At 72.3% G+C, this 112,623-nt stretch carries 106 protein-coding genes, 1 tRNA gene and 1 other RNA gene (1 of these 108 cut by a window edge); 58 read left to right on the top strand and 50 right to left on the bottom strand.

Going from position 1 to position 112,623, the window contains the following annotated elements:
* Positions 1–190: 190 nt before the first annotated feature.
* From N4G70_RS03755 to N4G70_RS03745, 3 genes are read right to left on the bottom strand one after another with little or no spacing between them, the layout of a single operon-like run.
* Positions 191–1,003 (bottom strand): alpha/beta fold hydrolase, encoded by an 813-nt coding sequence (locus N4G70_RS03755; protein ID WP_261711368.1) that lies wholly within the window; start codon positions 1,001–1,003, stop codon positions 191–193.
* A gap of 5 nt (positions 1,004–1,008) precedes the next feature.
* Entirely contained in the window at positions 1,009–1,686 is a 678-nt protein-coding gene (locus N4G70_RS03750; protein ID WP_261710907.1) for a DUF998 domain-containing protein, read from the bottom strand.
* A gap of 13 nt (positions 1,687–1,699) precedes the next feature.
* Complete coding sequence (locus tag N4G70_RS03745; protein ID WP_261710906.1) at positions 1,700–3,151, bottom strand: APC family permease; 1,452 nt, start codon at positions 3,149–3,151, stop codon at positions 1,700–1,702.
* Positions 3,152–3,334: 183 nt separating this feature from the next.
* Between N4G70_RS03745 and N4G70_RS03740 the strand changes: the two genes are divergently transcribed.
* Positions 3,335–5,086 (top strand): NAD+ synthase, encoded by a 1,752-nt coding sequence (locus N4G70_RS03740; RefSeq protein ID WP_261710905.1) that lies wholly within the window; start codon positions 3,335–3,337, stop codon positions 5,084–5,086.
* A 36-nt stretch (positions 5,087–5,122) separates the two neighbouring features.
* On the opposite strand, the gene N4G70_RS03735 is transcribed toward N4G70_RS03740, so the two are convergent.
* The 3 genes from N4G70_RS03735 to N4G70_RS03725 all read right to left on the bottom strand — a co-directional run bounded on the left by N4G70_RS03735 (position 5,123) and on the right by N4G70_RS03725 (position 8,608).
* The gene (locus N4G70_RS03735) at positions 5,123–6,145 is read right to left on the bottom strand and encodes an endonuclease/exonuclease/phosphatase family protein (RefSeq protein ID WP_261711367.1); all 1,023 of its coding nucleotides are present in this window, start codon (positions 6,143–6,145) and stop codon (positions 5,123–5,125) included.
* 182 nt (positions 6,146–6,327) lie between these two features.
* Positions 6,328–6,939: a TetR/AcrR family transcriptional regulator gene (locus N4G70_RS03730; RefSeq protein ID WP_261711366.1), complete on the bottom strand. Its 612-nt coding sequence runs from the start codon at positions 6,937–6,939 to the stop codon at positions 6,328–6,330.
* A 61-nt stretch (positions 6,940–7,000) separates the two neighbouring features.
* A complete protein-coding gene (locus tag N4G70_RS03725; protein WP_261710904.1) occupies positions 7,001–8,608 on the bottom strand; it encodes an MFS transporter in 1,608 nt (535 codons plus the stop codon).
* 195 nt (positions 8,609–8,803) lie between these two features.
* Here N4G70_RS03725 and panB point away from each other — a divergent pair, with 195 nt between their 5' ends.
* The 3 genes from panB to N4G70_RS03710 all read left to right on the top strand — a co-directional run bounded on the left by panB (position 8,804) and on the right by N4G70_RS03710 (position 11,756).
* A complete protein-coding gene (gene panB / locus N4G70_RS03720) occupies positions 8,804–9,682 on the top strand; it encodes a 3-methyl-2-oxobutanoate hydroxymethyltransferase (protein WP_261710903.1) in 879 nt (292 codons plus the stop codon).
* Between the two features lie 188 nt (positions 9,683–9,870).
* On the top strand, positions 9,871–10,908 hold the full coding sequence (locus N4G70_RS03715; RefSeq protein WP_261710902.1) for an ATP-binding cassette domain-containing protein: 1,038 nt from the start codon (positions 9,871–9,873) through the stop codon (positions 10,906–10,908).
* On the top strand, positions 10,905–11,756 hold the full coding sequence (locus N4G70_RS03710) for an ABC transporter permease (RefSeq protein WP_261710901.1): 852 nt from the start codon (positions 10,905–10,907) through the stop codon (positions 11,754–11,756). The genes N4G70_RS03715 and N4G70_RS03710 overlap by 4 nt, the downstream gene beginning before the upstream one ends.
* Positions 11,757–11,769: 13 nt before the next feature.
* On the opposite strand, the gene N4G70_RS03705 is transcribed toward N4G70_RS03710, so the two are convergent.
* The gene (locus tag N4G70_RS03705; protein WP_261710900.1) at positions 11,770–15,087 is read right to left on the bottom strand and encodes a BTAD domain-containing putative transcriptional regulator; all 3,318 of its coding nucleotides are present in this window, start codon (positions 15,085–15,087) and stop codon (positions 11,770–11,772) included.
* 138 nt (positions 15,088–15,225) lie between these two features.
* Between N4G70_RS03705 and N4G70_RS03700 the strand changes: the two genes are divergently transcribed.
* On the top strand, positions 15,226–16,020 hold the full coding sequence (locus N4G70_RS03700; protein ID WP_261710899.1) for a site-2 protease family protein: 795 nt from the start codon (positions 15,226–15,228) through the stop codon (positions 16,018–16,020).
* Here N4G70_RS03700 and N4G70_RS03695 read toward each other — a convergent pair.
* Together N4G70_RS03695 and npdG are read right to left on the bottom strand one after the other, a co-directional pair.
* Complete coding sequence (locus tag N4G70_RS03695) at positions 16,004–16,180, bottom strand: hypothetical protein (protein ID WP_261710898.1); 177 nt, start codon at positions 16,178–16,180, stop codon at positions 16,004–16,006. The genes N4G70_RS03700 and N4G70_RS03695 overlap by 17 nt on opposite strands.
* A 121-nt stretch (positions 16,181–16,301) precedes the next feature.
* Positions 16,302–17,015, bottom strand: a complete 714-nt coding sequence (gene npdG, locus N4G70_RS03690; protein ID WP_261710897.1) for an NADPH-dependent F420 reductase — start codon at positions 17,013–17,015, stop codon at positions 16,302–16,304.
* A gap of 96 nt (positions 17,016–17,111) precedes the next feature.
* Here npdG and N4G70_RS03685 point away from each other — a divergent pair, with 96 nt between their 5' ends.
* Positions 17,112–17,714, top strand: coding sequence for a hypothetical protein (locus N4G70_RS03685; protein ID WP_261710896.1), 603 nt, complete (start codon positions 17,112–17,114; stop codon positions 17,712–17,714).
* Between the two features lie 78 nt (positions 17,715–17,792).
* A complete protein-coding gene (locus N4G70_RS03680) occupies positions 17,793–19,091 on the top strand; it encodes an MFS transporter (RefSeq protein ID WP_261710895.1) in 1,299 nt (432 codons plus the stop codon).
* Positions 19,092–19,211: 120 nt separating this feature from the next.
* Here N4G70_RS03680 and N4G70_RS03675 read toward each other — a convergent pair whose 3' ends face one another.
* Positions 19,212–19,442 (bottom strand): hypothetical protein, encoded by a 231-nt coding sequence (locus N4G70_RS03675; protein ID WP_261710894.1) that lies wholly within the window; start codon positions 19,440–19,442, stop codon positions 19,212–19,214.
* 76 nt (positions 19,443–19,518) lie between these two features.
* On the opposite strand from N4G70_RS03675, the gene map reads away from it, so the two are divergent.
* The 6 genes from map (at position 19,519) to N4G70_RS03645 (ending at position 25,859) form a co-directional block, all read left to right on the top strand.
* Positions 19,519–20,388, top strand: coding sequence for a type I methionyl aminopeptidase (gene map, locus N4G70_RS03670; RefSeq protein ID WP_261710893.1), 870 nt, complete (start codon positions 19,519–19,521; stop codon positions 20,386–20,388).
* Between the two features lie 149 nt (positions 20,389–20,537).
* Positions 20,538–21,215, top strand: coding sequence for a heme oxygenase (biliverdin-producing) (locus tag N4G70_RS03665; RefSeq protein ID WP_261710892.1), 678 nt, complete (start codon positions 20,538–20,540; stop codon positions 21,213–21,215).
* Positions 21,216–21,572: 357 nt separating this feature from the next.
* Positions 21,573–22,718, top strand: coding sequence for an iron uptake system protein EfeO (efeO, locus tag N4G70_RS03660; protein ID WP_261710891.1), 1,146 nt, complete (start codon positions 21,573–21,575; stop codon positions 22,716–22,718).
* Positions 22,719–22,753: 35 nt separating this feature from the next.
* The gene (efeB, locus tag N4G70_RS03655; protein ID WP_261710890.1) at positions 22,754–24,016 is read left to right on the top strand and encodes an iron uptake transporter deferrochelatase/peroxidase subunit; all 1,263 of its coding nucleotides are present in this window, start codon (positions 22,754–22,756) and stop codon (positions 24,014–24,016) included.
* Between the two features lie 9 nt (positions 24,017–24,025).
* Complete coding sequence (efeU, locus tag N4G70_RS03650) at positions 24,026–25,000, top strand: iron uptake transporter permease EfeU (protein ID WP_261710889.1); 975 nt, start codon at positions 24,026–24,028, stop codon at positions 24,998–25,000.
* Positions 24,900–25,859 carry a hypothetical protein gene (locus N4G70_RS03645; RefSeq protein ID WP_261711365.1) on the top strand — a complete coding sequence of 320 codons (960 nt, stop codon included), beginning with the start codon at positions 24,900–24,902 and terminating at the stop codon, positions 25,857–25,859. The genes efeU and N4G70_RS03645 overlap by 101 nt, the downstream gene beginning before the upstream one ends.
* A gap of 606 nt (positions 25,860–26,465) precedes the next feature.
* Here N4G70_RS03645 and N4G70_RS03640 read toward each other — a convergent pair.
* Together N4G70_RS03640 and N4G70_RS03635 are read right to left on the bottom strand one after the other, a co-directional pair.
* Entirely contained in the window at positions 26,466–27,203 is a 738-nt protein-coding gene (locus N4G70_RS03640) for a bifunctional DNA primase/polymerase (protein ID WP_261710888.1), read from the bottom strand.
* Positions 27,204–27,346: 143 nt separating this feature from the next.
* A complete protein-coding gene (locus N4G70_RS03635) occupies positions 27,347–27,949 on the bottom strand; it encodes a TetR/AcrR family transcriptional regulator (RefSeq protein ID WP_261710887.1) in 603 nt (200 codons plus the stop codon).
* 160 nt (positions 27,950–28,109) lie between these two features.
* Between N4G70_RS03635 and N4G70_RS03630 the strand changes: the two genes are divergently transcribed.
* Both N4G70_RS03630 and ddaH read left to right on the top strand, forming a co-directional pair.
* Positions 28,110–28,292: a DUF6243 family protein gene (locus tag N4G70_RS03630; RefSeq protein WP_261710886.1), complete on the top strand. Its 183-nt coding sequence runs from the start codon at positions 28,110–28,112 to the stop codon at positions 28,290–28,292.
* Between the two features lie 135 nt (positions 28,293–28,427).
* Positions 28,428–29,270 carry a dimethylargininase gene (gene ddaH / locus N4G70_RS03625; protein WP_399033970.1) on the top strand — a complete coding sequence of 281 codons (843 nt, stop codon included), beginning with the start codon at positions 28,428–28,430 and terminating at the stop codon, positions 29,268–29,270.
* Here ddaH and N4G70_RS03620 read toward each other — a convergent pair whose 3' ends face one another.
* Both N4G70_RS03620 and N4G70_RS03615 read right to left on the bottom strand, forming a co-directional pair.
* Positions 29,271–30,290 (bottom strand): small ribosomal subunit Rsm22 family protein, encoded by a 1,020-nt coding sequence (locus N4G70_RS03620; RefSeq protein WP_261710885.1) that lies wholly within the window; start codon positions 30,288–30,290, stop codon positions 29,271–29,273.
* A 10-nt stretch (positions 30,291–30,300) separates the two neighbouring features.
* The gene (locus N4G70_RS03615; RefSeq protein WP_261710884.1) at positions 30,301–31,623 is read right to left on the bottom strand and encodes a Bcr/CflA family multidrug efflux MFS transporter; all 1,323 of its coding nucleotides are present in this window, start codon (positions 31,621–31,623) and stop codon (positions 30,301–30,303) included.
* Between the two features lie 231 nt (positions 31,624–31,854).
* On the opposite strand from N4G70_RS03615, the gene N4G70_RS03610 reads away from it, so the two are divergent.
* Positions 31,855–32,616, top strand: a complete 762-nt coding sequence (locus N4G70_RS03610) for an SDR family oxidoreductase (protein ID WP_261710883.1) — start codon at positions 31,855–31,857, stop codon at positions 32,614–32,616.
* 91 nt (positions 32,617–32,707) lie between these two features.
* Positions 32,708–33,586 (top strand): PhzF family phenazine biosynthesis protein, encoded by an 879-nt coding sequence (locus N4G70_RS03605; RefSeq protein ID WP_261710882.1) that lies wholly within the window; start codon positions 32,708–32,710, stop codon positions 33,584–33,586.
* Between the two features lie 100 nt (positions 33,587–33,686).
* Here N4G70_RS03605 and N4G70_RS03600 read toward each other — a convergent pair whose 3' ends face one another.
* Positions 33,687–34,010 (bottom strand): nuclear transport factor 2 family protein, encoded by a 324-nt coding sequence (locus tag N4G70_RS03600; RefSeq protein ID WP_261710881.1) that lies wholly within the window; start codon positions 34,008–34,010, stop codon positions 33,687–33,689.
* A gap of 100 nt (positions 34,011–34,110) precedes the next feature.
* Between N4G70_RS03600 and N4G70_RS03595 the strand changes: the two genes are divergently transcribed.
* Complete coding sequence (locus N4G70_RS03595) at positions 34,111–34,443, top strand: MazG-like family protein (protein WP_261710880.1); 333 nt, start codon at positions 34,111–34,113, stop codon at positions 34,441–34,443.
* A 25-nt stretch (positions 34,444–34,468) separates the two neighbouring features.
* Here the strand turns inward: N4G70_RS03595 and N4G70_RS03590 are convergent, their stop codons facing one another.
* The gene (locus tag N4G70_RS03590; protein ID WP_162952285.1) at positions 34,469–34,663 is read right to left on the bottom strand and encodes a hypothetical protein; all 195 of its coding nucleotides are present in this window, start codon (positions 34,661–34,663) and stop codon (positions 34,469–34,471) included.
* Between the two features lie 278 nt (positions 34,664–34,941).
* An RNA gene (rnpB, locus tag N4G70_RS03585) (RNase P RNA component class A) lies at positions 34,942–35,343 on the bottom strand.
* A 118-nt stretch (positions 35,344–35,461) separates the two neighbouring features.
* Here rnpB and N4G70_RS03580 point away from each other — a divergent pair.
* Both N4G70_RS03580 and N4G70_RS03575 read left to right on the top strand, forming a co-directional pair.
* A complete protein-coding gene (locus tag N4G70_RS03580) occupies positions 35,462–36,250 on the top strand; it encodes a MerR family transcriptional regulator (protein ID WP_261710879.1) in 789 nt (262 codons plus the stop codon).
* A gap of 56 nt (positions 36,251–36,306) precedes the next feature.
* Positions 36,307–36,849 (top strand): hypothetical protein, encoded by a 543-nt coding sequence (locus tag N4G70_RS03575; protein WP_261710878.1) that lies wholly within the window; start codon positions 36,307–36,309, stop codon positions 36,847–36,849.
* 12 nt (positions 36,850–36,861) lie between these two features.
* Here the strand turns inward: N4G70_RS03575 and N4G70_RS03570 are convergent, their stop codons facing one another.
* Positions 36,862–38,301: an RNB domain-containing ribonuclease gene (locus N4G70_RS03570; RefSeq protein WP_261710877.1), complete on the bottom strand. Its 1,440-nt coding sequence runs from the start codon at positions 38,299–38,301 to the stop codon at positions 36,862–36,864.
* A 425-nt stretch (positions 38,302–38,726) separates the two neighbouring features.
* Between N4G70_RS03570 and yaaA the strand changes: the two genes are divergently transcribed.
* Positions 38,727–39,527 carry a peroxide stress protein YaaA gene (gene yaaA, locus N4G70_RS03565; RefSeq protein WP_261710876.1) on the top strand — a complete coding sequence of 267 codons (801 nt, stop codon included), beginning with the start codon at positions 38,727–38,729 and terminating at the stop codon, positions 39,525–39,527.
* Between the two features lie 74 nt (positions 39,528–39,601).
* A complete protein-coding gene (eda, locus tag N4G70_RS03560) occupies positions 39,602–40,249 on the top strand; it encodes a bifunctional 4-hydroxy-2-oxoglutarate aldolase/2-dehydro-3-deoxy-phosphogluconate aldolase (RefSeq protein ID WP_261710875.1) in 648 nt (215 codons plus the stop codon).
* A gap of 410 nt (positions 40,250–40,659) precedes the next feature.
* Here the strand turns inward: eda and N4G70_RS03555 are convergent, their stop codons facing one another.
* Genes N4G70_RS03555 through N4G70_RS03545 form a run of 3 tightly spaced genes read right to left on the bottom strand, consistent with a single transcriptional unit; the run spans position 40,660 to position 43,688 of the window.
* On the bottom strand, positions 40,660–42,099 hold the full coding sequence (locus N4G70_RS03555; RefSeq protein WP_261710874.1) for a bifunctional RNase H/acid phosphatase: 1,440 nt from the start codon (positions 42,097–42,099) through the stop codon (positions 40,660–40,662).
* Positions 42,100–42,843, bottom strand: a complete 744-nt coding sequence (locus N4G70_RS03550) for a C4-type zinc ribbon domain-containing protein (RefSeq protein WP_315904227.1) — start codon at positions 42,841–42,843, stop codon at positions 42,100–42,102. It abuts the gene before it with no gap.
* On the bottom strand, positions 42,840–43,688 hold the full coding sequence (locus N4G70_RS03545) for a Nif3-like dinuclear metal center hexameric protein (protein WP_261710872.1): 849 nt from the start codon (positions 43,686–43,688) through the stop codon (positions 42,840–42,842). Before N4G70_RS03545 ends, N4G70_RS03550 begins: the two co-directional genes overlap by 4 nt.
* A gap of 293 nt (positions 43,689–43,981) precedes the next feature.
* On the opposite strand from N4G70_RS03545, the gene N4G70_RS03540 reads away from it, so the two are divergent.
* Both N4G70_RS03540 and N4G70_RS03535 read left to right on the top strand, forming a co-directional pair.
* A complete protein-coding gene (locus tag N4G70_RS03540; RefSeq protein WP_261710871.1) occupies positions 43,982–45,115 on the top strand; it encodes a hypothetical protein in 1,134 nt (377 codons plus the stop codon).
* 54 nt (positions 45,116–45,169) lie between these two features.
* Positions 45,170–45,316, top strand: coding sequence for a hypothetical protein (locus N4G70_RS03535; protein ID WP_261710870.1), 147 nt, complete (start codon positions 45,170–45,172; stop codon positions 45,314–45,316).
* A gap of 66 nt (positions 45,317–45,382) precedes the next feature.
* Here N4G70_RS03535 and N4G70_RS03530 read toward each other — a convergent pair whose 3' ends face one another.
* From N4G70_RS03530 to N4G70_RS03520, 3 genes are read right to left on the bottom strand one after another with little or no spacing between them, the layout of a single operon-like run.
* Entirely contained in the window at positions 45,383–46,327 is a 945-nt protein-coding gene (locus N4G70_RS03530; protein ID WP_261710869.1) for a 3-oxoacyl-ACP reductase, read from the bottom strand.
* A gap of 46 nt (positions 46,328–46,373) precedes the next feature.
* Positions 46,374–47,450, bottom strand: a complete 1,077-nt coding sequence (locus N4G70_RS03525) for a Zn-dependent alcohol dehydrogenase (RefSeq protein ID WP_261710868.1) — start codon at positions 47,448–47,450, stop codon at positions 46,374–46,376.
* Positions 47,451–47,484: 34 nt separating this feature from the next.
* Positions 47,485–48,339, bottom strand: coding sequence for a MaoC/PaaZ C-terminal domain-containing protein (locus N4G70_RS03520; RefSeq protein ID WP_261710867.1), 855 nt, complete (start codon positions 48,337–48,339; stop codon positions 47,485–47,487).
* A 316-nt stretch (positions 48,340–48,655) separates the two neighbouring features.
* Between N4G70_RS03520 and N4G70_RS03515 the strand changes: the two genes are divergently transcribed.
* From N4G70_RS03515 to N4G70_RS03505, 3 genes are all read left to right on the top strand, one after another.
* A complete protein-coding gene (locus tag N4G70_RS03515) occupies positions 48,656–49,570 on the top strand; it encodes an ABC transporter ATP-binding protein (RefSeq protein WP_261710866.1) in 915 nt (304 codons plus the stop codon).
* Entirely contained in the window at positions 49,570–50,295 is a 726-nt protein-coding gene (locus N4G70_RS03510; RefSeq protein WP_261710865.1) for an ABC transporter permease, read from the top strand. Before N4G70_RS03515 ends, N4G70_RS03510 begins: the two co-directional genes overlap by 1 nt.
* Before the next feature lie 125 nt (positions 50,296–50,420).
* Positions 50,421–51,623, top strand: coding sequence for a sensor histidine kinase (locus N4G70_RS03505; RefSeq protein ID WP_261710864.1), 1,203 nt, complete (start codon positions 50,421–50,423; stop codon positions 51,621–51,623).
* A gap of 90 nt (positions 51,624–51,713) precedes the next feature.
* Here N4G70_RS03505 and N4G70_RS03500 read toward each other — a convergent pair whose 3' ends face one another.
* Positions 51,714–52,073: a hypothetical protein gene (locus tag N4G70_RS03500; protein WP_261710863.1), complete on the bottom strand. Its 360-nt coding sequence runs from the start codon at positions 52,071–52,073 to the stop codon at positions 51,714–51,716.
* Positions 52,074–52,090: 17 nt separating this feature from the next.
* Positions 52,091–53,395, bottom strand: a complete 1,305-nt coding sequence (locus N4G70_RS03495; RefSeq protein WP_261711363.1) for a helix-turn-helix transcriptional regulator — start codon at positions 53,393–53,395, stop codon at positions 52,091–52,093.
* A gap of 665 nt (positions 53,396–54,060) precedes the next feature.
* On the opposite strand from N4G70_RS03495, the gene N4G70_RS03490 reads away from it, so the two are divergent.
* Positions 54,061–54,567, top strand: coding sequence for a hypothetical protein (locus tag N4G70_RS03490; protein WP_261710862.1), 507 nt, complete (start codon positions 54,061–54,063; stop codon positions 54,565–54,567).
* 392 nt (positions 54,568–54,959) lie between these two features.
* On the top strand, positions 54,960–55,601 hold the full coding sequence (locus N4G70_RS03485; RefSeq protein WP_261710861.1) for a response regulator transcription factor: 642 nt from the start codon (positions 54,960–54,962) through the stop codon (positions 55,599–55,601).
* Between the two features lie 3 nt (positions 55,602–55,604).
* On the opposite strand, the gene N4G70_RS03480 is transcribed toward N4G70_RS03485, so the two are convergent.
* The 3 genes from N4G70_RS03480 to N4G70_RS03470 form a co-directional block, all read right to left on the bottom strand.
* Complete coding sequence (locus N4G70_RS03480; RefSeq protein WP_399033954.1) at positions 55,605–57,044, bottom strand: MFS transporter; 1,440 nt, start codon at positions 57,042–57,044, stop codon at positions 55,605–55,607.
* Positions 57,045–57,281: 237 nt separating this feature from the next.
* Positions 57,282–58,469, bottom strand: a complete 1,188-nt coding sequence (locus N4G70_RS03475; protein ID WP_261710859.1) for a lipid-transfer protein — start codon at positions 58,467–58,469, stop codon at positions 57,282–57,284.
* A gap of 14 nt (positions 58,470–58,483) precedes the next feature.
* Complete coding sequence (locus N4G70_RS03470) at positions 58,484–60,646, bottom strand: acyl-CoA dehydrogenase (protein WP_261710858.1); 2,163 nt, start codon at positions 60,644–60,646, stop codon at positions 58,484–58,486.
* A 165-nt stretch (positions 60,647–60,811) separates the two neighbouring features.
* On the opposite strand from N4G70_RS03470, the gene N4G70_RS03465 reads away from it, so the two are divergent.
* From N4G70_RS03465 to N4G70_RS03450, 4 genes are all read left to right on the top strand, one after another.
* Positions 60,812–61,480, top strand: coding sequence for a class I SAM-dependent methyltransferase (locus N4G70_RS03465; RefSeq protein ID WP_261710857.1), 669 nt, complete (start codon positions 60,812–60,814; stop codon positions 61,478–61,480).
* Positions 61,481–61,537: 57 nt separating this feature from the next.
* On the top strand, positions 61,538–62,509 hold the full coding sequence (locus tag N4G70_RS03460) for an N-acetylmuramoyl-L-alanine amidase (RefSeq protein WP_261710856.1): 972 nt from the start codon (positions 61,538–61,540) through the stop codon (positions 62,507–62,509).
* Positions 62,510–62,653: 144 nt separating this feature from the next.
* The gene (locus tag N4G70_RS03455) at positions 62,654–63,505 is read left to right on the top strand and encodes a DUF5336 domain-containing protein (RefSeq protein WP_261710855.1); all 852 of its coding nucleotides are present in this window, start codon (positions 62,654–62,656) and stop codon (positions 63,503–63,505) included.
* A gap of 99 nt (positions 63,506–63,604) precedes the next feature.
* Positions 63,605–64,615 (top strand): LLM class F420-dependent oxidoreductase, encoded by a 1,011-nt coding sequence (locus N4G70_RS03450; protein ID WP_261710854.1) that lies wholly within the window; start codon positions 63,605–63,607, stop codon positions 64,613–64,615.
* Between the two features lie 3 nt (positions 64,616–64,618).
* Here N4G70_RS03450 and N4G70_RS03445 read toward each other — a convergent pair whose 3' ends face one another.
* From N4G70_RS03445 to N4G70_RS03430, 4 genes are all read right to left on the bottom strand, one after another.
* The gene (locus N4G70_RS03445) at positions 64,619–65,188 is read right to left on the bottom strand and encodes a hypothetical protein (RefSeq protein ID WP_261710853.1); all 570 of its coding nucleotides are present in this window, start codon (positions 65,186–65,188) and stop codon (positions 64,619–64,621) included.
* 94 nt (positions 65,189–65,282) lie between these two features.
* The gene (locus N4G70_RS03440; protein ID WP_261710852.1) at positions 65,283–66,359 is read right to left on the bottom strand and encodes a prenyltransferase; all 1,077 of its coding nucleotides are present in this window, start codon (positions 66,357–66,359) and stop codon (positions 65,283–65,285) included.
* Entirely contained in the window at positions 66,356–67,111 is a 756-nt protein-coding gene (locus N4G70_RS03435; protein ID WP_261710851.1) for a class I SAM-dependent methyltransferase, read from the bottom strand. Before N4G70_RS03435 ends, N4G70_RS03440 begins: the two co-directional genes overlap by 4 nt.
* Positions 67,112–67,268: 157 nt before the next feature.
* Positions 67,269–68,591, bottom strand: a complete 1,323-nt coding sequence (locus N4G70_RS03430; protein ID WP_261710850.1) for a glycosyltransferase family 4 protein — start codon at positions 68,589–68,591, stop codon at positions 67,269–67,271.
* Positions 68,592–68,836: 245 nt separating this feature from the next.
* On the opposite strand from N4G70_RS03430, the gene N4G70_RS03425 reads away from it, so the two are divergent.
* Positions 68,837–69,451, top strand: coding sequence for a TetR family transcriptional regulator (locus tag N4G70_RS03425; RefSeq protein WP_261710849.1), 615 nt, complete (start codon positions 68,837–68,839; stop codon positions 69,449–69,451).
* A gap of 161 nt (positions 69,452–69,612) precedes the next feature.
* Here the strand turns inward: N4G70_RS03425 and N4G70_RS03420 are convergent, their stop codons facing one another.
* Entirely contained in the window at positions 69,613–69,846 is a 234-nt protein-coding gene (locus N4G70_RS03420) for a ferredoxin (protein ID WP_261710848.1), read from the bottom strand.
* Positions 69,846–71,306, bottom strand: coding sequence for an aldehyde dehydrogenase (locus tag N4G70_RS03415; protein WP_261710847.1), 1,461 nt, complete (start codon positions 71,304–71,306; stop codon positions 69,846–69,848). Before N4G70_RS03415 ends, N4G70_RS03420 begins: the two co-directional genes overlap by 1 nt.
* A 372-nt stretch (positions 71,307–71,678) precedes the next feature.
* On the opposite strand from N4G70_RS03415, the gene N4G70_RS03410 reads away from it, so the two are divergent.
* The 7 genes from N4G70_RS03410 to N4G70_RS03380 all read left to right on the top strand — a co-directional run bounded on the left by N4G70_RS03410 (position 71,679) and on the right by N4G70_RS03380 (position 80,183).
* Positions 71,679–72,731: an MBL fold metallo-hydrolase gene (locus N4G70_RS03410; protein WP_261710846.1), complete on the top strand. Its 1,053-nt coding sequence runs from the start codon at positions 71,679–71,681 to the stop codon at positions 72,729–72,731.
* Between the two features lie 810 nt (positions 72,732–73,541).
* Complete coding sequence (locus N4G70_RS03405) at positions 73,542–74,792, top strand: prenyltransferase/squalene oxidase repeat-containing protein (protein WP_261710845.1); 1,251 nt, start codon at positions 73,542–73,544, stop codon at positions 74,790–74,792.
* A complete protein-coding gene (locus tag N4G70_RS03400; protein WP_261711362.1) occupies positions 74,792–75,433 on the top strand; it encodes an SCO2322 family protein in 642 nt (213 codons plus the stop codon). The genes N4G70_RS03405 and N4G70_RS03400 overlap by 1 nt, the downstream gene beginning before the upstream one ends.
* 122 nt (positions 75,434–75,555) lie before the next feature.
* On the top strand, positions 75,556–76,647 hold the full coding sequence (locus tag N4G70_RS03395) for an energy-coupling factor transporter transmembrane component T (protein ID WP_261711361.1): 1,092 nt from the start codon (positions 75,556–75,558) through the stop codon (positions 76,645–76,647).
* Complete coding sequence (locus N4G70_RS03390; protein WP_261710844.1) at positions 76,644–78,614, top strand: ABC transporter ATP-binding protein; 1,971 nt, start codon at positions 76,644–76,646, stop codon at positions 78,612–78,614. Before N4G70_RS03395 ends, N4G70_RS03390 begins: the two co-directional genes overlap by 4 nt.
* Positions 78,611–79,453 (top strand): ECF transporter S component, encoded by an 843-nt coding sequence (locus tag N4G70_RS03385; RefSeq protein WP_261710843.1) that lies wholly within the window; start codon positions 78,611–78,613, stop codon positions 79,451–79,453. Before N4G70_RS03390 ends, N4G70_RS03385 begins: the two co-directional genes overlap by 4 nt.
* 307 nt (positions 79,454–79,760) lie before the next feature.
* Positions 79,761–80,183, top strand: a complete 423-nt coding sequence (locus tag N4G70_RS03380) for a lytic transglycosylase domain-containing protein (protein WP_261710842.1) — start codon at positions 79,761–79,763, stop codon at positions 80,181–80,183.
* Positions 80,184–80,805: 622 nt separating this feature from the next.
* Here the strand turns inward: N4G70_RS03380 and N4G70_RS03375 are convergent.
* Positions 80,806–81,975 (bottom strand): steroid 3-ketoacyl-CoA thiolase, encoded by a 1,170-nt coding sequence (locus N4G70_RS03375; RefSeq protein ID WP_261710841.1) that lies wholly within the window; start codon positions 81,973–81,975, stop codon positions 80,806–80,808.
* 237 nt (positions 81,976–82,212) lie between these two features.
* Here N4G70_RS03375 and N4G70_RS03370 point away from each other — a divergent pair, with 237 nt between their 5' ends.
* The 5 genes from N4G70_RS03370 (at position 82,213) to N4G70_RS03350 (ending at position 86,645) form a co-directional block, all read left to right on the top strand.
* The gene (locus N4G70_RS03370) at positions 82,213–83,460 is read left to right on the top strand and encodes a cytochrome P450 (protein WP_261710840.1); all 1,248 of its coding nucleotides are present in this window, start codon (positions 82,213–82,215) and stop codon (positions 83,458–83,460) included.
* Between the two features lie 185 nt (positions 83,461–83,645).
* A complete protein-coding gene (locus tag N4G70_RS03365; protein ID WP_261710839.1) occupies positions 83,646–84,386 on the top strand; it encodes a pyridoxamine 5'-phosphate oxidase family protein in 741 nt (246 codons plus the stop codon).
* A 64-nt stretch (positions 84,387–84,450) separates the two neighbouring features.
* Positions 84,451–85,620, top strand: a complete 1,170-nt coding sequence (locus N4G70_RS03360) for a DUF2330 domain-containing protein (protein WP_261710838.1) — start codon at positions 84,451–84,453, stop codon at positions 85,618–85,620.
* Positions 85,621–85,728: 108 nt separating this feature from the next.
* Positions 85,729–86,058 carry an antibiotic biosynthesis monooxygenase gene (locus N4G70_RS03355; protein WP_261710837.1) on the top strand — a complete coding sequence of 110 codons (330 nt, stop codon included), beginning with the start codon at positions 85,729–85,731 and terminating at the stop codon, positions 86,056–86,058.
* Between the two features lie 83 nt (positions 86,059–86,141).
* A complete protein-coding gene (locus N4G70_RS03350) occupies positions 86,142–86,645 on the top strand; it encodes a GNAT family N-acetyltransferase (RefSeq protein ID WP_261710836.1) in 504 nt (167 codons plus the stop codon).
* A 43-nt stretch (positions 86,646–86,688) separates the two neighbouring features.
* On the opposite strand, the gene N4G70_RS03345 is transcribed toward N4G70_RS03350, so the two are convergent.
* Entirely contained in the window at positions 86,689–88,731 is a 2,043-nt protein-coding gene (locus N4G70_RS03345) for an MFS transporter (RefSeq protein ID WP_261710835.1), read from the bottom strand.
* A gap of 192 nt (positions 88,732–88,923) precedes the next feature.
* Here N4G70_RS03345 and N4G70_RS03340 point away from each other — a divergent pair, with 192 nt between their 5' ends.
* Together N4G70_RS03340 and N4G70_RS03335 are read left to right on the top strand one after the other, a co-directional pair.
* Complete coding sequence (locus tag N4G70_RS03340; protein WP_261710834.1) at positions 88,924–89,898, top strand: peptidoglycan-binding protein; 975 nt, start codon at positions 88,924–88,926, stop codon at positions 89,896–89,898.
* A gap of 188 nt (positions 89,899–90,086) precedes the next feature.
* Positions 90,087–90,761, top strand: coding sequence for an HAD-IA family hydrolase (locus tag N4G70_RS03335; RefSeq protein WP_261710833.1), 675 nt, complete (start codon positions 90,087–90,089; stop codon positions 90,759–90,761).
* 114 nt (positions 90,762–90,875) lie between these two features.
* On the opposite strand, the gene N4G70_RS03330 is transcribed toward N4G70_RS03335, so the two are convergent.
* Together N4G70_RS03330 and N4G70_RS03325 are read right to left on the bottom strand one after the other, a co-directional pair.
* A complete protein-coding gene (locus tag N4G70_RS03330) occupies positions 90,876–91,457 on the bottom strand; it encodes a TMEM165/GDT1 family protein (protein WP_261710832.1) in 582 nt (193 codons plus the stop codon).
* 255 nt (positions 91,458–91,712) lie between these two features.
* Entirely contained in the window at positions 91,713–92,465 is a 753-nt protein-coding gene (locus N4G70_RS03325; protein ID WP_261710831.1) for an ABC transporter permease, read from the bottom strand.
* A 502-nt stretch (positions 92,466–92,967) separates the two neighbouring features.
* Between N4G70_RS03325 and N4G70_RS03320 the strand changes: the two genes are divergently transcribed.
* The 4 genes from N4G70_RS03320 to N4G70_RS03305 all read left to right on the top strand — a co-directional run bounded on the left by N4G70_RS03320 (position 92,968) and on the right by N4G70_RS03305 (position 96,897).
* Positions 92,968–93,636 (top strand): HNH endonuclease family protein, encoded by a 669-nt coding sequence (locus N4G70_RS03320; RefSeq protein WP_261710830.1) that lies wholly within the window; start codon positions 92,968–92,970, stop codon positions 93,634–93,636.
* Between the two features lie 107 nt (positions 93,637–93,743).
* Entirely contained in the window at positions 93,744–95,420 is a 1,677-nt protein-coding gene (locus tag N4G70_RS03315) for an alkaline phosphatase D family protein (protein ID WP_261710829.1), read from the top strand.
* A gap of 82 nt (positions 95,421–95,502) precedes the next feature.
* Positions 95,503–95,961 (top strand): DoxX family protein, encoded by a 459-nt coding sequence (locus N4G70_RS03310; RefSeq protein WP_261710828.1) that lies wholly within the window; start codon positions 95,503–95,505, stop codon positions 95,959–95,961.
* 300 nt (positions 95,962–96,261) lie between these two features.
* Positions 96,262–96,897 (top strand): DedA family protein, encoded by a 636-nt coding sequence (locus N4G70_RS03305; protein WP_261710827.1) that lies wholly within the window; start codon positions 96,262–96,264, stop codon positions 96,895–96,897.
* Positions 96,898–96,935: 38 nt separating this feature from the next.
* On the opposite strand, the gene N4G70_RS03300 is transcribed toward N4G70_RS03305, so the two are convergent.
* Complete coding sequence (locus N4G70_RS03300) at positions 96,936–97,169, bottom strand: DUF2277 domain-containing protein (protein WP_261710826.1); 234 nt, start codon at positions 97,167–97,169, stop codon at positions 96,936–96,938.
* Between the two features lie 180 nt (positions 97,170–97,349).
* Between N4G70_RS03300 and N4G70_RS03295 the strand changes: the two genes are divergently transcribed.
* On the top strand, positions 97,350–97,775 hold the full coding sequence (locus tag N4G70_RS03295) for an RNA-binding S4 domain-containing protein (protein WP_315904218.1): 426 nt from the start codon (positions 97,350–97,352) through the stop codon (positions 97,773–97,775).
* 160 nt (positions 97,776–97,935) lie between these two features.
* On the opposite strand, the gene corA is transcribed toward N4G70_RS03295, so the two are convergent.
* The 3 genes from corA to N4G70_RS03280 form a co-directional block, all read right to left on the bottom strand.
* Complete coding sequence (corA, locus tag N4G70_RS03290; RefSeq protein WP_261711359.1) at positions 97,936–99,021, bottom strand: magnesium/cobalt transporter CorA; 1,086 nt, start codon at positions 99,019–99,021, stop codon at positions 97,936–97,938.
* 106 nt (positions 99,022–99,127) lie between these two features.
* A complete protein-coding gene (locus N4G70_RS03285; RefSeq protein WP_261710825.1) occupies positions 99,128–99,736 on the bottom strand; it encodes a DUF1990 family protein in 609 nt (202 codons plus the stop codon).
* Positions 99,737–100,357: 621 nt separating this feature from the next.
* Positions 100,358–100,432, bottom strand: a tRNA-Val gene (locus N4G70_RS03280).
* Between the two features lie 195 nt (positions 100,433–100,627).
* On the opposite strand from N4G70_RS03280, the gene N4G70_RS03275 reads away from it, so the two are divergent.
* The 4 genes from N4G70_RS03275 to N4G70_RS03260 all read left to right on the top strand — a co-directional run bounded on the left by N4G70_RS03275 (position 100,628) and on the right by N4G70_RS03260 (position 103,816).
* Positions 100,628–101,386, top strand: a complete 759-nt coding sequence (locus N4G70_RS03275; RefSeq protein WP_261710824.1) for a DUF4097 domain-containing protein — start codon at positions 100,628–100,630, stop codon at positions 101,384–101,386.
* A gap of 146 nt (positions 101,387–101,532) precedes the next feature.
* Complete coding sequence (locus N4G70_RS03270; protein ID WP_261710823.1) at positions 101,533–102,894, top strand: hypothetical protein; 1,362 nt, start codon at positions 101,533–101,535, stop codon at positions 102,892–102,894.
* A 113-nt stretch (positions 102,895–103,007) separates the two neighbouring features.
* Positions 103,008–103,529: a DUF4383 domain-containing protein gene (locus tag N4G70_RS03265; RefSeq protein ID WP_261710822.1), complete on the top strand. Its 522-nt coding sequence runs from the start codon at positions 103,008–103,010 to the stop codon at positions 103,527–103,529.
* A 71-nt stretch (positions 103,530–103,600) separates the two neighbouring features.
* On the top strand, positions 103,601–103,816 hold the full coding sequence (locus N4G70_RS03260; protein ID WP_261710821.1) for a zinc ribbon domain-containing protein: 216 nt from the start codon (positions 103,601–103,603) through the stop codon (positions 103,814–103,816).
* 28 nt (positions 103,817–103,844) lie between these two features.
* On the opposite strand, the gene N4G70_RS03255 is transcribed toward N4G70_RS03260, so the two are convergent.
* From N4G70_RS03255 to N4G70_RS03240, 4 genes are all read right to left on the bottom strand, one after another.
* Positions 103,845–104,504 carry an O-methyltransferase gene (locus N4G70_RS03255; protein WP_261710820.1) on the bottom strand — a complete coding sequence of 220 codons (660 nt, stop codon included), beginning with the start codon at positions 104,502–104,504 and terminating at the stop codon, positions 103,845–103,847.
* Between the two features lie 41 nt (positions 104,505–104,545).
* Entirely contained in the window at positions 104,546–105,361 is an 816-nt protein-coding gene (locus N4G70_RS03250; RefSeq protein WP_261710819.1) for an HAD family hydrolase, read from the bottom strand.
* On the bottom strand, positions 105,358–107,802 hold the full coding sequence (locus tag N4G70_RS03245; RefSeq protein ID WP_261710818.1) for a phosphoribosyltransferase: 2,445 nt from the start codon (positions 107,800–107,802) through the stop codon (positions 105,358–105,360). Before N4G70_RS03245 ends, N4G70_RS03250 begins: the two co-directional genes overlap by 4 nt.
* A 150-nt stretch (positions 107,803–107,952) precedes the next feature.
* A complete protein-coding gene (locus N4G70_RS03240; RefSeq protein ID WP_261710817.1) occupies positions 107,953–109,116 on the bottom strand; it encodes an HpcH/HpaI aldolase/citrate lyase family protein in 1,164 nt (387 codons plus the stop codon).
* A gap of 199 nt (positions 109,117–109,315) precedes the next feature.
* On the opposite strand from N4G70_RS03240, the gene N4G70_RS03235 reads away from it, so the two are divergent.
* Positions 109,316–110,110 carry a TerD family protein gene (locus N4G70_RS03235; RefSeq protein ID WP_261710816.1) on the top strand — a complete coding sequence of 265 codons (795 nt, stop codon included), beginning with the start codon at positions 109,316–109,318 and terminating at the stop codon, positions 110,108–110,110.
* A 21-nt stretch (positions 110,111–110,131) separates the two neighbouring features.
* Here the strand turns inward: N4G70_RS03235 and N4G70_RS03230 are convergent, their stop codons facing one another.
* The 3 genes from N4G70_RS03230 to N4G70_RS03220 form a co-directional block, all read right to left on the bottom strand.
* A complete protein-coding gene (locus tag N4G70_RS03230; protein ID WP_261710815.1) occupies positions 110,132–110,869 on the bottom strand; it encodes a Tellurium resistance in 738 nt (245 codons plus the stop codon).
* Positions 110,870–111,023: 154 nt separating this feature from the next.
* Positions 111,024–112,166, bottom strand: coding sequence for a DUF475 domain-containing protein (locus N4G70_RS03225; protein ID WP_261710814.1), 1,143 nt, complete (start codon positions 112,164–112,166; stop codon positions 111,024–111,026).
* 158 nt (positions 112,167–112,324) lie between these two features.
* Positions 112,325–112,623 carry the 3' portion of a TerD family protein gene (locus N4G70_RS03220; protein WP_120723723.1) on the bottom strand. The gene runs 277 nt beyond the window's last position, so the window shows 299 of its 576 coding nt (coding positions 278–576); its start codon lies off the right edge, out of view; it ends in the stop codon at positions 112,325–112,327.

Raw genomic sequence — 112,623 nt, 5'->3', positions numbered from 1 at the left:
GGGTCTGGGGCGGAGCCCCAGGAGGGGCCGGAGCCAACCAACCCCGCTGCACGGGCGGGTGGGTGGGCAAGGCGCCTCGGGGTTTGGGGCGGAGCCCCAGGGGGCCCGGAGCCAGCCAACCCCGCCGCACGGGCGGGTGGGTGGGAAAACGTGGCCGGGGTCTGGGGCGGAGCCCCAGTAAGGGGCCGGGTCAGATCGCTGAGGCCACCACCCCCGGCGCGTCCAGCATCAGCAGGTGGCCCGCACCCTCCGCGACGGCGAACCCCGCCCCCAGCACCCCCGCAAGGCCCCGCTGACGCCCCACCCAGCGCCCCCCACCCGCCCCGCCCGCCAGCACGGTGGCAGGACAGTCGAGCGGGCCCAACTTCCGCCGCAGGGACAGGAGTTCCGCCGCCACCGATCCGTACGCCGCGTTCTCAAGGACCAGCCCCCGCCACACCCGCGAGCCCCGATAGCACAACCGCACCAGATCACGCGGCGCCGGATCACCCCCGCCCGTACGCGACGCGCGGACGACGGCGCGGCGGGTCGCGGGGCCCAGCGCGGCGGGCACACCGGCGTGGCCGAGCAGGAAGCCCAGCGCCCGGGCCAGGGCGAGCCGCGCCGGGAGGGCGGCCGGGGGGCGGGCGCGCTCCTCGACGCTGGAGTCGACCAGGACGAGCCCCGCCGTACGGGAGGGGTGGAGCCGCGCGAAGGCCTCCGCGTGGAACCCGGCGATGGAGTGGCCGACCACCGTCACGGGGCCGGTCAGCCCCAGCCCGTCCAGGAGCCCCGCGATCCGCCCCGCCTCCCCCGCGGCGGTCGGCGGCGCCACGGCCGGCCCGGAGAGCCCGTGCCCGGGACGGTCGAAGCGTACGACCGTGTGGCGCGGGGTGAGCAGCGGCACCACCGGGTCCCAGTCGAACCAGCTCATGCCGAGGCCCGCGCTGAGCACCACCACCGGCCCGGCCCCCTCGACCACCACATGGTGGGCCACCCCGCCCCACCGCAGGAACCGCCCCACGGGTCTCACGTCCGCCTCTCCTGCGCCACGCTCCACGCCAGTACCCCCAACCAGAGCGCCACGAGCAGGACTTGGAGGCGCTGGCCCGCACCGAGCGCCCAGGTGCCCCGCCCCGCCTGGAAAGCGGCCACCGACGTCAACGTCCAGGTGGTGGCGGCCAGTTCGAGGGCCACCAGGGGCGGTCCGAGGGCGGCGAGCGGCGGCCACCACCGGTAGCGGCGGGCCGCGACGGTCAGGGCGACCACGCCCAAGAGCGCCCCCACCATCGCGAGGCCGCTGCTCACCGCGTGCGCGGTGTGGGTCGCGGGGACCAGACCCGCCGTCTCACGGGCCGCGCACACCGGGTCGGCGGTGGGCGCGCAGCTCAGCGGGAGCCGGGAGTCGAGGGCGGTGGCGGCGCCGAACAGGGCGAGGCCCGACCAGCCGAGCAGTGACCAGGGCCGCCGCTCGCAGCGCGGCAGGGCGCACACCGCACCGGCCAGGACGAGGAGCCCCGCGACCAGGTCGGTCGCGCGGAAGAGGCCTCCGAACGGCTGGTCGGCGGCGGCGAGTTCACTGACGTACGCCTGGATGGGGTCGAGTCCGGTGTGGAACACCAGCTCCAGCACCCAGGCCGTGTAGGCGAGGGCGCCGAGCGCGAGCAGGACGGCTACGGGCCGGGCCGGGACTCCACTGCGGGACATGGTGGGACCAAGGCTACGGGGGTGGCGGCGGTCGCCGGTGGTCCGGATGGACCCAGCTCGGCTTGCGGAACGTCAGGAAGGCGAGGGGGGCGAGGACGCCGAGCGCGAGCAGGCCGCCACCGACGATCAGCAGATAGCGCCAGAGCGGCTGTCCGCCGAACTGGTCCGGCGGCACGAACCCGATGAACAGCGCGGCCACCGACGCCACGAACCCGATGCCGGCGACCCAGGCGACGGCGGGCACCCTAAAGCCCCGCTCCACCTCGGGCCGGGTCCTGCGCAGCCGGACGACCGCCACGAACATCAGCAGATAGGCGATCAGATAGATCTGGACGGTGATGACGGAGAACATCCAGTACGCGCTCGACACGTCGCCGCTGAAGGCGTACAGGATGCCGATCAGGGTGGTGATGACGCCCTGCGCGACCATGATGTTCTGCGGGGTGCCGTACTTGTTCAACCGCTGGAGGAACGGCGGCAGATACCCCTCCTGGCGCGACAGGAGCACCAGGCCCTTGGCCGGTCCGGCGAGCCAGGTCAGCATGCCGCCGAGCGCGGCCGCCACCAGCATCACGCCGACGACCTTGGTCATCCAGCCGATGTGGAAGTGGTCGAAGAACGCCTGGAAGGCCTGCATCAGACCGGCCGTGAGGCTCAGTTCCGAGGAGGGCATCACCCAGGAGATGGCCAGGGCCGGCAGGATGAAGATCAGCAGGACCAGGCCGGTGGCCAGGAACATCGACTTCGGGTACTCGCGCTTGGGGCTGCGCAGCGAGGAGACGTGGACGCCGTTCATCTCCATGCCCGCGTACGACAGGAAGTTGTTGACGATCAGGACCAGGCTGGCGAGCCCGGTCCACGGCGGCAGCCAGTGCGTGGCGTTCATGGGGGCCGCGGAGGGGTTGCCCTGGCCGAGGAAGACGAAGCCGAGGACGACCAGGACCACGCCGGGCACGAGCGTGCCGATGACGAGCCCCATCGAGCTGAGGCCCGCGACGGTCTTCGTGCCCCGGGAGGAGATCCACACGCCGGTCCAGTAGATGACGACGATGACGATGGCGACGTAGAGCCCGTTCTCGGCCAGGCTCGGGTCGATGACGTAGGCGAAGGTCGAGGCGACGTAGGCGAGCAGGCTCGGGTAGTACGCGATCGTCATGGCGAACTGGCACCACACGGCGAGGAAGCCGAGCGGTTTGCCGAGCGCCTCGCTCACCCAGCGGTAGATGCCGCCGGTCCAGCCGGAGGCCAGTTCGGCGCCGACCAGGGCGGTCGGCAGCAGGAAGACGACGGCCGGCAGGAGGTAGAGGAAGATCGCGGCCAGGCCGTAGATGGCCATGGACGGCGAGGGCCGCAGGCTCGCGACGGATGCCGTCGTCATCAGGCCCAGGGTCACCCAGGAGACGAACTGCCGTGGGGTCCCCTCGTCCGCGACGAGTTCTTCATCGGAGGCGTCCGTGGTCGTCATGCGCCCATGATCGGCTCGGCCGACGGGTCCCGCACGTCGGCCGGGGCCGGTCCGAAAGAAACCCGCCATCCCCCGGCCCGGCGCGATCCGGCCTCGATCCGGAGGCGCACCGACCTGAGCACAGCCCGCCCGGTACCGCGTCCGACCCCCCATCGCGTCGTATTGACGATTAAGGTGGGGGGCGTGCCTCAACTACGTCTCGCCCTGAATCAGATCGACTCGACCGTCGGCGACATCCCCGGCAACACCGAGGCGATCGTGCACTGGACCCGGCACTGTGCCGAACAGGGGGCGCACCTGATCGCGTTCCCCGAGATGATGCTGACCGGCTACCCCGTCGAGGACCTCGCTCTGAGATCCTCCTTCGTCGAGGCGTCCCGTGGGGCGCTCACCGCCCTGGCCGCGCGTCTCCAGGCGGAGGGCCTCGGGGAGGTCCCCGTAGTGGTGGGCCATCTGGACCGCTCCCCCGTCGCCGTCCCCCGGCTCGGCCAGCCGGCCGGCGCCCCGCAGAACGCGGCGGCGGTGCTGCACGGCGGCCGCGTCGTGCTCGGCTTCGCCAAGCACCACCTGCCCAACTACGGCGTCTTCGACGAGTTCCGCTACTTCGTGCCGGGCGACACCATGCCGGTGGTGCGGGTGCGCGGCATCGACGTGGCCCTCGCCATCTGCGAGGACCTGTGGCAGGACGGCGGGCGGGTGCCGGCCACCCGCTCGGCCGGGGCCGGCCTGCTGATCTCCATCAACGCCTCGCCGTACGAGCAGAACAAGGACGACTCCCGGCTCGACCTGGTCCGCAAGCGCGCCCAGGAGGCCGGCTGCACGCTGGCGTACGTCGCGACCGTGGGCGGCCAGGACGAGCTGGTCTTCGACGGCGACTCGATCGTCGTCGACGCGAGCGGCCAGGTCGTGGCGCGGGCGCCGCAGTTCTCCGAGGGCGCGATGATCCTCGACCTGGAGCTGCCCGCGGCGGGGCCCGCCCCCTCGGGTGTGGTGGACGACGGGCTGCGCGTCGACCATGTGGTGATCTCCGAGGAGCCGGTCCCGGCCTACGAGCCGGAGCTCACCGGCGGGTACGCCGAGCGGCTCGACGACGACGAGGAGGTCTACTCGGCGCTGGTGGTGGGGCTGCGGGCGTACGTGGCGAAGAACGGCTTCCGGTCCGTCCTGATCGGGCTCTCCGGCGGCATCGACTCGGCCCTTGTCGCCGCGATCGCGTGTGACGCGCTGGGCGCGGCCAACGTCCACGGGGTGTCCATGCCGTCGAAGTACTCCTCGGACCACTCCAGGAGCGACGCGGCGGAGCTGGCCCGCCGGACGGGGCTGGATTTGCGCACCGTTCCGGTGGAGCCGATGTTCGACGCGTACATGGGCTCGCTCGACCTGACCGGGCTCGCCGAGGAGAACCTCCAGTCGCGGCTGCGCGGCACGATGCTGATGGCGCTGTCCAACCAGGAGGGCCACCTCGTGCTGGCCCCGGGCAACAAGTCCGAGCTGGCGGTGGGCTATTCGACGCTGTACGGCGACTCGGTGGGCGCGTACGGACCCATCAAGGACGTCTACAAGAGCGCGGTCTTCCGGCTCGCCCGCTGGCGCAACCGGGCGGCGGCCGAGCGCGGCCAGACGCCGCCGATCCCGGAGAACTCCATCTCCAAGCCCCCGAGCGCCGAACTGCGCCCCGGCCAGGTCGACACGGATTCGCTGCCCGACTACCCGGTCCTGGACGCGATCCTGGCGATGTACGTCGACCGGGACCAGGGGGCGGACGCGATCGTGGCGGCGGGGTACGAGCCGGAACTCGTGACGAAGACGCTGCGGATGGTGGACACCGCGGAGTACAAGCGGCGCCAGTACCCGCCGGGCACGAAGATCTCGCCGAAGGGCTTCGGCAAGGACCGCCGACTGCCCATCACCAACCGCTGGCGGGAGTCGAGTTGAGCCACCGGGGCCCGCGGGAGCGGGCCCCGCGGCCGGCTACACCTTGAGGCGCGCCGCGATCGGCAGGTGGTCGCTCCCGGTCCTCGCCAGCGTCCACGACGACGTGGGCTGCATGCCCTTGACCATGATCTGGTCGATCCGGGCCATCGGGAACCCGGCGGGCCAGGTGAAGCCGAAGCCGCTGCCCGCAGCGCCCTGGGTGGAACGCATCTGGGCGGTGATGTTGTTCAGGGAGCGGTCGTTCATCGTGCCGTTGAGGTCGCCGAGCAGCACCACCTTGCGGAGCGGCTCCGCGGAGATCGCCTCGCCCAGCGTGTAGGCGCTGTTGTCCCGCTGGTTGGCGGTGAACCCGGCGTTCAGCTTGACCCGTACCGAGGGCATGTGGGCGACGTACACCGCGACATCACCGGAGGGCGTCCGCACCGTGGAGCGCATCGCGCGCGTCCAGCCCATCTTGATGTCGACGGGCCTGCTGTCGCTGAGCGGGTACGTGGACCACAGCCCGACCGTGCCCTGCACCGAGTGGTACGGGTAGAGGTCCGCGAGGGCCTTCTTGTACGTCGCGACCTGGTCGCCCGGGATCTCCTCGAGGGCCAGCACCTGCGCGCCGGAGGCCGCGACCTGGCGGGCGGTGCCGGCCGGGTCCGTGTTGTCGGCGTTCACGTTGTGGGTCGCCACGACCAGGTCGCCGCCCGAGCCCTGCTTGTCGGTGAGCAGCCCGCCGAACATGTTGAACCACATGATCACCGGGAGCAGCAGCGCGATGAGCGCGGTCGCCGAGCGGCGCCACAGCGCGAGCCCCAGCAGCACCGGCAGGAAGACCCCGAGCCACGGCATAAAGGTTTCGGAGAGCGAGCCGAGGTTGCCGATCGAGTTGGGGATCCGCGCGTGCAGGACCATCACCAGGGCGATCAGGACGGCGAATCCGGCGAGCACCAGGCCACGGCGCCAGATGCCGCGGTCGTCGCGCCACTTGTCGGTCAGGCGCCGGAACCGGGACCCGGTGCGCTCGCCCTCCGCGCTTCCGTCGCCCGTCTCCGTCATGTACGCCCGCGCCATACCGCTGTCCTCACTGCTGTTCCGCAACCGTCCTCGCTGTTCGACCCTAGGCGAAAACGGCCGGCTTTCCGTGCCGTGGTCCGTCTCGTACGGACATCCCTACGGCGAGCAGGACGACCGGGCGCGGTGGCGGGTTCCAGGTCGGGGCCCTCGTGGGGCGCGCTGTGACACAACGCGCATATTCAGCGGGGCGGGCGCAGACCTTCGAGGACGGCGTCCACGATGCGCTCGGCGAGTTCGGGGCCGGGCAGTTCGGTGTCGGGTCGCATCATCGTGCGGACCAGCATCGGGGCGACGAAGAGGTCCCCGGCCATGTCGAGGTCGAGGCCGGCGCGGAGTTCGCCGTTGGCGACGCCCCGCCGCAGCACCTCGTCGAGGAGCTCGCGGCGGGGGTCGATGACCAGGCTGTGGTACTTGGACCAGAGCTTGGGGTAACTCTGCATCTGGGCGAAGACGTTGTGCAGCAGCGCGGAGGACCGCTTGGCGGCGCCGCGCCGGCGCACATTGTCGACCATGTGGATCAGGTCGCCCCGCAGGGAGTGGCCGGGCAGCGGCGGGGTGGGCGACTCCATGGACCGGACGACCTCGACGAACAGCTCCTCCTTGCCGGCCCAGCGCCGGTAGATGGTGGCCTTGCCGACGCCGGCGGTGCGGGCGATGCGTTCGATGGAGAGGTCGGCGAGCGGGACGCCTTCCTCGAGCAGCGCGATCACGGCCTCCAGGATCTGGCGTTCCGCGGCCTCGGAGCGGGGCCGCCCGCGCCTCGGTTCGCCGTCCTTGTGCTGCTTGTCCATCAGGGTCACGCCCGCTCCGTCTCTCTCGACCGTCCCGCTGATTGTCCCCGCCTCCCGCCGGTCAGCGGCGGGCGGCCTCGGTGGGCCGGTCCTGTGCCTGGGGCGAGGGGCCCACGGGCGGCTTCCCGGGCAGGAAGAGGACGACGACGAGCGCGCCGAGCAGGGCCACGCCGGCCGAGGCGAACGCGGTGATGTGCATGGCGTGGATGAACGCGTCGTTGGCGGGACCGATCAGCGCCTTGCCCTCGGGGCCCATCCGCTCGGCGATGCCGAGGGTCGCCTCGATGGACTCGCCGGCCGCCTTGCGGGCCCCTTCGGGGACCGCGCCGAGGTGGCCCTCGATGTCGCCGCGGTAGACCGTGGAGAGCAGCGAGCCGAGCACGGCGACGCCGAGCGCGCCGCCGACCTGGCGGAAGGTGTTGTTGACGGCCGAGCCCGAGCCGGCCTTCTCGCGCGGCAGCGCTTGCATGATCGAGACGGTGACGGGCGGCATGATGTGGGCCATTCCGGCGCCCTGGAGGAAGAAGACGACCTCCATGACCCAGATGGGAGTGGTGGCGTCGAAGAGGCCGAAGGCGGCGAGGCCGACGGCCACCAGGACCAGTCCGGCGGTGCAGACGGCGCGGGCGCCGAACCGGTCGACGACGAGCCGGGCCCGCGGCGCGAAGATCATCTGGGCGGCGGCGAGCGGCAGGATCAGCAGTCCCGACTCCAGGGCGCTGTAGCCGCGCACGCTCTGCATGTAGAAGACCGAGAAGAAGGTGACGCCCATCAGCGCGAAGAAGGTCAGCGCGATGGCGACGACGGCCGCCGAGAAGGCCGGCTTCTTGAAGTAGCCGATGTCGATGGCGGGGTGGTCGCAGCGCTTCTCGTACAGGACGAAGCCGACCAGGACCGCGATGCCGCCGAGGGTCGTGGCGAGCACGGTGGGATCGGTGAAGTCCGCCAGCTCGCCGCCGTGGATGATGCCGTACACGAGCAGCACGAGACCCACCACGGACAGCAGCACGCCCACCGGGTCGAGCTTGCCGGGGCTGGGGTCCCTGGAGTCCGGGACCAGCACGACCATGGCGATCAGGGCGATGATCACGACCGGTACGTTGACCAGGAAGACCGAGCCCCACCAGAAGTGCTGGAGCAGGACACCGCCGGTGATGGGGCCGATCGCGATGGCGAGGCCCACGCCGCCGGCCCAGATGCCGATCGCCTTGGGCTGCTCCTCGCGCTCGAAGACGTTCATGAGGACGGCGAGGGTGGCGGGCATCACGAAGGCGCCGCCGAGGCCCATCAGGGCGCGGAAGGCGATCAGCTGGTCGGGGGAGTTCGAGAATGCGGCGAGCACCGAGCCGAGGCCGAAGACCGTGATGCCGAAGAGCAGGATCTTCTTGCGGCCGAGCCGGTCGCCGAGCAGGCCGGAGGTGAAGAGCAGCCCGGCGAAGACGAGCGTGTAGGAGTTGATCGCCCATTCCAGCTCGCTCTGGGTGGCGCCCAGGCCGGTGGGGGTGGGGCTCGCGATCGTCTTGACGGCGACGTTGAGGATCGAGTTGTCGAGCACGACGATCAGCAGGCTGAGCATCAGGACGGCGAGGATCGCCCAGCGTCGGCGGTGGACGGCTTCGGGTATCCGGGGTGCGGCCGGGGCGCCGGACGCGGCAGGCGTTGTTGACATGCCCGCCACTGTAGAACAATTTCGATACGACACCGTCTCGTATAGGAATGACTTTGCTTTCCGGCCACCGTCGACGCCCGGCCGATATGCCTTCCCGGCACACCCACTTCCCGGCACGGGGCACGGGATGCCACCATGGACGTGGTCCGGAGACGCCGTGAGGGCGCTTCGAGATGACGAACAGGAGCCGTTGCGATGACGCAACATCTTCAGGCTGCGCAGACCCCGAAGGCATCCGACAGCAGCGACCCGAAGGCGCTGTACGGAGGCAAGGGCACCCGGCGCATCACCGTGCACGACATCGCCGCCGCCAAGGCGCGCGGCGAGAAGTGGCCCATGCTCACCGCCTACGACGCGATGACCGCCTCCGTCTTCGACGAGGCCGGCATCCCCGTCCTGCTGGTGGGCGACTCCATGGGCAACTGCCACCTCGGCTACGAGACGACCGTCCCGGTCACCCTCGACGAGATCACCATGCTGTCCGCCGCGGTCGTACGGGGAACCTCGCGCGCCCTGGTCGTGGGCGACCTGCCCTTCGGCTCGTACCAGGAGGGCCCGGTGCAGGCGCTGCGCACCGCCATGCGCCTGGTCAAGGACGCGGGTGTCGGGGCGGTGAAGCTGGAGGGCGGCGAGCGCAGCCACGAGCAGATCCGGCTGCTCGTCGACTCCGGGATCCCGGTCATGGGCCACATCGGCCTCACCCCGCAGTCCGTGAACACGCTGGGCTACCGGGTGCAGGGCCGCGGCGACGAGGCGGCCCACCAGCTGCTGCGCGACGCCAAGGCGGTCCAGGACGCGGGCGCCTTCGCGGTCGTCCTCGAACTGGTCCCGGCCGAGCTGGCCGCCGAGGTCACCCGCATCCTGCACATCCCGACGGTCGGCATCGGCGCGGGCGCCGAGTGCGACGCCCAGGTGCTCGTCTACACCGACATGGTGGGCCTGACCCCTGGCAAGACCCCGCGCTTCACCAAGCAGTACATGGATCTGCGCGCCTCGCTGGGAGAGGCCGCGAAGGCGTTCGCCGGCGAGGTCGTCGGCGGGGCGTTCCCGGCCGAGGAGCACACCTTCCACTGACCATCGCCCCCTGAGCCACTGCGGTCACGACGACAGTCCGCCGACTTCCCCCATCGGCGGGCTGTCCGTCGTCGCGGGCCGGGCCGGGGTGGCCGGTACGGGCCTGGTGGACGGCTGTCGGCGGGGCGTCCCGGGGCTGTCGGTGGCTTGTCGGCGCCCTGTCGGTGACGCCTGGCACCTTGGTGGACATGACGCGAATCGACAAGAACCCCACCGGTGGTGCCGACGGAATCGCCGCCGGCACCGCCATCTCCGTACGGGGGCTGGTGAAGCACTTCGGCTCCACCAAGGCGCTGGACGGCGTCGACCTGGACGTCCGCGAGGGCACCGTGCTCGGTGTCCTCGGACCGAACGGCGCCGGCAAGACGACACTCGTACGCTGCCTGTCCACCCTGCTCGTGCCGGACGCGGGCACCGCCACCGTGGCCGGTTACGACGTGGTGCGCCAGCCCCGGCAGCTGCGCCGCACGATCGGTCTGACCGGGCAGTACGCCTCGGTCGACGAGAAGCTGTCCGGCCGCGAGAACCTGTACATGATCGGCCGGCTGCTCGACCTGTCCCGCAAGGAGGCGCGCTCGCGCGCCGACGAGCTGCTTGAGCGCTTCTCGCTCACCGACGCCGCCAAGCGGCCCGCGATGACCTACTCCGGCGGCATGCGCCGCAGGCTCGACCTGGCCGCCTCCATGATCGGCCACCCGGCCGTGCTGTATCTGGACGAGCCGACCACCGGCCTCGACCCGCGCACCCGCAACGAGGTGTGGGACGAGGTGCGCCGGATGGTCGCCGAGGGCGCCACCGTGCTGCTGACCACGCAGTACATGGAGGAGGCCGAGCAGCTGGCGAGCGAGCTGACGGTCATCGACCGCGGCACGGTCATCGCCAACGGCGAGGTCGACGAGCTGAAGGCCCGGGTCGGCGGCCGCACTTTGCAGATCCGGCCCACCGACCCCGAGCAGTTGGGCTCGATGGCGCGGGCCGTCACCGAGGCGGGCCTCGCCGGTGTCTCCGGCACCCAGGTCGTGCCCGACGAGGGTGTGCTCAACGTGCCGATCCTCAGCGACCAGCAACTGACCGCCGTGGTAGCCCTGTTGGGCTCCCGCGGCTATGGCATCGCCCACATAGGCACCCACCTTCCCAGCCTGGACGAGGTGTTCTTGGCCATCACCGGCCAGAAGACCGCCGACGCCCAGGAGGCCCACCGAGAGACCGAGGAGGTCGCGGCATGAGCACCACCACTGTCGAGGCGCCCGCCCAGCAGTCCCCCACCGCCCCGCCGCGGCCCGCCGGTGCGGACGACGTACGGATCGGGCTGCGGGCGAACCTGCGCCACATCGGCGCCCTGGCCCGCCGCAACATGCTCCAGATCAAGGCCGACCCGGAGTCGATGTTCGACGCCGTGCTGATGCCGATCATCTTCATCCTGCTGTTCGTGTACGTCTTCGGCGGCGCGATGTTCGGCGACGGCAACCAGGGCGCATACGTCAACTACCTGGTGCCCGGCCTGATGGCGATGATGGGCCTCAACATCGCGATGGCCGTCGGCACCGGCGTCAACGACGACTTCAAGAAGGGCGTGATGGACCGTTTCCGGACGATGCCCATCGCCCGGTCGTCCGTCCTCATCGCCAAGATGGTGGTCGAGGTGGGCCGCATGATGGTGGCCACCACGATCCTGCTGATCATGGGCTTCATCCTGGGCCTCAGCATCAGCACCTCGGTGTGGGGCCTGCTCGCCGCGGTCGGCCTGTCGCTGACGTTCGGCGCCTCGCTCATGTGGATCTTCATCCTGCTCGGACTCACCATGAAGACGGCCCAGGCCGTCCAGGGAGTGGCCATGCTCGTGCTGATGCCGCTGCAGTTCGGCTCGTCCATCTTCGCCAAGCCGACGACGATGCCGGGCTGGTTGCAGTCCTTCACCGACTACAACCCGCTGTCCAACCTGGCGGACGCGGCCCGGGGCCTGATGATCGGCGGCCCGGTCGCCCACTCCGCCCTGATGACGCTGGCCTGGTCGGCCGGGATCACGCTGGTGATGGCCCCGCTGGCGGTCGCCAAGTTCCGTAAGCGCACCTGATCCTGACGGGTCGTCAGTACTTGCGATCGCGTCGCACCAAGGCGGTGGCCTCCTCGATGGAGAGGCCGCCGCCTTCGGCGTGTGCGCCCGTGTACGCGGCGTCGTCGAGCAGGGCGCGGGTGACCCGCTCGGCCGAGGTCCGCTGCCTCGCCTCCCCGGGCGAGAGGAAGTGGCCGGCCGGGAGCAGGGCGTCGTGGGCCCCGATCAACCGCGCCGCGTCCAGGGCGTTGCCGGCGCCGCCGAGCCCGGCGATCCCCCAGGCCGCGGTGAGCAGATGGACCGCGATCATCTCCGGCGCGATCATCCGGGAGAGCGGCTCCCGGGCCCGGCCGAGCGCGGTCAGCGCCCCGGCCACGGCGTCCTCGAACCGGCCCTGCTCGTTGTCCAGCCAGGCCCGCACCCCGAGGACGAACCCCTCGAAGAGCAGCAGGTTGGCGCCCCGGAAGTCCCCCAGCATCGTCTCGATCTGTTCGCGCGCCTCCTCGAACCGCCCGGTGCGGCCCAGCCAGGTGGTGAGCAGGAGCCGGGCCGCGGGCCGCGCCTCGGCGCCCGCGCGGTGGCCGTCGGCGAGGATCTCGCGCAGCATCGCCTCACCCCGCCCCTCCCGTCCGGTCTCCAGGAGGGTGCCCGCGAGCCTGGCCTTGAGGAGGGTCGCCTGGGCCTGGGCGCCGAGTTGCTCGGCGTACTGGAGGGCGGCGGCGAAGTCCTCGGCGGCGAGGTCGAATTCGCCCCGTTTCTCGCGGGCCTCGCCCCGGGCGCCCAGCGCCTCGGCCGCGCCCCAGGCGTCCCCGAGGCGCTGGAACATCCGGAGGCTGGCGTCGGCGTCGCCGGCCGCGTCCCCCGACCACGCGGTGCGGTTGGCGAGGACGTTGGCGCGCATCTGGAGGGCGGCGGCCAGCTCCCACTCGTAGCCGAACTCCTCGCAGGCCGTCACGGTCGCGTCGAGGACCTCTCTGAGCCGGTCCTGGTCGCCCGTGAGCACGACGGGGAAGAACCACAGGGAGCCCGGCATGCGGCAGGTCTGGGGCAGCCCGGGTCGGTAGACGGAGACGATCGCGCGCAGCCGCTCCATGGCTTCGGGCGTGGTCCAGTCGTCCACCTCGTGGTCCATGGAGACCAGTTGGATCAGACGCACCCCGCGCCGCGCCTCCTGGAGCACCTCGTCGTCGAACGGCGGCGGGGCGTCCGTGCAGCGGACGTGGACCGGGGGCGCGGGCGTCAGGGGCGGCGCGAACGGGTCGGGGCCGAGGGCGGCCACCTCCCGCGCCCAGGACCGCGAGTCGACCCGCAGATCGCGCATCTGCCAGTACCAGAGCAGCGCGTGCACCAGACAGAGCGCCTCGTGCTCGTCGCGCAGCGCGATCGAGCGGCGCAGCGCGGTCCGCAGGTTCTCGTACTCGCGCTCGAAGGTGTCGACGGCGGCCCGCTGGCCCGGGCCGCGCAGTGCGCCGTCGTTGCGCCGGGCGAGCTCGCGGTAGTACGTGAGGTGGCGCCGCTCGGCGCCGGCCCGGTCCCCGGCCCCGTCGAGCCGCTCCGCCGCGTACTCGGCGACGGTTTCGAGCAACCGGTAGCGCATGTCGCCGGTGTCGTCGGGGGCGGCCACCACGAGCGACTTGTCGATGAGCGAGCCGAGGACGGTGGCGACGTCCTCGGTCGCCACCTCGGCGGTCGGGCCCCGCTCGGCGCGGCCCCGCTCGGCGCACACCGCCTCGGCCGCCGCCAGGTCGCAGCCGCCCGCGAAGACGGCGAGGCGGCCAAGGACCGCCCGCTCGGGCGCCTCCAGGAGGTCCCAGGACCAGTCGACGACGGCCCGCAGCGTCTGCTGGCGGGGAAGCACGGTGCGGCTGCCGCTGGTGAGCAGCCGGAAGCGGTCGTCGAGCCGGTCCGCGATCTGACGCAGCGTCAGCGCGCGCAGCCGGGCCGCGGCCAGTTCGATGGCGAGCGGGAGGCCGTCCAGGCGGCGGCAGATCTCGGCGGCCGCGTCCGGATCGTCCTCGATACGAAAGCCCGGCCGGGCCGAGGCGCCCCGCTCGGCGAGCAGCCGCAGCGCGAACGGCGTGGGCAGCGGCTCGACGGGCCGCACCAACTCCCCCGGCACGCCCAGCGGTTCGCGGCTGGTGGCGAGGACGACCAGGTGCGGACAGCGGGCGAGCAGATACTCGGCGAGTTCGGCGGCGGCGCCGACCACATGCTCGCAGTTGTCCAGGAGCAGCAGCATGCGGCGCGGCCCGCAGTGTTCGGCGAGCCGCACCGCCGGGTCGTCCGCGTGCCGGTCGGCCGCCCTCAGTTCCTCGGCGCCCGCCGCGTGCAGCACCGTCTTGCGGGCGCCGACCGCGGTGAGCACCGCGGCGGGCACCCCGGCCGGGTCCTCCACGGGCGCGAGTTCGGCCAGCCACACCCCGTCCGGCCAGCACTGCGCGGCGCTCTCGGCCGCCTCCTGCGAGAGCCGGGTCTTGCCGGCCCCGCCGGGCCCGAGCAGGGTGACGAGCCGGGCGCTTTCGAGGTCGCCGCGGATGTCGGCGAGGTCGCCCTCGCGCCCGACGAAGGAGGTGAGGCGGGCCCGCAGATTGCCGGGCGCGGTGGGAGCCGGCGCCGGTCGCGGCTCGGCCGGCGGGCTGAGCAACTCGGCGTGGATGGCGCGCAGTTCGGGCCCGGGGTCGGTGCCGAGCTCCTCGGCGAGGGCGGCCCGGGCGCTCTCGTACCCGGCGAGCGCCTCGGCGGGGCGGCCCGCGGCCCGCAGGGCCCGGATGCGCAGCGCGTGCAGCGGCTCGTCCAGGGGGTGGCTCGCGCACAGCGCGGCGAGTTCGGCCAGCGTCTCGTCGGCGCGGCCGAGCGCGAGGGCGGCCGCGAGCCGGAGCCTGCGGGCGTCCAGGCGGCGGGCCTCGGCGCGGGCGGCCCGGGCTCCGGGGTCGGGCAGATCGGCGAGCGCGGGCCCGGTCCACAGGGCGAGGGCGTCGTCGAGCAGAGTGGCGGCCTTCGCCGGATCGCCCTCCTCCAGGGCCCGGGCGCCGTCGGCGGTGAGCCGCTCGAAGCGGTGCAGGTCGATGTCGTCGGCCTCGGCGGCGAGTCCGTATCCGCCGCTCTCCGCGGAGAACACCGCGTCATGACCGAGAGCCCGGCGCAACCGGCCGACCAGCGCCTGGAGCGCGGCGGGCGCGTCGGCGGGCGGTTCGCCGCCCCACACCTCGTCGACGAGGGTGCCGACGGAGGCGGCCCGGCCCGGCCGCAGCGCGAGCACCGTCACCAGGGCGCGCAGCCGCGCACCGCCGAGGGCGAGGGGGGTGCCGTCGGGGTGGCGGGCCTGGGTGTTGCCGAGAATCCGGTAGCGCACGCCCCCATTCTCATCGACGGCGCCGCGGCCCGGTGCCGCGGCGGGAACTCCCCCCGGCCCGCGAGACGTTTGACGGTCACCCCCTGTACGGTCGGGCGCGATCCGTCCACTCGTCCCACCAGCACTGGAGCGCCTCGCATGGCCACCGCACCCTCCCGCCACCACGACCGGCGGATCAGCCCGGTCTTCCTCGGGATCGTCGCCGTGATGGCGGTCTCCGGGTGGGCGGTGTGGACGAGTTACGCCGCGTCGCCCGGCCTCGCCGTGTTCCTGTTCGTGACGTCCGCGTGGGTGGTGTCGCTGTGCCTGCACGAGTACGCGCACGCCCGCACCGCGCTGCACGGCGGGGACATCACGATCGGCGCCAAGGGCTATCTGACGCTCAATCCGCTGAAGTACACGCACGCACTGCTGTCGATCGTGCTGCCGGTCATCTTCGTCATCATGGGCGGCATCGGGCTTCCCGGCGGCGCGGTCTTCATCGAGCGCGGTCGGATCCGCGGCCGCTGGCGGCACAGCCTGATCTCGGCGGCGGGCCCGCTCACCAATGTCGCCTTCGCCCTCGTGTGCACGGCCCCGTTCTGGCTGCACGCGCTGGACGGGGTGCCCGACGACTTCCGCGCCGCGCTGGCGTTCCTCGCACTGCTCCAGGTGACGGCGGCGCTCCTGAACTTCCTGCCGGTGCCGGGCCTCGACGGGTACGGGATCATCGAGCCCTGGCTGTCGCACGCGGCGCGCCGCCAGGTCGAGCCGTTCGCCCCGTTCGGGCTGCTCGCGGTGTTCGGGCTGCTGTGGATCCCCGAGGTCAACCAGGAGTTCTTCCGGCTGGTCTACGCGATCCTCGAAGGTCTCGGGGTGCCCGACGTGGCGGCGGCGACCGGCCGCAGCCTCTACCAGTTCTGGCCGGACCTCTCGCTCACTCCGCAGAGCTAGCGGCGCGGCCCCGGCGCAGGTAGTACCACGTCATGTTGGACGAGAGTCCGACGAGCAGCACCCAGATGATTCCGAGCCAGCTGCCCTGGGCGAAGGAGACCACGGCCGCGACGACGGCGAGGACACAGACGACGAGGGCGTACAGAGCGAGGCGGGGCATGGAGGTCGGCTCCTGTCGGGGTACTTCGGCACTCGGGTCGAGCAAGCATCGAGCGGAACAACACGGGACGGGCGGGCGCCTTCGCACCCGCCCGTCCAGTGTCCCCCATGGCCGGCCGTCCTCAGACGTCGGTGACGCGCAGCCCCGCGTGCGCCTTGTAGCGCCGGTTCATCGAGATCAGGTTGGCGACGAGCGACTCGACCTGGTGGGCGCCCCGCAGCCGCCCGGCGAAGACACCGCGCATGCCGGGGATGCGGGCGGCGAGCGCCTGCAAGAGATCGGTGTCGGCGCGGGACTCGCCCAGGACCATCACATCGGTGTCGATCTCCTCGATCGAGGCGTCCTGGAGCAGCACCGCCGACAGATGGTGGAAGGCCGCGGTCACCCGGGATTCGGGCAGCAGGGCGGCGGCCTGCTGGGCGGCGCTGCCCTCCTCGGGCTTCAGGGCGTACGCGCCCTGCTTGTCGAAGCCGAGCGGGTTGACGCAGTCGACGACGAGCTTGCCCGCCAGCTCCTCGCGCAGCGACTCCAGGGTCTTGGCGTGGCCGTCCCACGGCACCGCCACGATCACGATGTCGCTGCGCCGCGCGCACTCGGCGTTGTCGGCGCCCTCGACGCCGAGCCCGAGCTCCTCGGCCGCCGTCCGCGCCCGCTCGGCGGCCCGCGAGCCGATGATCACCTTCTGGCCGGCCCGGGCGAACCGGTAGGCGAGGCCGCGGCCCTGGTCGCCGGTGCCGCCGAGGACGCCGACGACGAGACCGGAGACGTCCGGAAGCTCCCAGGGGTCCTTCGCGGCGGGCTTCGAAGCGTTACCGGCGTTGTCAGTGGAAGTCATGAGGGCGACCTTACTCGGCCGTAGCCCGCCCTTCGTTGGGATGACGTAGCGGGGTTTCGGCCCACGGCCGCCGCCGGATGCGGCAGGCTCGCGGGCATGGATGCCGTACGGGTCGCGCTGCTGCGGGAAGTGCTCGCCGGGACGGAGTGGCTGCGGGCCACCCGCCGCTTCGCGGGCGTCCTGCGCTCCTCCGTCGTGCCGCACGGAGGGGGGCTGCTCCTGGTCGGCACCCAGTCCTACGAGCCCTGGCACCTGGCCGCCCACCTCACCGACGAGGCCGCCTGGTCGGGGCTGCCGGAGCTGAGCCCGACGCTGGTGCGCCACCGCACCGAGCCGGGCGGCCCGCCCCATCTGTCCGTCGGGCTCGGCCGTCTGGAGGCGGCGCGGCGCGGCGAGACGCTGCTCGTGGTGGCGCCCGAGCGGCCCGCCGAGGGACTCCTGAGCCGGGTCCACGACGCGCGCCGGGCGGGTGCGACGGTGCTCGCCCTGGACGGCGGCGACCGCGAGGTGCGGGGGCTGGCCCACGAGTCCCTGACGGTGGCGCCGGACGCCGAACTGGACCTCGACACCGTGCAGCACCTGGTCAGCGCCGCCACCGGCGAGAACACCCTGCCCCCGCAGCGCGGCCCCCGCCGCTTCCGCGACCGCCTCGGCCGGCTCGCCGATCAGCTGACCGCCCCGCCGCCGGGCCGCTGGTGACGGGCCTTCCCCGAGGCGGCACTTGACGGCCGGTAATTCACTTGCGGGCGTGCTCCCGCGCCCGCAGCATGGCCCTTCGTGCCCGAAGAACCCGCCGTCTCCCGACTCCGCTCGGTCCTGCCCGACCTCGCCCCCTGGCGGGCCTCGGCCGATTTCCGGTTGCTGTGGGTGCAGGGCCTGATCACCACCTTCGGCAGCTTCATGGCGATGGTCGCGCTGCCCTTGCAGATCAAGGAGCTGACCGACTCGCCGCTCGCGGTGGGCGCGATGGGCGCGGTGGAACTGGTCCCGCTGGTCGTCTTCGGTCTGTACGGCGGCGCCCTCGCGGACGCCGTGGACCGCCGCAAGGTCATTCTCGCCACCGAGGCCGGCCTGGGCCTGCTCGCGCTGATCCTGCTGGTCAACGCGGTGTTGCCGAGCCCCATGCTCTGGCCGCTGTACGGGGTGGCGGCGGGCGTCTCGGCGCTGTCCGGCCTCCAGCGTCCGGCGCTGGACTCACTGCTGGCCCGGATCGTCCCGCACGACCACCTGCCGGCGGCCGCCGCCCTCAACGCGGTGCGCTGGCAGCTCGGCGCGATCGCGGGGCCCTCCCTGGCGGGCCTCGTCGTGGCGTACGCCGGCACCGCCACCGCGTACGCGACCACCATCGGTACGTTCACCGTGTCGGTGCTGATGTGCGCCCGGCTGAGCCCGGCGCCGCCCGCCCATGACGCCAAGAAGCCCTCGCTGCGGGGCATCGCGGAGGGCGCGCGTTACGCGTGGTCGCGCCCGGTGCTGCTCGGGACGTACGCCGTGGACCTGGCCGCGATGTTCTTCGCCTTCCCCAACGCGATCTTCCCGTTCCTCGCCGAGAGCCTGCACGCCGACTGGTCGCTCGGCCTGATGTACGCGGCGGGCTCGGCCGGTTCGGTGCTGCTCAGCCTGACCAGCGGCTGGACCTCGCGGGTGCGGCGGCACGGCCTGTTCGTGGTGTGCGGGGCGGCGGTCTGGGGCGCGGCGATGGCCGGGGCCGGGCTGCTCGGCAACGTGTGGCTGGTGCTCGCCTGTCTCGCCGTCGCGGGCGCGGGCGACATGCTGAGCGGGCTCGGCCGCTCCACGATCTGGAACCAGACCATCCCGGAGGAGCTGCGCGGCCGGCTCGCGGGGATAGAGGTGCTCTCGTACAGCGTGGGCCCGCAGCTCGGCCAGGTCCGGGCGGGCGCGATGGCCGGCTGGACCGGGACCAGGGCGGCGGTGTGGTCGGGCGGGGTCGCCTGCGTCGCGGCGGTGGGGCTGCTGGCCGCGGCCCTGCCCAAGCTGGTCACCTACGACGCGGCGACCGACGAGGACGCGGTGCGCCGCCGGTCGGCCACCCAGCCCACCTCCACCGCGGTCTAGCGGAGGGGCGGGCGGCCACGCGGGCCGGCGCCACCGCGGTCCGGCGGGCGGGCGGCCACGCGGGCCGGCCCCGACGCGGTCCAGCGGGCGGGCGGCCACGCGGCCCCACACCACCGCGGTCTAGTCGGCGCTCTCCCCCGGCGCCGACTTGTCGTGCCACTTCGGATCGTTCTCCCACTCCAGGTTGCGTTCCTGGGCGTTCTGCATCGCGTGCTCGGCCTCCTCGCGCGTCGTATAGGGGCCGAAGCGGTCCTTGGCCGGGCAGTCGGGGCCCTCCTCGACCTTGTGGTGAACCAGGCAGTAGAACCACTCGCCGGGCTTACCGACCGTGCGCTTCTTGAACAGAGCCATGCGTGCCTCTTCCCTCGACGGTGACCTGGGGCCTCAAGGCCATGCTGCCCCACACCCGGTCGATAGACTCGCCGGCATGTCTGGCCAGCCGAAGTCGCAGTCCCTGCTCGTGCCCGGGGAGATCTCTCCGGCCCGTTCCGTCCCGGGTCGCATCCCGCGCCCCGAGTACGTCGGGAAGCCCATGCCCGCGCCGTACACCGGCCCCGAGGTGCAGACCCCCGAAACCATCGAGCTGATGCGGACCGCGGGCCGGATCGCGGCGCAGGCGATGGAGGAGGCGGCCAAGCACATCGCGCCGGGGGTGACCACGGACGAACTCGACCGCGTCGCCCACGAGTTCATGTGCGACCACGGCGCCTACCCCTCCACCCTCGGCTACCGCGGCTTCCCCAAGTCGCTGTGCTCCTCGGTCAACGAGGTCATCTGTCACGGCATCCCCGACTCGACCGTCCTGAAGGACGGCGACATCGTGAACCTGGACGTCACCGCGTACATCGGCGGCGTACACGGCGACAACAACGCCACCTACCTCTGCGGTGACGTGGACGAGGAGTCCCGGCTGCTGGTCGAGCGGACCCGGGAGTCCCTGGAGCGCGCGATCAAGGCGGTCCGGCCCGGCCGCCAGATCAACATCATCGGCCGGGTCATCGAGTCGTACGCCAAGCGCTTCGGCTACGGGGTCGTACGGGACTTCACGGGGCACGGGATCAGCACGGCCTTCCACTCCGGCCTGATCGTGCCGCACTACGACGCCCCGCACGCCACGACCGTGATCAAGCCGGGCATGACCTTCACGATCGAGCCCATGCTGACGCTCGGCACCCACGAGTACGACATGTGGGAGGACGGCTGGACGGTCGTCACCAAGGACCGCAGGCGCACGGCCCAGTTCGAGCACACCCTGGTGGTCACGGAGACCGGCACGGAGATCCTCACGCTGCCGTGACGCCCGGCGGGCGGCGTCTGCCGACCGGGTGTCGCCTCGGGGACGAGCGGGTACGTCTTTACCGACAGGACGTCGGGAACTGTTCGGCTTCACCCCGCCGTGGGGTGAGCCCGGCGATTCCCGCCCCCCTCGGTCCCCGGAGGCCCGCCTTGACCCCGTCCGCTCCCACGCCGTTCTCCACGCTGATCCGCACCGCCTCGCAGCAGCAGCACGTGGAGGCGGAGAACTCGACGTTCATGGGGGACCTGCTCGGCGGCCGGCTCGGGGTGGCGGCCTACGCCCGCTACACCGAGCAGCTCTGGTTCGTGTACCGGGCCCTGGAGGAGGGCGCCCGCACGCTCGTGGACGACCCGGTGGCGGGCCCCTTCATCCGGCCGGAGCTGATGCGGACGGCCGCGCTGGCCCGGGATCTCGCGCATCTGCGGGGCCCGGACTGGCGGGACACCGCGACCCCGCTGCCCGCGACGACCGCGTACGCCGCCCGCGTCACCGAGTGCGCGCGGTCCTGGCCCGCCGGATATGTGGCGCACCACTACACCCGCTACCTCGGCGATCTGTCGGGCGGCCAGATCATCCGCGACCGGGCGGAGCGCACCTGGGGCTTCGCGCGCCGGGGCGACGGCGTCCGGTTCTACGTCTTCGAGGAGATCCCCAACCCGGCCGCGTTCAAGCGGAGTTACCGCGAGCTGCTCGACGCGGTGCGGGTGGATGAGGTGGAGAGGCGGCGGGTGGTCGAGGAGTGCGGGCGGGCGTTCGCGATGAACACGGCGGTGTTCGGGGAGTTGGCGGAGGAGTTTCCCCCGCGGCGCGAGGCCGAAGTCGGGTGAAGGCGCGCGGGGACTGCGCGAGAAGCGACCACGACCGGCAGAGGACAGCGGGTTGAGGGGCGCGGGGAACTGCGCAAGAAGCGACCACGACCGGCAGACGGCAGCGGGTTGAGGGGCGCGGGGAACTGCGCAATCGGGCACGGACGGCCCCGCACGCCAAACCAACCCCCCGAGCCCCCCGTGTGTGGTTGCGCTCCTTCGGTGCCGGGGGGTGGGGCGTGCTCCGGCGCGTTTTTTGGGAGGGTGCGCCCCTCGGTGAGAGGTGAATCACGTACCCCGCGGGTATCGGTCAGGTAAGGCTCGGTTAAGTTAGGTCCGCCTCAGTCGACCTGTCGACCCGACCAGCGTGGAGCCCGCATGCGACCCGTCCGTACCACCGTCGTCACCGCCGCCGCTGCCGTCGCGGCCCTGACCGCCGTCACGGGCTGCGCCGACAAGAGCGACGCCAAGGCCGACGGCGCCGCCGGCTCGATCCAGGTGACCGCCACCGACGACTCCTGCAAGCTGTCGAAGAACGACTTCCCGGCCGGGCACGTCAAGTTCGACATCGAGAACAAGGGCTCCAAGGTCACCGAGGTCTATCTCCTCTTCCCGGACGACCGCATCGTCGCCGAGCGCGAGAACATAGGCCCCGGCCTCAAGCAGCAGCTCACCGCCGAGGTCAAGGCCGGCTCCTACGAGATCGCCTGCAAGCCCGGCATGAAGGGCGACGGCATCCGCCAGAAGGTCACCGTCACCGGCGGCACCGCCGTCAAGCGCAACCCCGCCCTCGACACGGCCGTGGCCGAGTACCGCAAGTACGCGCAGGAGCAGGCCGACGAGACGCTGCCCAAGGTCAAGGTCTTCACCGACGCGGTGCGGGCCGGTGACCTGGAGGCCGCAAAGAAGGCGTTCGCCCCCTCCCGTCTGGGCTGGGAGCGCACCGAGCCGGTCGCGGAGTCCTTCGGTGACATCGACCCGAAGACCGACACCCGCGAGGACGGCCTGGAGAAGGGCCAGAAGTGGACCGGCTGGCACCGCCTGGAGAAGTCGCTGTGGGCGGACGGCAAGATCGGCCAGGAGGAGAAGGACCTCGCCACCGAGCTGGACAAGGACCTGGCCGACTGGCAGAAGCGGGTCGGCACCGCCGAGATCACCCCGACCTCGATGGCCAACGGCGCCAAGGAGCTCCTCGACGAGGTCGCCACCGGGAAGATCACCGGTGAGGAGGACCGCTACAGCCACACCGACCTGTCGGACTTCAAGGGCAACGTCGAGGGTGCGCAGAAGGCGTACGAGCTGCTCAAGCCGGTCGCCGCGAAGAACGACGCGGCCCTCACCACCGAGCTGGACAAGCAGTTCGGCGGCCTCAACGCCCTGCTCGACAAGTACCGCACGGACAAGACCTCCTACGATTTCACCGCGTACGACAAGGTGAGCGAAGGTGACCGCAAGCAGCTCTCCGACGCCGTGAACGCGCTCGCCGAGCCGCTGTCGAAGCTCGCCGCCGCCGTCACGAAGTAAGCCAGGGCCGGCAAGGAACCAGGAGGAGATCCGCCATGAGCGACACGACCGAGGCCACCGAACCCGCCAGGACGCCGTCCCGCCGGGCGCTGCTCGGCTGGGGTGGCGCGGGCCTCGCGCTGGGTGCGGCCGCGGCCGGCGGCACGGTCGCCGTCGTCAGGGGCGGTGGCAGCGACGCGGTGCCGGCCGCCGAATCGGGCGCGGCGGTGCCGTTCCACGGTGACCACCAGGCCGGCATAGCCACCGCCGTCCAGGACAGGCTGCACTTCGCCTCGTTCGACGTGACGACGAAGGACCGCGCCGCACTCGTGCAGTTGCTCAAGGACTGGACGGCGGCCGCGGCCGCGATGACGGAGGGCAAGCCGGTCGGCGAGGGCGCCTACGGCGGCCTGGCCGAGGCTCCGCCGGACGACACGGGCGAGGCGCTGGGCCTCAAGCCGTCCCGGCTGACCCTGACGTTCGGCGTCGGACCCTCCCTCTTCGCCAAGGACCGCTTCGGCCTGGAATCCAGGCGTCCCGAGGCACTGGTCGACATCGAGCAGTTCCCCGGCGACAACCTCGACCCGGCGCGCAGCGGCGGCGACCTGTGCGTGCAGGCCTGCGCGGACGACCCGCAGGTGGCGGTGCACGCGATCCGCAACCTGGCCCGTATCGGCATGGGCAAGGTCGCCATCCGCTGGTCGCAGCTGGGCTTCGGCAAGACGTCCTCGACGACGCCGGACGCGCAGACTCCGCGCAACATGATGGGCTTCAAGGACGGCACCCGCAATGTGGCCGGCACCGACACCAAGGCGCTCGACGAGCACGTCTGGGTCGGCGCCAAGGACGGCAGCGACTGGATGACCGGCGGCTCCTACCTGGTGGCCCGCCGGATCCGGATGCACATCGAGACGTGGGACCGCACCTCGCTCCAGGAGCAGGAGGACGTCTTCGGCCGCGACAAGGGCGAGGGCGCCCCGGTCGGCAAGGCCAAGGAGCGCGACGAGCCGTTCCTGAAGGCGATGAAGCCGACCGCGCACGTGCGCCTCGCGCACCCCGACTCCAACGACGGCGCGCGGATCCTGCGCCGCGGCTACTCCTTCACCGACGGCACGGACGGCCTCGGCCGCCTGGACGCGGGCCTGTTCTTCCTGGCGTACCAGCGTGACGTGCGCAAGGGCTTCCTGCCCATTCAGCGCGCCCTGGCCCGCCATGACGCGCTCAACGAATACATCCAGCACGTGGGTTCGGCGATTTTCGCGGTCCCGCCGGGCGTCCGTGACAAGGGCGACTGGTGGGGCCGGGGACTCTTCGGCTGAGAGGAAGACATGTTCGCCAACTATCTGATCGGCCTGCGCGAGGGGCTCGAAGCGAGCCTCGTCGTGTGCATCCTGGTCGCCTACCTGGTGAAGACCGGTCGCCGTGACGCCCTGAAGCCGGTGTGGACGGGCATCGCGGTCGCCGTGGCCGTCGCGTTCGCGTTCGGCGCGGGGCTCGAATTCGGCTCCCAGGAGATGACGTTCAAGGCGCAGGAGGCGCTCGGCGGTTCGCTGTCGATCATCGCGGTCGCCCTGGTCACCTGGATGGTGTTCTGGATGCGGCGCACCGCACGGCACCTGAAGAGCGAGCTGCACGGCAAGCTCGACTCGGCGCTGCGGATGGGCACCGGCGCGCTGGTGGCGACCGCGTTCCTCGCGGTCGGCCGGGAGGGCCTGGAGACCGCCCTGTTCGTGTGGACCTCGGTGCACGCGGCCGGTTCCGAGAACGGCACCTTCCAGCCGATGATCGGCGCCCTGCTCGGACTGGCCACCGCGGTGTTCCTGGGCTGGCTGTTCTACCGGGGCGCCCTCAGGATCAACCTGGCGAAGTTCTTCACCTGGACCGGCGGCATGCTGGTGGTCGTCGCGGCGGGCGTCCTCGCGTACGGGGTGCACGACCTCCAGGAGGCCGACTTCCTGCCGGGCATCAACTCCCTTGCCTTCGACATCAGTTCGACGATCGAGCCGGACAGCTGGTACGGCACGCTGCTCAAGGGCGTCTTCAACTTCCAGCCCGACCCGACGGTCGTCCAGGTCTCGGTCTGGGCCCTGTATCTGATCCCCACGCTCGCGCTGTTCTTCGCCCCGGTAGGGTTCCGGAAGTCCGTGGGGACCAAGAGGGTCGAGGGGCAGAAGGCGGTTCATGAGCAGGGTGAGTCGGCTGATGGCGGGGCTCGCGACGGCGACCGTACTGACGGTGACCGCGAGCGGCTGCGTGACGGTGCACGGGGAGCGGGAAGTCGTACCGTCGGCGACGAAGGCTGAGGCCGCCCGGGCACTCACCGCGTTCACCGACGCGTACAACAGGGCGGACAAGGCCTATGACCCGGCCCTGGACGCGGACCGGGTCACCGGCGCCTTCGGCGCCACGACCCAGGCGGGCTTCGCGGCCCGCCATGTGACGAGCCCGGGCGGCAACGCCCGGTACACGCCGCTGGAACTGACCGGCGCCGCGTACACGATCCCCCGCCAGGCGGGCTGGCCGCGCTGGTTCGTCGCCGACACCGACTCCAACCGCGACCAGGACGACCAGGGCCCGGGCGACACCCGCTGGCTGCTGCTCTTCATACGCAACGGCCCCGAGCAGGGCTGGAAGCTGGCCTACCTCTCGATCCTCGGCGTCAACGAAGTCCCCGCGTTCGCGAAGGACAAGGACGGCTGGGCGAAGCCGGTACGGCCCGACGACCCCGCGCTCGCGATCGCCCCGAAGGATCTGAGCACCGGCTACACCTCCTACCTCCAGAGCGGGAAGCCGGCGGTGTTCGCGGACGGCGGGCACACCAGCGGCTGGCGCGAGGCCCGCCAGAAGAACGCGGTACGTTCGGGCCGCGTCAGCCAGTTCGTCGACCAGCCCCTGGACGACGGCGACTTCGCCCCCTTGGGCCTGCGCACCGCCGACGGCCACGCCCTGGTCTTCTTCGCCGCCCGCCACTTCGAGCGCCAAACCGTCGCGAAGGGCGTCCGCCTGGACATCACCCCCGACGAGAAGGCGATGCTGACAGGCCAGGTCACGACATCCCTGACCCGGGAGTGGATCTCCAACGAACTGGCCCTCGTACCGCCCCAGGGCAAGGCAGTGGTGATGGACCGCGTGCAGGGCCTGGTGGCAACGAAGGGCGAATAGCCCCCGGGGCCGGGCGTGGGCCCCGCCGGGGCCCCTCCTCCTTTTCCTCGCGCCGCGCGGGGTTGCGGGTGCGTTGGCCTGCGACTTCGGGCGCGCGGTGCGGGCTTGCCGGTGCGTTGGCCTGCGACTTCGGGCGCGCGGTGCGGGCTTGCCGGTGCCCCGCCTCTTCGGCCTCGCGCCGTGCGGGGTTGCTCGCGCAGTTCCCCGCGCCCCTGAATGCCCTTTCGTCTGCGGGCCATGGTCGCTTCTCGCGCAGTTCCCCGCGCCCCTAGATGCCCTTTCGTCTGCGGGCCGTGATCGCCTCTCGCGCAGTTCCCCGCGCCCCTGGCGGGTCGGTGCCAACCGGCATGGACAGCCTCAGCCTGTCCGGCCTGAGGCGGAGCGCCGTTGAAAGTGCCGGTGCTGGGAACACTTTCAGCCCGTCCGGCAACGAAGGCCGAGCGCCGTCGGCAGTGCCGGTACTGGGGACACCTTCAGCCCGTCCGGCGATTGAGGACGAGCGCCGTTCAGGCGCGAACGGGGGTGCAGGGGGCGAAGCCCCCGCAGGGGTGCAGGGGGCGAAGCCCCCGCCCGGGGGGCCGGGGCGGAGCCCCGGCGGGGTGGGGGCTAGCGGCCCAGGGGCCAGGCCGCGGCATGCGGCCCCGCCTCCCCCGCATACCTCCCACACGCATCGGTCAACGCCTCAAGCAACGTCAACGGATCCGGAAGCCCATGCTCCGGCCCCCGTACCCACGTAACCCCGAGCTCCCCCGGCAGCCGCGCCGGCGGCACGAGGACATAGCTCCCCCGGCAGTGCCAGCGCAGCCCGGGGTGCTCGTCCATCGTCTCGGGGTGGCAGTCGAGCTCGCAGGGCCACCACTCGTCCTCGTCCTCGGGCGTACCCCGGGTCGCGGTGAAGAACAGCATCCGCCCGTTGTCACCGTCACCGGCCGCCTCGGCGACCGGGCCGATGTCGATGCCCTCGGAGAGCAGCCGGGCCAGTGCCTCGCGCCCCGCTTCGAGCGGCACGTCGAGCACGTCGTGGACCATGCCGGTCGCGGTGATGAAGTTGGCCTCGGGCTGGCCGAGCGCCCAGCGCTCGATCTGCGCGGGGTCGGTGGTGGACTGCGTCTGCCAGGCGAAGGAGACGGGGTGGCGGGCGGGCGTGGGACAGCCCATGCGCTCGCAGGAACAGCGGTAGCCGATGGGGTACGCGGCGGGCGCCAGGGGCAGATCGGCGGCGGCCACGGCCAGAAGCAGCGAGAGCCGGCTCGGGTCCACGCCCGGAGCGTCCTTGGGCCGCCTGCGCAGCCAGCGGGACAGTTTGCTCTCCTCGCCGCGGGAACGGCCGAACTCAGCGCCCATCTATCCCCTCACCTCACCGTCGACCCCGGGGACTCTCGTCCACGGGGAACATCGTCCCACCATCCTGCTCCCCGGGTGACCGCACCGGACATCCGGGGTGTGTGACATGCCCCGCCCCGGTCCGGCGCACGGCGACGCCCAGGTCAGCGGGGTGCGATTCCGCGCAGCGCGTACTCGACGAGGCTGTCCGCGTAGGCGTGGGTGAGCGGGAGGGTGCGCAGCAGCCAGCGGTGGGCGAGCGGGCCGACGAGCAGTTCCACGGCGACGCGGGGGTCGACGTCGGGGTCGATCGCGCCCGCGTCCCGCGCCGCGCGCAGCCGGTCGACGTACAACTGGAGCCCGGGTTCGAGCAGTTTGCGCACGAACTGGGCGCCGAGGTCCGGGTTGATGACACCCTCGGCCGCGAGCGCGCGGTAGGGGATCTCGAAGCCGGGATCGGTGAGTTCGTCGACGGTGGCGCGCAGCACCTGCTTGAGATCCGCCTCCAGGTCCCCCGTGTCGGGGAGGGCCGGGTCGCTCTCGGCGGCCTGGCCGCCGCGTTCGAGGAAGGCTTCGAGGAGGACTTCCGCCTTGGAGGGCCACCAGCGGTAGATCGTCTGCTTGCCCACGCCGGCCCGCGCCGCGATGCCCTCGATGGTCGTTCTGCCGTACCCCGCCTCGCCGACGAGCGAGAGGGCCGCGTCGTAGATGGCCCGGCGTGAACGCTCGCTGCGGCGGGTGGAGTCGGGTGTTCTGGTCTCTGCCATGGGTCGATTCTAGCGGCTCGGCGAGGCGAGACGTATCGTCTCTTGACAAGACGATTCGTCTCGTTCAGACTCGAAGCACGAGGCGAGACGAACCGTCTCGGCCCAGGACCGCGCCTGTGCGGTCCGGGCGATGGGGAATCCCGACGGAAGGAGATGTGTCATGACCCGAGGTGGAGCAGGAAACATGCTGGGCGTCGGCGGCACCCGCAGCCGGCTCTCGCGCCAGGCGCTGCGCGGCACGGGCGGAAACGCCCGGGGCGGCGCCGCTCTCGATCCGATGGCCCAAAAGCGGGAGCTGCTGCGGAAGTTGAAGGAGGGGCGTACGGCATCGCATGGGACGTGATCGCGCGCATGAACCGTACGGGCCAGGTGAAAAACAACCCGGACGGTGCACTGCGCGATGGCCCCGCACGGCGGACCATGGGCTGCACGCGGCTGCGCGCCCGTGCGGCCCCAAGTCTCCCGTGAGGAGCCCTCATTGCCTCGTGCAGCCCGTGACCTCCGTACGCAGAGAACCGCCCGACCCCGGCGCTATCTGATGTGCCCACCGGCACACTTCAAGGTCACGTACTCCATCAATCCCTGGATGGATCCCGAAAAGCCGGTCGACCTGCCACTGGCCCTGGCCCAGTGGGAGGACCTCCGCGACCGCTACCGCGCGCTCGGCCACACCGTCGAGCTCCTCGACCCCCGCCCCGACCTGCCCGACATGGTCTTCGCCGCCAACGGAGCCACCGTGATCGACAGCCGGGTGCTCGGCGCCCGCTTCGCGCATCCGGAACGCGCGGCGGAGGCCGCGGTCCACCTGGAGTGGTTCCGCACCCACGGCTTCACCACCGTGCACGAGCCGTCCCACATCAATGAGGGCGAGGGCGACTTCGCCGTCACGGCCTCCTATCTGCTCGCCGGGCGCGGCTTCCGTTCCAGCCCGCTCTCGCACGACGAGGCCCAGGAGTTCTTCGGCCGCCCGGTCATCGGCCTCGACCTGGTCGACCCCCGCTACTACCACCTGGACACGGCCCTGTGCGTCCTGGACGACGCGGCCGACGAGATCATGTACTACCCGGCCGCCTTCTCTCCGGGCAGTCAGGCCGTACTGTCCCGACTGTTCCCGCACGCGTTGATCGCCGAGGAGCCGGACGCGGCCGCCCTCGGGCTCAACGCGGTGAGCGACGGCCGCCATGTGCTGCTCCCCCAGGGTGCCATCGGCCTCTTCGACCCGCTGCGCGCGCGGGGCTACGAGCCGATCGGCATGGACCTGGGCGAGCTGCTCAAGGGGGGCGGCAGCGTCAAGTGCTGTACGCAGGAACTGCGTTCCTGACTAGGAGGCCGGCTCCTCGGGGTGGGGCGGCCAGGGGTCGCCCCACTCGACATCCCGAGCCGCGCGATACAGGGCGCCGTGCCGCTTGCTGACCGTCTCGCGGCTCAACTGCTCCTGCGCGGTGCACAGTTCGAGCAGCACCTGCCCCTTGCGGATCTGGGGGCGCCGGATCACCCGCGCCGGGGCGGGCGAGGGCGGAAAGCGGGTGGCGGCGACATAGCTGAACTTCTCGTCCTCGTACGCGAGGGAGCCGCCCTTGACCTGGCGGTGCAGCGAGGAACGGCTGACCCGGGCCGAGAAGTGGCACCAGTCGGTGCCGGGCTCGATGGGGCAGGCCGCGCTGTGTGGGCAGGGCGCGGCGATGTGCAGGCCGGCCGCGATGAGCCGGTCACGCGCCTCGATGACGCGGGCGTAGCCGTCGGGAGTGCCGGGCTCCACGATGACGACGGCACCGCTCGCCGCGCCGGCCACCGCGTCCACCAGGGAGCGGCGGTCCTCGGGGGTGAGCTCGTTCAGGACGTAGGAGACGGTGACGAGGTCGGCGCCGTCCAGGGTGAGGGCCGAGCCGATGCGGGCGCGCTCCCAGCGGGCGGCGCGCAGGCCGGGGAGCCCGGAGGCTTCGGCGAGTTCGCGGCCGATGGCGAGCGCGGGCTCCGCCCAGTCGAGGACGGTCGTGGCCACGGGTGTCGCCGCGTCCTGCCAGGCCTCGGCGACCGCCCAGCTCGCCGAGCCCGTGCCGCCGCCGATGTCGGTGTGCGTGGCGGGGGTCCACGCTCCGGTCGCGTCCCGGAACGCGTCGAGCGCGGAGCGCACCGCCTCGAAGGTGGCGGGCATCCGGTACGCGGCGTAGGCGGCGACGTCCGAGCGGTCCCGCAGTACCGGGGCGCCGGTGGGGACGACCCCGCGGTAGTGGGAGATCAGCCGGTCGACGGCGCCCGAGGTCGCCGAGGGCGGCAGCCCGTCGAGCAGTCCGGCCAGGGCAGAGCGCAGTACGTCCGGGACGGGGAGGGAGTGGTTCACCGGCAGGAGTCTACTTTTGCGGCGTCGGGTCGCCGGACGCCGAGCCGAGCGACTCGTGCGTGCGCTGCCAGGGCCGGCACAGGAGCAGGAAGCACAGCAGAGCGGCGACGGCCGAGGCCAGCTGGACGACCGCCATGGGCACCGCGGTCGCCTCGCCCGCGATGCCGACGAGCGGGGAGGCGACCGCGCCGACCAGGAAGGAGGAGGTGCCGAGCAGCGCGGAGGCGGAACCCGCGGCGTTCGGGGTGCGCATCAGGGCCTGGGCGTTGGTGTTCGGCATGGCGAGACCCATCGCCGACATGAGCACGAAGAGGCCGGCCGCGACCGGCGCGAGGCCCACCTCGCCGAACGCACCGGAGGTCATCAGGAGCAGGGCGGTCGCCGCGAGCGCGATGACGGCAAGGCCGAAGCCGAGCACCTTGTCCAGGCTGACCCGGCCGATGAGGAGCTTGCCGTTGATCTGGCCGACGACGACCAGGCCGACGGAGTTCAGGCCGAACAGCAGCGAGAAGGTCTGCGGGGAGGCCCCGTAGATCTCCTGCACCACGAAGGGAGAGGCCGAGATGTAGGCGAACAGGGCGGCGAAGGCGAGGCCTCCCGCAAGCATGTAACCGGTGAAGACCCGGTCCTTGAGCAGGCCGCCCATGGTGCGCAGCGCCTCCTTCACGCCGCCGGAGTGACGCCGCTCCACCGGGAGCGTCTCGTGCAGCCACCGGAACACCACCGCGGTGAGCAGCACACCGATCACGGTCAGGACGGCGAAGACACCGCGCCAGTCCGTGAGCCGCAGTATCTGGCCGCCGATCAGCGGGGCGATCACGGGGGCGACCCCGGAGATCAGCATCAGGGTGGAGAAGAAGCGGGCCATCTCCACACCGTCGTAGAGGTCGCGCACCACGGCCCGGGCGATCACGATGCCGGCGGCCCCGGCCAGGCCCTGCAACAGGCGGAAGGCGATGAGGAGTTCGACATTGGGGGCGAAGGCGCAGACCGCGGTGGCCAGCACATAGACGATCATGCCGATGAGGAGGGGACGGCGCCGTCCCCACTTGTCACTCATGGGCCCGACGACGAGCTGGCCGAGCGCCATGCCGGCGAGGCAGGCGGTGAGGGTGAGCTGGATGGTCGCGGCCGGCGAGCGCAGCGCGTCGGTGACCTCGGGCAGCGCCGGCAGATACATGTCCATGGAGAGCGGCGGCAGCGCGGTGAGCCCGCCGAGGACGAGCGTGACCAGCAGGCTGGTGCGGCGGACGGCCGCGCCGGCACGGGGTGCCCGGGCGTCGGCCGTGGTCGGTATGGGGCCCTGGGTGTCCTGGCCGCCGCGCTCCGGCATCGGTTTCTCTCCTGAAGGTTGAATCGAATAACCAATGCTCTCAGCCGCCCCGGGGTACGGGGACCACCCGGGACGCAAAGGAAGGGAGGAACGGGTCACACATCGGCGTCGTGCGCACGATCCCACGGCGGCCGATCACCATCCGCATCCATCCCGCGAGCTCCGCACCCTCGCTCCCACATCCCGGACGGGTGATCACGCCCGGGGGCCTCTCCCGTACGCTCCGGACTCATGGACATCACTTCGCAGAAGTCTGCCGTTGTGACCGGCGCCGGGTCCGGCATCGGCCGTTCCGTGGCACTCGTGCTGGCCGGCGCGGGCTGGTCGGTGGCGCTCGCCGGGCGCCGGGCCGAGGCCCTGGAGGAGACCGCGGCACTGGCCGGGGCCGACGCGGACGTGCTGTGCGTCCCGACGGATGTGACCTCGCCCGACGAGGTCGGCGCCCTGTTCTCCGCGACGCGGGCCGCCTACGGCCGGGTGGACCTGCTGTTCAACAACGCGGGGGCGTTCGGGCCGGTCGGGGTGGCGGTCGAGGACCTGTCGTACGAGGCGTGGCGCTCGGTGGTGGATGTGAACCTGACCGGCGCGTTCCTGTGCGCCCAGGCGGCGTTCCGGGCGATGAAGGAGCAGACGCCCCAGGGCGGCCGGATCATCAACAACGGGTCGATCTCCGCGCACACCCCGCGGCCGCGGTCGGTGGCGTACACGGCGACCAAGCACGCCATGACCGGGATGACCAAGTCGCTGTCCCTGGACGGGCGGCCGTACCGGATCGCGGTCGGACAGATCGACATCGGCAACGCGGCGACCGAGATGACCGCGCCCATCCAGACCGGGACCCTCCAGGCCAACGGGGAGCTGGCGGTGGAGCCGGTGATGGACGCGCGGGACGTGGCGCGCACCGTGCTGCACATGGCGGAGCTGCCGCTGGAGGCGAACATCCAGTTCGCCACGGTGCTGGCCACGGCGATGCCGTACATCGGCCGAGGCTGACCGAGACCGGCCCGGGTTCGCGGCCGCGCCGACCCCGGCTCACCCCCATCGCGTCTGGAATAGGCGCGCGGGGGCAGTAGTTGGGGTGGTCATGACCAGTGACGCGCAGCCCGAGATCCTCCGCTACACGGCCTTCAGCAGTGACCCCGCCGGGGGCAATCCGGCCGGCGTCGTGCTGGACGCGTCGGGGCTCGACGACGCCGGGATGCTGGCGATCGCCGCCGAGCTCGGTTACAGCGAGTCGGCGTTCCTGACGGCACCGCCGCAGGGGCTCGGGGAACCCGGGCGGGCGTTCACGCTGCGGTTCTTCAGCCCGAAGGCCGAGGTGCCGTTCTGCGGGCACGCCACCGTGGCGACGGCGATCGCGCTGGGCGAGCGGATCGGCGCCGGGGAGCTGATCTTCGCCACTCCGGCCGGTACGGTCCCGGTGACCGTCGCCGAGGACCCGGCGAGCGGTGGTCTGCGCGCGACCCTGACCAGCGTCGAGCCGCACTCCGAGCCCGTCGGGGAGAAGGATCTCGCCGAGGCACTGGCCGCCCTGGACTGGCGGGCCGAGGAACTCGACGCCACGGTCCCGCCCCGGATCGCCTTCGGCGGCGCCCGCCATCTCGTGCTGGGCGCGGCCACGCGTGAGCGCCTGGCGGACCTCGCGTACGACTTCGACCGGCTGACGGCGCTGATGCTGCGCCTCGACCTCACCACCGTCCAACTGGTGTGGCGCGCCTCGGACTTGGTCTTCCATGTCCGGGATCCGTTCCCGGTGGGCGGGGTCGTGGAGGACCCGGCCACGGGGGCGGCGGCCGCCGCGTTCGGGGCGTACGCGAGGGAACTCGGCCTGGTGGACGCGGAGTCGGAGCTGACGCTCCATCAGGGTGAGGACCTGGGCCGCCCCGGCGTGATCACGGTGACGCTGCGGGCGGGCGACTCCCGGGTGCGGGTGAGCGGGGCGGGGACGCGTATCGCGGCGTGACGCCGGGCGGGCGGCCCGGCGCGGCCGGGCCTCCGAGAGGTGCCGGTCGGGCCGGCACCCGAGCGATGCCCACGTGGGCAGCCGGGGAGACCGGGCGGCCTCAGGCCTGGCCCGTTTCGAAACGGCTCACCTTGCCGCCGTCCACGGTGAAGCGCCAGGACGTGCGCATCTCACCCCACGTGTCGTTACGGTAGTTGGCGACCAGGCCGAGCCCGTCGTTCGTCTGCTTCTCGATGTCCATGTGGCCGCCGGAGGAGAAGATCTCACGCTCGGTCCAGTCGGCGACGTCACGGTCCGTGCCGTCGTCGGACATGGTGGCGTTCGACGTCAGGGCGGCCGAGAAGGCCTCGCGGTCACCGGAGTTGAGCGCGCCGACGAAGGCGCGTACGGCCGGATCGGTCAGTTTGTCGAGGGCGATGGTCACGGTCTCTCCCGGTCGGTGGGCCTACGGAACACTCACCCCCAGAACACCCCAGGACCCCGCACCGCGCCACCGGTGCGCTGCCGGATGACACCGTGGGCGCATGGACGACACAAGCTGGAACTCCCCCTGGCCGACGATCACCGCGCTGCACGCCTGGCTGACCGAGCGCAGCCCCGTACCGCCCGAGCAGCAGACCCTGCTCAGGATCCTCAAGCTGTCCGAGGAGGTGGGCGAGGTGGCCCAGGCCGTCATCGGCGCGACCGGCCAGAACCCCCGCAAGGGCGTCTCGCACAGCTGGCAGGACGTCCAGTCCGAACTGTGCGACGTGATCGTCACGGCGATGGTCGCGCTGACCACGCTCACCCCGGACGCGGCGCATGTCTTCGACACCCATCTGGCCAAGGTCGCCGCACGCTCGCTGGGCACGGACTAGCGTCCGGTCACGCGGCGGAATTCCGTCAGCCGAGTTGCCCGAGCATGCCGGTGACGGAGTTGAGCGCGGTGTGCAGCGAGGGGGCGACCGCGGTGTCGGCGAGATAGAAGCCGAACCCGGCGCAGATGAGCGCGTGGGACAGCTTGGTGCCGCCTTTGCGGCAGAGGAAGAAGGCGCCCGCTGTGAGCGCGAGCATCACGGGAAAGTGCAGGGAAGGCACGGTGTCTCACCTCGTGTCCCCGAGTCGAAGTGTGGGGTACCCCGGCCGCCTCGTAGGAGCGCGGGCTTTGGGTTCGGTACCGGGAATCACGCTACGGCCACGGGTCGCGTTCCGCCACACGGAGGATGAGCGGATGAATACGGATGGTGACAGCCACAGGTCGGAGAGCCGCCACGGAGCCCTGAGGAGGCGGCGCGAGGACACCGCTTCGACGGCGCACCGGACAGGGGAAGAGCGGAAGAGGGAAGAGCGGAAGGGGAAGGGGAAGGGGGGTGGGGCAGACGAGTCGGGCTGTACGCCGGGTTCTGTACCCCGGGACCTCGCGGTCGTCGGGGTGACGGCCATCCATCTAGGACCGGCGTTGCCGCCGGCCTCGTGCGGTCTACCCGCGGACTCGGGCAGGCTGCCCTCGATCGTCCGCGCAGGGCCGCTTCTTACGGCGGCCCCTCTTGACCTTGCTCCGGGTGGGGTTTACCTAGCCGCCTGAGTCACCTCAGGCGCTGGTGGTCTCTTACACCACCGTTTCACCCTTACCGAGGACCGAAGTCCAAGGCGGTCTGTTCTCTGTGGCACTGTCCCGCGGGTCACCCCGGGTGGCCGTTGGCCACCACCCTGCCTTGTGGAGCCCGGACGTTCCTCGGGAAGATCGAAGATCTCCACGCGGCCGTCCGCCCGGCTCGTCTGCCGTACCGCCCATGCTACCCGCCACCGGACGGCCCACCGGCCGCGCCCCCGCCCGCGGCGATCAAGGATGCCGGCCCTTGACCCTGCCGCAGCGTCAACGTTTCTAATGAGGCCATGCGGATCTCGGAGATCGCCGCGCTGGTAGGGGTGACCACGCGGGCCGTCAGGCACTACCACCACCTCGGCCTGCTGCCGGAGCCGGCCCGGCTCGCCAACGGCTACCGGCAGTACTCGGTACGGGACGCCGTCGCGCTCGCCCGGATCCGGCGCCTCACCGAGCTGGGCCTCGGCCTGGACGAGGTGCGGGACGTGATCGCCGACGACGCCGGGCGCGAACCGGCCGACGTACTGGCCGAGTTGGACGCGGATCTGGCGCGCCAGGAGGGGGAGATCCGGGCCCGCCGGGTACGTCTCGGCGCGCTGCTCGCCCGGGCCGCCGAGGGGCCGTTGACGCCCGAGGACGAGCTCTCGCCCGAACTCGCCGAACTTCTGGCGGAGTTGGGGACTGGGGAGTCCGCGTCTTTGATGGCCGCCAAGGACCGCGAGCTGCTGGCCCTCCTGGAGACGGCCGCGCCGCCCGGCGAGCGGGACCGACTGATGGCCGCCATACGGTCCACGGCCGCGACACCCGGCGCCGCCGAGCGGGCGCACCGGGTGTACGCGCTGCTCGACGAGCTGGCGGACGCGGAGTCGTCGGACCCCCGGGTGGAGGTGGCGGCCCGGGCACTCGCCGACTGCCTGCCCCCCGAGCTGAGGACGCAGATCGCCGCGAACGCGGGGGCCGCCGCCGCGGCCGACCAGGGGTTCCTCAAGGCCTTCCTCGCCGACTTCGCGCCCGCTCAGGCCGAAGCGGTCCGGCGGGCCATGCGGATGATTTCCGAGAAGGGTGGGACGGACGGATGAGGCACGGATTCCTTCCGGAGCCGGTAAGGCGGCTGGCCGCGCACGAGGGACGGGTAATGAAGAGCCTCGCCCTGTGGATCGGCCGCAGGCGCCACCAAGTGGGGCCGGACGACCGGGCGTTCGGGTACGCGAGCCCGCAGACGGCGACGGTGTACGGGCTGGCGTTCGTCTGCGTCGTCGAGACGGTGGGGGTGTCGTTCATGGTGCGGCAGTGGCCGGTGGTGCACGCCGTCCTGCTCGTGCTGGACGTCTACACGGTCCTCCTGGTCCTGGGCATGCAGGCCGCCGCCGTGACCCGGCCGCATGTGCTGACCGCGCGGTCGCTGCGGGTGCGCGCGGGCGCCCGGGTGGACCTGCCGATCCCCCTGCACCACATAGCCGCTGTGCGACGGGAGTTGAAGTTCCAGGCGTCGGGCGGGGAGGCGCGGGACGACGTCCTGGAGCTCGCCGTCGGCGCCCAGACCTCCCTCACGCTGGAGCTGGCCGAGCCCGTCACCCACGTACCACTCCTGGGAAAGCCGCGGGAGGTGCGGACCGTACGGTTCCACGCGGACGAGTCCGGGGAGCTGGCGAAGGCGCTGCGGTCCCTGGTCGCGTAAGAGGCGCGTCGCTCAGGCGGGGGTGAACAGGACCTTCGCGCTGCCGGGGTCGGCCTGGGTGAGGCGGACCCTCAGGCGTTCGCCGAGCGGTAGCGGGCCGCCGCCCTCGACACGGGCCACCACCGCCGGGTCGCTCAAGTGGACTGTTCCGACGCTTGGTTGCTGCTCCTTCACGTCGACGACGGTCGCCTCGAACAGCTCGCCCACCCGGTCCTTGAGCAGCGCCGCCTCGACGATGTCCACGCACTCGCGCTCCACGGTGTTGGCGCGGCTGGTGCCCCGCGCCATCTCCTGGGGCAGCTCGCCGAGGGCGGCGGTCACCCAGTCCGGGGGATCCTGTCCCGCGACGGCCGCGAGGCACAGCTCGCCCGCGTACCGGTCCACGAGGCGGCGCAGTGGGGCGGTGCAGTGCGTGTACGGGGCGGCGACCGCGGCATGCACGGCGAGTTCGGGCGGGGTGTGCCCGGTGAACACGGTGTACCCGGCGCCGCGCAGCAGCGTCGTGCACTCCTGGAGGAAGGCGGCGTGGTTCGGCTCGCGCGGGTCGAGGGAGCGGACGACCGCCGCGTACGGGACGTGGTGGGGCCAGTCGATGCCCAGCGCCTTCGCCGAGCGGCGCAACCGGGCGACCGCGCCGTCCGGGGCGCTGGGCAGCGTCCGCAGGATCCCGGTGCCGTACGCCAGCATCAGCTCGGCGCCGGCGATGCCGGTGAGCAGCGAGATCTGGGCGTTCCAGCCATCGGCGGCCAGGGGGGCGCGGTAGGTGAGGTCGTAGCGGTGGTCGTGCTCGACGATCTCCTGCTCGGGGACGTTGAGCGAGATGCCGCCGCGCGCGACCTCCTGCTGTTCGCGCAGGGTGCCGATGTCGCGCAGCAGGGCGAGGGACTCGGGGGCGGTGCCGGCGTCGATCTGCTTCTGGACGCCCTCGTAGTCGAGTTTGGCGCGGCTGCGGACCAGGGCGCGGCGCACGTCGGTGGCGGTGGTCGCGCCGTCCGCGTCCAGGTCGACGCACCAGAGCAGCGCGGGGCGGGCCCCGTCGGGGAGCAGGCTCGCGGCGCCCTCGGACAGGACGGCGGGGTGCAACGGGGTCTTCTCGTCAGGGAAGTAGAGGGTGGTCACCCGGCGATGGACCTCGGCGTCCAGGGCGCCGCCCGGCGTGACGAACGCGGCGACGTCCGCGATGGCGTAGTACACCCGGTATCCCCCGCCCGCCCGGCGTTCCAGGTGCATGGCCTGGTCCAGGTCGGTGGAGGTGGGCGGGTCGATGGTGAAGAGCTCGATGCCGGTGGCGTCGTAATCCGGAAGCCGCGGCGCCTTGGCCGCCCGCTCCGCCTCGGCGAGCACATCGGCCGGAAAGTCCGGGGGAACGTCCAAGGACGTCCGCAGCGCACTGAGCGCGGCGCGCAGGGGGGCTTCGGCGGCGCCCTGTACGTGGAGATGACGGCGGGGCATGTCTTCGAGCGTAGGGGAGGGAACCCGAATCAGCCCCTCCGGCGCCTGGGCAGAGCCCCGGAAGCCTCTCCGGTGCCGGGAACCCGAATCAGCCCCTCCGGCGCTTGAGGAGCGGGGTCCGGGGCAGAGCCCCGTGCGGCCCCCGGAGGCTCTCCGGTGCCGGGAAGCAAAACCAGCCCCTCCGGCGCTTGAGGAGCGGGGTCCGGGGCAGAGCCCCGTGGGGCGCGGGGAGGCTTTCCGGTGCCGGGAACCCAAATCAGCCCCTCCGGCGCTTGAGGAGCGGGGTCCGGGGCGGAGCCCCGTGGGGCCCCCGGAGGCTCTCCGGTACTGGGCACCCCCGGCCAGGTCAAGCACAGCGCAGCGCCCCCGTACCCTGGCCGCAGGGGCCGCACCCCCTCCCCGTACGTACAAGAAGGAGAATCGCCGTGCTGGTGCTGTTGCCGCCCTCCGAAGGAAAGGCCGCGTCGGGGCGCGGGGCGCCCCTGAAGGCGGAATCGCTGTCCCTGCCCGGGCTCGCGCAGGCCCGCGCGGCCGTCCTCGACGAGCTCGTCGAGCTGTGCGCCGCCGACGAGGACAAGGCCCGCGAGGTACTCGGCCTGAGCGAGGGCCTGCGCGGCGAGGTCGCCAAGAACGTCGAGCTGCGCACGGCGGGGACGCGTCCGGCCGGGGAGATCTACACCGGCGTGCTGTACGACGCCCTCGACCTCGCCTCCCTGGACGCGGCCGCCAAGCGCCGGGCCGCGAAGTCGCTTCTGGTCTTCTCGGGGCTGTGGGGCGCCGTGCACACCGGCGACCGCATTCCGTCCTACCGCTGCTCGATGGGCGTGAAGCTGCCCGGCCTCGGCGCGCTCGGAACGTACTGGCGAGGCGTGATGGACCCGGTCATGACCGAGGCCGCGGGCACGGGCCTCGTCCTCGATCTGCGCTCCGCGGCGTACGCCGCCGCCTGGAAGCCGAAGGGCGCCGTAGCGAGCCGCACCGCCACCGTCCGGGTGCTGCACTCGGCGATCGTGGACGGCGTGGAGAAGCGGTCGGTGGTCAGCCACTTCAACAAGGCGACCAAGGGCCGGATCGTCCGCGATCTGCTGACCGCCGGAGCCGCCCCCGCCGACCCCGCGGAACTGGTCGAGACCCTGCGGGGCCTGGGTTACGTCGTGGAGGCGGAGCCGCCCGTCAAGCCGGGCCGACCCTGGTCGCTGGACGTGGTCGTGACCCAGATCCACTGAGGCGGAACCCGGTTATCGTTGCAGCATACGCAACGAGCGTTGCACACACCGCAGGGCACCGGCAGGATGGGCGCATGACGCCCCCCGCCGCGCCCTCCCCCGCCGCTGCCTCCGTACTGGATCTCGCCCCGGTCGTCCCCGTCGTGGTGATCGACGACGCCGCCGACGCCGTGCCGCTCGCGCGGGCGCTGGTGGCGGGCGGGCTCACGGCGATCGAGGTGACCCTGCGTACGCCGGCCGCGCTGGACTCGATCCGGGCCATCGCCGCGGAGGTGCCCGGCGCGGTCGTCGGGGCGGGCACGGTACTGACGCCGGACGCGGTGGCCGACGCGGTGGACGCCGGAGCCCGCTTCTTGGTGAGCCCCGGCTGGACGCCGAACCTGCTCGCCGCGATGCGGGCGTCAGGCGTGCCGTTCCTGCCCGGGGTCTCGACGGCGTCGGAGGTCGTGGCCCTGCTCGAACAGGGCGTGAGCGAGATGAAGTTCTTTCCGGCCGAGGCGGCGGGCGGCACGGCCTACCTCGCCGCCCTCGCCGCCCCACTCCCCCGGGCCCGCTTCTGCCCGACCGGCGGCATCACCCCCGCCTCCGCCCCCGCGTACCTGTCCCTGCCGAACGTGGCGTGCGTAGGCGGCAGTTGGATGCTCCCCCGCCCCGCGATCACCGCCCACGACTGGCCCCACATAGAAACCCTGTCCCGCAAGGCCGCGACACTGATGCCCTGAACCCCCGCCCCCATCAAGAGAGTTACCCCCGAGCACCCCAGGGGCACGAGGAACTGCGCGACCAGCCACCCACGGCCCGCAGGACCGAGAGGGTTGAAGGGGCGCGAGGAACTGCGCGACCAGCCACCCACGGCCCGCAGGACCGAGAGGGTTGAAGGGGCGCGGGGAACTGCGCGAGAAGCGACCACGATCCGCAGAGCGAAGAGGGTGTAGGGGCGCGAGGAACTGCGCGAAAAGCGACCACGCCCCGCACCCGAAAGCGGCGTTAGGGGGCGCGAGGAACTGCGCGACCAGCCACCCACGGCCGGCAGGGCCGAGAGGGTTGAAGGGGCGCGGGGAACTGCGCAAACCGCCCCAACCGGCCCGCACCCGAAAGCGACCCCCACCCCAAGCCCCCCACCCCCCAAGCCCTACCGCAGGTGCCCCGTATCGTTCAGCCCCCGCACCGACGCATTGCCGTCCCCGTAATACGCCACCGACGAAATCGAGGCCGCCGAGAGTTCCATGCGGAACAGGGACTCCGGCGGCGCCCCCAGGGCCAGCCTGACCAGGGTCTTGATCGGGGTCACATGGGTCACCACGAGCACCGTGCGCCGGGGATGCGCGGCGATCACCCGGTCCCGGGCCGCCGAGACCCGCCGGGCCACCGTGGCGAAGCTCTCGCCCCCGCCCGTCGGGGCCGCCTTCGCGGAGCCGAGCCAGGCATCGAGATCGTCGGGATAGCGCTCGCGGACCTCGCCGAAGGTCAGCCCCTCCCACGCCCCGAAGTCCGTTTCGCGCAGGCCGTCCTCGATGTGCACGTCGAGTCCGAGGCGGCCCGCCACCGCGGCCGCGGTCTCGCGGCAGCGACGCAGCGGGGAGGAGACGATCGCCTGGACGGTGCCGCGCTCGGCGAGGGCGGCGGCGACCCGCTCGGCCTGGTCGCGCCCGACGGCCGACAGCTCGGGGTCGGTGCCGCCGCTGCCGGAGAACCGCTTGAAGGGCGTGAGCGCGGTCTCGCCGTGCCGCAGCAGCACGAACGTGGCGGGCGCCCCGAGATCGGCGGAGGTCCCCCAACCGACACTGGGCGCGGCCTCAACAGCCGTGTCCAGTACGGGAGTTGCCCCTTCGACGGCAGCCACGCCCGCCGAGGCATGCGCACCCGCCCCGGCACCCGCGCCCACCAGACCGCCCCCGGCCACGGAACCCGCACCGCCTCCGGAACCCGCACCGTGCGCCGAGCCCGCCGCATGGACGGCCCCAGCCGGCGCCGCCCCGGCCGGCGCCGCCCCCGCCAGCGCCGCCCCCGCCAGCGCCGCCCGCGCCCGCGCCGCGCCCGCCGCCGCGTCACCCACCACGCGAGCCGCACCGGCGTCGGCCGCGGACGCCTCGGCCGCGGACGTCAGGTCGGCCGTGGAGCGCGAGGGCGACCACCGCTCACCCCGCCTGCCCGCGTCCATCGCCTCGTTGGCGAGCCGGTCGGCGTGCTTGTTGCGCTCGCGCGGGATCCACTCGTACGACACCTGCGAGGGCGGCAGGACGCGGGCCGCCTCGGCGGCGAGCGGTTTCATGTCCGGGTGCTTGATCTTCCAGCGGCCCGACATCTGCTCGACGACGAGTTTGGAGTCCATACGGACCCGCACCCGCGCCGCCGGGTCGAGCGCGCGGGCGGCGCGCAGGCCCGCGATGAGGCCCTTGTACTCGGCGACGTTGTTCGTGGCGACGCCGATGAACTCGGCGGCCTCGGCGAGCGTCTCGCCGGTCGCCGGGTCGAGGACGACCGCGCCGTAGCCGGCGGGGCCCGGGTTGCCCCGGGAGCCGCCGTCGGCCTCGACGACGAACTGCCGATCCGCGACGGGCGACGAGGGCACTTACAGACCCGATTCCGAGGTGCGCACCAGGATGCGGCGGCAGTTCTCGCAGCGCAGCACGGTGTCCGGAGCGGCCGCCTTGACCTCGTTGACCTCGGTGATGTTGAGCTCCAGACGGCAGCCCTCGCACCGGCGCTGGAAGAGGCGGGCGGCGCCCACGCCACCCTGCTGGGCGCGCAGCTTGTCGTAGAGCTTGAGCAGGTCGGCCGGCACGGAGGCGGCGACGACCTCGCGCTCCTTGGTCGCCGAGGCGATCTCGGCGTCGAGCCCGGCGAGGGCGGCGTCGCGGCGGGCGGTCGCGTCGTCGGCCTTGGCCTGGACGGAGGAGACCCGCTCGGTCAGCTCGGCGGCCCGCTCCTGCGCGGCCTCGCGGCGCTCCATGACTTCGAGGACGACGTCCTCCAGGTCGCCCTGGCGCTTGGCGAGCGAGACGAGCTCGCGCTGGAGGCTCTCCAGGTCCTTGGGCGAGGAGACCGCGCCCGAGTCCAGGCGCTGCTGGTCGCGGACGGCGCGCTGGCGCACCTGGTCCACGTCCTGCTCGGCCTTGGTCTGCTCGCGAGCGGTGTCGCTCTCCTCGGTCTGCGAGGCGACCAGCAGGTCACGCAGTTGCGTGAGGTCCTTGTTGAGCGATTCGATCTCGGCGTGCTCGGGCAGCGAATCGCGCTTGTGGGCGAGCTGCGACAGGCGTACGTCCAGCGCCTGTACGTCGAGGAGGCGGATCTGGTCGGCGGGCGCGGCGTTCAGTTGGGGGCTCCATCAATAGAAGGGGAGGTGTGGTGGGCGGACCACGGGTCCGTGACCGTCTTCGAGACGTGGACCCTCAGGTCCCAGCCGTGGCGGTCGGAGATCTCGTCGAGCTGGGCGGCGGCCTGCTCGCACCAGGGCCACTCGGTGGCCCAGTGCGCGGCGTCGACCAGTGCGAGCGGTCCGTGCTGTACGACCTCGGACACCGGGTGGTGGCGCAGGTCCGCGGTGAGGAAGGCGTCGGCTCCCGAGGCGCGTACGGCGTCGAAGAGGCTGTCGCCGGAGCCGCCGCTGACCGCGACCGTCCTGATCACCGCGTCGGGGTCGCCCGCGACGCGCAGGCCCTGCGCGGTGGCGGGCAGCCGGGCCGCGGCGTGGGCGCCGAACTCGCGCAGGGTCATCGGGTGGTCGAGCTCGCAGACGCGGCCGAGGCCGCGACGGCCCGCGGGGTCGCTCGGATCGGGCACCAGCGGCCCCGAGACGCGCAGGTCGAGGGCGCCCGCGAGGGCGTCGCTCACCCCGGGGTCGGCGGTGTCGGCGTTGGTGTGGGCGACGTGCAGGGCGATGTCGTGCTTGATCAGGGTGTGCACCACGCGGCCCTTGAAGTGGCCGGCGGCGACCGTGGTGGTGCCGCGCAGATAGAGCGGGTGGTGGGTGACGATCAGGTCGGCGCCCAGCTCGACGGCCTGGTCGGCGATCTCCTGGACGGGGTCGACGGCGAACAGGACCCGGCGCACCTCGGCGTCGGGGTCGCCGCAGACGGTGCCGACGGCGTCCCACTTCTCGGCCCGCTCGGGCGGCCAGAGGGCGTCGAGCGCGGCGATGACTTCAGACAGACGGGGCACGCACACAGGTTACCTGCGCTCCGCGCCCCACCGGTCGGCCGCCGGTGGCTCCCTCACGACAGGGCGGCCGGCCTGTCCTCCCGGACGCCTCGCGGCGGCGGATCCAGGACGACGGCGCCGCGACGGAGGGTCGCCCCGGTACGCCCGACCTCGCACTAATCGTTCCTGCACATCCACCTCCCCGGCCACCGGCGAATCGCCCGACCGCCACCCGTTGGTGTGAAGCCAGTGGTCTCGTGTTGTCCGGCTCGACGTGCGCTCCCTAGCTTCGGTGGCCGGAGGTGAGCCATCTGATGACGGCTTTGGCCATCGAGACCGCCGCCGAGGGCGGCGCGGTCAGGAGTACGGGATTCGCGATCACGGCGAACGGTGCGTACGCCGCGAGGCTGGTGCGCGACGAGGGTGGGAGCGCGGCCTGGTTCCCGGAGCGCTGGACGCTCGACGGGCCCGAGCCGTACGCGGTGCCGCTCCCCGGCAACCAGCCGGAGGAACCGGACGCCGGGGTGCTGCCCATGGCGGACGGACGGGTGCTCATCCACCGCCGGATCGCGGACCGGCACTCCTTCGCCCTGCTCTACCCCACCGGCCCCGCCACCGGCGAGCTGCCGCTGGGCGCCGTCGACGCCGGGCCGGACGCGCTCACGCTGCTGCCGCCCTCCCCGGACGGCAGCTGCGCCTACGCGCTGGCGGCGGGCCCCGACTCCACCGCGCTGTGGCTGGTGGCGGGCGGCGCGTTCGGGCCCGAGCTGGTGGCGAAGGTCCCCGGGCACTGCTCGGGCGGGGTGTGGCTGGACCGCACCGGCCGGATGCTGGCCCTCGACCGGGAGCTGGGGGGCCGCACCAAGACGGTCACCGTCGACCTGGAGCGCGGGGGTGAGGTCACCGAGCTGCTCCAGATCACCGAGGACAGCGACGACCGGCTGCTGCTCGCGGACCCCGACAGCGGACTGCTCCTGATCCGCTCGAACGCCCCGGGCCACGACCGGCTCGGCTGGGGCGTGCTCGGCTCCGCGCTCCCGGTGCGCTTCCCCGAGTGCCTGCGCCTGGCGGACGCGGCGGTCACGCCGTTCGCCGTGCAGCCGGGCCAGGTGCTGATGCCGGAGTCCTGCGCGGTGGCCCTGCGCATCGACGCGGCGGGCGGCACCTGGGTCGGCGTGTGGCGTCCCGCGGGCCGCCATCTGCATCAACTGGCCGCACCGCAGGGCTGGTTGGCGGGTGCGGGGCTGTGGACACCCAAGGGCGTGCTGAGGCTCCCGTACGCCACTCGGACGAATCCCTGCGCGGTGCTCGACCTGCCCGCCCCACCCGACCCTCCGCCGGCTCCGGCCGGCCCCGCGCCGGGGCCCGCGCGGCCGGCCGCGGCCAAGCCCGTACCGCTGGGACAGGCGCCGCTGACCGGCCGTCGGCCGCCGTCGGGTGATCGTTAGAATCTGCGCGCGGTACCAGGCATACGCAAGACGACTACGGGGTGACCACAGCTCATGTCCAACCAGATCGACACCCGTCCGCAGGAGACGGCGTCCGAGAGCGCCGGCCGGCACCGGGGTGGTGCGGCCTCCACCGAGGACTCGGCGACACCGGCCCACGGCCGCCACCGGCGCGAGGAGAACGCGCCCCGGCACGCCTGAACGGGCGCGCCGGACGAGGCCCCCGGGGTGACCGCCCCGGGGGCCTCGTGCGTTCCACAGGACCGCTCAGCCCCGCTTGAGGCCCAGCACCTCGGCCGCCGCGAAGGTCTCGCCGGCGGGCCTGTCCTCGTAGTAGGGGGAGAGCAGCTCGTCGAGTTCCCCGTACGAGAAGACCTCCTTGGCGGTGTCGAACTTGGCGGCCACCCGGGGCCGTTCGACGATCGCGACCATCCCGCCGTGCACCACCAGGAGCTGCCCGTTGACCTTGCCGGCCGCGGGCGAGGCGAGATAGCCGACCAGCGGCGAGACGTGCTCGGGCGCCAGCGGGTCGAGCTGTCCCTCCCCCGGCTCCTGGAACCCCTGGAAGACGTCCTCGGTCATCCGGGTGCGGGCGCGCGGGCAGATCGCGTTGGCGGTGACGCCGTACTTGGCGAGCGCGAGGGCGGTCGAGGTGGTGAGGCCGACGATGCCGCCCTTGGCCGCCGCGTAGTTGGGCTGGCCGGCCGAGCCCGCCAGGAAGGCCTCGGAAGAGGTGTTGACGATGCGGCCGTAGACCGGGCCGCCTGCCGCCTTGGACCGCTCGCGCCAGTGCGCCGCGGCGAAGTGGGTGGTGTTGAAGTGACCCTTGAGGTGCACATGGATCACCGAGTCCCACTCGGCCTCGCTCATCGAGAAGATCATCCGGTCCCGCAGGATGCCCGCGTTGTTGACCAGGATATCGAGCTTTCCATAGGTGTCGATCGCCAACTGGACGAGTTCTCGCGCCTGTTGGTGGTCGGCGACGTCCCCGGTGTGGGCGGTGGCCCGTCCGCCCGCGGCGCGGATCTCGGCGGCCACCTCCTCGGCGGGGCCCGTCGACGCCTGCCCGGAGCCGTCGCGGCCGGGCTGCCCGAAGTCGTTGACGACGACGGACGCGCCGAGCCGGGCGAGTTCGAGCGCCTCGGCCCGGCCGAGCCCGCGTCCGGCCCCGGTGACGATCGCGGACAGGCCTTCAAGTGGCAGTGCTGCCATGCCGGTTGGGTCCTCTCACAAGGGGTGCGCGGATGGGGGCGGCGGGTCAGATCTCGATGCAGGTGCGCAGGGCTTCGCCGCTGCGCATCTGGTCGAGGGCGTCGTTGATCCCGGCGAGCTGCACCCGGTGGGTGATCAGCCCCTCCAGGTCGATGCGGCCCGCCCGCCACAGGGCGATGGCCCGCTCGTAGGAGCGCAGCACGTCACCGCCGCCGTACAGGGACGGCAGGATGCGCTTCTCGTCGAAGAACAGCTCGAACATGTTGACCTGGAAGAAGTCGTCCATGGCGCCCGCGCCGACCACGCACAGGGTGCCGCCGCGCCGGGTGTTCTCGTACGCGGTGCGGGCGGTCGCCGAGCGGCCGACCACCTCGAAGACGTAGTCGAAGCCCTCGCCCGCGGTGATCCGCTGCTTGGCGTCGGCGAACTCCTCGGGCGAGACCGCCTCCGTCGCGCCGAACCTGAGCGCCGCCTCGCGGCGGGACGCCACCGGGTCGACCGCGACGATCTGGGCGGCGCCCCGCACCCGGGCGCCCTGGATGGTGGAGATGCCGACGCCGCCGCAGCCGATGACCGCGACGGACGAACCGGCCTCCACCTTCGCGGTGTTGATGGCCGCGCCGAGCCCGGTGGTCACCCCGCAGCCGATCAGCGCGGCGATCTCGTACGGCACGTCGTCGGGGATCGGGACGGCGCAGCCGGCCGCGACGACGACCTCCTCGGCGAAGGTGCCGGTGCCCGCGAAGCCGAACACATCGCCCCCCGCACGGCGGAAGTTGGGGGTTCCGGCGTTCATGAATCCGGCCAGACAGAGCTGGGTCTGGCCGCGCTTGCAGGACGGGCACGCCCCGCACGCGGGCAGCCAGCACATCAGGACCCGGTCGCCCTGCTTGAGCCCGGTCACCCCGTCGCCGACGTCGATGACCTCACCCGCCCCCTCGTGGCCGGGCACGAACGGCGCGGGCTGCGGCAGCACCCCGCTCATCGCCGAGAGGTCGGAGTGGCACAGGCCGGTGGCGCGGACGCGGAGCTTGACCTTGCCCGGGCCGAAGCCGGTCGCCTCCATGTCGTCGACCACGTCGAGCTTGTCCTGGCCTATCTCGTGCAGTACGGCTGCGCGCATGGTGCGGCTCCCCTCAAGTGCCGGAAAACACGGCTCAGTTGTGTTCCACGATCGTGTCGGCGAGGACCGGCGCGTCGTCGCGCTCGACGGCCGTGACCGACACCTGGACGCGGCCGGGGCCCGACCACATCCGGATGCGCAGGGTCTCGCCCGGGAAGACGACCCCGGTGAAGCGGGTGGCGTACGAGCGGACGCGGGTCACGTCCCCGTCGAGCAGGGTGTCCACGACCGCCTTCAGCGTCATCCCGTAGGTGCACAAGCCGTGCAGGATCGGCCGGTCGAAGCCGGCGAGCTTGGCGAAGTCGGGGTCGGCGTGCAGCGGGTTCCAGTCCCCCGACAGGCGGTAGAGCAGCGCCTGTTCCTCGCGGACGGGGCGCTCGACGACCTGGTCGGGGGCCCGGTCGGGCTGCTCGACGCGGGCGGAGGGCCCCCGGTCCCCGCCGAAGCCGCCCTCGCCGCGCACGAAGATCTGCGCGTCGCTGGTCCACAGCGGCCCGTCCGCGTCGGCGGCCTCGGTGCGCAGGACCAGGATGGCCGCCTTGCCCTTGTCGTAGACGGCAGCGACCTTCGAGGTCGAGGTGGCCCGGCCGGCCACCGGGAGGGGCCGGTGCAGGGTGATGGCCTGCCCGCCGTGGAGCACCGCCGCGAGGTCCACGTCGATGCCGGGCGCGGAGAGCCCGCCGACCACGCCCATACCGGCGCCCGCGACGGTCGCGAACGAGGGCAGCACATGCAGCCGGGACTCCAGGGTGTAGCGCAGCTCGTCCGGATCGGTGGCGGGGACGCCGGCCCCCAGGCCCAGGTGGTAGAGCTGTACGTCCTTGTGGTCCCAGGCGATCTCGGTGGACCGGGGCTCGGCGGCGACCGCCTGCGCGGCGTCAATGGGCATGTGGATGCTGCTCCTTGAGCGTTGTGCGGGCACGGGAGAAGACCTCGGTGCGGCCGTCCGCACCGTCGGCCACACCGAGGTCGTACTGGACCGGACCGAGGACCCGCCCTTGGGTTCTAGAACGCGTTCTAGGCCGATGGCCCCCAGGTATAGCGCACGCCCCGGCAGTTGTGAAGGCTCCTGACGCCACGTCAGATCCGGTGGGCGGAAAGGGTCCCCGCCCGCCCCGAGGGGGCCGTGCCATGACATTTGTCCTGCCCAGCTCCGTACAAGCGCATCTGGGGCGCACCCCCTGCCGCTCCGTAGCGTTCGGGACATGACGCAGACGACGACACAGAGCGCCACCGCGGTCCGCTTCAGCGGGGTGGTCAAGTCCTATGGGGCGGTACGGGCCGTGAGCGGCGCCGAACTCACCATCGGGCGCGGCGAGACCGTGGCGCTGCTCGGCCGCAACGGGGCCGGCAAGTCCACCACCATCAGCCTGCTGCTCGGCCTGAACGAGCCCGACGCGGGCGAGGTGGCGATCTTCGGGCGGAGCCCCGAGCGGGCGGTGCGGGACGGGCTGGTGGGGGCGATGCTCCAGGAGGGCAGCCCGATCCCCCGGGTGACCGTGCGGGAGCTGGTGTTCTTCATCGGCAGCATGTACCCGCGGCCGATGCCGGTCGCCGAGGCGCTCGCCCTCGCGGGGCTCACCGAGTTCGCCGACCGCCGGGTCGACAAGCTCTCCGGGGGCCAGACCCAGCGGGTCCGGTTCGCCATGGCCCTCGCGGGCAACCCCGAACTGCTGCTCCTGGACGAGCCGACGGCCGCGCTGGACGTCGAGGCGCGCCGCGCGTTCTGGGAGTCGATGCGCACCTACGCGGCCCGCGGCAACACGGTGCTGTTCTCCACCCACTATCTGGAGGAGGCCGACGACAACGCGGACCGCATCGTCGTCATCGACCAGGGCCGCGTCGTCGCCGACGGGCCCGGCGAGACCGTCAAGCGGGCGGCGGGCGGCAGCCTGGTCTCCTTCGACCTCGCGGGCATGGCGACCGAGGGCCTCTCCCGGCTGCCGGGCGTCGTCACCGTCGAGATCCACGGCGACCGGGCCCGGCTGCGCACCGACGACTCGGACGCCACCGTCGTCGCCCTCGCCGCGATGGGCGCGGTCCGCCGCCTCGAAGTGGCGCCCGCGAGCCTCGAAGACGCCTTCCTCTCCCTCACCGCACACGAAAGCGAGACCGTCTGATGTTCGAGTACATCAAGCTGGAGATGCGGCGCACGCTCCGTGACGCCTCCTTCGTGATCTTCGGTATCGGGATGCCGGTGCTGATGTATCTGCTCTTCACCAACGTCGGCGGCGGCCAGAACGGCGACGCCGAGTGGAAGGTCTCCTCGATGGTGGGCATGGCGGCCTACGGGGCGCTGGGTTCGGCCCTCGGCGTCGGTACCGGCGTCGCCTCCGACAAGTCGATCGGCTGGCTGCGGCAGATGCGGATCGCCCCGCTCCCGCCGACCAGGGTGGTGTCCGGGCGCGCGATCAGCGGCTCGGTGACGGTGCTGCCCGGCATCCTCGCGGTGCTCCTGTCCGGCGCGCTGATCAACGGCGTACGCCTGGACGCCTGGCAGTGGGGTGCGCTCACGCTGCTGCTGTGGGTGGGGGCGCTGCCCTTCACGATGCTCGGCCTCGGCAACGGCTACCGCCTCTCCGCCCAGGCCACCGGCGTCGTCAACGTCGCCTGCCTGATGGGCCTCGCGATCCTGGGCGGCCTGTGGTTCCCGGTGTCCGCCTTCCCCGGCTGGCTGCGGAAGATCGCCGAGTACACTCCGACCCACCGCTTCGCCGACCTCGGCTGGGCCACCTCGCAGGGCCACGCCCCGGGTGCGGCCACCCTCGCCCTGATGACAGCCTGGCTGCTGGTCTTCGGTGCGTACGCCGTGGTCTCCTACCGACGGTCGGCGCGAACGGCCTGAGCGGCGGCCCCATGAACCGGCGCCCGCCGCACCACCCCACGCATGACCAGCCGAACCTTGAGCCGGGCCCTGAACCGGACCTTGAACCGGACTTTCAGCCGGACCTTCAGTACGGGGAGAACACGTTGCCATCACTGCTGCCGAAGCTGCCGCCGCGGGGTGAGAAGGCCACCGAGTTCCCCGGCCCGCCCGCCAACGGGTACACCTTCCTGCCGTGGCTGTTCATGGGCACGGGCGCCGCCCTGGAGGTCGCCAAGGGCAAGGTGGCCCACCCATGGCTCGGCGGCCTCGGCATCCTCGCCTTCGCCGTCCTGTACGCGGTGGTCGCCTTCCGCGCGTTCGACAAGCGCCGGCGCGAGGAGCGGGCGAGCCTGGTCCTGCTCGGCGCACTCGCCGCCGTCACCTACGCCCTGGGGATCGGCTACGGCGGGCTCTGGCTGCTGTTCTTCCCCCTGCTCTCGCTGGCCTGCGGCGCGGTGCTGCGGGACAAGCGGCTCGGCGTCGTGATCATCACGCTCGCGGGCTCGGTCGGGGTGATCTCGGGGTTCAAGACGGGTGACCCTTGGGCCAACATGACCATCGCGTACGGGACGTTCCTGTCCGGCATGGTGATCGCGGCGCTGCTCTCGCTCTCCGAGACGGTCCGCGAACTGCGCGACACCCGGCAGGAGTTGGCCCGTACCGCGGTGGAGAAGGAGCGTCTGCGCTTCTCGCGCGATCTGCACGACCTGCTGGGCCACACCCTTTCGGTGATCGTGGTGAAGTCGGAGGCCGCCCGCCGGATCGCCCGGCGTGACCTGGACGCGGCGCTCGGCCAGGTCGCGGACATCGAGTCGGTGGGCCGCCAGGCCCTCACCGAGATCCGCGAGGCCGTGACCGGCTACCGCGAGGGCAGCCTCGCCACCGAACTGGACCGGGCCCGCTCGGCGCTCAGCGCCGCCGAAGTCGAGCCGGTGGTACGCCAGTCGGGCCCGCCGCTGCCCGCGCAGGCCGAGGCGTTGCTGGGCTGGGTGGTCCGCGAGGCCGTCACCAACGTCGTGCGCCACAGCGCGGCCACGCGCTGCGAGATCGCGGTCGAGGGCACGCCGGAACGGGTGACCCTGACCATCACCGACAACGGCCGCGGCGCGCCCACCGCGCCCGCCCCGACCCCCCGGATCGGCGGCACGGGCCTCAAGGGCCTGACCGAACGCCTGGCCGCCGCAAGCGGCTCCCTGACCGCGGGCCCCGCCCCCCGCACCGGCTTCCGCGTCACAGCCGAACTCCCGGTGGACCCGGCGGACACGGCCCTGGACGCGGAACTGACAACGGGGCCGGCGGGGCACTGAGCCGCCTCCACGGACTGGTTGGGTGCCGCCGCGCATGAGGCTGCCCCGCCCTTCCCCGAGGGGTGGGATTGGCGGGGCGCGTGGTATCGGCTATCGAGTTTGCTCGATGGCTTCAAAAATATCCGCGTCTGTCTGCTGCTGCCATACGGGGAGTTCGGGCCAGTCGGCGACGTAGCTCGGTTTCGGGTCATCGAAATGCTTGTGGATCTGGGCGACCCAGCACAGAGCGACAAATCGCCCCTTCTGATCGCGAGACAGTTTCGATGTGTTCCCGCTGCTCACCGCGATGAAGTCCGCCACCTGCGCGCACACCGCAGCCGCTGCATCCCGCTCCCAGTCGGGTGTTTCTTCCCACGGGGTAACGTATCCGGGCTTGGGCTCGCCGGGGTAATATTTCTTCACGCCGGAAATCCACGCTTCGCGGAAGATCCGTCCGTCCTCTTTCTGCAAGACAACTCCCCAACTGATCACATGGGCATGGCGAGTGCTGAAATTTGTTCACTGAGCGCTGCTACGCGTCGATCGGACAGCAAGGGGTGCAGCCGACCCCGCAATCCCTCCAACTTACGGACAACGTAACCGGATTCCGTTTGCGCGGCCAGATCGAGTGCCTGTGACGCGTAGCCGACCAGTTGGTCCACATCCCGGCGCTGCATGCCGAGCGCAGCGAGATCGACGAGGACGCTACCGCGCCGCCGCGCGGACAATGGTTGCCCGAGAGCGTCAGCCAGAGCCAGCTCGGCCAGATCAAGCCTGCCGAGCCGCACGTAGCACGTGCCGCGCTCCTCAGCGAGACGGGTCCCGTCGAAACGGAGCCATCCACCGTTCTGCGCTTGTCCACTTAGAGCGTGCACCTCCTCGGCCCGGTCCAAAGCAGCCTTGCAGCCGTTCAAGTCACCGAGGCCTGCGAATACCTCCGCCTGAACTGCCGCTACCCAATGCCGGGTTGCCAGCTGCCTGTCACCCCGCTTCGCAGTCTCCGCGGCAGCGGTGAGCAGAGAAGCTGCGGCGCGGGGCCTCCCGTCGTAGATGCTGACGAAAGCGTGGCGTGTCAGCGCACACGCTGACAGGTCCGGGTTCCCTGCTTCACGACCCGCGCTCGCAGCGAGGGTGTAACACTGCGCAGCGTCCGTGTAGTTGTTGCTGTCGAAATGAATCTCCCCCGCGAGCTGAAAGAGATCACCCACAACGGCACAGAGTTGTCGCCGTTCACGGTTCGTTTGTGCGGCCGTGAAACTGTCCGCGATACCCCGTGCGTGAGCGTGCACCATCGGCAGAGCTGAACGTTTGGTCTTGGCAAGGGCGAAGATCTGCCATAGGTGAGAATTCACGGCGGTGTACGTCGCCACGTCATGGAGTGCGGGCACAACAGCGTACTGATCGACGGGGACTGCCTCGTCGGTAACCGGCAGGGCGGCAAGCGTCCCCGTAACAGTCAACAGTCTTAAAAACTCGCGCCGAATCATGTCGTCCAGATCACCGGTGCCTAAGTCGTCGTCGGATGGCGCCTGCCCGACGAATACCCTGCGCACCCGATGGGCAGCGGGCGGATTCACGGGCTCTGACGCTTCCGGCCTCAGTAGCTCATCCAACTCGGCGAGCGTGACGTGCAGTCGCGCGGCGAGTTTCGGGCGAAGGTACGCCTGTGGCTCCGCTTGGCCCCGGCCCCATCGCCCGATGGTGGTCGTGTCCACCCCGAGAGCCTGGGCAAGTCGTTCTTGACTGTAACCAAGCGCCTTCCAGCGCCGCACAAGCGCCGTTCGAGGTCCCATACCTGCCTGCCCCTTCACCCTGGTCGCGGTCATCTTCCCAGTCCAGGTGAGCCAATGCAGTGAAGATGCAAGACAACTGCATCGGTTCCTCCCTGGCCTTGCGCAACCGCAGCGGGTTGCCTGGAGACACCACAGCTCAGGCCGACCGCGAGGAACTGCCATGGCCATGGATGGCGCAGCGATGCGAACGACCCGCCGGACGGCGGCGGGACCCCCTACCCCCCAGTCGATCCAAGCCGTTCCGATGGCCCGGTGCGGCGCGCCACTGTCTCTCGAACGAGAACTCCGTTACGCCGCGATTGAGTTGGTGAGGCACGGCACCGCTGGGGACGTGGCGCAGTTCCAGCACTGCGAGTTGGACGAGCACGTAGAAGGTGAGCACGCAGCTCACGTGCTGTTCACCGAGGACAAGACCGGGCGTGCGGTGTGGGTGTTCTGGCGCGGAGCGGAGTTCCGCGTACAACTCATGGCCCCATGCCCGGACAGGAACGGTGATCAAAACGTCTGCCTGCTGTTCTCCAGGCACTCCGGAGGCCACCTCTGGCCCGAGGATGCCGCTTACGCCTTGTCCCCCTCACCCAGCTGAGTCCCGTTCCGACCCGTGCACATACTCCCGCTGCGGGACCAGGGCGGACCGACCAGCCCATCGAATGAGAGGAAATCCGATGACCGTTGTCACCGAGTCGATGCCAGCCGCCGACCTCAAGCCGAGCGCCCGGCACCTGATCGCGGACGAGAGCTTTCAAGGGGCCGTCCGCCTGGTGCGACGCGCCAACCCGGAGGTCGACGAAACTCTCGCAGAGCGAATCGTCGATGAAGCTCTCAAGTTCGTGGCAACGGCGGCAGGCAACAAGACGCCCGGCCTCGCCCTGCGGCCCTCCCGGATTGTCGACGAGGGATGGCATGCATTGATCCAGGACACGCGCACCTACAAGCGCCTCGCGGACGAGCTCGGCGTTTTCGTCCACCACGTACCGGAGACCCCGGCAACGAAGAAGCACGACGAAGTGACGGTGATCCGAACACTGAGCGCCATCGAACGCGCTGGGTTTGTGCCGGACTTGTACCTGTGGACCAGGGAAGCCCAGGCTGAAGTACGGGTGTCCGCCGACTGCATGCACAGTGAGTGCACCGACGGAGGGTCCAACTGCGCCGCGCCGCACATCGTCTGAGTAACGAACAGCAAGAGCCCGCCCAACTCGTCGCTGCCGCCCTACAGTTGGACACGTCCTGTGAGGGAGGAATCACGATGAGTGAAGCAGGTGGAGCGCCCCACCGGTGGGACGACCCCCGGTACAGCCGACTGCTGGCGAGCTGGCGGCGGCTTCGGGTGGAAAGGCGCCCCGGGAGGCGGCCCCGTCGATACTGTCCGCACGGTGTCGGGGTGACCCTCACGGTCGACCTTGGTACGGGTAGGCCGTTCAACGTCGGGTGTGCTTCCTGCAACTCGGCAGAAGGCTGAACCGGGCCCGCTGGGCCAGCGTCGGAGAAAGCCCCGTCGGACCACGCACCCCGCAGGGCCTCGCGCTGCCCTGACCAGCAGTTCCGCCCGTACTCTTGGCACATGGACGAGATGCCGCAGGATCACCGACCCGCCAAATCCGTACGCGTCCTGCTCGCCGAGGACCAGGGCATGATGCGCGGTGCGCTCGCCTTGTTGCTCGGGCTGGAGGAGGACATGGAGGTCGTCGCGCAGGTGGCGGCGGGGGACAAGATCGTGCCCGAGGCGCTGGTGGCGCGGCCCGATGTGGCGTTGCTCGACATCGAACTGCCGGGGATGAGCGGCCTGGACGCGGCCGCCGAGCTGCGGACCGAGGTGCCCGACTGCCGGGTGCTGATCCTCACCACGTTCGGCCGTCCCGGCTATCTGCGCCGTGCGATGGAGGCGGGGGCCGCCGGGTTCCTCGTGAAAGACGGGCCGGTGGAGGACCTCGCGGAGGCGATCCGCCGGGTGCTGCGCGGCGAGACGGTCATCGACCCGGCGCTCGCCGCGGCCGCCCTCAGCGCGGGGCCGAGCCCGCTGACCGCGCGCGAACGCGACGTCCTGAACGCCTCGGTGGACGGGGCGACGGTCTCCGACATCGCGGGCAAGCTGCATCTGTCGGAGTCGACCGTACGCAACTACCTGTCGTCCGCCATCGGCAAGACCGGCACCCGCAACCGCATGGAGGCCGTGCGCGCTGCCCGCCAGCAGGGCTGGCTGTAGCCCTCAGGCCCGGTGGGCGGTCCTCGGCGTGCGGGGCAGCCACACCAGGGCGATCAGGACGCTGCCCAGGAGGACGAAGCCGCCGACGCGGAAGGCGAGCGCGTACCCGGCGGTGAGGCTCTCGGCGCTCTGCACCACCCCGGTGCGCGAGGCCGCGACCGTCGACAGCACGGCGAGACCCAGCGCCCCGCCCATCGTCCGGGACGTGTTGATGAGCCCCGACACAAGCCCCGCCTCCCCCGGTTCGGCGCCCGAAGTGGCCAGCGCGGCAAGGGGAGTTGTGGCGAGTCCGGCACCCGTCATCATCAGGATGCCGGGCACGAGGATCGACATCCAGTACGGGTCGTCCGCGCGCATCGTGGACTGCCAGCCGAACCCGGCCGCGGTCACCAGGACACCCAGCACGGTCAGGTTCCGCGCGCCCGTTTTCGGCATGAGGCGCGGCGCCAGCTTCGAGCCGAGCACGACGCTGAGCGAGCTGGGGATCAGGGCGAGGCCCGCCCCCAGCGGGGTGTAGCCGAGCACGTTCTGCGCGTACAGCGTCATGAAGAACCAGGTGCAGAACATCGCGGAGCCGCACACGAACATCACGGCGTTGGCGGCGGACACGGCCCGCAGCCGGAAGAGGCGCAGCGGCATGAGCGGCGCCGCCGTCCGGCCCTCGACCACGAGGAAGGCCAGCAGCAGCGCGGCCCCGCCGAGCAGCGGAACGAGCGTCCCCGCGGCGCCCCAGCCCGAGGCCTCGGTCTGGACGATGCCGTACGAGAGGGTCGCGAGGCCGGCCGTGACGAGGACGGCGCCGGGCAGGTCCAGGCGGTGGCGCCGGCCGGCCCGGGACTCGGTGATCCACAGCGTGGCGCCGACCAGGACGAGGGCGCCGATGGGCACGTTGATGAGCAGCACCCAGCGCCACGAGAGCGTGTCGGTGAGCAGCCCGCCGACGAGTCCTCCCGCGGCTCCGCCGCCCGCGCCGACCGCCGCCCAGGTGCCGATCGCCCGGGTACGGGCGGCGCCCTCCGGGACGGCGGCGGTCAGGATGGTGAGGGTGGCGGGCGCGAGGACCGCAGCGCCGAGGCCCTGGGCGGCGCGGGCCGCGAGCAACTGCCATCCCTCCTGGGCCAGTCCCCCGCCGAGGCTGGCGGCGGTGAACAGGCCGAGCCCCACGAGGAACATCCGCTTGCGTCCGTACAGGTCGCCGGCCCGGCCGCCGAGCAGCATGAACCCGGCGAAGGCGATGGCGTACGCGTTGACCACCCATTGCAGCCCGCTCGCGCTCATCCCCAGGCCCGTCCGCATGGAGGGGAGGGCCACGTTGACGACGGACACGTCCAGCACGACGAGGAACTGGCCCGCGCAGGCGGCGAGGAGGACGGGCCAGGTGCGGAGGGGTGTGACGGGGGTGGATATGTGGGTGTCTGCGGACGCGTGAGCCATGCGAGTCATGCTCGCACGGGGTGGGCGCCCGTTACACCCCCCTTTTCCCCGGGACCTCTGGGGCTCCGCCCCAGACCCCGTTCGCGCCTTAAGGGCGCTCGTCCTCAATCGCCGGACGGGCTAGGTATGCCTGCGCCGGCCCGCACCGAGTAGCCAGGGGCGCGGGGAACTGCGCGAGAAGCGAGCACGGTCCGCGGCCGAACCACATCCCCCGGAGGGTCTCGGGAAGGGGCGGGGTGGGGAGGACTACCGGCGCAGCACCGTCACCACCGCCGCCCCACCCAGCCCGATGTTGTGCGCGAGCCCGACCCGCGCCCCCTCGACCTGTCGGCCCCCCGCCTCCCCCCGCAACTGCCACACGAGCTCCGCCGCCTGCGCGAGCCCCGTCGCCCCGAGCGGATGCCCCTTGGAGATCAGGCCGCCGGACGGGTTGACCACCCAGCGCCCGCCGTACGTCGTCGCGCCGGATTCGATGAGCTTCCCGGACTCCCCCGGCCCGCACATCCCCAACGCCTCATACGTGAGCAGCTCGTTGATCGAGAAGCAGTCGTGCAGCTCGATCACGTCGACGTCCTCGATGCCCAGGCCCGCGCGGGCGAACGCCTGGCGGCCGGCTTCGCGGGACATCGGCGCGCCCACCGCGTCGATGCAACTGCCCGAGGCGAACGACTCCTCGGTGTCGGTGGTCATCGCCTGGCCCGCGATCTCGATCGCCCTGTCGCCCAGACCGTGCCGCTCCACGAACCGCTCCGAGACGACGACCGCCGCGGCCGAACCGTCCGACGTCGGTGAGCACTGGAGCTTGGTCAGCGGCCGGTGGATGGTCTTGGCCGCCAGGATCTCCTCCACCGAATAGGGCTGCTGGAACTGGGCGTTGGGGTTGTTCACCGAGTGCCGGTGGTTCTTGGCGCCCACCGCGGCGAGCTGCGCCGCGGTCGTCCCGTACCGCTCCATGTGCTCGCGCGCCGCGTTGCCGAAGATCTGCGCGGTGGGCGGGGTCATCTCGAAGCCGTGGCGCGCCGCCATGACGCCGTAGTGGCGGGCCACGGGCGAACTCGCGAAGTCGCCGCCGTCCGAGCCCCCGCCCAGCGCGCCCCGCTTCATCTTCTCGAAGCCGAGCGCGAGGACGCAGTCGCAGGCGCCGCCCTCCACGAACTGCCGTGCCAGCATCAGCGCGCTCGCGCCGGTCGCGCAGTTGTTGTTGACGTTGTAGACGGGCACCCCCGTCAACCCCAGTTCGTAGACGGCTCGCTGTCCGGCCGTCGAGGCCTGGAAGCAGTAGCCGACCGGGACCTGTTCGACCAGGCCGTAGTCGAGCCCCGCGTCGGCCAGCGCCGCGCTCCCGGCCTCCTTCGCCATGTCCCAGTACTGCCAGTCGCGGGACTCCGGCTTCTCGAACCTGGTCATGCCCACACCGACGATGTAACTCTTCACGGCACGACAACCCTTCAGTCTCTAGGCAGGCCGAGGATGCGCTCGGCGACGACGTTGAGCTGGACCTGGGTGGTGCCGCCCGCGATGGTCAGGCAGCGCGACATGAGGAAGCCGTGCACCGCGCGCTCGGCGGCCCCCTCGGCGGCCGCGCCCTGGGGGCCGAGCAGTTCCAGGGCGAGCTCGGCGACCTTCTGCTGGTGCGGGGTCTGGACGAGCTTGCGGACGCTGGCCCCCGCACCGGGCTCCAGGCCCGACACCTGCTGCATGGTGGTACGCAGCCCGATGCAGGCCAGCGCGTGCGCCTCGGCGGCCAGCGCGCCGATCCGCGCCCGGTACGCCCCGTCGAGTTCCCCGGCGCGGGCGATCAGCGCTTCGAGCCCGGTGTCGAAGGCGACCTGATCGGCCATGTGGACGCGTTCGTTGCCCAGGGTGGTGCGGGCGACCGGCCAGCCGCCGCCGATCTCCCCGACGACGGCGTCCGGGGGCAGCAGCGCGCCGTCGAAGTAGACCTCGTTGAACAGGGAGTCCCCGGTGATCTCCTTCAGGGGGCGGATGTCGATGCCCTCGGTCCGCTTCATGTCGACGAGGAAGTAGCTGAGCCCCTGGTGCTTGGGGGCGGCCGGGTCGGTGCGGGCCAGCAGGATTCCGTAGTCGGCCCACTGGGCGGCGCTCGTCCACACCTTCTGGCCGGTGACGCGCCAGCCCCCGTCGGGGGTGCGTTCGGCCCGGGTGCGCAGCGAGGCGAGATCGGAGCCGGCGCCCGGCTCGGAGAAGAGCTGGCACCACAGGAGTTCGCCGCGGAGGGTGGGGCCGAGGAAGCGGTCCTGCTGGGCTGCTGTGCCGTGGGCGATGAGCGAGGGCACCACCCAGGTCGCGATCCCGAGGTCGGCAAGCTTGACTCCCGCGCGCCTCAACTCCTCCTGGATCACGAGCTGTTGGACCGGGCCCGCCCCCAGGCCGTACGGGGCGGGAAGGTGCGGGGCAGCGTAACCGGTGGGGGCCAGGGCCCGGCGGGCCGCGCCCGGATCGAGGCCGCGCGCCGCCTCGATCGCCGCGCGGGCGGGGGCACGGAAGGTCTCGGCCCCGGGCGGCAGCTCCATGCGCAGCTCGCGGCGGGCGCCATCGCCCGCCAGGCGTACGGCCCGCAGCCGGTGGGTGTCCCCGGCGCCGAGGAGCTGGCGGGCGACCAGGGCGCGGCGCAGATACAGGTGGGCATCGTGCTCCCAGGTGAAGCCGATGCCGCCGAGGATCTGGATGGCGTCCTTGGCGCAGGAGCAGGCGGCGTCCACGGCGGTGGCCGCGGCGAGCGAGGCGACCAGGCCGCGCACTCCGGCGGGCTCGTCCATGGCGCGGGCCGCGTCCCACACCAGGGCGCGGGCCCCTTCGAGGCGTACGAGCATGTCGGCGCAGAGGTGTTTGATCGCCTGGAACCGGCCGATGGGGTGCCCGAACTGCTCGCGGACCTTGGCGTGTTCGGTGGCGATCTCCAGGGTGCGGGCCGCCGTGCCGCAGGATTCGGCGGCCAGGACCAGGGCCGCGAGGTCGTGGACCAGGGCGGAGTCCACGTCCAGGACCCGGTCCTGGGGGACGACGACGCCCTCGGCGCGCACCTCGGCGGTGGGGCGGGTCGGGTCGGTGCCGCGGTGCGGGCGTACGCGGAGCGTTTCGGCGTCCACCGCGAACCAGAGCGTGCGGTGGTGCGCCTTTGCCGCGAGGACCACCAACTCGGCCTGCCCGGCGGCCAGTACGGGAGGCGCGGCGCCGTCCAGCAGCCAGCCGCCCGCGCCCTCGACGGCGGTGAGCGTCCCGGCGCCGAGCGCCACGGCCGCGGTCCGGCGCCCCTCGGCGATGTCCGCGACCAGGGGATCGTGGCCGGTGGCGCGGCGCAGCAGCTCGGCGGCGAGCACGCCGGGCAGATAGGGCCCCGGCAGCAGACCGCGTCCAGCCTCCTCCAGGACGACGGCGAGTTCGGGCAGTCCTCCCCCGCCGAACTCCCCGCCGAGGTGGATACCGAGCAGCCCCTGTTCGGCGAGCCCGTCCCAGAACGGCGGGCGGGCGGCGGCGGCCTCGGGCGCATCCAGGAGCTTGCGCGTCTGCTCGACGGGCACGGCCCGCGCCAGCCAGCCGCGCACCGCCTCGGCCAGCTCCCGCTGTTCTTGCGTGATCGCGATGCCCATGGACGCCCTCACCCCGTCGCCGGTCCCGGAACGGCGCAAGAGTAGAACACGTTTCAATCTGACGGAAGGTCAGGTGGCGATTCCGCCCCGGGCCACCCCGCCTTCGGCCGGGCCCGCCCGGCCCGGCGCCCACCCCGTACGGCACCATGGACCGCCCACCCACCTATGACCCCAAGGAGCCGGGCCGTGGCCTCTCCCCAGCCTCAGATCCTGGCCGCTTTCGAGGCGGCCAAGGGCTTCATGCCCGTACGGGAAGGCCTCGCGCTGTACGAGGCGGCGGCCGCGGCCGGGGCGCTCGGGCTGCCGCTCCTGGAGGTCGGCACCTACTGCGGGCGCTCCACGATCCTGCTCGCCGAGGCCGCCCGCGAGAGCGGCACCGTCGTCGTCACGGTCGACCACCACCGCGGCAGCGAGGAGCAGCAGCCGGGCTGGGAGTACCACGACACGACGGTCGTCGACCCGGAGGTGGGGCGCATGGACACGCTGCCCACCTTCCGGCGCACCCTGCACGCGGCCGGCCTCGAAGACCACGTGATCGCGGTGGTCGGGCACTCGCCGCAGGTGGCGCGGGTGTGGGGCGGGCCGCTCGGCTTCGTCTTCATCGACGGCGGCCACACCGACGAGCACGCGAACGCGGACTACGAGGGCTGGGCGCCCAAGCTCGCCGAGGGCGGCACGCTGGCCATCCACGACGTCTTCCCGGACCCGGTCGACGAGTTCACCGGCCAAGCCCCGTACCGCGTCTATCGCCGGGCGCTGGAGTCCGGCGCGTTCACCGAGGTCTCGGCGACGGACTCGCTGCGGGTGCTGCGCCGCACGTCCGCCGCGCTGTGACACGTCGGGGCGCGCAGCGCCCGGGCCGGGCGGGGCCGCGCGGTTAGCATCACCTTCGTGTCGTACGACAGCGAGTCATCGAACCCGGACAGCCGGTCGCGCCGTGTGCGCGGGCGGGCCCTCGTCACCCTTGCCGCGCTCGCGCCGGCCGTCCTCGCGGGCTGGCTCGTCTGGCAGGCCGCGGGCGGCCCCGGCGCGCAGGACGACAAGCCGCCGAGCGCGCTGCCGAGCGGCGGCCGGCGGCCCGCGCCCTTGGGGACCGGCACCGCGACCATGACGGTGTCGGGCACCCCCCGCCCGGCCACCCCCGGCTCCCCCTCGCCGTCGGCCCCGCCCGCGGGCGGATCGGGCGCCGGATCGCTCGCCGGAAAGACCGTCGTCATCGACCCGGGTCACAATCCGAATAATTTCCGGCATACGTCGGAGATCAATGAGCCGGTGGACATCGGAACGAACAAGAAGGAATGCGACACCACCGGCACCGAGACCAACGACGGTTATACGGAAGCCGAGTTCACGCTCGATGTGTCGCACCGGATCCGGGCGATCCTCGAAAAGCAGGGCGCGAAGGTCGTCCTCACCCACGACGGCGAGCGGACATTCGGGCCGTGCGTGGACGAGCGGGCGCGCATCGGAAATCAGGCGAAGGCCGATGCCGTCGTATCGGTGCACGCGGACGGCGCGGCCGAGGGCCAGCGCGGATTCCATGTCATCCTGCCCGCCAAGGTGAAGGGCGGCTCGGCCGACACCGCCCCCATCGTGGGGCCTTCGCGTGAACTCGGTGTGCGGATCGCGGGGAAGTTCGTCCTGGATACGGGCATGAACGCGTCCAACTACGTGGGCGAGGGAACCGCTCTGGACACCCGCAGCGACCTCGGCGGCCTCAACCTGTCGACCGTTCCGAAGGTGTTCATCGAGTGCGGCAACATGCGGGATTCCCGGGACTCGGCACTTCTCAAGAGCGCGGACTGGCATCAGAAGGCGGCCCGGGGCATCGCCGACGGCATTACGGCGTTCCTGGGCGGGTAGGCTCCCGACCCGCCGTACGGCCCACAGCCGCAGACGATAGATTCTTCCGCACAGGGGGAACCACCTAGAGCTTCACGCCGTGTGCACGTACACCGGCGGCAGCGATGACCGCCCCGACGAGACGACATAAAAGAGGACTTTTACGTGAACATCCGCTCCCTCACACGAGGCGACGGCGTGGTGATCGGCGCAGCGGTGGTGCTGTTCATCGCCTCGTTCCTGAGTCTCACGTCCGCTCCGAGCTGCGCCGGCCAGTTCTGCCCGCGCGCCGACGAGCCGAACGCCTGGGACTCGCTCTCGCTCCTGATGAGCATGTTCCTGGCCGGCATCATCGGTGCGGTGCTGGTCGTCGTCGGCCGTTCGCTGCCGCAGCCCAAGAAGGTCGCGGGCCTCGACCTCACCCAGTTCGGCGTCGCGTTCACGATCTTCGCCGCGTGGACCGCGTTCTGGACGATCATCGACGCGCACGGCTCCGGCGCCGGCATGATCCTCGGCCTCATCGCCACGCTGGTGCTGGCCGCGGCCGCCGTCGCCTCGCCGCTGGTCGGCGCGTTGAAGGCGCCGCTGATGGGCACCCCGAGCCCGGCCGCCCCGCAGCCCTACGGCTACCCGGGCGCGGCCCAGCCGGCCGGCGGCTACGGCTACCCCGCCGCCGCCCAGCAGCCCTACGGCGCCCACCCCGGCGACCCGAGCCTCGGCGGTCAGCCGGCGGCCCAGGCCCAGCCGTTCGGCGCGCAGGCCCCGGCGGCCGACGCGCACCAGGACAGCCAGGCGCAGGCCGGCGCGGCCCCGGCCGGCGACTTCGCCCCGTTCTGGTTCGCGGTCCCCGTGGCCCGTCCGCTGTACGCGGAGGACGGCTCGCCCACCCCGATCGCCGAACTCGCCCCCGGCACCTGGTACCTGGCCGTCGACCAGCGCGGCCCCGGCCTGGTGGCGCAGACGCAGGACGGCCGGCGCGGTGTCCTCCAGGACACCACCGGGATCCAGCGCGGCTGATCCCCCCGGGCGTCACGACGGCCCCTCGCCCTTCCGGGCGGGGGGCCGTTGCCCTACAGTCCCCTGACGGTTCGTCAGATCTGTTGGAGGGGACGGCACATGCGCCTGGGACTCGCACTCGGCTACTGGGGGCGGGGCCCGAACCCCGCCCATCTCGAACTGGCCCGCGCCGCCGAGGAGTTCGGCTACCACTCGGTGTGGACGGCCGAGGCCTGGGGATCGGACGCCTTCACGCCGCTGACCTGGATCGCCGCCCACACCTCGACGATCCGGCTGGGCACCGCGGTCGCGCAGATGGCCGCGCGCACCCCCACCGCCACGGCCATGCACGCCCTCACCCTCGACCACCTCTCGGGCGGCCGGATGATGCTGGGCCTCGGGCTCTCGGGCCCCCAGGTCGTCGAGGGCTGGTACGGCCGGCCCTTCCCGTCGAGCCCGCTCACCGCGACCCGCGAGTACGTCGACGTGATCCGCCAAGTACTGCGCCGCGAGGGCCCCGTGGAGCTCGACGGGCGCTTCTACGCGCACCCCTACGGCGGCCCGGACGGCACCGGTCTGGGCAAGCCCCTCAAGGCCATCACCCACCCCCTCCGCCCCGACCTGCCCGTACTCCTGGGCGCCGAGGGCCCCAGGAACATCGCGCAGACGACCCGCATCGCGGACGGCTGGCTGCCGCTGTACTGGTCGCCCACCCGCACCGACGTGTACGAGGCCTCGCTCACGGAGCTGCGCGAGGGCTTCCTGGTGGCCCCGATGGTGCGGGCCCAGGTGTGCGACGACGTCGCCGAGGGCCTGCTGCCGGTGAAGGCGATGCTGGGCTTCTACATCGGCGGCATGGGCCACGCCGCCCGCAACTTCCACGCCGAGCTGATGGCCCGCATGGGGTACGAGGACGCGGCCCACCGCATCCAGGAGCTGTTCCTGGCGGGTCGGCGCGAGGAGGCCGTGCTGGCCGTGCCGGACGCCTTCGCCGACGAGATCTCCCTGGTGGGCCCGCGTCAACGCATCGCGGAACGCCTGGAGTTGTGGCGCGAGGGCCCGGTGACGGACCTTTTGGTCACCTCACCGGACCCCGCGACGCTGCGCACGCTCGCGGACCTCAACTCCTAGCGGTCAGCCGCCGCTGAGCTGACCGGCCGAGGGCACCTGGTCCTTGACCGGCGCACCCGCCTTCTGACCCGCGTCCTTGACGCCGTTGATCATCTTCTCGAACATGCCGACGTCGGCGTCGCCCGCCTCACCCTTGCGCAGCTTGCTGCCCAGGCCCTTGAGCGAGTCGATGCCGGAGCTGAGCGGGGCGACGGCCTTGGAGAGCAGCGGGTCGCCCTTGGCGTTCTCGGACGCGGCCTTCAGGCGGTTGTACGTGAACGCGCCGGCCAGGCCCGCCTTGACGAGGGCGAAGGTACGGCCCTTGGCGCCCTTCTTGAACTTGCCCGCCTTGTACGGCTTGACGATCCACTGGTAGGCGGCGCCGGCCGCGAGTCCCGCGTTGGCGACGAAGCGGGTCTTGGCGAGCTTCTGCCGCTCCGCCGAGGCGGTCGGCGACGGGCTGCTCTCCGCCGCCGTGAGGGCGGCGCTCTGGGTGGACCTGGTCTCTCCTCCGCAGGCGGTCGTCGACACCAGGACGGCGCAGGAAAGGACGACCGCCACGACTATGCGGCGGATGGGGAACGAACTGGCCACGATGACCTCCGGGGGGATGTGTCGGCCTCCCCGGCAGCCTCACCCGGCCCGCCGCACTGCGCCACCCGGGCGACTCCGTACGGGCGGGCGCGCCTCAGCCGCAGCAGTAGGGCGCCAGGCCCCGGGGCAGCCGTTCCCCGCCGAAGACGGCGCCGGTCGCCTCGTCGCCGCCGAGCGCCGCCACCGCGAGCAGCAGGGAGCCCGCCGTCCACGTCGTGAGCTCCTCCGGCCACACCGCCCGGTTGCCCTCGAAGACGTAGCCCGTCCAGTACATGCCGGTCGCGGGGTCGCGCAGGTGCTGGATGGACTGGAGGATCTCCAAGGCCCGGTCGGACTCGCCCGTCGCCCAGAGCGCGAGGGCCAGCTCGCAGCTCTCGCCGCCGGTGACCCACGGGTTGGGCAGCACACAGCGCACCCCGAGACCGGGCACCACGAAGTCGTCCCAGCGGGACTTGACGCGGGCCGTGGCGGCCGCGCCGGTGACGGCGCCGCCGAGGACCGGGTAGTACCAGTCCATCGAGTAGTGCGACTTGTCGAGGAAGCGCTCGGGGTGGTGCTGGATGGCGTGGGCGAGGGCACCGGCCGCCAACTCCCAGTCGGGCTGCGGCTCTTCACGCTGCTCGGCGATGGCGAGCGCGCAGCGCAGGGCGTGGTGGACGGAGGAGCTGCCGGTGAGCAGCGCGTCGGTGACGGGGGTGCCGTCCTCCTCGCGCTTCCAGCCGATCTGGCCGCCGCCCTGCTGGAGGGCGAGGACCCACTCCACGGCCGCGAAGACCGTGGGCCACATCCGGTCGAGGAACGTGTCGTCGCCGGTGGCGAGGTAGTGGTGCCAGACGCCGACCGCTACGTAGGCGACGAAGTTGGACTCCCGGCAGCGGTCGGTGACGTGGTCGTGTTCGCCGTCGTGGTAGGCCGCGTACCAGGATCCGTCCGTGTTCTGGTGCCGGGCGAGCCACTCGTAGGCGCGCTCGGCGGCGGCGTGTTCGCCCGCGGCGTCCAGCGCCATCGCCGCCTCGGTGTGGTCCCAGGGATCGAGGTGGTGCCCGCGGAACCACGGGATCGCGCCGTCCGCGCGCTGCGCGGCGAGCAGGGCCGAGACGGTCTGCCCGGCCTGTTCCGCGGTGAGCACCCCGGGCAGGACGAGGTGTTCGGTGCGCTCCGGAGAGGTCACTTGGCGGCACCCTTTTCCGGCAGCGACGGCAGGTGCGGCTTGGTCGCGTACGCCACGAAGCTCTTGCCGACGACCGGGTTGAGGGCCCGCTCGGCGAGGCGGGTGACGGTGCTGATGCCGGGCGTCCGCATGATGTCCCAGACCAGCAGCTTGTGGTACGCCCGCACCGGCAGCGCCTTGTCGTTGTCGACGCCGAAGGCGCACTTGAGCCACCAGTACGGCGAGTGCAGCGCGTGCGCGTGGTGGGTGCCGTACGGCTTGAGGCCGGCCTGGCGCATCTTGCCGACGAGCTCGTCCGCCTTGTAGATGCGGATGTGGCCGCCCTCGACCTCGTGGTACGCGTCGGACAGCGCCCAGCACACCTTCTCGGGCCCGTAGCGCGGCACGGTGACGGCGATGCGGCCGCCGGGGCGCAGGACGCGGACCATCTCGGCGAGCACGCCCTTGTCGTCCGGGATGTGCTCCATGACCTCGGAGATGATCACGACGTCGAAGGACTCGTCGGGGAAGGGCAGGTTGAGCGCGTCGCCCTCCATCGCGGTGGCGGTGGCACCCTCGGGCGCCTCACCGGCCTCCTTCATCGCGGCGAACCACTTGGCGACCTCGCGGATGTCCTCGGCGTTCTGGTCGAGCGCCACGACCTGGGCGCCGCGCCGGTAGCACTCGAAGGCGTGCCGGCCCGCGCCACAGCCCAGATCGAGCACACGGTCGCCCGGGGCGAGCGGGAAGCGGGAGAAGTCGACGGTCAGCACGGATGCCTGCTTTCGCGGACGGGGGGATGGGGTCGGCCGGGGTGGGGGGAGCGCCGTGTCACCCGGCACCCCTCGGGGCCGCGGGTGCGGCCGCGCGTCGGGGGCGCGGGGCGGCACTGGGGGGTGGGCGCGGGGCGCCCGGGGTTGGTGCTCCGGCTCACCTGGCTGCCTTCCGGGCCGAGCGGCCCTGAGCGGCGATGGCGGAGCGGTAGAGGTCGGCGGTGCCGAGGGCGGCCCGGCGCCAGGTGAAGCGCTCCAGGACCCGTTCGCGTCCGGCGGCGCCGAGCCGGCGGCGCAGGGCCGGGTCGCCGAGGAGGCGGGCCAGTCCGGCGGCCAGCGCGCCCGCGTCGCCGGGCGGCACCGCGAGGCAGGTCTCTCCGTCGGGTCCCGCCACCTCCGGGATGGCTCCGCCGGTGGTGGCGAGCAGCGGGGTGCCGGTCGCCATGGCCTCGGCGGCCGGCAGCGAGAAGCCCTCGTACAGCGAGGGGACACAGCTCACCTGCGCGGAGCGGACGAGGTCGACGAGTTCGGCGTCGGTGATGCCCTTGACGAACTCGACGGCGTGGCCGAGCCCGTACTTCTCGATGGCCTGGGCGACGGGTCCGTCCTCGGCGCGCTTGCCGACGACGACGAGATGGGCGTCGGGGTGCTCGGTGCGCACCTTGGCGAGGGCCTCGACGAGGAAGACCAGGCCCTTGAGCGGCACGTCCGCGCTGGAGGTGGTCACGATGCGGCCGGGCACCTCGGCGACGGACGGGTCCGGCGACCACAGGCCGGTGTCGGCGCCGATGTGCACCACCTCGATGCGGTCCTCGCGCACCTTGAGGTGGTCGACGATCTCGCCCTTGGACGTGCCGGAGACGGTGAGCACCGAGGGCAGCCGGCGGGCGACCCGCTTCTGCATCTGCGTGAAGCCGTACCAGCGGCGCACCGAGGCGCGGCGCTTCCAGTCGGGTGCCGCGTCCAGTTCGAGCCTGCGGTCCACGGTGATGGGGTGGTGGATCGTGGTGACCAGGGGCGCGCCCACGTCGCCGAGCAGACCGTAGCCGAGCGTCTGGTTGTCGTGGATGACGTCGAACTCGCCCCGCCGGGCGGCCAGATGGCGCCGGGCGCGCAGCGAGAAGGTGAGCGGCTCGGGGAAGCCGCCGGTGCGCATCGCGGCGACCTCGAGCCGGTCGATCCAGTCCCGGTACTCGTCCTTGGCGGGCGTACGGAACGGGTCGGGCGAGCGGTAGAGGTCGAGGCTGGGGAGCTCGGTGAGCGGGACGCCCTCGTCGAGCACGGGGTAGGGCTGGGCGCCGATGACCTCGACGCTGTGCCCGAGCCGGGCCAGTTCGCGCGAGAGGTGGCGCACGTAGACGCCCTGGCCGCCGCAGAAGGGGTTCCCCTTGTACGTCAGGAGCGCGATCCTCAGCGGACGCTCGCCCGCGCGGTCGTCGCCCCCGGTGCGGGGGCTTGCCTCTATGGCCTCAGCGGTCACTCGCGGCCCCCTTCATCACTGCGTTTCGCCGGAGCGTAACCGCTGGCGCTAATCTAGAACAAGTTCCAGACTTGATCCTTCTCGAGCGTTCATTGATCACTCAAGAAGCTTCGAATCTACCGGCAGGTAGCGCGACTGTAAGAACCGGATCAGGTGATTCGCGCCACGGCGGGGCCCCTGCCATGCTGGGCGGCCGAACACCGTGGCAGACGACGCCGGAGAACTGGACAAACGGAACGGGACACATGACAGCGGAAGCCAAGGCGGCCATGCCGGCCACCCCTCCCCTGACGGAACGCCAGGAGGCCCGGCGGCGGCGCATCCTGCACGCGAGCGCCCAGCTCGCCAGCCGCGGCGGCTTCGACGCGGTCCAGATGCGCGAGGTGGCCGAGGCCGCGGGCGTCGCGCTCGGCACGCTGTACCGCTACTTCCCTTCCAAGATCCACCTCCTGGTCGCCACCATGCAGGACCAGCTCCAGCATCTGCACGGCACCCTGCGCAAGCATCCGCCCTCGGGCGCGGGCTCGGCCGAGCGAGTGGCCGAAACCCTCATGCGGGCCTTTCGCGCGTTGCAGCGCGAGCCGCATCTGGCGGATGCGATGGTGCGGGCCCTGACCTTCGCGGACCGCTCGGTGAGTCCCGAGGTGGACACGGTCTCCCGGCAGACCACGGCGATCATCCTGGACGCGATGGGCCTGGAGCACCCCACGCCCGAGCAGCTCTCGGCGGTCCGGGTCATCGAGCACACCTGGCACTCGGCCCTGATCACCTGGCTCTCGGGCCGGGCGTCCATCGCACAGGTCAAGATCGACATCGAAACGGTCTGCAAACTGATCGACCTCACGGGCCCACCCCGCTAGCGCCCCCAGGGGGTTCACCGCGCAACCGCCCAGGAGCGCAGCCCCCCAGGGGCGCGGGGAACTGCGCGGTCGGCCACGCACGGTCCGAGGTCGGACGACACCGGTAGTTTCTGTGTTCGCAGGACTCCAACAGGCCCGGGTCGGGACCAGCGTCCGGGAGGCTAGTCCTCGGGTGGGAAGACGGTCTCGCCGGAGCCGAGCAGGGTGATCCGGATGGCTTCGACCGGGCAGCCCTCGGCCGCCGCCAGGACCTGACCGCCGGCGTCGGTGTCGGGTTCGCGCGGGTGGGATTGGCGTGCGGAGTCGAGCTCGAATCCGGCGGGGGCGTGGTTCACGCACATGCCGGAGCCGATGCACACGCTCCGGTCGACCTCCACGTGCCAGCGGTCCCCCATCACTCGCCCCCGTGGCCGGCGGGCAGATGGATCATCTTGTGCTCCAGGTACTCCCCGAAGCCCTCGGGCCCGAACTCCCGCCCCAGACCGGAGGACTTGTAGCCGCCGAACGGGCCCAGCATGTCCAGGCTGAAGGTGTTGACGTTGAAGGTGCCGGTGCGCACCCGGCGCCCGAAGTCGATGCCGTGCTCCACGTCCCCGGTCCACACACTGCCGCTGAGCCCGTACTCGGAGTCGTTGGCGATCCGGAGCGCCTCGGCCTCGTCCCCGTACGGCAGAAGGCAGATGACCGGCCCGAAGATCTCCTCGCGGGCGATGCGCATCGTGTTGTCGACCCCGCCGAAGAGGGTGGGCTCCACATACCAGCCGCGCTCCAGTCCGGCCGGACGGCCGCCGCCGGTGAGGATCTTGGCGCCCTCCTCCTGGCCGATGCGGATGTAGTCGAGCGAGCGTTGCCGCTGCCGCTCGGCGACGAGGGGGCCGACCTGGGTGGCCGGGTCCAGCGGGTCCCCGACGACCAGCGACCCGGCCGCCGCCGCGAACGCCTCGGCGAACTCCTCGTAGCGGGCGCGCGGGGCCAGGATGCGGGTCTGGGCCACACAGGCCTGCCCGTTGTTCATCCAGGCCGCCGAGGCCACGCCGGAGACGGTCGACTCCAGGTCCGCGTCCGGCAGGATCACCGCCGCCGACTTGCCGCCCAGTTCCAGGGTGACCCGGGTCAGGTTGCGCGCGGCGACCTCCATCACGCGCTTGCCCGCCGCGACGGACCCGGTGAAGGACACCTTGTCGACGCCGGGGTGCCCGACGAGGTACTCACTGACCTCGCGGTCCGCGGGCAGGATGGAGAGCACGCCCTCCGGAAGCCCGGCCTCGGCGGCGATCTCGCCCAGGATGTAGGCGTCCAGGGGGGTCTCCGGGGACGGCTTGAGGATCACCGAGCAGCCGGTGAGCAGCGCGGGCCCCAGCTTGGCGGCGGCCACGAACTGCGGCACGTTCCACGGCACCACGGCGGCCACCACCCCGACCGGTTCGCGCCGCACAAGGAGCGGCCCGAGCGCCCCAGACCGCCGTTCCTCGTACGGGAATTGGCGGGCGACGGTGAGGGCGGAGTCCCACACCATCATCGCGCCGAGCGCCTGGGCGAGCACGCTCCAGGAGTACGGGGAGCCGTTCTGCGCGCTGATGCACCGGGCGATCTCCTCGTGCCGCGCGAGGAACGCGTCCTTGATGCGGGACACCACCTCCATGCGTTCTTCGGGGGTGGCCCGCGCCCAGGGCCCGGAGTCGAAGGCCTCGCGGGCGGCGGCCACGGCACGGTCCACATCCGCCCGGCAGGCGTGCGGGACGCGGCCGATGACCTGCTCGGTATGGGGCGAGATCACCTCGATGACGTCGGAGCCGAGGGGATCGGTCAACTCCCCGCCGATGAACAGCTGTCCGTGTTCCACGAGCTCGGTCATGCCTGGTGCCTCCTGCGGCGCGGGCTTGGCTGCTGCCTGGACGTGCGGGATGTACGGGAGGTACGGGGTTCACGTGCGGGGCGTGCGAGGTGTGCGGGTCGCGCGGGGTGTGCGGCGGAGACACGTGCTGGATGCGCGGACAACGGGACCCGACCCCACCCCCGAACTGATACCAGTTCTAGTTCCAGGAGTCCACGGGTGGAGCGGCGCCTCGACCGGGGTGCGCAACGGGGGTTGGGACGGCGGCGGTTGCGTGATCGAGGCAACCATTGAAACCAGTTCTAGTTATAGTGGCCGGGAGGGCGGGCCCCCGGGCACGCCGGGCACGCACCCCCGGGCCCCGCCGTGAAGCCCCAGAGAGACGAGGACTCCATGCCGCAGGAGCCAGCCGCGCCTCAGGTGAGCGACCACGGGGGCGGAGTCCACTCCATCAGGGTGCCGATCCCCGACAACCCGCTCGGGCACACCCTGGTCCACCTCGTCGACACGGACCGGGGCCCCGTGCTCGTCGACACCGGCTGGGACGACCCCGCCTCCTGGGACACCCTGGCGGCCGGGCTGCGCGCCCTCGGTACGGATGTGTCCGCCGTGCACGGGGTGGTCATCACCCACCACCACCCCGACCACCACGGCCTCTCCGGCCAGGTCAGGGAGGCCTCCGGGGCGTGGATCGCGATGCACGCGGCGGACGCGGCCGTCGTACGGCGCACCCGGGAGGCCCAACCGGGCGTCTGGCTGGACTACTTGTGCGCCAAGCTCACGGCGGTGGGCGCGCCCGACGAGCACATCGCGCCGCTGCGGCGGGCCCGCGCGTCCGGCCGTGCGAGCAGCCCGCCCGGGTTGCGGGCCGCGCTGCCGGACCGCGAGATCGTGCCGGGCGACCTGCTGCCGCTGGCCGGGCGCCGGCTGCGCGCGATCTGGACGCCGGGGCACACGCCGGGCCATGTCTGCCTCCACCTGGAGGAGGCGCACCCCGCCCAACTTCCGGGCCACGGGCGCCTGTTCAGCGGAGACCATCTGCTGCCCGGCATCACCCCGCACATCGGCCTGTACGAGGACCCCGACGACGGCGAGGCCACTGACCCGCTCGGCGACTACCTCGACTCCCTCGAACGCGTCGGGCGCCTCGGGGTGGCCGAGGTGCTGCCCGCGCACCAGCACGCGTTCACCGAACCGGGGGCACGGGTGCGGGAGTTGCTGGCCCACCACGAGGACCGGCTGACGGGGCTGCTGTCCCTGCTGTCCACGCCCCTCACGCCGTGGCAGCTCGCGGAACGCATGGAGTGGAACCGGCCCTGGGAGCAGATTCCGTACGGGTCGCGCACGATTGCCGTGTCGGAGGCGGAGGCGCATGTGCGGCGCCTGCAGAAACTGGGCCGCGTCGACCGCCTCCCCGGCCCTCCGGCCCGCTACCGAGCGCTCTGACCTCCGCCACCCGCCCGCGCGTGCAGCGGGGCCGGCCGGCCCCGCCCCTTGGGGCTCCGCCCCAGACCCCGAGCTCGCTTTCCCGTGCGCCGGGGTCGGCCGGCCCCACCCCTCCTGGGGCTCCGCCCCAGACCCCGTTCGCGCCTGAAGGGCGCTCGTCCTCAATCGCCGGACAGGCTGAAATGCCCCCCTGCGGCCCAGCACCAGCACCACCCGGGCCCCCCAGGGACGCCGAAGATGCCCATGCGGACCGACCCCAGTCCTGCCAGGGGCGCGGGGAACTGCGCGAAGAGCGACCACGACCCGCAGACGAACGGTGGTTTAGGGGCGCGAGGAACTGCGCGAGAAGCGGGCACGGTCCGCAGACGCACGGGTGGTTTAGGGGCGCGGGGAACTGCGCGAGAAGCGGGCACGGTCCGCAGACGCACGGCGGTGATAGGGGCGCGAGGAACTGCGCGACCAGCACCCACGGCCCGCAGGACCGAGAGGGCTCAGGGGCGCGAGGAACTGCGCGAGAAGCGGGCACGGTCCGCAGGGCCGAGAGGGTTGAGGGGCGCGGGGAACTGCGCAGAACGGGGCTCGGGCCGTTCAGGCGGCCCGATGGGGGAGGTCGCGGGGGTCCGCGCCCCGGCGGGTAGGGTGGGCGGGTCGTCGTCATGCCCGGGTGGACCGGAATTGCCCCGTCACCGCATGACCGGCTCAGCGTCACCCGCCCACCGCAGGTGACCCCGCACCGTCGAGGCATACGGAGCAGAGCCGGGTGCCAGCGCGCCCGTGCCCGCGCTCCCCGCAGGAGAGGCACCGCCCGCCATGACCGTACGCCGCAGCGCCGCAGCGCTCACCGCGCTCACCGCGCTCGCCGCCGCCACCGCCGTCCTGGGCGGTGCCGCCCCCGCCGCATTCGCCGACGGCACACCCTCCCCCGTGGCGATCCCGCCGGGCCTGTACGGCACGAAGGACCCCCAGTTCGACGGCGTCTTCCGGCAGTCCCTCGCCTTCCTCGCCCAGGAGAAGGCCAACGTCAAGCCCGCCGAACAGGCGATCGGCTGGCTCGCGGGGCAGCAGTGCGCGGACGGCTCCTTCACCTCCTTCCGCGCGGACACCTCCACGGCGTGCGACCCGAAGAAGCTGGACACCAACGCGACCGCCGCCGCGGTGCAGGCGTTCGTCGCGGTCGGGGGCCACGCCGACGCCATCAAGAAGGGCGTCACCTGGCTGAAGTCGGTCCAGCAGGACGACGGCGGCTGGCCGTACACCCCGGGCCTGGGCGGCAGCGACGCCAACTCGACCGCCATCGCGATCGGCGCCCTCGCCGCCGCGGGCGAGAAGCCCGCCGACGTGAAGTCGGCCAAGGGCGGCAAGACCCCCTTCGACGCGCTGCTCACCTTCGCGCTGCCCTGTGACGATCCCGGCGGCCCGGGCGCCTTCGCCTTCCAGCCGGACCCCAAGACGCAGAAGCTGTACGCCAACGCGGACGCCACCGCCGCCGCCGTGACCGGCGCGCTCGGCAAGGGCCTCACCGCCACCGCGGGCCCCGCCGACACCAAGGGCACCGCCTGCGAGAAGGCCACCACCCCCGAGCAGGCCGCGCACAACGGCGCCGCCCACCTCGCCAGGACGCTGGCCCCGACCGGGTTCCTGAAGACGCCGCCGATGCCGGGCGCCGCCGACCAGCCCGACTTCGGCAACACGGCGGACGCGGTGGTCGCCCTCGCCGCCGCCGGCCAGAGCCGGCAGGCGAAGGCGTCCGCCGACTGGCTGGCCAAGAACGCGGGACCCTGGGCCAAGGAGAGCGGCCCCGCCGCCTACGCCCAGCTCGTCTTCGCCGCCGACGCGACCGGCGCCGACCCGAGCAACTTCGGCGGCCTGAACCTGGTCAAGTCCCTCAACGCCACCGGCCCGGCCCCGCAGTCGGCGGTGACCTCCACCCCCTCCGCGCAGACGTCGCAGTCCAAGGACGACGACGGCATCTCCCTCTGGTGGATCGTCGGCGCCGGCCTGGTCGCCGGCATCGGCGTCGGGTTCCTGATCAGCGGCCGCAAGAAGAACCAGCAGCTGTGATGCGGACGCGACTCGCCGCGTTCGCCGCGCCGCTCCTCGCCCTGGTGGTCCTCGCCACCGGCGCGGGGCAGGCGCAGGCGGCCGGCTACCGGTACTGGGCCTTCTGGGACCTGGCGGGCGACGCGTGGACGTACGCCACCCAGGGCCCGGCGTCCGCGCACCCCGGCGACGGCTCGGTGCAGGGCTTCCGCTTCGCGGTGAGCGCGGACTCCAAGGACGCCTCCCAGCCGCGGACGGCGCCGTCCTTCGAGGCGGTGTGCGGTACGACACCGACCAAGGACGGCACGAAGCGGGTCGCGCTCGTCATCGACTTCGGTACGCCCGAGGACGCCGCCCCGGGCGAGACACCGCCCGCCGCGCGGAGCGCCTGCGCGCAAGTGCCCCCGGACGCCACCACCGCGGACGCCCTGGCCGCCGTGGCCAAGCCGCTGCGCTACAACAGCGCGGCCCTGCTGTGCGCGATCGGCGGCTATCCGCGCACGGGCTGCGGCGAGCAGGTGGCCGACCCGTCGGCGCCCCAGGCCGAGCCCGCGAAATCCGGGCCCGACAGCGGGCCCTCGGTCGGCCTGCTGGCCGGAGTCGCGGCGGTCCTGGCCCTGGGCGCGGCAGCGATCTGGCAAGCCCGCCGCCGCAGGAACTGACGCCGGCGATGCCCGTTCAAGAACCGGGGGCGACCGCTCGGGAAGCGGGCGTGCCCGCCCGGGAACCAGGGACGACGACCGCTCGGGAAACGGCGTCGCCGGCGCGGTGGCCGGCCCGCAGGCTGACCGCCCCCGAGGCGAGCCGGAGCAACGCCGTCCACCCCGGCGCCTGGTGGCTCTGGGCGCTGGGCCTGGCCACGGCCGCGTCGAGGACGAACAACCCGCTGCTGCTCGGCCTGCTCGTCGGCGTCGCCGGTTATGTCGTGGCCGCCCGCAGGACCGACGCGCCCTGGGCCCGTTCCTACACCGCGTTCATCAAGATCGGGCTGTTCGTCGTCGGCATCCGCCTCGCGTTCAACGTGGTCCTCGGCTCGCCCATCCCGGGCAGCCACACCCTGCTCACCCTGCCCCAACTCCCGCTCCCCGACTGGGCGAAGGGCATCCGCGTCGGCGGCCCGGTCACCGCCGAGGGCATGCTGTTCGCGCTGTACGACGGCGCGCGCCTGGCCACCCTGCTGATCTGCGTGGGCGCGGCGAACGCGCTCGCCAACCCCGCCCGTCTCCTCAAGTCACTGCCCGGCGCCCTGTACGAGGCCGGTGTCGCCGTCGTCGTCGCCATGACGTTCGCGCCGAACATGGTCGCCGACGTCGTACGGCTGCGTACCGCGCGAAGGCTGCGCGGCCGCCCCACCGGGGGCATGAGGGGCATCGCCCAGATCGGCCTGCCGGTCCTCGAAGGCGCCCTGGAACGCTCGGTCGCGGTGGCCGCCTCGATGGACGCGCGCGGCTACGGCCGCACCGCCCAGGTCCCCGCCCGCGTGCGCCTGACCACCACGGTCCTCACGCTCGGGGGGCTCCTGGGCGTGTGCGCGGGGACGTACGGACTGCTCGCCGCCGAAGGCGCGGGGTACGGCCTTCCCGTGCTGGCCGGCGGGGTGCTCGCCTCCCTGGCCGGGCTCCGCCTCGGAGGCCGCCGCCAGCTCCGCACCCGCTACCGCCCCGACCGCTGGGGCGTCCGGTCCTGGCTCGTGGCCGGTTCCGGGGCCGCGGTCGCGGGCCTGTTGCTGTGGACGGGTACGTACGCTCCCGAGGCCCTCACCGTCGGGGTCGTTCCCCTGACCGCGCCGAGCCTGCCGCTGTGGCCCGCGCTGTCGCTGCTCGCCGGTCTGCTCCCGGCCTTCGTCTCACCCGTACCACCGAAGGGGTCCCCGTGATCCGGTTCGAGAACGTGTCGGTCACCTATGACTCCGCCGGGGAGGCGACCGTACGCGGCGTCGAACTGACCATCCCCGAAGGGGAGTTGGTGCTGCTCGTCGGGCCGTCCGGGGTCGGCAAGTCGACGCTGCTCGGTACGGTCAGCGGACTCGTCCCGCACTTCACCGGGGGCACGTTGCGCGGGCGCGTCACCGTCGGGGGGCGCGACACCCGCACCCACAAGCCGCGCGAACTCGCCGACCTGGTCGGCACGGTGGGCCAGGATCCGCTCGCCCACTTCGTCACCGACACCGTCGAGGACGAACTCGCCTACGGAATGGAGTCGTTGGGGCTCGCCCCGGCCGTGATGCGGCGCAGGGTCGAGGAGACCCTCGATCTGCTGGGCCTGGCGGAGCTGCGCGACCGGCCCATCGCCACGCTCTCCGGCGGCCAGCAGCAGCGGGTCGCGATCGGCTCGGTGCTGACCCCTCATCCGAAGGTGCTGGTTCTGGACGAGCCGACCTCCGCCCTCGACCCGGCCGCCGCGGAGGACGTCCTGTCGGTCCTCCAGCGCCTGGTCCACGACCTGGGCACGACGGTGCTGCTGGCCGAACACCGCCTGGAACGGGTGGTCCAGTACGCGGACCGGGTGGTGCTCCTGCCCTCGCCCGGCGCACCCCCGCTGATGGGCACCCCCGCCGAGATCATGAAGGTCTCCCCCGTCCACCCCCCGGTGGTGGCCCTGGGCCACCTGGCGGGCTGGACCCCCCTCCCCCTGTCCGTACGCGACGCCCGCCGCAGGGCGGACACCCTGCGCACCGAACTGGCCACGCGCACCCCGCGCCCGCCCCACTCCTCACCCCCCGCCGGCGACCCGCTCCAGGCGGACCTCACCGACGCCGGCGATCCGCCGCAGGCGGGCCCCACCGACGGCGGGCGGACGCCGACGGTGGGGGCGGGCCACGGGGAGACCCGTACCTTGGCACTCGGCAGCACGGGTGGCGCGGGTGGGAAACACGACCCGGCCGGAGGCCGGGTGCACCCCCACCGGCAGGCGGCCGAACCCCGCACCCCAACCGGGCCCGCGGCCGAACCCCGCACTGAAACCCGGCCCGCGGCAGAACCCCGCACTGGAACCCGGCCCGCCGAACCCCGCCCCCGCCCCCGCCCCGCGGCACTCCGCCCCCTGGCCCGCCTCTTCCGCCGCCCGCAGGGGCCCCGCACTCCCGCCTCCCCCAGTACGGCGACCGTCACCGCTCTGGGCGTACGCCGTGGCCGGGTGGAGGCGCTGCGCCGCGTGGACCTCACGGTCGCCCCGGGCGAGACCATCGCCCTGATGGGCCGCAACGGCGCCGGGAAGTCCACCCTCCTCAACACCCTCGTCGGGATGGTCGAGCCCACCACGGGCTCGGTCACCGTGGGCGGCCGCACCCCCCACCGCACCCCGCCGGCCGAACTGATCCGCGAGGTCGGCCTCGTACCCCAGGAGCCGCGGGACCTGCTGTACGCCAACACCGTCGCCGCCGAGTGCGCCGCCGCGGACGCCGACGCCGGGGCGGCTCCCGGGAGTTGCCGCGCGCTGGTCTCGGCGCTGCTGCCGGGCGTACGCGACGACACGCATCCCCGTGATCTGTCCGAGGGCCAGCGCCTGGCCCTCGCGCTCGCGATCGTCCTGACCGGCCGTCCTCCCCTTCTTCTCCTGGACGAGCCGACGCGCGGTCTGGACTACGCGGCCAAGGCCCGTCTGGTGGAGGTGCTGCGGGCGCTCGCCGCCGAGGGGCACGCCATCGTCCTGGCCACCCATGACGTGGAGCTGGCCGCCGAACTCGCCCACCGGGTCGTGATCCTCGCGGGCGGCGAGATCGTCGCGGACGGCCCGACCGCCGAGGTGGTCGTCTCCTCGCCCGCCTTCGCCCCGCAGGTCGCCAAGGTCCTCGCGCCCCAGCACTGGCTGACCGTCTCCCAAGTACGCGAGGCCCTGTCGTGACGGAACCCAGCGAGCGCACCCGGCCGGATCGGCCCGACCATGCCGTACGGGCCGTCCGGCTCGGCCCCCGGGCGGTGGTGGCCCTGTGCCTCATCACCCTCATCGGGATCGCGGCCTTCGGCTGGCCGCTGCTGGCCGACGCCGACTCCGGTCTCGCGCACGCGCACGACGCGCCCTGGCTCTTCGCGGCGCTGCTTCCGCTCCTGGTGGGTGTGGTGATCGCCACGATCGCCGACGACGGCATGGACGCCAAGGCCGTCGCGATGCTCGGGGTGCTCGCCGCGGTGGGCGCGGCGCTGCGTCCGCTGGGCGCGGGCACGGCGGGTCTTGAGCCGATGTTCTTCCTGATGGTGCTGAGCGGGCGGGTGCTCGGCCTGGGCTTCGGCTTCGTGCTCGGCTCGGTGACGATGTTCGCCTCCGCGCTGCTGACCGGCGGGGTCGGCCCGTGGATGCCGTTCCAGATGCTCGCGATGGGCTGGTTCACGATGGGCGCGGGCCTGCTGCCGGGCCCGCACCGGCTGCGCGGCCGGGCCGAGTGCGCCCTGCTCGCGCTCTACGGTGCGCTGGCCTCGTTCGCGTACGGCACGGTCATGAATCTCCAGAGCTGGACCTTCATCGGGGGCATGTCATCAGGCATCTCCTTCCATCCCGGCGACCCGCTGCACGACAACCTGGTCCGGTTCTTCGCGTACTGCGCGGCCACCTCGCTCGGCTGGGACCTGGGGCGGGCGGCGCTCACCGTGGTGCTGACGCTGACCCTCGGGGCCACCCTGCTCAAGGCGCTGAGGCGGGCGACGCGACGCGCGGCCTTCGAGGCCCAGGTCACATTCGAGGCCTGAACGGGGTCCCTGCGGGGTGAGGCCGCCCACAGGCCGATGGTCCTCTACGAGGCGGAATAGTGGCCCTGGGCCATGATCCACGAGAGCCCTCGCGCCCGGGCTGACCTGGGCTTACCCGCTCCTTACACGCTGCGGGCCGTTCCACCCCCGGTGCGACTCCCACTAGTACATGGGGTCATTGCGGGCCGCCCCCGCGGGCCGTTACAACTGTTCGAGTCGCCGGAACCGACCGGTCCGCACCTGGGCCGACACACATGGGTTCCCTCGCCGTGGAGGTCTTCGGAGCCTTTGGCGGAGTGCGGCACCCATGTCCCCGACGTTAGGTTTCGCGTTGTCTTTCGCCGCCCGTCTCACCGCTCGCAAGAAGTCCGTCGCCGCCGCCGGAGCCACGCTGCTGGCCGCCTCCGGTGTCGCCCTCGCCGCCGTTCCGGCCCAGGCCGCACCGACGAGTGCGCAGGCGATCGCGCGGCAGATGATGCCGTCCGACCAGTTCCAGTGCTTCAGCAAGATCGTGAACCACGAGTCCGGCTGGAACCCGTCGGCCACGAACGCGTCCTCCGGGGCGTACGGTCTGGTCCAGGCGCTGCCCGGCTCGAAGATGGCCTCTGCCGGGGCGGACTGGCAGACGAATCCTGCGACGCAGATCAAGTGGGGGTTGGGGTACATGAACGAGCGTTATGGCAGCCCGTGCGGCGCGTGGAACTTCTGGCAGCAGAACAGCTGGTACTGACCCACCCCCACCCCCTCGGGGCTCCGCCCCGATCCCCGGGGGGTTTTCCCACCCACCCGCCCGCGCGGCGGGGTTGGCTGGCTCCGGCCCCCCTGGGGCTCCGCCCCAGACCCCGAGGCACCTTCGCCCACCCACCCGCCCGTAGGCCCAGGGTTGGAAGGTTCCGGGCCTCCTGGGGCTCCGCCCCAGACCCCGTTCGCGCCTGAACGGCGCTCGTCCTCAAACGCCGGACGGGCTGAAATGCCCGATGCGGGCCAGCACCAGTCCCGCCAAGGGGCGCGAGGAACTGCGCGAGAAGCGACCACGATCCGCACGGTCGAAAGGGGTTAGGGGCGCGGGGAACTACGCGGCCAACCACGCCCGACCCACGGACAAAGACGGGCCTCAGGGGCGCGAGGAACTGCGCGAAAAGCGACCACGACCCGCAGACCGAAGGGCCTTTAGGGGCGCGGGGAACTGCGCGAGAAGCACCCGCGGCCCGCACCCGACAGGGGATTGAGGGGCGCGGGGAACTGCGCGACAAGCGACTGCGGCTCGCAAGCCGAAAGCGGGTTCAGGGGCGCGGGGAACTGCGCGAACAAAGGGGCAGCCCGCAGGCTGAGGGGGGCCGGGCCCCCGGGGGCTACAGGCGCTGGATGATGGTTCCCGTCGCCAGCGCCCCACCCGCACACATCGTCACCAACGCAAACTCCTTGTCCCGCCGCTCAAGCTCGTGCAACGCCGTCGCGATGAGCCGCGCCCCCGTCGCCCCCACCGGGTGCCCCAGCGCGATCGCGCCCCCGTTCACGTTCACCTTCTCCAGGTCCTGCTCGAAGACCTGCGCCCAGCTCAACACCACCGACGCGAACGCCTCGTTGATCTCGACGAGGTCGATGTCGGGCAGGGACATCCCCGCCTTGCCCAGCACCGCGCGCGTCGCGTCGATGGGGCCGTCCAGGTGGAAGTGCGGGTCGGCGCCGACCAGGGCCTGGGCCACGATGCGGGCCCGGGGCTTGAGCTTCAGGGCGCGGGCCATGCGCTTGGAGGCCCACATGATCGCGGCCGAACCGTCGGATATCTGCGAGGAGTTGCCCGCCGTGTGGACCGCCGTGGGCATCACCGGCTTGAGCCGGCCCAGCGCCTCCATCGAGGTGTCGCGCAGTCCCTCGTCGCGGTCGACGAGCCGCCACATGCCCTGCCCCGCCGCCTGCTCCTCCTCGGTGGTGGGCACCTGCACCGCGAACGTCTCCCGTTTGAAGCGTTCCTCGGCCCAGGCGACCGCCGCCCGCTCCTGGGACAGGAGTCCGAGGGCGTCGACGCGCTCACGGGTCAGGCCCCGGTTGCGGGCGATCCGTTCCGCCGCCTCGAACTGGTTGGGGAGGTCCACGTTCCACTCGTCGGGCCACGGCTTGCCCGGCCCGTGCTTGGAGCCGGAGCCGAGCGGTACCCGTGACATCGCCTCCACGCCGCAGCTGATGCCGACGTCGATGACCCCGGCCGCGATCATGTTGGCGACCATGTGGCTCGCCTGCTGCGAGGATCCGCACTGGCAGTCGACGGTGGTCGCGGCGGTCTCGTACGGCAGCCCCACGGCGAGCCAGGCGTTGCGCGCCGGGTTCATGGACTGCTCGCCGGCGTGGGTGACCGTACCGCCGACGATCTGTTCGACGCAGTCGGCGTGGATGCCGGTGCGGCCGAGGAGTTCGCGGTAGGTCTCGCCGAGCAGATAGGCGGGGTGCAGATTGGCGAGCGCGCCCCCGCGCTTGCCGATGGGCGTGCGTACGGCTTCGACGATGACGGGTTCCGCGGCCATGAGCTCGTCCTCTCCTGACACAGCCGCTGGGTGTCCCGGCACCGCACGGCCACGAACTGATACGCGTTCTAGTTCTGAGTGCAGTCTTATGAGAGCTACCCCGGGTACGCAAGGGTTGTGCACGTCCCGCGTGGGGAGTTCAGTGCGCAACAGATGCTGCCGCGAGCCTTGCTTGTTGTAGAACCCGTTACTACCTTTCGGTCAACTTCTGATGGACCGTCAGACATGGAGTGGCCAATGCGTTGCCCCCACCTGCCCGACGGGTTCGACTTCACCGACCCCGACCTGCTCCAATCCCGCGTACCGCACCCGGAGTTCGCCCAGCTGCGCCAGGCCGCGCCGGTGTGGTGGTGCGCCCAGCCGAGGGGCATCTCCGGCTTCCAGGACGACGGCTATTGGGCGGTGACGCGGCACGCCGACGTCAAGTACGTGTCCACCCACCCGGAGTTGTTCTCCTCCCACACCAACACCGCGGTGATCCGCTTCAACGAGTCGATCAGCCGGGAGCAGATCGACGTCCAGAAGCTGATCATGCTGAACATGGACCCGCCCGAGCACACCCGGGTCCGCCAGATCGTCCAGCGCGGCTTCACCCCGCGCGCGATCCGCTCCCTGGAGGGCGCGCTGCGCGACCGGGCCCGGGGCATCGTGGACGCGGCCCTGTCGGAGGCCGACAAGAACGACGGCTCCTTCGACTTCGTCACTCACATCGCCGTCGAGCTCCCGCTCCAGGCCATCGCCGAACTGATCGGCGTCCCCCAGGAGGACCGCACCAAGATCTTCGACTGGTCCAACAAGATGGCGGCGTACGACGACCCCGAGTACGCGATCACCGAGGAGATCGGCGCCGAGGCGGCGATGGAGCTGGTGTCGTACGCGATGAACCTGGCGGCGGCGCGCAAGGAGTGCCCGGCCAAGGACATCGTCTCGCAGCTGGTGGCGGCCGAGGGCGAGGGCAATCTGCTCTCCGACGAGTTCGGCTTCTTCGTGATCCTGCTCGCGGTGGCGGGCAACGAGACCACGCGCAACGCGATCAGCCACGGGATGCACGCCTTCTTGACCCACCCCGACCAGTGGGAACTCTACAAACGCGAGCGCCCGGCCACCGCGGCCGAGGAGATCGTGCGCTGGGCCACCCCGGTCGTCGCCTTCCAGCGCACGGCGACCCAGGACACCGAGCTCGGCGGCCAGAAGATCACGGCGGGCGACCGGGTCGGCATCTTCTACTCCTCCGCCAACAACGACCCCGAGGTCTTCGAGGAGCCGGAGCGCTTCGACATCACCCGGGACCCCAACCCCCACCTCGGCTTCGGCGGTGGCGGACCGCACTTCTGCCTGGGCAAGTCCCTGGCCGTGCTCGAAATCAACCTGATCTTCAACGCGATCGCGGACGTCCTGCCCGACCTCCGTCTGGCGGGCGACCCGCGCCGTCTGCGTTCCGCCTGGCTGAACGGCATCAAGGGCCTGCGGGTGACACACCGCTGACCCTTCCGGAACCGGGAGGCAGGGGCATCCCCCTACGCCCCGCCCCTGTCTCCTCCCGGACAACCCCCGATCCCGCTCGGAGGCGCCCGTGCGGTGAGCACGGGGCGACCGCTGCCCCTTGTCCGCACACCCGTCCTGCTGAAACAGTTGCATCGGCACTCCTCAGCAACGGAATCGGCAGGCAAATGGACGTACAGCAACCGGATCAGCACAGTCGGCCCGAGTCCGCCGATCTGGCCGTCACCGAGCGGACCCGGCACCGCCGGCTTCGTGAGCAGGGCAGCACCCGGGTCGAGGATCTCGACGCGATCCTGAGGGCCGGGTTCGTGTGCCATCTCGGGGTCGTCGTGGACGGCACTCCGATGGTGGTGCCGACGGTGTACGGGGTGGACTTTGAAGCGCGGACGCTGTTCGTGCACGGCTCGGTCGCCTCCCGCAGCATCGTGCGGGCGCCGGAGGCGACGGTCTGCGTCACCGTCACCCACATCGACGGGCTCGTGCTCGCCCGGTCGGTCTTCGAGCACGGGGTCAACTACCGCAGCGCGATGGTGTACGCCGTGCCCCGGTTGATCACCGAGGGGGACGAGCTGCTGCACGGGCTCAAGGTGCTGACCGAGCACTGCGCGCCGGGACAGTGGGAGTACGCGCGAAGCCCCAACTCCAAGGAGCTGGCGGCCACTTCACTGCTCGCCCTGCCGCTGGACGAGGCGTCGGTCAAGACGGCGTCGGGCCCGCCCCAGGACGGGCAGGGGCCCGACGGGGAGCTGGGCCTGTGGGCCGGGGTGGTGCCGGTGCGCAGCCACTTCGGGCCTCCCGAGCCCGACCCCGCGCTGGCCGCCGGCATCGCGATGCCCGGCCACATCGCGGCGCTGGGAAGGGATCGTTCGCGGAACGGGACGGCGTATTCGCGGAACGGGACGGCGTAACGGAACCGAAGGCACCGCTACGCCGTCGTAGCTCCCGTCGATCGATCACACGGGGGTAGCGGACATGCGGGACGGCACGGGACGATTGCGGCGCACCGGGGATGGCCGGCGCTCGTGGCGGCGGGCGCTCGTTCTGGCGCTGGCGCTGGTGGCCCTGCAACTGGGCTCCCTCGTGGCACCCGCGTACGCGTGTGGCTGCGGGGCGATGGTGCCGCAGAGCGGGCGGCAGCTGAGCGTGCGGCAGGAGACGTCGGTGGTGCGCTGGGACGGCCACAGCGAGCAGATCGTGATGCGCCTGACCGTCGACGGCAACGCGCCGCAAGCCGCGTGGATCATGCCGGTGCCGAGCCGGGCGACGGTGAAGCTCGGCGACCGGAGGCTGTTCGAGGAGCTGGAGCGGCTCTCCGCCCCGGTCCACCGCACCCGCACCTACTTCTGGCCCCGCGGCGGGGACTGGCCGCTCGCCCGGGACCGCGGCGTCGGCGACGGCGCGCCCCGGGCGGCCGCGAAGCCGCCCGTGGAGGTGGTCGGCAGGGAGCGGCTCGGCCCCTTCGACGTGGCCCGGCTGACCGCCTCCGATCCGACGGCGCTGCGCGACTGGCTGAGCCACAACGGCTTCCAGCTGCCGCCCGCCCTCTCCACCGAGCTGCGCCCCTACGTCGACCAGAAGTGGGAGTACGTCGCGATCCGCCTGGCGCCCGACCAGCCGGGCCGAACCCTGGGCGGCCCGCTGGACCCGCTGAGCCTGAGCTTCGCCAGCGACCGGCTCATCTACCCGATGCGCCTGTCGCGCCTGGCGAAGACCCCGCAGAACCTGAACCTGTACGTGCTGGCCGACCACCGCATGGAGACGGCGTCCACGATCGGTGGTAACCGGCCCGAGACCCTGTTCGCGGGCACCATCGAGCACCCTTCGGGCCCCCTCGCCGAGCTGACGAAAGGCACCGGGCCGGTCTATCTGACCGCTCTGACCCAGTGGTTCACCCGGCCCTCACGCATCACGGGCGACCATGAACTGACCCGGTCCGCCGACGACACCGGCTTCCAACGGGCTTGGTACACCGACGAGTTGATGACGGTGGGCGGCGTTCCGCTGTGGTTGGTGACGGTGGGCGGGGCGCTGGCGGTCCTGCTGGCGGCCGGCCTCGGAACGGGCCTGGCCGTGCGCGGCCGCCGCAGGCGAAGGGCCGGCGCCCGGCTGCCGGGGCCGGCCTCGCACACCCGCCCGTCCTAGCGCGCCCTCGCACGCTCACACCGTCTTGACCTGGTCATGGAGCACACTGATCCCTCATGGACGGCCCGAAGGCCCCCGCCCCGGCGGCCTTCTGACGAGAGGTGTCGCGTGCCCAGCGTCGTAAAGATCAACGTACTGACCGTGCCGGACGAGCAGCGAGAGGTCCTGGAGAAGCGGTTCGCCTCGCGGGCCGGGTCGGTGGAGGGCTCGGACGGGTTCGAGTGGTTCGAGCTGCTTCGGCCCGTCGAGGGCACCGACCAGTACCTCGTCTACACGCGCTGGCGCAGCGAGGAGGACTTCCAGAACTGGATGTCCACCTCCATGCGCGGCTCCCACGGCGGCGCCCAGGGCGAGGGCGGCGAGCGGCCCAAGCCCGCCGCGTCGGGGTCCACGCTGTGGTCCTTCGAGGTCGTGCAGCAGGCGGCGCCCAAGGCGTGAGCCCAGGGGCCCCGCGCGGCGTGGGCCCTGGGCCGGATTAATTCGGTGGCCAGGGCGCCCGCCGCCGGGATAGTCAGTGACCCATGAGCTGGATCATGGCCGCCGAGCGGCCCGACACCCCCGACGCGAGCCTGCTGAGGCGCGACTACTACGACGAGGTGGCGAGCCGCTGGTACGGCAGGGCCGCCACCGCCGAGGAGATCGAGCAGGGGCTCACCGACGACGGGACGGACCAACTCTGGCCGCCCACCGGGGACTTCGTGGTCGGCCGCTACCAGGGCCGGCCCGCGGCGTGCGGGGGCGTACTGCTGTGTGCGAAGGCCCCCGTCATCGACGGGACGGCCCCGGCGACGGCCGAGCTCACCCGTGTGTTCGTCCGCCCCTTCGCGCGCGGAACGGGGGGTGGCGGGGCGCTCCTGTCCTCCCTGGAGGACGCGGCCCGCCGCCTCGGCGCCCGGCGGATCGCCCTGGACACCCGGCACGACCTGGTCGAGGCGCGCGGCCTGTACGCCAAGCACGGCTATCGCGAGGTCGCCCCGTACAGCCAGGGTCCCTACACCGAGCGCTGGTTCGCGAAGGAGCTGTGAGCGCGGGCCGTCAGACCCGGCCGCGCCCGTAGAGCCGCAGGACTCAGACCCGGCCGCCACGGCGGGGGGCGGGTCCCGTCGGCTGCTCCCCGTCCGAGCCGGACAGTTCCGAGGTCAGCTCGGCGATCAGTTTCACCAGGTCCCGGGGCCGGTTCGGGCCCCACCAGTCGCCGAGCAGCTCGGCCAGGGACTCCTCACGCGCCGCCACCAGCCGCCCCGCGACCTCGCGGCCCGGCTCGGTCAGCACCAGGGGCATGCCCTCGCGCCGGGCGAGCCCGCGCTCCTCGACCTGGCGGGCCGCCTCGGTGATGACCTGGATCGGTACGGGGTTGCGTTCGGCGAGCATGCCGGGTTCGGCGGACCCGTACTTGTTGATCCGCAGCAGCAGCCAGCTCGCCGCCGGGAGCAGGTCCAGGTCCGCCTTCTTGGTGATCGTCCGGTAGATCTCCCGGCGGCCCTCGCGGGTGCCGAGCACCGAAAGGGCCCGCGCGCACTCGTCGTACGAGGAGCGCTCGACGGGGTTGGACGCCAGGGTCTGGCTGGTGTCGGGCGCGGTGACCGCTCCCCGCAGCTTGTCCTCCCTGAGGAACCACGCCGTCACGAAGGCGAGGAGCACGACCGGGGCCGCGTACAGGAAGACGTCGGTGATGGACGAGGCGTAGGCGTGCAGCACCGACGGCCGTGCCGCGGCCGGGAGTTGGGCGATGGTGTGGGGGTCGGCGGAGATGGTGGCGGGGCCGACGCCGGGCGGCAGCGGCTGTCCGGCCAGCGCGTCGGAGAGCTTGCCGGTGAGCCGGTTGGTGAAGATCGTGCCGAAGATCGCCACGCCGAAGGAGGCGCCGATGGAGCGGAAGAAGGTGGCGCCGGAGGTGGCGACGCCCAGGTCCGCGTAGTCGACGGCGTTCTGCACGACCAGGACCAGGACCTGCATGACCAGGCCGAGTCCCGCGCCGAAGACGAAGAAGTACAGGCTCATCTCCCAGGTGGGGCTCGTCTCGGTGAGCCGGTGCAGGAGCAGCAGGCCGATGGTGGTGACCGCCGTGCCCGCGATGGGGAAGACCTTCCAGCGTCCGGTGCGGGACACGATCTGGCCGGACGCCGTCGAGGTCAGCAGCATGCCGAGGACCATCGGCAGCATGTGCACCCCGGACATGGTGGGCGAGATGCCCTGCACGATCTGGAGGAACGTCGGCAGGTACGTCATCGCGCCGAACATCGCGAAACCCACGATGAAGCTGATGACCGCGACCAGGGTGAAGGTGCGCACGCGGAACAGCTTCAGCGGCAGGACCGGTTCGGCCGCCCTGCGCTCCACGGCGACGAAGGCCACGAGCAGCACCACGCCGAGCACCGCGAGCCCGATGATCCGCGCCGAGGCCCAGGGCCAGGTCGTGCCGCCGAGCGAGGCGACCAGGACCAGACAGGTGGCGACGGAGGCGATGAGGAAGGTGCCCAGGTAGTCGATGGTGTGCCGGGTGCCGCGCGCCGGGATGTGCAGCACGGCGGCGATGACGAGGAGCGCGATCACGCCGATGGGCAGGTTGATGTAGAACACCCAGCGCCAGCTGAGCTGTTCGGTGAAGAACCCGCCGAGCAGCGGCCCGAGCACGCTGGTCGCGCCGAAGACCGCGCCGAACAGGCCCTGGTACTTGCCGCGTTCGCGGGGCGAGACGATGTCGCCGACGATCGCCATGGACAGCACCATCAGTCCGCCGCCGCCCAGGCCCTGGAGCGCGCGGAAGCCGATCAGCTCGCCCATGTTCTGCGCGATGCCGCACAGACCCGAGCCGACGAGGAAGATGACGATCGCCAACTGGAACAGCTTCTTGCGGCCGTACTGGTCGCCCAGCTTGCCCCACAGCGGGGTCGCGGCGGTCGCGGCCAGCATGTAGGCGGTGACGACCCACGACAGGTGCTCCATCCCGCCGAGGTCGCTGACGATGGTAGGCAGCGCGGTCGAGACGATGGTCTGGTCGAGCGCGGCGATCAGCATGCCGAGCAGCAGCGCGCCGATGGCGACCAGTACGTTCCGCCGTTCGTGCCCCGCGCCCGGGGCGACGGCGGCGGAAGCGGTTCGCTGAGCCATGGCCACGTCCCATCCGTGTGTGTGCTGCGACTCGTCCCACCATCTTGATCGGAATGTACGGAAATGGCCTGCCGGGCTCGGCCACCCGCCCCGGGGGCGCGCGGACCGCCCGGCATAATCGCTCGCAGCCCATGGGGAGGGAAACCGACGATGACCGGACACGGCTGTCCTGAATGTGGTGCGGAACGCGGGGTGGACGGCAGACCCGGCTGCGCCTGCGCCGAGCGCGCCGCCGAGACGCCGCACGCCGAACGCCCGGCCCGGGCCGCCGCCGCGGAGGACTTCGACCCGCTGCGGATCCGCCCGTACGTGATGCTGCCGAACGCCTCGGCGGCGCCGGACGAGGACCCCTCGGGTGTTCCGGGTGTACCGGGTGTTCCGGGTGCTCCGGGTGCCCCCGGCGTTCCGGGCGTCCCCGGCGTTCCGGGCGTCCCCGGCGTTCCGGGCGTCCCGGGCGTCCCGGAGGCCGAGCGGACGATGCGGCTGGGCGCGGTGGTTCCGGCGGCGGAACCCCTACCCCAGGAGGCTCGGCGGGGGAACCACAGCGCCCCGCGGGACGGCGCGCGGGCACCCCGCGGGCGCCGTCGCCTCATCGCGCTGACCGCGGGCGCGGCCGCCGCCGTCGTCATCGCCGCGGCGGCCTTCGCGAGCACCCTGTTCGCCGACGACGCCACGCCGAAGCGGGCACTTCCGGACGCGGCGGACACCGGCCTGCCCTACAGCGGCGGCGACTCGGCGCCGCCCGGAACCCCCTCGGCCGCCGCCGGCCCGACGAAGAAGGCCTCCCCGAGCCGCTCCGCCTCCGCGCGGCCCTCTCCGACGCCGTCGCCCTCCGCGTCCCGGACCGCCTCGCCGACGCCGTCGAAGCACGCGCCGTCACCCTCCGCCTCCGCGCCGGGGCCCTCCGCGTCGCCCGACGGCAAGCCGCTGGCGCCGCCGCCGAGCACCACGCTGCGGCGCGGCGACAGCGGACCGGGCGTCCTCGAACTCCAGCGGCGGCTGGCCCAGTTGGGCCTCTACAACGGCACCACGGACGGGAACTTCGGCTCCCGCACCGAGCGCGCGGTGCGCGACTTCCAGTCGTACATGGGCGTGAGCGGAGACCCGGCCGGGGTCTACGGGCCGCCGACCCGCCAGGCCCTGGAGTCGATGACCGACAAGCCCTAGGCGCCGGGGTTCACACCGCGGGAAGGAGCGGCCCCGCGACCCTGGAGAGGGGGCCGGGTGGCACAACACCCCTCGCGTTTTGTATCGTGGAGAAACAAAGTGATCCCTGCCTGTTTCCTCCCTGACCGGCGGGCGGGGGTCACCTTTGTGTTTCCGCGCCCCCCGCTCCCGTGACCTGGAGTTCGCCGATGCCGGCCAGCACCACGACGACCACCGTCCTGACCGCCCGCGCCCTGCTCCTGGACATGGACGGGACGATCGTGAACTCGGACGCCGTCGTGGAGCGCTGCTGGCGCCGCTGGGCGGAGCGCCACGGCCTCGACCCGGAGGCCGCCCTCAAGGTCGTGCACGGCCGCCAGGGCTACGCGACGATGGCTCTGCTGCTCCCGGACCGGCCCATGGAGCAGAACCACGCCGACAACAAGGTGATGCTCGCCGAGGAGACCGCCGACACCGACGGTGTGGTGCCGGTCCCCGGGGCGCCCGCCTTCATGGCCTCCCTCGCCGAGCTGCCGCACGCCCTGGTCACCTCGGCCGACGCGGCGCTCACCCGGGCCCGTATGACGGCGGCGGGTCTGCCGATGCCCGGGGTGCGGGTGACCGCCGAGTGCGTCGGCGCGAGCAAGCCGGACCCCGAGGGCTTCCTCAAGGGCGCCGCCGAGCTGGGCTTCGACCCGGCGGACTGCGTCGTCTTCGAGGACTCCGAGGCCGGCATCGCGGCGGGCCGGGCGGCCGGGATGCGCGTCGTCGGCGTGGGCCCGCGCGCCGACGCCCACGAGCCGACCGCGTACGTTCCCGACCTCACGCACCTCACCGTCACCGCCGGGGCGGACGGCACCCTGCGCCTGGAGATCACCATCTGATCGCGCCCCTCCGCCCGGCCCCGCCCGGCCACCACGGACCAACGGCCCCCGTCCTACCGCGGGGGCCGTTTCCGTGTGCGCGCCATCGCGTCCGCCAGGACAAGGCGGGCGGCCTCAGCCCGCGATCGCCTCGAAGAGGCTGAACCCGGCCAGGGTCAGCATCAGGCAGGCCGCGACCTTGGTGATCAGCCGCAGCGGCACCCGCTTCATCAGGGCGCGACCGCCCACGATGCCGAGACCCGCGACCGCCCACAGGGCGAGTACCGCGCCGATGCCGACGGAGAGCGGGTTGTCGTAACGGGCGGCCAGGTTGGCCGTCATGATCTGGGTCAGGTCGCCGAACTCGGCGACCAGGATCAGCATGAAGCCCGCCCCCGACACCTTCCAGAACGACTGGTCGGCGGGCGCCTTGACCTCCTCGTCGTCCTCGTCCTTCTTGAAGAGCAGCATCGCCGCGCCCGCGAGGAACAGGACGCCGACGATCGCCTGGAGCAGCCGGTGCGGCAGCAGGGTGAGCACGCTGCCCGCCGCGATGGCGAGGACGACGTGCACGGCGAAGGCGGCCGCGACGCCGACGAAGACGTAGGAGGCCTTGTAGCGGGTGCCGAGCATCAGTCCCGCGAGCGCGGTCTTGTCGGGGAGTTCGGCGAGGAAGATCACACCGAAGGTGATCGCCATGATCGTGAAGCTGAGCACGGAAGGGGTTCCTCAATCGGTCGGGCGCGTCCGCTCCGAGAGCGGTTCCACCGGATCCGGGGTCGCTTCGGCTCGGCAGCGCCATGAATGGTTCAGGTCACTGCGGCCGAAGGTCTCGCTGGCGGGGCCCTCGCGGGCACTCGCCTCCGGGCGCCGGCCGAGAACCCCTGGGGGACTCGGCAGTATGTCGACGTTCCGGCGAAGAGCTACTCCCCTTCTGCGCCCTCAAGAATACGGCACGTCGTGCGCGCCCCATCAGGGACGAAGGTCCCGGACCTCGCGGTGCACCCTGCCCCGCGCGACGAGTTCGAGCACCACCGACACCGCGACCGCCTGTACGGCCATGAGCGCGACCAGCACGAAGAGCTGGACCGCGCCCGCCTGCACGGGTGAGGCGCCGCCGAGCAGCATGCCGACGAACGCGCCCGGCAGCGTGACCAGGCCCACCGTCCTGGTCTGGTCGAGGCCGGGCAGCAGCGCGTCGGACGCGGCCGGCCGGGCGATCTCCAGGCGCGCGTCGCGGTCGAGCAGGCCGAGCGCCATCGCGGCCTCCACCTCGCCGTGCCGCGCGGTCAGCTCGTCCAGGGCGCGGCGCCCGCCGAGCACGGTCGCGGTGAGCGCGCCGCCGATGAGGATGCCGGTGACCGGGATCAGCGCGATGCCCTTGACCGGGACGAGCCCGGTGAGCAGCAGCGCCACCACCACGGGGACGACGCCCGACGCGATGGGAGCGGCGGCCCACCACCAGGTGCGGTTGGCGGTCATGCGGCGCCCCGCGGTGCGTACGGCGACGGCGAACATCAGGGTCAGGAACCCGAGCAGCAGCGGCACCGAGCCGACCACCCAGTGGATCACGAGGGCGACGACGGCGAGCTGAACCGCCGCCCGCACCCCAGCGATCAGGATCTCGCGATGCCGCCCCAGCCTCGCGGCCGCGGCGACACCCGCGGCCGCGACGAGCAGTACGGCGAGGACGACCCCGAGCGTGACGTTCACGGGCAGCAGCACGCGCCCACCGTACGACGCGCCGACTTGCACGCGACGGTACGTCGTTTTCCGCGCCGGGCGGGTGTCGTGCGGGTTGATCCGCCCGCGGTGGTAGGGGTGCGGGGCGGTGGCGCGCGGGGCCCCTGCCGGGCGGACCGATGGCATGCGGGCCCGGCGCCGTGCGGCCCGGCGCCGTGCGGACCTGGCGCCATGCGGGCCGAGTGGCGCCATGCGGACCGGCGCCATGCGGGCTCGGCAGCATGCGGGCAAGGCGCACCCCGGACCGGCGCGAGGGGGCCGTGGCCCCTGGCGCACCCCCGGTTCACTCCCCCGCGCCCGCGCCAGCGCCCACGAGGGGGCGTCAATTCCCTTGCCCTCCCTTGGCGTTCGGGCTCTTGATCTGACGTGACCATGTCGCCACGCTGTTACCTGGCGCCCATCCCCGCGCAACCCGGCGCCGTCACGCTGGCCGAGCCGCCCATCCCGTGGCCGGTCAAGTTCCCCCCACGTCAAGGGAGTTCGGATGTCAGCCGCCATAGAAACGCGCACGCCCCGCGTCTACGCGCGTCGCTCGGCCGTCCTCGTCGCCGCTGCCGCACTCGTCGCGGGCGCCGCGCTCGTCACCGCTCCGGCCGCCGAGGCCTCGCCGCCGACCCCGGTGAGCGCCGCCACCGCCCGCACCTACCTGGGCGAGCTGACCGTGCGGGCGGAGGGCTCGCTCACCGGCTACAGCCGCGACAAGTTCCCGCACTGGATCACCCAGTCCGGCACCTGCAACACCCGCGAGGTCGTCCTCAAGCGCGACGGCACCAATGTCACGACCGACTCCAGCTGCGCCGCCACCAGCGGCAGTTGGTACTCCGAGTACGACGGCGCCACCTGGTCCGCCGCCGCCGACGTGGACATCGACCACATCGTGCCGCTCGCCGAGGCCTGGCGCTCCGGCGCGAACACCTGGACCACGCCCCAGCGCCAGGGCTTCGCCAACGACCTGACCCGCCCCCAGTTGATCGCGGTCACCGACAACGTCAACCAGGCCAAGGGCGACAAGGACCCGGCCAAGTGGCTGCCGTCGCTGACCTCCTACCGCTGCACCTACGCCCGGATGTGGGTGGATGTGAAGCACTACTACAGCCTCACGGTGGACTCCGCCGAGAAGTCGGCGCTCCAGGGCATCCTCAACGGCTGCTGAGGGCGGCCCAGCAGCTCAACTCCCTTGGACCGGACGGGCGTTGAAACCTGTCGCACCCCTCCGTCGTTCCGTACCGTACGAACGGACGGCGACGGAGGGGGCACCACATGGCCGGGCTTCGCCTGGGGCCGCTGCTGCGACACCTGGACCCGCACGGGTCCGCCACGGTGTGGATCGAGGCCGACCGGCCCTGCACCGCCCGGGTGCGCTGCGCCGACGGCACCTCGGGCCGGGCCCGTACGTTCCAGATCGCCGGGCACCACTACGCGCTGGTCCCGCTGGCCGGACTGACGCCGGGCACCGCCACCGCGTACGAGGTGCTGCTCGACGAACGGCCGGTCTGGCCGGCGCCGCACTCCCGTTGCCCGCTGAGCACGATCCGCGTCCCGGCGCCCGGCGCCGAGCTCCGCGTCGCCTTCGGCTCCTGCCGCCGCGCGCCCGACGCCACCGCGACGGACGCCCTCGACGCTCTCGCCGGGGGCCTCGCGGCCGACCCCGGGGCCGAGCGGCCCGACCTCCTGCTGCTCCTGGGCGACCAGGTGTACGCGGACAGCGTCTCGGACGGGACCCGCCGCTGGCTGGCCGCGCGCCGGGATCTGCGCGAGGCCCCGGGCGCCGAGGTCGCGGACTACGAGGAGTACACCCGCCTCTACTACGAGTCCTGGCTCGACCCGGAGGTGCGCTGGCTGCTCTCGACCGTGCCGAGCTGCCACATCTTCGACGACCACGACGTGATCGACGACTGGAACACCAGCGCCGCCTGGCTCGCCGAGATGCGTGCCACGCCCTGGTGGCAGGAGCGGCTGGTCAGCGGTCTGATGTCGTACTGGGTGCACCAGCACCTGGGCAACCTCTCGCCCGCCGAGCTGGCCGCCGATCCGCTGTACGCGGCGGTGCGGGACACCCCGGACGGCACGGAGGCGCTGCGCTCCTTCGCGGCCCTGGCCGGCGCGGACCCGGCGGCGGCGCGCTGGAGCTACCGGCGCGACGTCGGCCGCACCCGGCTGCTGATGGTGGGCAGCAGGGCCGCCCGCGTCCTGGACGAGGGCCGGCGGGCGATGCTCGACGAGGGCGAGGAGCGCTGGCTGCGGGCCCAGGTGCCGGGCCCCGGTGAGTGCGACCACCTTCTGATCGGGACCTCCCTGCCCTGGCTGCTCCCTCCGTTCATCCATGACGCGGAGGCCTGGAACGCGGCCCTGTGCGCGGGCTCCCGGGGCCGGCGCTGGGCGCGCATCGGCGAACGGCTGCGGCGGCGGGCCGACTTGGAGCACTGGGCCGCCTTCCCCTCGTCGTTCGCGTTCCTCACCGAACTGATCACCGGCGCGGGATCCGGCCCCGGGGCGCCGGCGACGGTCAGTGTCCTGTCGGGTGATGTCCACCACGCTTACGTGGCGGAGCCCTTCTGGCCAATTTCGGTGCCCCAACCGACGTCACACGTACGTCAGTTGACCTGTTCGCCGGTCCACAACTCGGTTCCGGCCCCCGTGAGGGCCGGATTCCGCCTCGGCTGGAGCCGGATGGGGCGCGCTCTCGGCCACGTACTGGCGCGGCACGGCGGGGTGGTCCGGCCGCTGTTCGACTGGCGCAGGGCCGGCGGACCCTGGTTCGGCAACCAGCTCATGACCCTTACGCTGCACGGCCGTTCCGCCCGGCTGCGGCTCGATCAGGCGCGCCGGTCGCGCCGTGTGCGCGGTGGTCCAGTCCGCCTCGTGACCGTCATGGACCGGCCGATCACCCCCGAGGGCGCACCTGGCCCAATTCACCCAGCCGAAACAAGACATTAAGAATGTTGAACTTGCAAGCACTAGTGAGGCCTGCCTAACCTGTGCATCCCATCGGTCACGTCCCCAACCGAAGGAGCCCCCCATGGCCTCCCCCACGCTCGATGCCGAGCGCGCGCGCCCCTACGCGCTCGCCCTGTTCCGCATAGTCATCGGCCTTCTCTTCGCCTGCCACGGCGCGGCCTCCCTGTTCGGCGTCTTCGGCGGCGCCATGGGCGGCGGCTCGATCCCCGCGGGCACCTGGCCCGGCTGGTACGCCGCCGTGATCCAGCTCGTCGGTGGTGTCCTGGTGCTGACCGGTCTCCTGACCCGCCCCGCCGCCCTGATCTCGTCCGGCTCGATGGCGTACGCCTACTTCAGCGTCCACCAGTCGAACGCGGTGCTGCCGTTGCAGAACGGCGGCGAGGCCTCCGCCATGTACTGCTGGGCGTTCCTGCTCCTGGTCTTCACCGGTCCCGGCGCGCTCGCGCTCGACCAGCTCCTCGGCGCCCGGCGCACCGCGCGGCCGGCCGCCGACGCGCAGCGCGAGAGCGTCGCCGCCTGAGCCGAAGGTCACCGCGCACGCCTCCCGGCCGACTCCATCGTCCGGCGCCCGCGCCTCCAACGCCCGTCCCGCTGCCCGGAGTTCAGGTCCCGAACTCCGGGCAGCGGCATGTCAGGACGCGGGCCGTACCGATCCGGCCCCGCGCTCGACCGTCCCCCCACCGGAACACCACCCACCCCTGGCAGAAACGTCCCGGGGCCCGGGCGTACGCTGTACGGCTGTACCGCCGCCCCCTGCCGCTTCCCCGCGACACCGCGGTATTCACCGTCCGGGGAACCGACAAGCCGCAGAGGAGCGAACGTGCTGGAGAGTGTGGGGGCGTTGACGTCCAGCCCCTGGATCTACGCCGTCGTCACCCTCTCCGTCCTGCTCGATGTCTTCCTTCCGGTGCTGCCCAGCGGGGTGCTCGTGATCACGGCGGCGACCACGGCCGCGGGATCGGCCACGGAGGCGGGCGCGGGAGCCGTCCCCGGGGCCGGCCACGCCGATCTCTTCACCCTCGCCGCCTGCGCCGCCACCGCCTCCGTCCTGGGCGACCTGGTCGCCTACCGCCTCGCCCGACGCGGCGGCGCCCGCCTGGAACGCGCGATCGCCCGCTCCCGCCGGCTGACGCGGGCCCAGGAGCGACTGGGCCTGGCGCTCAGCCGGGGAGGCGGCGGCCTCGTCGTCATCGCGCGCTTCGCCCCCGCCGGACGCTCCGTCGTCTCGCTCGGCGCGGGCGCGGCGCACCGCAAGATCCGGGAGTTCCTGCCCTGGTCGGCGTTGGCGGGCGTGGCCTGGGCGACGTACAGCGTGGGGCTCGGCTACTTCGGCGGGCAGTGGCTGGGCGCGACCTGGCTGGGCACGGCGGTCTCCCTGCTCGCCCTCTTCGCGGCGGGCGCGCTGGCGGCGTACGTCGTCAAACGCCCGATACCGGCGCCGACCCCGGCGTCCTGACCCGGGGGCCCGCCGGCCGACCCCTCCACCTGGGCCGGTTACGCCGTCTTCCGCGTGCTGCCCGCGCCGCGCACCTCCAGATGGGCGAGGAGCTCGCGGGTGGCCTCGGTTATCTCGTCCACCGCGCGCTCGAAGACCTCCCGGTTGTGCTCGGCGGGCGCCCGGAAGCCGGACACCTTGCGCACGTATTGCAGGGCGGCGGCCCTGATGTCGTCCTCGGTGGCCTCCTCCGGCATGGCCGGCGGCCTCAGCGTCTTGATGCTTCTGCACATGCCCCCAGTGTGACCGACACCACTGACAACGGGCCCGGGTCCGCCTCGCCCGCCCGCTCCCCGGGGGCCGACCCCCTGGGCAATGGCTCAGCGAGTCCCCGTCCCCCGGGCGACAGCCCGGCGCCCTCCGCGTCCAAAAACCGCGAGGCCCCGCCGCGCCCGCCGATTAGAGTCGGGGGCATGGCCCAAGCAGCGAACGGCACCACCACCGGCACAGGTACCGGCCCCGTACGCGTCGACAGCTGGATCTGGTCGGTCCGGCTCACCAAGACGCGCTCGCAGGCGGGCACCGCCTGCCGGGCCGGGCACGTCCAGGTCAACGGCGAGCGCGTGAAGGCCGCCCACCAGGTGAGGGTCGGCGACGAGGTGCGGCTGCGCATGGACGGGCGGGAGCGGATCGTCAAGGTCGTCCAGCTGCTGCGCAAGCGGGTCGGCGCGCCGGTCGCCGCCGAGGCGTACATCGACAACAGCCCGCCGCCTCCGCCTCGCGCGGACGCCCTGGCCGTCGGCGTACGCGACCGAGGTCTGGGCCGGCCCACCAAGCGTGACCGGCGCGAGATGGAGCGCCTGCGCGGCCTCGCGGAGAGCCGCCGCACCGCGGGCTGAGGGCCGTGTGCGCGCAAGCGGCGGGGTGGGCGGCCGGTCCGCCCGGGCCCTGACGGCTTCCGGCCCGCCCGGAGGCCCGCCGCCTTCCGCCCGCCCGGAGGCCCGCCGCTTCCGCCCGCCGGGGGGCCCGGCGCTTCCGGCCCGCCCGGAGGCCCGACGGCTAGAGCCAGCCGTTGCGGCGAAACCCGCGGTGGATGACGCCGCAGGCGACCGCCATGAGCCCGAGCGCCATGAAGTAGCCGTAACGCCAGTGCAGTTCGGGCATGTTCTCGAAGTTCATGCCGTAGATGCCGCAGACCATGGTCGGCACGGCGACGATGGCCGCCCACGCCGTGATCTTCCGCATGTCCTCGTTCTGGGCCACCGTGACCTGGGCGAGGTGGGCCTGGAGTATGGAGTCCAGCAGCCCGTCGAAGGCGGCCATCTGTTCGGTGGTGCGGAGCAGGTGGTCGGTGACGTCCCGGAAGTACGGCCTGACCTCGGGGTCGATGGCGGGCACTTCTTCACCGGCGAGCCTTTGCAGGGGCCGGGCCAGCGGCGCCACCGCCCGCTTCAGTTCGAGGAGTTCGCGCTTGAGCTGGTAGATCCGGCCGGCGTCGCCCCGTCCCGCGTTCTGGGCGAAGACGGCGGTCTCGACCGCGTCCATGTCGCTCTGCATGGCCTCGATGACGGCGAGGTAGTCGTCCACGACATGGTCGGCGACGGCGTGCAGCACCGCCGACGGCCCCTTGGCGAGCCGCTCGCCCTCGCGTTCCAGCTCCTCGCGCAGCGGTCCGAGCGAGCCGTGGCAGCCGTGCCGCACGGTGATGACGAAGTCGGTGCCGGTGAACACCATCAGCTCGCCGGTGTCCACCACTTCGCTGGTCTCGGTGAGTTCCTCGTGCTCGACGTAGCGGCACGTCTTGAACACGGAGAACAGGGTGTCGTCGTACGGCACGACCTTGGGGCGCTGGTGCGCGGTGACGGCGTCCTGCACGGCCAGCCGGTGCAGCCCGAACAGTTCCGCGAGCCCCGCGAACTCCTCCTGGGTGGGCTCCTGGAGCCCGATCCATACGAAGGCCCCGTCGCCCAGCCGGCGCACCCGCCGCAGCGCCTCCTCGGCGGGGCAGTCGTCCTTCTGCCGTACGCCGTCGACGTACACGGCACAGTTGACGACGGCGCTTCCCAGAGGAGAGCGCACCGGATGGCTGAGGTCGACGGTCCGCCGGTAGGAGCGGCGCACCGCCCTCCGCAGATTCCGCATCATCGCCACGACCAGCTTCCCTTCACCGAACGAGCGGCCAGTGTGTCACCGCCTCCTGTACGTCCTCGCACCTCCCGGAGAGACGAGGCGCGCCCCGCTCGCGTTCCCTTCAGTGGCTTCCCTCACGCACGGCGGCGGCCACGGCCAGGAGATAGCGCCGGGTGGCGAGATCCTGGAACAGCCTGGTGAGGGGCCCGCCGAGCCGGGCGAACCAGCGTGCGGGCCGGGAGAACGCGGCGACCTCGAACCAGACGAGCCCGTCGGCCTCCCGCCCCACGACGAACGACTCCTCGCCGCACTCGGGGTGCCCGGGCAGGGTGCCGTAGGCGAAGCCGATGCGTTCGGCGGCGCGTACGGTCCACACGACGCGGCACGGGATGACCAGGCGGGGCCACGGCAGCCGGGGCAGCGCTGCCGTTCCTCCCGGCCGCGGCCGGGAGCGCCTCGACGGTCGCAGCACGACGAGCGTGGTGGCGCCCGGCACGGCGGGGGTCCCCGGGTACACCCCGAACCCGGCGCCGCGCTGAACCCCCCAGCTCAGCACGTACGCCCCGGCCCGCTCGAAGGCGTCCTGCCCGTACCCGACCCGGATCCGCCGCCGGAACACCCGGTACCCGCCGGGCAGCGCGCTCCCGCCGGTGGCGCCGACCTCCCCGTAGCTGGGCTCGGCCCCGCACGCCCGCGCGTACGCCCGCCGCAGCCCTCTCTCTCCGGCCACCCCGCACCCCACTCCCTCTCCCCCGCCGGGCCACGGCCCGCGCCCCACCGGGAGCACCCGCCGACCCCGCCACCTCGGCGTCCCGTGAATTCGTCGGCGCCTCATCATGCACAGGGGTTACGTTCCAGCCAAGCGCAGGCGTAATCTCGGCCATCCGGCGGAGTCCTCCCCGCTCCTGACCCGCCGAACCCCGGCGCCGGGCGTCGACCCCGAGCACGCCACGCCGCCGGCCGAGAAGCCCCGTCCGCACCCCGGCGGGGCTTCCCGCTGCGGTGGGTGTGAGTGTGACGACGCCCCCGAAACGAGCTTGGCACCGGCCATGGCTCCAGGGCAGGGTCCGGTCTTGGCGCGGGCCGGGGCGACGTGAACGGGTCAGCGGAATGTCTCCCTTGGGGAACCCCTGAGTGCCATCCGCAAGAAGCGGTGAGGCGGGGGGCGGCGCGTTCGGCTGACTGCACGGCTCCCTCAACGGCCGCAGGATCAGGCGCACTTGGGCCTCTGTACTGCACGAGCATGGGGCCATGGACGAAGCACGGCGCCGGTCGGGCCGGTCACCGGATCGGGCGGGCACAGGGGCGATGCCGAAGGCCCCCCGCCAAGATCGGCGAGGGGCCTTCGTGCTGGTGGGCGTGGACGGTTTCGAACCGCCGACATCTGCTTTGTAAGAGCAGCGCTCTACCCCTGAGCTACACACCCGTGGGATGAGGGACCAGCGTACATGGCCCACGGGGTGCCCCCGCAAACCCGATTGCGGGCGGGGTGGAGGAGGGGGTGGGGGTAGCACCCCCTCCTATTCGGTAGCAGGCTCCAGCGCGCGCCGCCGGGTCGCTTCGTACCGTGGGCGTACGGCCGTCGCACGTACGGCTCGCACGTCATCGGGGGATCATCGCCATGGGTTTTCACAGTCGCACCGCGCTCATCGCCGCCGTCGGGGCCGGTGTTCTCGCACTGGCGCTGGCCGGGTGCGGGAGTTCCGACCCGGCGAACGCGCCCGTCGAGCACAAGAGCTTCGCCTTCGCCGGTAAGGCGCTGACCATCGAAGGCGGCAGTTCCACGGTCGTGGTGCGGCCGGCCGATGTGAAGAACGTCGAGGTCGCTCGGCAGGTCGACGGCTGGGTCGCCTTCGGCAGCGGGCCCGACGCCGACTGGCGGCTCGAACAGGGCACGCTCCGCCTCACCGTGAAGTGCAGCGGGGTCCTCAAGAACTGCGGCGCCCGCCACGAGGTCACGGTGCCGCGCGGTGTCGCGGTGACGGTCCGCAATGACGACGGGCGGGTCGAGGCGAGCGGCTTCGAGACCCCGCTGAAGATCGGCTCCGACAACGGCCGGGTCAGCGTCAAGGACTCCGCCGGGCCCCTGGACCTCACCTCGCGCAACGGGCGGATCGAGGGCGAGGGCCTGCGCGCGAAGACCGTGCGGGCCGCCTCCGACAACGGCCGGGTGAGCCTGGCCTTCGCCGTCGTGCCGGACAGCGTGGAGGCCACCAGCGACGACGGCCGCGTCGATCTCGCCGTGCCGAAGGACGCCTACAAGGTGACCGCCGGCGCCGACGACGGCCGCGTCGACGTCACCGTCGCCCGCTCCGATTCCAGTACCCATGTGCTGACCGCCCGCAGTGACAACGGCCGGGTCACCGTCCGCAACGGGTGAGCGGGAGGCGCCGCCTTCGACGGGCGGAGCCCTCCGGCTCCCTGGGCCCAAGAAGAACAGGCAGAACCGTGAACTGACCGGGCCGTGTGTTCGTCCTTGGCTGGTGGGAGAATGGACCCGCAGGGCGACCAGCACGGGAGAGGGATGTGACGGGGACACACGCGCGGCCTGACAGCAGAGCGGGTGCCACCGTCCGGGACGTGCTGGCGCTGATCGCGTTTCCCGTGGTGCTCGGCGCCATGGCGCTGCCCGGCGCTTTCGCCGGGGGTGGCACGCGTCGCTGGTTCGGGGGGCGCGGCGAAAGCCTGCGGGCGGAGGCGCAGGCCGCCAAGGACGCCGCGGCGGCCGCCTTCTACGAGCTCGACACCGCCCAGCGCGACCTGCGGATCTCCATCGAGACGATCATGGCCGTGGACAGTTCGCCCGGTGCCCGTCGGGCCGTCGACGACTTCGCGGCCCTCGGGCGCCGTATCGACGAGGTCTCCAACCAGTACATCAACGCGGTGGACGCGCACGACCTGGACCGGGACGATCTGGACGCCTCCGTCGCCTCGCGGGCGCGCGCGGAGCTGGCCGCCGCCAAGGACGAGCTCGTCCGGGTCAAGGGCGAGCTCGACCGCTTCGAGCAGAGCCTGCGGCCCCTGCTGGACACCGCCGAGACCCAGCTCGCCCGGCTCGCCCCCGCCGTCGAGCGGGCCCGGCACGCGCTGCTCGGGGCCAGCACCGCCCTGGACGCGGCACGCGCCGAGGGGCTGCGCGCCGACGACCTCGCGGCCCGGCTCGCCTCGCTCGCACCGGAGCTGACCAAGCTCAACCAGGGCGCGGGGCAACACGGCGTGCCCGAGACGCTCCAGCGCGCGGACCGGGTGCTGCGGGACGCCGAGGCGGTGCGGGCCGAGGCCGAGCAGCTCCCTGCCAAGGCCGCCGAGATCGACCGCAGGCTGGTGTCGCTGCGCACCCGCGCCCAGGCACTCACCACCCGGGCCGGCAACGTCGACCCGATCCTGAGCGAGCTGCGCCGGCGCTTCACCGCCGCCTGCTGGCAGGACCTTCAGCAGGTGCCCGAGCAGGCCGCCGTCTCCGTACGACAGGCGGAGGACAAGCTCAAGGAGGCGGCCGCGGCGCGCGACGAGCAGCGCTGGGCGGACGCGACCTCGCGGCTCAGTACGGTGCGGGCGCTGCTGAACGCCACGGACGAGGCCGTATCGGCCGCCGGCGACCGGCTCCAGCGGCTCAACGCCGTCTCCAAGGACCCGCAGCAGGAGATCCAGCGCACCCGGTTCGCGATCCGCGACGCCCAGCGTCTCGCGATGTCCGGCCGCACCACCCCCGACCCCCGGCACGCCCGGCCGCTCGACGACTCCGTGGCGCGCCTGGACCGGGCGATCGCCACGCTCGAAGGCCGCCACCCCGACTACTGGCACTTCCTGACCGAGACCGAGGCGGTGCGCCGGGCCGTGTCCCAGGTGGTGGCCGGCATCCGGGAGGAACTCGGCCACGGCGCCTGAGCCCTGCCCCGGAGCCATCGGCCGGGCCGCGCACCGCTGAGTTGTTGCGGGCCCCGCCCGGGCGGATCCTTGAGTACGTACGCGCGTGCCCAGGGACGAGGAGGGCTCCCACTATGGCCACCCATACGATCTCGCAGCGCATCAACCACAGCCGCGTCTCGCTCAACGAGCACCTGCCGATCGACCACCGTCTCAACAGCGTCTACCGCTTCGGTGCCGGTGCCATGGGCATCATCCTGATGATCTTCGGCATCCTCGGTCTGGTCCATCAGATCGGCTTCTTCGACACCGGCGGTGACACCGTCGCCGGGCTCAGCACCAATGGCGCGCTGAGCGTGCTGTCCATCGTCGTGGGCCTGCTGCTCCTGTACGGGATGGTCAGGGGCGGCAACTTCGCCTCGACGCTCAACATCGTCCTCGGCGTCCTGTTCCTGGTGAGCGGGTTCGTGAATCTGGCCCTGCTCGACACCTCGCGCAATTTCCTGGCCTTCAGGATGCAGAACGTGCTGTTCAGCTTCGTGGTCGGGCTGCTGCTGATGGTGTTCGGGATGTACGGGCGCGTCACCGGCTTCCTGCCGCACGACAACCCGTACTGGAAGGCGCGCCACGAGCACCTCGACGAGGAGCGCCCCTAGGCCGGGCCGGGCCCCGGAGCTCCCCGGCTAAGGACGGGCCGCGAGGGCCGGGGACCGCTTAGTCTGGGCGCATGCCTCGTTACGAATACCGCTGCCGCTCCTGCGGCGACACCTTCGAACTCAGCCGGCCGATGGCCGAGTCCGCGGCCCCCGCCGCCTGCCCGGCCGGGCACGACGACACCGTGAAGCTGCTGTCCACGGTGGCCGTGGGCGGCGCCGCCAAGTCTGGCCCGGCCCCGTCCGCGGGCGGCGGCGGAGGGTGCTGCGGGGGCGGCTGCTGCGGCTGAGCCCGGCCGGGTCCTGGGCTGAGCCCGGCTAGATCTTGCGGGACAGCGTCAGGCCGTCCGCGACGATCAGCATGACGCTGTCCATCCGCGGGTCCTGGGCGACGTGTTCGTTGAACGCGCGGATCGCGGCGGGCGACCCGGTCGCCCGCGCGTCCAGGACGGTGCCGTGGTAGAGCACGTTGTCCGTGGCGATGAGGCCGCCGGGCCGCATCCGGGGCACCAACTCCTCCCAGTACGCGATGTAGTTGCCCTTGTCCGCGTCCAGGTAGGCGAAGTCGATGTGCGGCTCGTGCGGCATCGCGCGCAGGGTGTCGAGGGCGGGCGCGATCCGCAGCTCGATGCGGTCGGCGACCCCGGCCTTCGCCCAGGCCTCCTTGCCGTACGCCGTCCACTCCTCGGAGACGTCGCAGGCGATCAGCTTGCCGTCGGCGGGCAGCGCCTGCGCCATGGCGAGGGCCGAGAACCCGGTGAAGGTGCCCACCTCGACGACATGGCGGGCGTTCACCAGGCGTACCAGGAAGGCGAGGAGCGGCGCCTGCTCCTCGGCCGACTGCATGCCCGCCTGGTCGGGCAGCCGGTCGTAGGTGGTCTTCACCAGATCCCGCTGGACCTCGTCCAGGGGCGGGTTGTGGGCCAGCATGTAGGCGTACAGCTCATCGGTGATTTTGGTGCTGTTTCCCTTGGTCATGCGGCGACCGTACCGGCTGCCGCGCGGCGCGGGAACGCTCCTCAGCGTGCGGCGCGGGCCAGGAAGCGGCGCAGGATCTCCTCCCCCGCCAGCACTCCCCGCTCGGACAGCGCCTCGGTGCCCGGGGACAGCCAGCCGGCCTCGGCGAGCTCGCCGTGGCCCGGCCGCCAGCCCTGGTCGGCGGCGAGCAGCAGGTCGGCGTCGAGGAGCGAGTCCCCGGCGGCGAGGGTCAGTTCGGCGCCGGTCCTGCGGGCCACTTCCCGCACCGCGGCGCTCTTGGTGAGCGGCTTCGGCACGGCGTAGATCTTGCGCCCCTGGAGGGAGACCGTCCATCCGCGGGGGTCGGCCCAGGCGGCGAGTTCCTTGACCCACTCCCCGGGCAGCAGTTCGCGCTCCACCACGAGGTAGACGAAGAGGTCCTCGGCGACCCGTTCCTTGCGCAGCCAGTGCGGATCGGCGACGGCCCGCACATGGGCGCGGACCTCGTCGAGGGAGGCACACTCGGCGGCGATCCGTCCGGTCACCGAACGGGCCCAGTCCGCGTCGGACACCCCGTCCACGAGCAGGTGGCCACCGTTGGCGCAGATCGCGAACCGCGAGGGCGGGCCGGGGAGTTGGATGCGCTGGTACTGCTTGCGGGTGCGGGTGGTGGTGGGCACGAACACCGAGGACGACTTCAGCTCGGCGAGCAGCCGGGCCGCTTCCTCGGTCACGTACGACAGGGGCTTGTGCTCGTGCACCTCGACGCAGAGCAGCCGCGGCGCCCGCTGGTCGGGCATGGTGAGGGCGAGGGCGGCGGCCGAGTAGATCAGGGTGCGGTCGAGGTCGCTGGCGACGAGCGTGCGGGGGGTGTTCACTGCGCGACCACCGCCGTGCCGTCGGCGCCGGTGGCGCCCCGGGTGTACTGGGGGTGGATCAGGCCGACACAGGTGTACGGCAGGCCGTCCACCTCCTCGACCGGCACCCCGCGCTGCTCGGCGAGCAGCCGGACGTGGTCGAGGTCGGCTCCGGCGCCGCGCCCGGCGAGGATCTTCCAGGGGACCCGGCGCAGCAGCACCCGGGTGGTCTCGCCGACGCCGGGCTTGACCAGGTTGACGTCGTGGATGCCGTACTCCTCGCTGATCCGCTCGACGGCGGCCCAGCCCTCCCAGCTCGGGGTGCGGTCGGCGTCCCGCAGCGCCTTGGCCTCGCGGTCCACCTCGGGGGCGACCTCCTCGAAGCGCGCGGCGACGGAGTCGAGGAAGTGGCCCGAGACGTCGGCGCCGGACAGCTCCCGGTAGAACTTGGCGCCGTGGAAGTCGCCCGGGCCGATGAGGTCGTCGCGCAGCACGGTGCGCGAGATCAGGCCGGACACCGTGGAGTTGAGGCAGGCCGAGGGGATCAGGAAGTCCTCGCGGGTGCCGTAGGTGCGCACACAGGAGCCGGGGTCGGCGAGCACCGCGATCTCCGGGTCGAAGCCCGCGAACTCGGGGAACTCGCCTATGGCGGCGGCCAGTTCACGGGTGATGGCGCCCTTGCCGGTCCAGCCGTCGACGAACACGACGTCGGCCGGGTCGTGGTGGGCGGCGAGCCAGCGCAGCGCGTTCGGGTCGATGCCGCGGCCGCGCACGATGGACACCGCGTAGTGCGGCAGGTCCAGGCCGTGGCGGTACTGGGCCCAGCGGCGCATCAGGACACCGACCGGGGTTCCGGCGCGGGCGAGCGAGACCAGCACCGGGCGCGGCGACCTCTCGGCCAGGACGGTCTCGGTGACCACGCCGACGGCCCGCGCGATCCGGGGCGCCGAGACGTCGAGCGCCGCGCGGAACAGCTCCTGGTACTGGGGGCTCGGCTGGTACTCGACCGGCAGCGACTCCGCGTAGTGGGCGCCTCCGCTCTGGATGGCCTCCTCGCGCTCCTCGGTCGGCGCTTCGAGGGGGACCGAGGACAGGTCCTTGAGCAGCCAGCCCACCTCGTCGGGCGCGTAGGAGGAGAAGGCGGGACCCCTGAGGGGTTCGGGCAGCGGCTCGGGCATGGGGGCACCTTGGGGTACGTACGAGGGCAGCACGGCGAGCGCGACGTGCGGTATGCGGGCGGCGAGCTGGGCCAACAGGCCGTCGGGGGCGTGCAGTTGGGGGGTGTCGGCGGCCGAGTCGACGATGGCCACGACGGCGTCGAAGCCGCCGCCCGCGACGTTGTAGGCGTACCGCTCGCCGGGTCCGTCGGCCGGGTCGTCGTGCGCGGGGAAGGCGAGGCGGGTGCGGATGGCGTAGCCGGGGTCGTCGACCGCCAGGACGGGCGAACGGGTCGTGGTGGAGTAGCGCACCTCCGCCCCGCCGTGCTCTTCGAGGGCGAGCGCGAGCCGCAGCGGGGCGTACATCAGCTCCTCGAAGCCGAGCACGAGGACGCGCGGCGTCCCGGTGGCGCGGGGGATCCCGAGCGCCCCGGCGAGGCGGGCGGCCATGCCGGGCAGCGCGGCCTCCAGCTCGGCCCGGTGCGTGGGGGTGAATCCGTGCCGTCCGCCGTCGGGCAGGCCCTCGGGCCAGTCCAGGTCGACGCGCAGGGCCGGGCTCGGGCAAGGAGCTCCGTTCTTGTGCAGCGGATGTGCCGGGGTCGCCGTCTCGTACTCCTCCACCAGCGCCCGCCCCTTCTCCAGGACGCCCTCCGGCAGCCGGACCGTGCCCGACGCCGAGGCGATGAGGTCGACCCGGGCACCGATCTCCGCCGCGAAGGCGGTGAGGCGGTCGCGGTCGCCCGGGGAGCGCATGTCGACGAGCGCGACGATGACGTAGTGGTCGCGCGGGTAGCGCGCGTGCAGATCGCGGATGGTGTTGAGGACCGTGTTGCCGGTCGAGAACTCGTCGTCGACCAGCACCAACGGGCCGTCCCCGGCGAGGAGTTGGGGGTCCTCGGGCAGCAGCAGATGGGAGGTGGCGTGGGAGTGGGACTCCTCGAAGCCGCCCGCCGTCGCCACGCCCGCGACGGGGCGGCGGGTGGAGTGGAGGCAGGGGGCGAGGGCCAGGCCGTCGGCGACCGAGTGCCCCAGGCCCGTCGCGGTCTCCGCGTAGCCGAGCACCACGGCCCGCGCGGCCGCCTCCTCCCCCAGCAACTCCCTGACGCGCAGGCCCAGTTCATGACCGGCGCCCCACACCACGGACGGCCGTTGCGGTACGTGCTTGCCCAGGACGTGGGAGACGAGCAGATGGGCGCGCTTGGGGTTGCGGCGCAGGGCGAGGCCGAGCAGGGCGCTCAGCCGCTCGTCCCCGACGAGCTCGACTCCGAGCCGCTCGGCGACCCACGTTCCCGACCACTCAACCACGGTGCTGTGTCCCTCTGTTCGTTCGTTCCGCTCGACGCGTGCGTGCCGCCGGGTTCGTTCGTTCCGCTACCCGCGTGCCTGCCGCCGGGTTCGTTCGGTCCGCTCGACGCGTGCCTGCCGCTCGGTCCGGTCGCGTTGCTCGTGCGCGGGTCATTCGGCGAGGCCGGCCGTCAGCAGGTCGACGAAGCCGACGTCCTCGGCGGCGACGCCGAACACCTCGGCCCGCAGCAGCGTGCGCTCGGCCCAGGCTCGGTGCGGCTTCACCTCGTTCATCTTGTTCGTGTACGCCGAGCGCAGCACCCCGCCGCCGCCCCGCTCGGGCCGCAGGATGTCCTGGGCGTCGCTGAACTCCTCGTGGCTGACCACCGACAGGGCGTGGACGGGCACCACGTGCGTGGGGTGGATGCAGGTCTTGCCGAGCAGCCCGTTGGCCCGGTCGAGCTCGATCTCGCGCAGCAGCCCGTCCAGGTCGTGCTCGATCAGCGCGGTGCGCAGCTCCTCGGCCCGGCCTTCCAGGAAGGGGCTGCGGCGCAGTTGGGGCTTGAACATCCGCTCCTGGAGCCGGAAGTACTCCCACACGGGGCCCGTGATGGTGAAGCCGCTGCCGTCGGCGCGGCCCAGCACGTTCACCACGTCCGCTATCACCCCGGCCACGATCTTCACGTCGTACGCCGTCATGTCGGGCGAGCGGCGCAGGCCGTAGGCGGAGCAGAAATCGGTGACGCCGAGGCGGAGGGCGAGGATCCGCTCGCGGTACTTCTCCACCGTGCGCGCGATTCCGGCCAAGGTCTCGGCCCGGGTCTCCAGGTGGAGCAGCTCGGGGGACTCCAGGACGGGCATGGCGAACAGCCGGCGTCCGCTCGCGGACTCGGCCGCGGTGAGCGCCTCCAGGAAGCCCATGCCGCGCTCCTCGGTGAACTTCGGCAGGACGAAGCCGCACAGGAGGCGGGCGGAGGCGCCGAGGCGCTGCACCAGGTCGGGGATCTGGAGGGGGTCGCGGACCCGCACGAACAGCAGCGGAACCTCCTCGCCGCGGTCGTCGAGGGCGGCGAACTGGCGCACCAGGTTGGCCTCGGCGGCCACCACCTCGGCGTCGTCGATCGAGTCCTCCAGGCACAGCACCATGGACGTGACGCCGCGGCGGGCCTGTTTCAGGACGTCGCCGGCGAGCGTCGCCCTGGTGGCCGGGCTGTAGAGCGTGGCACCGAGGGCGGCCGACAGCACGCGTGCGGAAGAGCCCGCGGTGAACTCACAGGGCTCCTGATGGAAGAGGTTCTTCCGCACAGCCGGCGGGACGTGCCCGAAATGCCGCATATGTATCCCCGTACTGCCAGGACGGCCGAGACTTTGGGTGGCCGGTAATAGTACGTAGGAACACGTGTCAAGAGTTCCCCAAATGCATGAAATTCCGGTAACTCATCTGAGTCGTTCCTCCCGCGCGGAGGCGGCGCGTACGTCGCGGGGCGTACCGGGCCGGGCCCCGCGTTGTCCGAGGGGGCCGCGGGGAGGCAGGATGACCGGCATGACGCACGCGATGCTGAAGGGATCGAACGTCCCGCTGGAGGCCCCGGCCGTACGGGCCGTGCTCCGCTGGTCGCCCGGCGCCGACGTCCCGGACGTGGACGCCTCGGCGCTGCTGCTCGCCGCCGACGGCCGGGTGCGTTCGGACGAGGACTTCGTCTTCTACAACCAGCCGCGCCACCCGTCGGGGCTGGTGCGCAGGCTGCCCAAGAAGCGCGTGGCGGAGGGGCTCACCGACACCGTCGAGGCCGATCTGGCGGCCCTGGACCGCTCCGTGGACCGGGTGCTGATCACCGCGTCGTCGGACGGCGCGACCTTCCGTGCCGTACGGGACCTGCGGATCCTGCTGTTCGACGCGGCGGTGTCGGGGGGCGAGCCGGTCGCGCTCTTCGACGTGAAGCCGGAGACCGGCGAGGAGACCGCGATCATCTGCGGCGAGCTGTACCGCCGCGGCGAGGGCTGGAAGTTCCGCGCGGTCGGCCAGGGCTACCCGACGGGCCTGGTGGGTCTCGCCACCGAGTACGGCATCTCGGTGGATGACGGTGAAGGCCCCGACAGCGCGCCGAGCGCGCCCTCCGTGCCCCAGCCGCTGCCGCGGCACGCGGCCGAGCCCGCCTACGGCTACCCGCACCCCGCTCCCCCGGCCCGGCCGCCGGCCGCGCAGCCCTCGTACGGCTATCCCCAGCCGGCCTCGCCCCAGCCCGCGTACGGCTATCCGCAGCACGCCCCCGCGCCGGACCCCACGTTCGTCCTGCCGCCCATGGGGCCGCAGTTCATCCGCCCGTAGCCCGCGGCGGGCTGATGCGGCTCAGGCCTTGGTCTTGTAGCCGCGGCCCCACTGGAGCCCCCAGCCGTACAGGCGGTCCAGCTCGGCCTGGAAGCCGTACACGAACTTCACCTCGCGCCGCACGATCATGTCGCCCTTGACGTTCTCGATGGACACCACCGCGCAGGAGCGGGCCTCGGGGGCGCGCTCGTCGAGTTCGATCTCGATGCGCGGCCCGTTGCTCGGGTAGAGCGTCACCTTGGCGTGGGTGCGGTCGAAGGCCGGGGTCTGGTCGTAGATGTAGACGAAGACCAGCAGCCGCTTTATCTCGTCGCGGTGGTCGAGGTTGACGAAGACCGTCTCCCCGGAGGCCGAGCCGAAGCGGTCGTCTCCGCTGCACTCCACATAGGGCGGCTTGTTGGTCGCGCCGAAGAAGTTGCCGAGCGGCTGGACCACGCCCTTGGTGCCGTCCTGGAGCTCGTACAGACAGCCGAGGTCCAGGTCGACGTTGACCATGGAGTGGGTGTGGCCCTGGACCATCTCGGGCTTGAAGAACTTCAGCGGGTGGCGCAGCAGCCGCCCGCTCTGGTCGGGCTTGCCCCCGAAGTCCGAGGTCCGCATCCGCCAGGACAGGTTGACCCGCAGGCTGCCGGTGTTGGCGCCCTGCTTGCCCAGCGAGACCGTGTTGTGCCGTCGGGTCAGCTCGATCGTGTTGGTCGACGCACTGCCCGAGTCGAACTGTGAGGTCCTGCCCCGCCACAGGCCGTCCCAGAACGCCATTGCCCCCACCCCATAGGTTCGTTGAACCGTCCCCGCACACAAAGCTCTGCGGGGCGGCCGGCGAGGCCGATGCCTCGTGACCGCCCCGCAGGAAGCGTTCCTCAATCGACGGCGGATCACACGCGCCAGGGCGTGCGCTCCGGAAGCACCGGGGTCACACCCCGGAGCCGACTTCCGCCCGGTCGCCGGCATCCTCGCCGCCGGCCGCCGCGATCCGCCGGTTACGGCGCACGGAGGAGAAGAAGGACCAGGCGATGAGAACGACGCCGACCAGACCGGTGATGACCTCGTTGATCTCGTACTGGATGGTGACGAGCAGAATCACGGCCAGCGCACCGATCGCGTAGTGCGCTCCGTGCTCCAGGTAGACGTAGTCGTCCAGGGTGCCCTGGCGGACCAGGTAGACGGTGAGCGACCGTACGTACATCGCGCCGATGCCGAGGCCCAGCGCCATCAGGACGATGTCGTTGGTGATCGCGAAGGCGCCGATCACGCCGTCGAAGGAGAACGACGCGTCCAGGACCTCCAGGTAGAGGAACATGAAGAACGCGGCCTTGCCGGCCATGGCGACGGCGGACACCGCGCTGCCGGTGCGCTTGGCCTCCTCCTCCTGCTCGTGCTCGCGCTCCTCGTCCTCTTCGAGGCGGTTCTCGAAGTATCCGGAGAGGCCGCCGACGACGAGGTAGGTGATGAGGCCGGCGATGCCGGAGATCAGGACCGTCTGCGCCTTGTCGACATGTGCGCCGCCGTGCTGGTGGGCGTGGGTCGCGAACGTCATGGCGGCGACGAGCAGCACGACCAGGGCGATGCAGACCGACAGCATGTCGACCTTGCCGAGCTTGGCCAGCGGGCGCTCCAGCCAGGCCAGCCACTTGATGTCCCGGTCCTCGAAAATGAAGTCGAGGAAGATCATCAACAGGAACATGCCACCGAAGGCCGCGATCGACGGATGCGCGTCGGTCACGAGCTGCTGGTAGCGGTCCGCGTCGTTGAGCGCGAGGTCGACCGCGTCGACCGGGCCGATCTTGGCGCTGATCGCGACGATGACCACGGGGAAGAGCAGGCGCATGCCGAAGACGGCGATGAGCACGCCGACCGTGAGGAAGATCTTCTGCCAGAAGGCGTTCATCTTCTTCAGGATTCCGGCGTTGACCACCGCGTTGTCGAAGGACAGCGAGATCTCGAGCACGGCCAGGATGGCCACGACCCCGAAGGCCGTCCATCCGTCGTAGAGCACGGCCAGGGCCAGGCCGATCGCGGTGATCACGAATGACCAGCCGAAGGTTTTCAGAAGCACTGACTTCCCCATCGTGTAGAGCGGGCCGACCCTACGTAGAGCGGGTGTCCCCCCGCACCGCGCACGGCTTCACACTGCTGTCTCCCGGGGACCACCCCGGACCCCCGGCAAAGACCGCTCCCGAAGGCACTCGACTTGAACGCAACCGGGCGATCTCTTTAGGAGACGTTGACCCCGAAGTCTAGAGCGATGCCCCGCAAACCCGACGCATACCCCTGACCAACTGCACGGAACTTCCACTCGCCGTTGTAGCGGTACAGCTCGCCGAAGATCATCGCGGTCTCCGTCGAGGCGTCCTCGCTCAGGTCGTAGCGGGCCAGCTCCTGGCCGTCGGCCTGGTTGACGACGCGGATGAAGGCGTTGGCGACCTGTCCGAAGGTCTGGCCGCGGTTGTCCGCGTCATGGATCGAGACCGGGAAGACGATCTTGTCGCAGCCGGCCGGCACCTTGGTGAGGT

The sequence above is a fragment of the Streptomyces sp. ASQP_92 genome (genome assembly GCF_025399895.1).
Classification (GTDB): Bacteria; Actinomycetota; Actinomycetes; order Streptomycetales; family Streptomycetaceae; genus Streptomyces.
This window is presented reverse-complemented; position numbering and strand designations above follow the sequence as displayed.

What these genes read in the sequence shown, in the direction of transcription:
- N4G70_RS03535 (WP_261710870.1), top strand. Translation starts at nt 45,170, where the DNA reads ATGTCCAACCAGATCGACACCCGTCCGCAGGAGACGGCGTCCGAGAGC.
- N4G70_RS03345 (WP_261710835.1), bottom strand. Translation starts at nt 88,731, where the DNA reads ATGGCTCAGCGAACCGCTTCCGCCGCCGTCGCCCCGGGCGCGGGGCAC.
- N4G70_RS03695 (WP_261710898.1), bottom strand. Translation starts at nt 16,180, where the DNA reads ATGCCCCGCCTCGCTCTGTACGCCCTCGTCGTCTGTGTCCTCGCCGTC.
- N4G70_RS03540 (WP_261710871.1), top strand. Translation starts at nt 43,982, where the DNA reads ATGACGGCTTTGGCCATCGAGACCGCCGCCGAGGGCGGCGCGGTCAGG.
- N4G70_RS03615 (WP_261710884.1), bottom strand. Translation starts at nt 31,623, where the DNA reads ATGCCGGAGCGCGGCGGCCAGGACACCCAGGGCCCCATACCGACCACG.
- N4G70_RS03745 (WP_261710906.1), bottom strand. Translation starts at nt 3,151, where the DNA reads ATGACGACCACGGACGCCTCCGATGAAGAACTCGTCGCGGACGAGGGG.
- N4G70_RS03370 (WP_261710840.1), top strand. Translation starts at nt 82,213, where the DNA reads ATGCGTTGCCCCCACCTGCCCGACGGGTTCGACTTCACCGACCCCGAC.
- N4G70_RS03425 (WP_261710849.1), top strand. Translation starts at nt 68,837, where the DNA reads ATGACAGCGGAAGCCAAGGCGGCCATGCCGGCCACCCCTCCCCTGACG.
- N4G70_RS03605 (WP_261710882.1), top strand. Translation starts at nt 32,708, where the DNA reads ATGACCAGTGACGCGCAGCCCGAGATCCTCCGCTACACGGCCTTCAGC.
- N4G70_RS03405 (WP_261710845.1), top strand. Translation starts at nt 73,542, where the DNA reads ATGACCGTACGCCGCAGCGCCGCAGCGCTCACCGCGCTCACCGCGCTC.
- N4G70_RS03310 (WP_261710828.1), top strand. Translation starts at nt 95,503, where the DNA reads ATGGCCTCCCCCACGCTCGATGCCGAGCGCGCGCGCCCCTACGCGCTC.
- N4G70_RS03365 (WP_261710839.1), top strand. Translation starts at nt 83,646, where the DNA reads ATGGACGTACAGCAACCGGATCAGCACAGTCGGCCCGAGTCCGCCGAT.
- N4G70_RS03375 (WP_261710841.1), bottom strand. Translation starts at nt 81,975, where the DNA reads ATGGCCGCGGAACCCGTCATCGTCGAAGCCGTACGCACGCCCATCGGC.
- N4G70_RS03410 (WP_261710846.1), top strand. Translation starts at nt 71,679, where the DNA reads ATGCCGCAGGAGCCAGCCGCGCCTCAGGTGAGCGACCACGGGGGCGGA.
- N4G70_RS03525 (WP_261710868.1), bottom strand. Translation starts at nt 47,450, where the DNA reads ATGCGCGCAGCCGTACTGCACGAGATAGGCCAGGACAAGCTCGACGTG.
- N4G70_RS03520 (WP_261710867.1), bottom strand. Translation starts at nt 48,339, where the DNA reads ATGCCCATTGACGCCGCGCAGGCGGTCGCCGCCGAGCCCCGGTCCACC.
- N4G70_RS03730 (WP_261711366.1), bottom strand. Translation starts at nt 6,939, where the DNA reads ATGGACAAGCAGCACAAGGACGGCGAACCGAGGCGCGGGCGGCCCCGC.
- efeO (WP_261710891.1), top strand. Translation starts at nt 21,573, where the DNA reads ATGCGACCCGTCCGTACCACCGTCGTCACCGCCGCCGCTGCCGTCGCG.
- N4G70_RS03595 (WP_261710880.1), top strand. Translation starts at nt 34,111, where the DNA reads ATGGACGACACAAGCTGGAACTCCCCCTGGCCGACGATCACCGCGCTG.
- N4G70_RS03710 (WP_261710901.1), top strand. Translation starts at nt 10,905, where the DNA reads ATGAGCACCACCACTGTCGAGGCGCCCGCCCAGCAGTCCCCCACCGCC.
- N4G70_RS03470 (WP_261710858.1), bottom strand. Translation starts at nt 60,646, where the DNA reads ATGGGCATCGCGATCACGCAAGAACAGCGGGAGCTGGCCGAGGCGGTG.
- N4G70_RS03465 (WP_261710857.1), top strand. Translation starts at nt 60,812, where the DNA reads ATGACCCCAAGGAGCCGGGCCGTGGCCTCTCCCCAGCCTCAGATCCTG.
- N4G70_RS03570 (WP_261710877.1), bottom strand. Translation starts at nt 38,301, where the DNA reads ATGCCCCGCCGTCATCTCCACGTACAGGGCGCCGCCGAAGCCCCCCTG.
- N4G70_RS03750 (WP_261710907.1), bottom strand. Translation starts at nt 1,686, where the DNA reads ATGTCCCGCAGTGGAGTCCCGGCCCGGCCCGTAGCCGTCCTGCTCGCG.
- N4G70_RS03265 (WP_261710822.1), top strand. Translation starts at nt 103,008, where the DNA reads ATGGCCACCCATACGATCTCGCAGCGCATCAACCACAGCCGCGTCTCG.
- N4G70_RS03715 (WP_261710902.1), top strand. Translation starts at nt 9,871, where the DNA reads ATGACGCGAATCGACAAGAACCCCACCGGTGGTGCCGACGGAATCGCC.
- N4G70_RS03230 (WP_261710815.1), bottom strand. Translation starts at nt 110,869, where the DNA reads ATGGCGTTCTGGGACGGCCTGTGGCGGGGCAGGACCTCACAGTTCGAC.
- N4G70_RS03315 (WP_261710829.1), top strand. Translation starts at nt 93,744, where the DNA reads ATGGCCGGGCTTCGCCTGGGGCCGCTGCTGCGACACCTGGACCCGCAC.
- efeU (WP_261710889.1), top strand. Translation starts at nt 24,026, where the DNA reads ATGTTCGCCAACTATCTGATCGGCCTGCGCGAGGGGCTCGAAGCGAGC.
- N4G70_RS03320 (WP_261710830.1), top strand. Translation starts at nt 92,968, where the DNA reads ATGTCAGCCGCCATAGAAACGCGCACGCCCCGCGTCTACGCGCGTCGC.
- N4G70_RS03645 (WP_261711365.1), top strand. Translation starts at nt 24,900, where the DNA reads ATGGCGGGGCTCGCGACGGCGACCGTACTGACGGTGACCGCGAGCGGC.
- N4G70_RS03360 (WP_261710838.1), top strand. Translation starts at nt 84,451, where the DNA reads ATGCGGGACGGCACGGGACGATTGCGGCGCACCGGGGATGGCCGGCGC.
- N4G70_RS03635 (WP_261710887.1), bottom strand. Translation starts at nt 27,949, where the DNA reads ATGGCAGAGACCAGAACACCCGACTCCACCCGCCGCAGCGAGCGTTCA.
- corA (WP_261711359.1), bottom strand. Translation starts at nt 99,021, where the DNA reads ATGATGCGGAATCTGCGGAGGGCGGTGCGCCGCTCCTACCGGCGGACC.
- N4G70_RS03485 (WP_261710861.1), top strand. Translation starts at nt 54,960, where the DNA reads ATGGACGAGATGCCGCAGGATCACCGACCCGCCAAATCCGTACGCGTC.
- N4G70_RS03335 (WP_261710833.1), top strand. Translation starts at nt 90,087, where the DNA reads ATGCCGGCCAGCACCACGACGACCACCGTCCTGACCGCCCGCGCCCTG.
- N4G70_RS03580 (WP_261710879.1), top strand. Translation starts at nt 35,462, where the DNA reads ATGCGGATCTCGGAGATCGCCGCGCTGGTAGGGGTGACCACGCGGGCC.
- N4G70_RS03240 (WP_261710817.1), bottom strand. Translation starts at nt 109,116, where the DNA reads ATGCGGCATTTCGGGCACGTCCCGCCGGCTGTGCGGAAGAACCTCTTC.
- N4G70_RS03700 (WP_261710899.1), top strand. Translation starts at nt 15,226, where the DNA reads ATGGCCACCGCACCCTCCCGCCACCACGACCGGCGGATCAGCCCGGTC.
- N4G70_RS03415 (WP_261710847.1), bottom strand. Translation starts at nt 71,306, where the DNA reads ATGACCGAGCTCGTGGAACACGGACAGCTGTTCATCGGCGGGGAGTTG.
- N4G70_RS03510 (WP_261710865.1), top strand. Translation starts at nt 49,570, where the DNA reads ATGTTCGAGTACATCAAGCTGGAGATGCGGCGCACGCTCCGTGACGCC.
- panB (WP_261710903.1), top strand. Translation starts at nt 8,804, where the DNA reads ATGACGCAACATCTTCAGGCTGCGCAGACCCCGAAGGCATCCGACAGC.
- N4G70_RS03495 (WP_261711363.1), bottom strand. Translation starts at nt 53,395, where the DNA reads ATGGGACCTCGAACGGCGCTTGTGCGGCGCTGGAAGGCGCTTGGTTAC.
- N4G70_RS03450 (WP_261710854.1), top strand. Translation starts at nt 63,605, where the DNA reads ATGCGCCTGGGACTCGCACTCGGCTACTGGGGGCGGGGCCCGAACCCC.
- N4G70_RS03235 (WP_261710816.1), top strand. Translation starts at nt 109,316, where the DNA reads ATGACCGGCATGACGCACGCGATGCTGAAGGGATCGAACGTCCCGCTG.
- map (WP_261710893.1), top strand. Translation starts at nt 19,519, where the DNA reads ATGTCTGGCCAGCCGAAGTCGCAGTCCCTGCTCGTGCCCGGGGAGATC.
- N4G70_RS03735 (WP_261711367.1), bottom strand. Translation starts at nt 6,145, where the DNA reads ATGGCGCGGGCGTACATGACGGAGACGGGCGACGGAAGCGCGGAGGGC.
- N4G70_RS03575 (WP_261710878.1), top strand. Translation starts at nt 36,307, where the DNA reads ATGAAGAGCCTCGCCCTGTGGATCGGCCGCAGGCGCCACCAAGTGGGG.
- N4G70_RS03480 (WP_399033954.1), bottom strand. Translation starts at nt 57,044, where the DNA reads ATGACTCGCATGGCTCACGCGTCCGCAGACACCCACATATCCACCCCC.
- N4G70_RS03640 (WP_261710888.1), bottom strand. Translation starts at nt 27,203, where the DNA reads ATGGGCGCTGAGTTCGGCCGTTCCCGCGGCGAGGAGAGCAAACTGTCC.
- eda (WP_261710875.1), top strand. Translation starts at nt 39,602, where the DNA reads ATGACGCCCCCCGCCGCGCCCTCCCCCGCCGCTGCCTCCGTACTGGAT.
- N4G70_RS03380 (WP_261710842.1), top strand. Translation starts at nt 79,761, where the DNA reads ATGTCCCCGACGTTAGGTTTCGCGTTGTCTTTCGCCGCCCGTCTCACC.
- N4G70_RS03420 (WP_261710848.1), bottom strand. Translation starts at nt 69,846, where the DNA reads ATGGGGGACCGCTGGCACGTGGAGGTCGACCGGAGCGTGTGCATCGGC.
- N4G70_RS03295 (WP_315904218.1), top strand. Translation starts at nt 97,350, where the DNA reads ATGGCCCAAGCAGCGAACGGCACCACCACCGGCACAGGTACCGGCCCC.
- npdG (WP_261710897.1), bottom strand. Translation starts at nt 17,015, where the DNA reads ATGACTTCCACTGACAACGCCGGTAACGCTTCGAAGCCCGCCGCGAAG.
- N4G70_RS03260 (WP_261710821.1), top strand. Translation starts at nt 103,601, where the DNA reads ATGCCTCGTTACGAATACCGCTGCCGCTCCTGCGGCGACACCTTCGAA.
- N4G70_RS03630 (WP_261710886.1), top strand. Translation starts at nt 28,110, where the DNA reads ATGACCCGAGGTGGAGCAGGAAACATGCTGGGCGTCGGCGGCACCCGC.
- N4G70_RS03275 (WP_261710824.1), top strand. Translation starts at nt 100,628, where the DNA reads ATGGGTTTTCACAGTCGCACCGCGCTCATCGCCGCCGTCGGGGCCGGT.
- N4G70_RS03255 (WP_261710820.1), bottom strand. Translation starts at nt 104,504, where the DNA reads ATGACCAAGGGAAACAGCACCAAAATCACCGATGAGCTGTACGCCTAC.
- N4G70_RS03300 (WP_261710826.1), bottom strand. Translation starts at nt 97,169, where the DNA reads ATGTGCAGAAGCATCAAGACGCTGAGGCCGCCGGCCATGCCGGAGGAG.
- N4G70_RS03530 (WP_261710869.1), bottom strand. Translation starts at nt 46,327, where the DNA reads ATGGCAGCACTGCCACTTGAAGGCCTGTCCGCGATCGTCACCGGGGCC.
- N4G70_RS03675 (WP_261710894.1), bottom strand. Translation starts at nt 19,442, where the DNA reads ATGGCTCTGTTCAAGAAGCGCACGGTCGGTAAGCCCGGCGAGTGGTTC.
- N4G70_RS03515 (WP_261710866.1), top strand. Translation starts at nt 48,656, where the DNA reads ATGACGCAGACGACGACACAGAGCGCCACCGCGGTCCGCTTCAGCGGG.
- N4G70_RS03400 (WP_261711362.1), top strand. Translation starts at nt 74,792, where the DNA reads ATGCGGACGCGACTCGCCGCGTTCGCCGCGCCGCTCCTCGCCCTGGTG.
- efeB (WP_261710890.1), top strand. Translation starts at nt 22,754, where the DNA reads ATGAGCGACACGACCGAGGCCACCGAACCCGCCAGGACGCCGTCCCGC.
- N4G70_RS03490 (WP_261710862.1), top strand. Translation starts at nt 54,061, where the DNA reads ATGACCGTTGTCACCGAGTCGATGCCAGCCGCCGACCTCAAGCCGAGC.
- N4G70_RS03610 (WP_261710883.1), top strand. Translation starts at nt 31,855, where the DNA reads ATGGACATCACTTCGCAGAAGTCTGCCGTTGTGACCGGCGCCGGGTCC.
- N4G70_RS03685 (WP_261710896.1), top strand. Translation starts at nt 17,112, where the DNA reads ATGGATGCCGTACGGGTCGCGCTGCTGCGGGAAGTGCTCGCCGGGACG.
- N4G70_RS03725 (WP_261710904.1), bottom strand. Translation starts at nt 8,608, where the DNA reads ATGTCAACAACGCCTGCCGCGTCCGGCGCCCCGGCCGCACCCCGGATA.
- N4G70_RS03350 (WP_261710836.1), top strand. Translation starts at nt 86,142, where the DNA reads ATGAGCTGGATCATGGCCGCCGAGCGGCCCGACACCCCCGACGCGAGC.